This window comes from Paucibacter sp. B51, from assembly GCF_027863535.1.
Taxonomy (GTDB): domain Bacteria; phylum Pseudomonadota; class Gammaproteobacteria; order Burkholderiales; family Burkholderiaceae_C; genus Paucibacter_A; species Paucibacter_A aquatilis.
In genome coordinates, this window is sequence record NZ_JAPIVN010000001.1 from 3,400,901 (window position 1) to 3,516,243 (window position 115,343).

Consider the following 115,343-nt stretch of genomic DNA (forward strand, 5'->3'; position numbering starts at 1 on the left):
GCCAGGCCCAGCAGCGTGCGCTTGAGTGTGCCTTCGAACAAGCCAAGGATTTGCTCGACCAGAACCTGGGCGGAAATATCGGGGCTCAGCCGCGTTTCGCGGCCGCCTTCCAGGTCTGCCGGGAACTCGGACGCCTGTGCGGCATCCGTCCCGTTCGCGGCCCATGCGGCCGACGCTGCTGTCATCTCTTTCACCCCTCGACGTCCGGCCGCCTCTTGCTGAGGCCGCTCCAACAGCGTGGGTTCTTGCCCACGCTTGTGATCGCTCCACTCTCGGGCGTGTTTCTACAGGGCAAAGATGACAAATTGAACCGGAACAACCCTTGAAAACCACAGTCATATGAAGTTTCCAGGGCAAACCACTAGGGCGTTTGTCTCAGCGCAATCAGGAGCTGATCAGCGCTGGACTGTGAACCCACTGCCACTCGCCGGGCTTGAGGTCGGCGGGCAAGGCCAGCGCGCCGAACTGGGGTCGATGCAGACTCTCCACCCGGTTGCCGACGGCTGCCACCATGCGCTTGACCTGGTGGTACTTGCCTTCGGTGAGGGTCAGGCGCAGGCCGTGGCTGCCGAAGGCCTCGGCGCCTTCGGCCTTGACCATCTCCGGCGTATAGCCCGGGCCTTCGCTGGCGACAGGCTTGCTCGACTTTTGGGGTTTGCGTGATTCGCTGGCGCGGCGGGCTGCCAGCTCGGCCGGCAGCTTGGACTCTGCAGGTTCGCGCAGCTCCACGCCGGCCAAGAGTTGTGCCACCATCTCGGGCGTGACTGGATGCTTGCACTGCGCCTCGTAGACCTTGGGCACATGGTGCTTGGGGCTGGTGAGCTTGTGGATCAAGCTGCCGTCGTCGGTGAGCAGCAGCAGACCGGTGGTGTCTTCGTCCAGGCGACCCACTGGCTGGACATTGCGCTCGCGCAACGGCGCTGGCAGCAGGCTCATGACGCTGGGGTGGTGCTTGGGCTTTTGCGAGCATTCATAGCCTGCCGGCTTGTTCAGCAGGATCAGCGCCTTTTCGTAAAAGGGCCAGGTCTTGCCACTGACCTGAAAGCTGAAGCCCTCGGTTTCGTATTCGGCATCCGGATCGTCTGCCTCTTCGCCGGCAATGCGAACCTCGCCGTTGTAGATCAGACCGGCGCAGAGGCGGCGGGTGCCGAAGCCTTGCGAGAACAGGATGTTGGAGAGGCGCATTTTCATATCGCTATTGTCCATGAGCCCGCTGCGCTGTTCGCACGCGGGCGCTGAAGGGGCGCTGATGCTTGCCTATGATCCACAAGCGCCAAGTCCGGGGTGATCCTCGCTGCCGCAGTAATTCGCTCGCCATGGACCTCAAAATGACCGATACAACCACTTCTCGTCCTGCTCCTGTCCTGGCCATCCATGGTGGCGCTGGTACTTTGACGAGGGGCGCCATGAGTGCCGAGCAAGAGGCTCGTTATCGCGCTGCCTTGGCAGGCATTCTGCGCGCCGGTCAGGCGCAGCTCGCCGCAGGCGCAAGCTCAGTTGATGTGGTGGTGGAGGCGGTTAGGCAGCTCGAAGAGTGTGAGCTGTTCAATGCTGGCAAGGGCGCGGTTTACACGGCGGCTGGCACCCATGAGCTTGACGCCTGCGTGATGGATGGGCATGGCTGTCGTGCAGGCGCAGTGGCTGGGGTCAGCCGCACGCGCAACCCGATTCTTGCGGCTCGAGCGGTGATGGAGCACAGCGCTCATCTGCTGTTTGTCGGCGCGGCAGCCGATGAGTTCGCCGCACGCCATGGCTTGGAGCAGGTGGAGCCCAGTTGGTTTGGTACGCCGCATCGCCTGGAGCAGCTTCGGCGTGCGCAGCAACTGCAGGCTGGCGTGCTGCGCGATCACGATGGTCAAGAGTTGCTGGCTCGGGATGTGTCATCGCTGCGGGGCGATGCTCGGGTGTCTGGCCCAATTGATGAGCTGACCAAGTTTGGTACGGTCGGCGCTGTCGCCCTGGATGCGGCCGGCCATCTGGCGGCCGCCACTTCTACGGGTGGCATGACCAACAAGCAGGTCGGTCGAGTCGGGGATACGCCACTCGTGGGAGCCGGAACCTACGCCAATGACGCCACAGTGGCCGTGTCATGTACGGGCACGGGTGAGCTGTTCATTCGTGCTTGCGCCGCACATGATGTGTCGGCACTGATGGAATATGCCAGTCTGTCATTGGCCGAGGCTTGTGAGCGTGTGGTGATGCAAAAGCTTCCGCCGGATGCCGGTGGATTGATTGCAGTCTCTGCCCGAGGCGAGGTATGTCTGCCATTCAACTCCGAGGGGATGTATCGGGGTTATGCGCGGGTGGCTGCCGGCGAGCCCGTGGTGGCGGTCTATCGCTCAGAGTAGTTGTGCTGAGGCATCGGCACGCAGGCTGATTTGCTCCTTTGCGCACTTAATGACTGCTTGTCTGAGATTCGACAAAGACATGAAAAAAGCGGCCCGCGGCCGCTTCTTTCTGTTGATGGCCGGGCTGGATGGCCCAGCCCTTTGCATCAGTGCTTCTTGCTTTGGCGGCGGGTGTAAACCACGCCGAACACAGCCAAGCTGACCAGTGCCAGCGAACCAGGCTCCGGCACGGCGCGTGCGGTTGCGCGGATCAGGGCTTGGCCCGAGCCGCTCGGGTTCGGGTTGTAGACCGAGAAGGTGTAGTTCGTTGTGCCAGTCAGGCCGGCAGCCCAGGTGCCATTCAGACCTGCCAGGTAAACGTCCACTTGGTTCTTGAACGATGTACCGGTCTCGTTCACGTCCAGGCCACTGTTGGTGTAGGCGGCGCTGTAGTATTTCTTGTCGGAGCTCTTGCCGGCGCCGTCGCCCAGGATTTCCCAGATGGCGAACTGGAAGGCGGCCGATTTGGTCGATGAAGTCAGGCTGTCAGAGTAGGCGTGCTCGAACAAGTTGGTCAAGTCGGCCAGGACGCGGCTGGTCGTCGTGGTCGAGTCGTCGTACATGCCCTTGATGCCTGTCGCCTGGTAGTTGGCGCCCGCAAAGATCGAGGCGTAGCCCATGGTGGCGCCGCCGGGCGTGGCCTGGTAGCCATTGACGAAGTTGTTCAGCGATACCTTGTCATAAGTGTCCGGCGAGAGGTAGTTGTTCAGCGGGTCCAGGCAGTAAACCCAGAAGCTGTTGGCGCCCAGTGCATTGCTTGTGCCTTCATTGACCTTCCAAGCACCCAGACCGGTGTCGCGGGCACTGGTGTTGCCGAACACCAGCGAGTGGGTCTCGATCAGCGAAGAGCCGGAGCCAGTCGCCTTGGTCACGGTCGTCGCGCCTTGAGCGTAAGCGGAGCCGGCGGCCACCACGAACAGAGCCGTTGCGGCAAAAGACGCAAATCGACCGGTGGTAGTTGTCGCTGTGGCAGCGTAGTTCATGGTGTGGACCCTGTCGGCGTAGATGGTGTTACGGAAATCTTGGATTGCATCCTACTCGGCCCTTGGCTTCCAACAATCCCGCGAACCGGGGGGTGTTGAGGGACTGTAAAAAATTCACAGTTGCAGCCAATTACCCAAGCAAATACTCAATACCAATTTCATGCCCGGATTCTGCCTGTTCAATCCGTAGCAAGAGAACCCCCGATATCGAGGGGCGTGAGTAATGTCTCGGTCAATTGGCCTTGGTTTGGATATTCGAATAGGCCGTTTGGCTTACATATTCTGGGCTTGATTTGCCGTATTGGCGTCAGGGCGCCAGACTGGAGCCGTGATCACAGACCGAGTTCCAGTTTCAAACGGCTGACTTCCTGCGTCATCGGCAGCTTGGGTTGGGCGTTGAGCGCAGCGCTCAGTTCTTCCTTGGCTTCTGCTTTGCGGTTCAGCTTGGCCAAGGCGAAGGCCAGGTGAAAGCGGATTTCGCCATTGCCGGGGCTGCGCAGGCGAGCCTCACGCAAATGACGCAGGCCGCCCTCGATATTGCCGCGCTGCACCAAGATCCAGCCCAAGGTATCGGCTGCATCCGCGTTGCCGGGCGCCTGCTTCAAGGCCTTCTCGGCTGCAGCGACGGCTCCAGCGTCGCCCATGCGATGCAGAAGTTGGGCGTAATTGAGTTGAATGCCGATGTCGCCTGGCTGCAAGGCCAGAATCTGTTGGTAGTTCTTTTTCGCAGCTTCATTTCGGCCCGCTTGCATTTGCACGCCCGCGACGGCCTTCAGGGCGGTGATGTCATTGGGCGCTTTGCGGGCCCAGCCCTCCAGCATGAGCAGGGCCTTGTCCAGCTCACCTGCGGCCACCATGGAGCGCGCCAGCAAAATCGCATTGGCCGTGCTCGGTTCTTTCTCGAACACGGTGCGGTAGCCAGCTTGAGCGGCAGGGAATTGACCACGCGACATGGCCACATGGGCGCCAACCAGCGTTGTTTGCACTTTGCCTGGGTGGGTGTTGTTCAACGTCTTCAAGGCGGCATCCACCTTGGCGGGATCGCCGCGGCGAGCTTCCACCTCGACCTGCAAGAGCAGGGCGCCGAGGTCGCCCGCCTGCGACTGCAATGCCTTTTGCACGTTGTAAGTGGCCCCATCGACATTGCCTGCAGCCAGTTGCATACGTCCAATCTTGACCTGCTCCTGTGCATCAAAGTCCGCCACGCGGGTGGCCTCTTGCAGCACCTGGCGTGCGTTGCTGCCGTCGTTCAAGGCCAGGTAGACACGAGCCAGCGACAGCAAGGCGGGAAGCTTGCCGGAATAGTTGGCGGCCAGACTCTTGGCCAGGGGCAGAGCAAGGTCTGCCTGGCGTTGTTCCATGTAAAGCTCCACCAGCATCAAGCCCGGGCGCGCGTCAACGCGCTGCACCTCGTGGGCATGCCGCAGGTGGGCGATCGCTTCATTGGGGCGCTTGGCGCGCAGCTCGAGGATCGCCAGCTGGTAGAGCAACTCGGCATCATCCTTGTTGCCGCCTTCCAGCAGCTTCTCCAGTCGTTTGCGCGCCGGATCGAACTTGCTTTCTTCCATGTCCAGCCAGGACAGATTGACGGCCGCCGGGCGGAAGTTCGGGTCTTTCTGCAGCAACTGCTGGAAGGTGTCGCGAGCGCCCTTTTTGTCACCGGCCCTGCCTTTGATATTGCCCAGGAAGTTGAGCATGGTCAGGTTGTCGGGCTCGCGCTTGACGATGGCTTGGGCGGTCTGCAAGGCCTTGGCGGTCTGGCCTTGGTTGAGGTAGACGTTGGCCAACTGAATGCCAGCGCGGCCATCGCCCGGTGTGGCGGCGAAGGCTTTCTCCAGATTGGCCAGGCCCAATTTGTCCTGGCCCAGGCTCAACTGGCTGAAGCCCAGCTCGCGGATGGCCGAGGCCGAGCCGCTGCGGGCGGCCGACTTCTCGAAAAACTCACTCGCCTGGACATAGCGCTTGCGAGCCATGTTCACCGTGCCCAGCAGGAACAAGACCTGCGGGTCTTCCGGATTGATGCGCTGTGCGGCTTCCAGCAAAACCATGGCCCGCCCGTAGTCTCGGGTGTCGACCAGGATGGATGCCAGCATCACCTGTGCGGCGTAGTTCTTGCTGTTCAAGCCCAGGAGGATGTCGAGATAGCCGCGCGCCTTCTCCGGGTTGCCCAGGGCACGGTGCGACATTGCTCCGGCCAGCAGCAAAGGGTCGTTGCCCGCCAGAACTTCAGGGGAAATGGCGTCGATCAGGTCCACCGCATTGGCGAAGGCGGTCTTGGCGGTGGCAAGGTCGCCTTTGCGGTTGGCCAGAAAGCCGCGCAGAAATGAGGCGCGAGGGTCTTCCAGCTCCCATTCCACCAGTTGGGCCAGGTCCTTGCTGGCCTCGGCCTCCTGATTCAGGCCAATCAGTAGGGAAGCACGTGCCACGCGGGCGTCGACCTGCTTGGGATTGATCTTGAGGGCGCGTTCTTGGGCCGCCAGGGCGCCCTTCAGGTCTTGCTGACCTTGCAAGATCGTGCCCAGGGTGTACCAGGCGCCCGCTTCGTTGGGCGACAGCTCGGTGCCCTTGAGTGCCGAGGCCTTGGCCTTGTCTCGCTCGCCCAGGCGCAGCAGCATGGGTGCCTCGGCTGTCCAGGGGCTGCCCGAGCGGGGATTCAAGGCCTTGGCCTCGGCGAAGCTCTTGGCAGCCTGGGTGACATTGCCAGACATGGCGTAGGCCGAACCTCGCAAGGTCAGGACCTCGGCCTGAGCTTGGGTGGGCAGGCCACTGGTGGTGATCTGGTCGATCAGCTTCTTGCGATCACCCAGCAGCAGATAGATTTGTGCCAGCGGGATCGCCACCTCGCTGCGGCTGACGCCTTGCTTCAGCGCTTCTTCCAGCGCCGCTTCAGCAGCCTTCAACTCGCCCTGGCCCAGCAACACCTTGCCCAGCAGCAGGTGCGCCGCCAGCATCTTCTGGTCCTCCTGGATGGAGTTCTTCAGCTGGATGATGGCACCCGGCAGATCGCCTCGCTCGAATCGACGCAGGCCGTCTTCGTAATAGGTCGAGGCCTTGTCGGCCGCCGCCAGGCTCCAGGGGGAGCCGCTCAAGAGCAGCAGGCCCAGCACCAGAGGGCGAAGCAGACGCGGAGCCAGGGACGGGGTCGACGAGGGCGAAGACGAAGGAGTGGGCTGGTGTTTGGATCGCATGGGCGAAGTATCGTCAAGCGCCTGTCGAGGCGGGCGGAATTTATACCGGGAGAGAGGTGTTTCGAATGCGCTCTTCGCGCCACATGCCGTGGGTCGAGCGTGCGGACCTGACGGCCATTTTGAGCGCAAACGCCTGCGGCATCAGTAGCGCAGGTCCAGCGTCAGCACGTCATTGTCCCGTTTCATCTGGAAGCGGGTCAGAAAGCTGTTGCCCAGCAGCACATGGCTCATCTGGCTGGGCACGACGATGGCTTCAATACCTCGCACCTCGACGTCGCCAATGCGCACGGAATCCAGCATCAGCGCGTAGGCCGGAATGATGCCGTTTGCGGTTTGCGTCATGGTGCGACGGCCCTCGCGGTAGCGCAGGCCCATGCGTTCGGCTTCGGACTGACTGATGGAGATGGCGGTGGCGCCGGTGTCGACCAGGAACTGGGTCGAGTGGCCATTGATATTGCCAACCGTGGTGAAGTGGCCGCCATGGCCTGACGACAGCACGATCTTGCGGCCGGTGTTGGCCGCTGCGGCGCCGTCACCGACCCGGCCCGGCGAGGCTCCGAGGACGAGGTTGACGCGGCGCCCTTTGATCTCGACCACGGCTTGGGCGTCGGCCAGTGACAGCAGCTTCACGCCCCGCACGGTTTCGCCCACGGGAACGGTGCGAGGCTCGCCATCAATCAGCAGCAGGGCCGATTTGGCACCCAAGCTGCCGTTGAAGCTGACCACCTGGGCCTGAGCGTTCAAGCTCAGCGTTGCCGTCAGCAGCAGCCCCAAGCCCGCACATGAGCTCTTAATCACGGAAATTCCCGTAGTCGAGCGGAACATCGGCCATCTCTTTTTTGAGCATGTTGATGGCCACTTGCAGGTCGTCACGGTTTTTGCCAGTGACCCGCACGGTGTCGCCCTGGATGGAGGCCTGCACCTTGATCTTGCTGTTCTTGATGGCCGAGACGATCTTCTTGGCCAGGTCGGACTCGATGCCGTTCTTGATCTTGTAGACCTGGCGCACCTTGTCGCCGCCGAGCTTCTCGACCTTGTCCTGCTTGTCCAGGAAGCTGATGACCACGCCTTGCTTGACCAGCTTGGCGTAGAGCACCGCCTCGATCTGCTCCAACTGGAAGTCACTCTCGCCCACCGAGTGAATTTCCTTCTCTTTTTCCTTCAGGGTGACTTCGGCAGCCGTGCCCTTGAAATCGAAGCGGGTGCTGATTTCCTTGATGCTGTTGTCGACCCCGTTGCGGATCTTGACCATGTCGGCTTCAAGGGTGGTGTCAAAACTGGGCATATGGATGGGCTTCTTATTTCTGGTGGAGGGCGGGAGAGTCCGCCTTGATCTGGGAAAATTCTGCCATGTCGCAACCCGCTGTAAATCCCCCGAATGAGCTGACCACCCCCGCCTTGCGGGTGGAGCGCGATGTCAATCTCAAGTCTTGCAATACCTTTGGCCTGCCGGCCACGGCACGGCGCCTGGTGCGCATCCGCGAAGCGGCCGATGTGCGCCGTGTGGTGGACCACCCGGAGCTGGGCCGTGCACCCAAGTTTGTGCTCGGCGGCGGCAGCAATCTGGTGCTGACCAAAGACCTCGACGCCGTGGTGTTGAAGATGGAGATTCCAGGCTTGCGACTGCTGGAAGAACGTACGGACGCCTGGATTATCGAGGCAGGCGCCGGTGTGCCTTGGCATGAGCTGGTGCGCTGGTGCGTGGAGCAGGGCTATCCGGGCCTGGAAAACATGGCCCTGATCCCGGGCACGGTGGGCGCCGCGCCGGTGCAGAACATCGGCGCCTACGGCCTGGAGATGAAAGACCGGCTCGACAGTGTCGAGGTGATGGACCTGGTCACCGGCCGGCCGGTGCGTTTGCCGGCCGAGGTCTGCCAGCTGGCCTATCGCGACAGCGTGTTCAAGCAGAGCGGCCCCGGCGGCCTGGCCGGCAAGAGCGTGATCACCTCGGTGCGTCTGCGCCTGCCCAAACCCTGGCAGCCGGTGCTGGGCTATCTGGAGCTGGAGCGCAAGATGGCCGAGACCGGCATCAGCGCCCCGACGCCGCGCCAGATCTTCGACTGGGTCTGCGCCATCCGTCGCGCCAAGCTGCCCGATCCGGCCGTGATCGGCAATGCCGGCAGTTTTTTCAAGAACCCGGTGGTCACGCCCGAGCAATGCCGCGACATCATCGGCCGCGACCCTGGCATCGTTCACTACCCCATGCCCGATGGCAGCATCAAGTTGGCGGCCGGCTGGATGATCGATGCCTGCGGTTGGAAGGGCAAGACGGTGGGCGGTGCGGCCGTGTACGAAAAGCAGGCCCTGGTGCTGGTCAACCGCGGCGAGGCGCGTGGCGCCGAGGTGGTGACTCTGGCACGGGCGATCCAAGAAAGCGTCTACGGCCGTTTCGGTATTCGTCTGGAGCCGGAGCCAGTCCTGCTCTGATCTTCGGCCGGCCGGCCGGCGGCCGCTGCGCCGGGGTGTCAGGCCAGGTCTTGCTCCCGGCACAGCGCTTCGCTGCGGCTGAGCGCGGCCAGCAGTTGCTGGGTCTGCGCTTCGACTGAAGGCCAGTCCACGGCCCCCTGGTCCTGCTGCAAGGCTTTGGCGCTTTGCTCCAGCTGCAAGGCGGGCTGCACCACCAACTGGAAGCCCAGGTTCGCCGCCGCTCCTTTGACCCCATGCGCGGCCTCGCCGAGCTGTCGTTGGTTGCGGCCGCTCAGGCCGGCTTGCAGATCGGCGCGTGTGCGCTCCAGGCTGGCCACATAGCTGGCGTAGAGCTGGCGCACCGTGCTGGCCGGCAGCATCTGGCGCAGATCGGCCAGGGCCTGCGGGTCGAGTCCAGGCTCGTCGGCCTCGCCGCGGGTCACGGCTGCTGCCATCGTGTCCGGCGTTTCAGGGGCGGAGTCCGTGGTCGGTCGATCGGGCTGTGCCTGGCTGGCCAGGCTTTGGGCATGCTGGTTCAAGGCCTGCGCCAAGGCTTCCACGCCGATGGGCTTGGGCAGGAAATCATCCATGCCGGCCTGCAGCGCGCGTTGGCGCGACTCGTCAAAGGCATCGGCCGAGAGGGCGATGATGCGCACATGGCATTTCGGCGCCGGTAGGCGGCGCATGGCGCGGGTGGCGGCGTAGCCATCCATCACCGGTGTGTGCAGGTCCATCAACACCAGGTCGAAGTCCTGGCTGGCCAGGGCGTGCAAGGCCTCGTGGCCGTTCTCGCAGAAGAAGGCCGGGTGGCCCAGGCGCTCCAGCACCGCCTGCAGGTAAGCGCGGTTGGTGGCATGGTCTTCTGAGACCAGGATGCGCAAGGGCTTGTGCTCGCCCGCGAGTGCGTCTTGGACGGTGCTGGCTTGCTCACTGCTGGGTGCGGCGCAGCTGACCAGGGGCAGGTCGACCGTAAAGGTCGAGCCCTGGCCCAGCACGCTGCTGACGGAGATGTCGCCGCCCATGGCGCGGGCCAGGTTGCGCGAGATCTCCAGACCCAGGCCGGTGCCGCCAAAGCGGCGCGAGCGCGTGGTGTCGCCCTGGCTGAAGCGCTGGAACAAGCGGGTCTGGGTGTCGCCGTCCATGCCCATGCCGGTGTCGCTGACCTCGAACCTCAGCAGGGTCTGGCCCAGCATGTCTTCCTGGCGGCTGAGGTGCAGGCGCACCCGGCCCTGTTCGGAGAACTTCAGCGCATTGCTGAGCAGATTGAGCAGGATCTGGCGCAGGCGGGTCGGGTCGGCGCTGACCCAGGCGGGCACATCGGCGTCGGCCAGCAGCTGCAAGTCCAGCGATTTGGCCAGGGCCTGCGGACGGCTCAGCTCGTCCAGCTCCTGCAGCAGGCGAGGCAGGTGGACCGGCTCGGGCTGGATGTGGATGCCACCGGCCTCCATCTTGGAGACGTCGAGGATGTCGTTCAGCACTGTCAGCAGATGGCGGCTGGAGTCGTGCGCAGCGCGCAGCTGGCTTCTCTGAGACGGCGTCAGTGCTGTGTCCTTGAGCAGGTCCAGCATGCCCAGCAGGCCGTGCATGGGGGTGCGCAGTTCATGGCTCATATTGGCCAGGAACACGCTCTTGGCCCGGCTGCCGGCCTCGGCTTCGATTTGCGCCTGCTGCAGACGCTCGGCCAGGGCATGCTGATCCTGGCCGTAGCGGTTGAGGCGGCGGAACTGGCGCAGCAGCATGGCCGCGAAACCCAGGCTCAACGCGCATTGCAAACCGGTCAACCACAAGCTCATGCGGGCCTGCTCACGCACCAGCTGGTTGCGTTCATCGACCTGGGCTGCGACGTGGTGCGAGGCGGTCAGCGACAGCTCGCGCACGGCGTCGGACAGGGACTGCAACTGCGCCAAGGCCTCGCGCAGCTCCGGGCCGGCCTGGCCTTGTTCGGTTTGCCGGCGCACCCAGTCCGCCTTCAGCGGCAGGGCATCGGCCCAGGCGACAAAGCGCTTGCTGCGGTCAAGGGTCTTTTGATAGTCCGGATGCTCGCGCAGCACCAGGGTGGCGTGTTCGCCTTCGATCAACCCCAGGCGGCTGACAAAAATCTCGTAGCGCTGCTCCACCTGATCGGGGTCCACCTCGTCTGAGCGATGCTCGGCATCTTCCAGGGCCAGGCGCAAGCGCAAGGACTCGACTTCGAACTGGAACAGGCTCCAGATCATGTAGTCATCCTGGTAGCTGCGTGTGGCATTGAGCAGCAGAAACTGACGTGCTTGCAGCACGCCCACCGAACCCAGCACCAGCACCAGCAAACCGCCCATGGCCAGCAAGAGGATGCGCCAGCGACGGCGCTGGCCGGCGCTCTGGGTGCTGGGGCTGCTGCTCACCGGACCTCCAGGCTCTTCAGTTGCCAGATGGAGCGGCTGTAGTAGACGCTGCTGCGCAGCTGGGGGTCGCTGTCGTAGGGGTAGACGATGAAGAGTGGGCCCTTGTCCCGCAGCGCGATCGGCTTGCCGTCGATCTGCAGGGCCAGGACCGGTTTGAAGCGCGCGGCGTCGCTGACCGGGATGTTGACCTTGTAGTCATTGATGGCGCGGGCTTCCAGGGTCTGGCCCTGCGCCCCCGCGAGGTTCAGTACATCTTGCAGCAGCGGGCCGCTGAAGGTGCGCGGTGCCGGGTACCAGGGCGTTTGCGTGTGCAGCTGTTGCTGGGGCAGGGCGCTGAGCTGGGCCAGGTCCAGCTGCACCGTCTTGCCGGGCCCGGCCTTGAGCGCGCCGCTGATGGTCAGCAGCACCGGCGCCTTGGCGGCCGGTTTGCTGTCCATGGCATTGGCGGGCTTGGGCGCCTGTGGCACAGGCTGGCCCGAGGCCGCCAGGCTGGCCGTGAGCAGGCCCAGGGCGCCAAGCAGGCGCCACAAAACCAGGCGCCACAAGCCATGAGTCTGGCGTCGTGCCACGAAAGCCGGGCAGTTTGAAGCCAGCAGGGTGCGCGCACGCATCATCATCGAGCCCGAGAGCGCAGGGTCAGCCCGCGTTTCAGCGGCCGCTGGAGTCGCCGCCTTCGGTCTTAGCCTGCTGCAGCTGCGGCAGGTTGCCGCTGTGGCCCGGGGTCAGCAAGCCGGCCTGGGTGTAGGTCATCAGCTTGGCGCGGGTGTCGACGATGTCCAGATTGCGCATGGTCAGCTGGCCGATGCGGTCCGCCGGCGAGAAGGGCGCGTCTTCGACCTTTTCCATGGACAGGCGCTCGGGCTTGTAGGTCAGGTTGGGGCTCTTGGTGTCCAGCAGCGAGTAGTCATTGCCGCGGCGCAGCTCGATCGCCACCTCGCCGGTCACGGCGCGGGCCACCCAGCGCTGGGCGGTTTCGCGCAGCATGATGGCTTGCGGGTCGAACCAGCGGCCTTGGTAGAGCAGGCGGCCGAGCTTGAGACCATTCATGCGGTACTGCTCGATGGTGTCTTCGTTGTGGATGCCGGTGACCAGGCGCTCGTAGGCGATGTGCAAGAGGGCCAGGCCCGGGGCTTCGTAGATGCCGCGGCTCTTGGCTTCGATGATGCGGTTCTCGATCTGGTCGCTCATACCCAGGCCGTGGCGGCCGCCGATGCGGTTGGCTTCCAGCAGCAGGGCGACTGGGTCGCTGTACTCGACGCCGTTCAGCGCCACCGGCATGCCTTCTTCAAAGCGCACGGTGACTTCCTCGGCCTTGACCACCACGTCATCGCGCCAGAAGGCCACGCCCATGATGGGGTTGACGATGCGAATGCCGCTGTTCAGGTGCTCCAGGTCCTTGGCCTCGTGGGTGGCACCCAGCAGGTTGGAGTCGGTGGAGTAGGCCTTCTCGGCCGACATCTTGTAGCCGAAGCCGGCCTTGCTCATGAAGGCGGACATCTCGGCGCGGCCGCCCAGCTCGTCGATGAAGGCCTGATCCAGCCAGGGCTTGTAGATCTTCAACGCCGGGTTGGTCAGCAGGCCGTAGCGGTAGAAGCGCTCGATGTCATTGCCCTTGAAGGTCGAGCCGTCACCCCAAATGTTGACGTCGTCTTCCTTCATGGCCGCCACCAGCATGGTGCCTGTCACGGCGCGGCCGATGGGCGTGGTGTTGAAGTAGGTCACGCCGGCGGTGCTGATGTGGAAGGCGCCGGCCTGCAGGGCGGCAATGCCCTCGTGCACCAGCTGGGCGCGGCAGTCCACCAGCACGGCTTTCTCGGCGCCGTACTGCATGGCCTTGCGCGGAATCTCGTCGTAGTCCGGCTCGTCGGGCTGGCCCAGATTGGCGGTGTAGGCATAGGGGATGGCGCCCTTGTTGCGCATCCAGTGCAGGGCGGCGCTGGTGTCCAGGCCACCGGAGAAAGCGATACCGACCTTCTGGCCGACGGGGATGTTCTGAAGAATGCTGGACATGTGGAACTCGAGGGGGCTGAGTGGGTTCGAGCGAAACGTTCGGGAGCCAAGCTCAGCAGGTGGACAACAAAGGGCGCAAAGAACAGACGGCCTGCATTTTCTGTCAATTTTCACGCCCGGCCCGGCGCAGCGTCGCGCCCGGCTGACAAGGCATGGCGCCGCGAGTGATCAAAAGCCGGCGCCCGGTTGGGCGAGGTACTGCTGCTCGGCCTCGGTGGAGGCCCGGCCCAGCAGGGCATTGCGATGAGGAAAGCGGCCGAACTGCGCGATCACCTGCTGGTGGCGGTGAGCGTAGTCGGCCGCGCCGGCCAGGCGTGCGTCCTCGGCAGCCAGGGCTTCGAAGGCCTGCACGCAGCGGTTTTGCAGGCTTAAATCTTCGGCATGTTCGAGCGGCATGAGCAGGAACCAGCGCTGCAGGGTGGACAGTTCACGGGCTTGCGGCAGGTCCATCAGGCCCAGGGCCAGCTGCAGCGCCAGCGGGTCGCCCGCAAAGGCTCGGGCGCTGTCGCGGTAGATGTTGCGGGTGAACTGGTCCAGCAGCAGGATGCGCGCCAGACGCGCTTGCGCGCTGTCGCCCCAATGGCTCAGGCTTTGTTGCAAGGCCTGTTCGACCAGGTCGCCAAAACGGCTGCGGATCACTTCATCGGTGGCCGCGCTCTTGTTGAACCAGAGCGGGCGCACCTGGTCGTCCTCGGCGCTGCCCAGCGTGCCGAACCAGTAGTTGATCACCGCCTGGGCCTCCGCCGGCAGGCGCAGGCGCTGCCATTGCGGGTGGCGCTGCAGATAAGCCTCGACATAGCTGCAGCCGGGCAGCAGGGGCAGGCCCAGACCGGCCGCCCAGCGCAGGCCATGTGCCACCAGCTGGCCGGCCAGGCCGCGGCCTTGCAGGGCGGGCGCGGTGCCGGTGTGGGTGAAGACCAGGTCGCGGCCGCTGAGCTGGTAGTCCAGCTCGATCTGCTGGCCGTCGATCTCGGCCCAAAAACGGCCTTGAATCGCGCCGCCGGCGCCGCTCTCGCTGTGGTGTTGGATGTCGAGGCTGCTCATGACTTCAGCGTCCCAGTTGTTGCCAGAGGTAGCTGTATTCCAGCGCTTGCAGGGTGGCCCGCTGCTCGTTGTCGGCCGCGCCGCCGTGCCCGCCCTCAGTGTTCTCAAAGTAGTAGAGCGGGTGGCCTTGCTCCAGCATTAGCGCCGCCATCTTGCGGGCGTGGCCAGGGTGGACGCGGTCGTCACGGGTCGATGTGGTGAACAGCACCTTGGGGTATTTCACACCGGGCTTGACGTTCTGGTAGGGGCTGTACTTGGAGATGAAGCTCCACTCCTCGGCGCGATCCGGGTCGCCGTACTCGGCCATCCAGGAGGCGCCGGCCAGCAGCTGGTGGTAGCGGCGCATGTCCAGCAGCGGCACCTGGCAGACCACGGCATTGAACAGATCGGGCCGCTGCACGAAAGTGGCGCCGACCAGCAGGCCGCCATTGCTGCCGCCCATGATGCCCAGATGTCGGGGCGAGCTGATCTTGCGGGCGATCAGGTCTTCGGCCACGGCGATGAAATCGTCGTAGCTGCGCTGCTTGTTGGCCTTGACGGCCGACTGGTGCCAGGCCGGGCCGAACTCGCCGCCGCCACGGATATTGGCCAGCACGAACACGCCGCCGCGGCTGTACCAGGCGCGGCCGAAGCCACCCGAGTAGAAGGGCTGCATGGACGCCTCAAAGCCGCCGTAGCCGTAGAGCAGGGTGGGGTTCTGGCCATCCAGGGCAACACCTTCCGGCCTCACCACGAAGTAGGGCACGCGGGTGCCGTCCTTGCTGGTGGCGAAATGTTGCTCGGCCTTGAGGCCGCGGGCCTCGAACTTGGCCGCGCGAGCCTTCAGCAGCTCGCGCGCGTCGCTGCCGGCGCGGGCGAGGAAGAGGCTGTCGGGGGTCAGAAAGTCCGCGTAATTGACGAGGTAGTGCTCGGCCAGCTCATCCTGGGCCAGCTCGCTGTCATGCAGGGCCTGCAGATGCAGGGTGCCGGGGAAGGGCGCCTGGATCCGGCGATGGCGGGCCGGGCGGCCTGGCGCGAACTGCCACTCTTCCAGCTTGCTCGCCACCTGATCGTTGATATTGAGCACCAGGTGCTGGCGGGTGGTGATGAAGCTGTCCAGCGAGCGGGTGGCGCTGGGCTTGAACAAGGTGCTGAACTTGCGCTCGCCGCGGATGAAGGCGGCCGCCCGCGCGCTCAGCAAGCTGCCGGCGGCATGCCGCACGCCGCCGACGCGCCAGTCCTTGCGCGGCTGCAGCAGCACGCGGGCGCCCCAGAAGCTCAGCTGCACATCGCTGGGCACGTCCAGGGCCCGGAGCTTGTCGCCCTGCAGCAGGAAATAGCGCTGGTTGTAGAAATCCAGCGCGCGGCTGAACACGGTGCGCTCATGGCCGGGCGTGCGGTCCACCAGCACTGACACTGCCACATCCTGGGCTTGGCCCTCGAACACCGTGCGAGCCTGGGCCAGCGGCGTACCGCGCTGCCAGCGCTTGATCACGCGCGGGTAGCCCGAATCGGTCAGGCTGCCGGGGCCGAAATCGCTGGCCACATAAAGGTGGTCGGCATCGATCCAGCTGACCTCGCTCTTGGCCTCGGGCAGGACGAAGCCGCCTGAGACGAACTGCTTGCTGACGGTGTCGAACTCACGGACCACATGGGCGTCCGAGCCGCCGCGCGAGAGCGAGATCAGGCAGCGGCGGTACTCGGGCGCCAGGCAATGGGCGCCAGCGAAGACCCAGCTTTCGTTCTCGGCGGCGCCAAGTGCGTCCAGGTCCAGCACGGTTTCCCAGGCGGGGCTGGCTTTTTTGTACTCGCCCAGGCTGCTGCGGCGCCACAGGCCGCGCTTGTGGTTCTGGTCTTGCCAGAGGTTGTAGACCCAGGCGCCCTTGCGGCTGATCTGCGGGATGCGGTCGCTGGCATTGAGCAGGTCCAGCATCTCGCGGCGCAGGCCCGGGTACTCGGGGCGGGCTTGCAGCTCAGCAAGGGTGAGCTGGTTGCGTTCCTTGACCCAGGCCAGGGCGCGCTCGCCTTGCACCTCTTCCAGCCATTGACGCGGATCGGTGCTGGCTGCTTCGGGTGTTTGGCCGGGTGTCTGGCCGGGTGTCTGGCTGAAGGCAGGGGCGCTGGTGGTCATGGTCATCAGTCCGAACAGGGCCAGAGACAGGGCGCGGGCGCCGAAGGCGTGCCGGCGCGACTGGGTTTGGGAGCTTGAGTTCATGGCGAGCATCCTAGGTGCAGCGACGCGGCGCGCCGCAGCGGCTTGTTGGGGTGTGCGAATAGTGGATCGCAAGACCGCAGCGGTGGCCAGCGGCTTCCAGCTTCCACTCACTCGTCGGCCGGCCGCTTCAGCGCGATGGGGTTGATCTCGACCGAGCTCTCGGCGGTGGAGACGTAAATTCCGCCGTCCTGCACCGTCACTTGCAGCTGCATGCTGCGTTGGGCCAAAGCGGCCAGCGCCTGCGATTGCTCGGCCGGGATCTGCCAGACCGCCAGGCGCGGGCAGCGCTGCAGCTTGGATTCGATGCCCGCCCACCAGATCGGCGTGCTGTAGGCATAGCCGTAGACCGACACCTTCTCCGCCCGGCCGTGGGCCTTGAGCAGGCGGCGGTCGTCGGGCTGGCCCAGGTCGATCCAGTGCAGGATGTCGCCGGTCAGGTCGCGCTGCCAGAGTTCGGGCTCTTCGGCGTCGGCCAGGCCCTTGCTCAGCTCCAGCTTGCCGCGCAAATCATCGGCCGGCGCATTGAGCGCAAAGGCCAGGATGCGGACCATCATGCGTTCGTCGGTTTCCGAGGGCTGGCGCGCGATCGTCAGGTTGTGCTCGCCGTAGACATGGCGGTCCATGTCGGCGATCTGCAGCTGGGCTTTGTGGATGGTCGCTTTGAGGGCCATGGCGGGCGCGGTGCTTTCTGCTGTGGAAGAGGCGGCCCCAGGCGCGAGGCGGGCTCGGGGCAATCGCGCATTATCGGGGCTGGCCCTGGCGTCCCGCGCCGGAGCTTGGCTGCCAAGGCCAGGGCATGGGGGACAATCGGCCGCTTCTCCTCCACTGTCGGCGCCTTGTCGCGCCGCGAAAGCCTTGCCATGAGCATGAAGAAGACCGATCTCGACCGCCTTGCCGGCATCAAACTGGACAGCCAGATGCGCGGTGCCGCGATCCCCGGTCGCTTTGGCAAGCAGGCCGCCCAGCTGCCCGACCGCAAGGAGCAACGTCGCCTCGACGCGGCCGCCGGTCTGGTGCCTTTTGCCTGCAAGCTGCCCGCTGCCCTGACCCAGCAGCTGCGCGAACGCGCGGCCAGCCACGAGGGCGGCATCAACGGCCTGGTGGCCGAGCTGCTGCAGAAATCGCTGGCTTGAAGCCTGGAGCGGATGCCCGGGGCGGCGTCCGTACCCGGCCTGATCCCCGGCCATGCGCAGCCATGGCATGATGGCCGCCGTCGTGTGTTGGGCTGCGCCTGTCGCACCACATCGTTCCTGTTTTCTCTTACTTTTTTCTGTTCCTTCTTTGCTTTGTTGCATGCGCCAGGGTCGCTCATCGGGCCTGGCGGCTGTCCCGCCATCGAAAAAGAGACATTGCCATGAAACGTTTCATCATCTCCCTGGCCGCTGTGGCCCTGATGCCCGCCTTCGCGCAGACCGCCAACCCCGGTGCCAAGGTCGACCCCAAGAACAACAAGGTCAGCCGCCCCGTGGTGGAGAAGCCCAAGGTCAAGCTGCTCAGCCGCGATGAGCTGCGCAAGTGCATGGACCTGAGCGATGCCAACAACGTCGAAGCCGAGGCGGTGAAGGCCGACCAGAACACTTACAAGGAAACCGCTGCAGCCCTCAAGGCCGAGCGTGATGCGCTGCAAAAGGCCGACGAAGCCGCCGGTGTCGCCCTGGCCGAAATGAAGGCCGAGCGCGAAGCCATCCTGAAGGAATTCGAGAACATCAAGGCCTATGCCGAGAACAAGGACCCGCGCCCGGACCCGGAAGTGCTGGCCGCTCGTAACAAGGCCTACCAGGAACGCGCCAAGGCCTTCGATGCCCGCGTGACCGGCATCAATGAAAACAACGCCAAGAGCAACGAAGCCCGCAAGGCCTTCGGCACCAAGGTCGATGCGCTGAACGCCAGTTTCAAGGCGCTGGAAGAGCGCCAGGAAGCGCACCTGGACAAGGTCGATACCTGGAAGCAGGAGTGCGGTAACAAGTCCTACGACGAAGAAGACGAGAAAGCCATCAAAAAGGAGCGGGCTGCGGCCGGCAAGTGATGGCGGTCTTGGGTTGAGTTCGCTCACCCTGCGCCCGAGGCGCCAGGCCCAACGGCTTGGCGCCTTTGTGTTTTCTGGCGAGCGCGAGGCTTGATCAAGCAAGCCCGGTGTGACGCCCTTTCTGGAGTTCTCTCGTGTCTGCACCAACGACCAATCCCCTCTTGCAAGACTGGACCGGCCCCTTCGGTCTGCCCCCGTTTGCGGCCATTGAAGCCGCCCATTTTTCGCCCGCCTTCGAGCAGGCCCTGGCCGAACATCGCGCCGAGCTCGATGCCATCGCGTCGCAGAGCGAGGCGCCCAGCTTCGCCAACACCTTGGCTGCCTTCGACCGCAGCGGCCGCCTGCTGACGCGCTTGGAGCATTTGTTCTATTCGCTGGCGGCTTCGGCGTCCTCGCCCGAGATCCAGGCGGTGCAGCGCGCCCTGGCCGCGCCCTTGGCGGCGCACAACAACGCGGTGTACATGCACGCCGGCCTGTTCCAACGCGTGCATGCCGTGTTCGAGCAGCGCGCCTCGCTGGGCTTGAGCGCCGAACAGCTGCGCCTGCTGGAGCGTGTGCATCTGGACTTCGTGCGTGCGGGCGCCCAACTGGCCCCCGAGGCGCAAGCGCGTTATGCCCAGGTCATGGAGCGCCTGGCCGAGCTCAACACCCAGTTCGGCCAGAACGTGCTGGCCGACGAAAGCGGCTTCCGCCTGGAGCTGCGCAGCGAAGAGGAGCTGGCGGGCTTGCCGGCGTTCGTGCGTGCCGCGGCGGCCCAGGCGGCCGCCGAGCGCGGCCTGGAGGCCGGCGTTCATGTGATCACGCTGTCGCGCTCCCACATTGTGCCCTTCCTGACCTTCAGCGAGCGGCGTGATCTGCGTGAGCAAGCCTGGCGCGCCTGGGTGGGTCGGGGTGAGAAGGCCGGTGCCAGCGACAACCGCGCGATCGCGCAAGAGATCCTGAGCCTGCGCCAGGAGCAGGCCCGCTTGCATGGCCATGCCTGCTACGCCGACTTTGCCCTGGCCGACACCATGGCCGGATCGCGCGAGGCGGTGCTGGGCCTGCTCAACCAGGTCTGGGAGCCGGCCAAGGCGGCCGCCGAGGACGAGCGTCAGGCGCTGGAGGGCATGATGGCCTCGCTGGATCATCATTTCCCACTGGAAGCCTGGGACTGGCGCTTCTACGCCGAGAAGGTGCGCAAGGCGCGCTATGACTTGGAAGAGGCGGAGGTCAAGGCCTACTTCCCGCTCGATGCCATGGTGCAGGCCTTGTTCGACTGCGCCCAGCGCCTCTTCGGCCTGCGCTTTGTGCATCGCCCCGAGGTGGCCGGCTACCACGCCGATGTACAGGTCTACGAGGTGCGCAATGCCGATGACAGCCTGCGCGGCGTCTTCCTGCATGACAACTTTGCCCGCCCCACCAAGCGCAGCGGCGCCTGGATGAATGCCATGCGCTGGCAGGCGCGCAACGGCATGGACTGCGTGCCCATCATCCTGAACAACAACAACTTCGCCAAGGGCGCACCGGGTGAGCCGACGCTCTTGAGCTTCGACGATGCCCGCACCCTGTTCCATGAGTTCGGCCACGGCCTGCACGGCCTGCTGTCCGAGGTGGAGTTCGAGCGCCTCTCGGGCACGCAGGTGCTGCGCGATTTTGTCGAGCTGCCCTCGCAGATCTTCGAGCACTGGATGAGCGAGCCCGAGGTGCTCAAGAAACACGCCCGCCACTACCAAAGTGGCGAGCCCATCCCCGACAGCCTGCTGGCCAAGCTCAAGGCGGCCGAGTTGTTCAACCAGGGTTATGAAACCGTGCGCTACACCGCCAGCGCCCTGGTCGACCTGGCCGTGCATTCGCGCAGCGAGGCCGAGGGCCCGGATGTGGTGGCCTTCGAGGCCGAGTGCATGGCGGCCTACGGTTTGCCGGCCGCTGTGGGCATGAACCACCGGCTGACGCATTTTCAGCACCTGTTCTCAGGCGCCAGCTATGCCGCCGGCTACTACGTGTACATGTGGGCGGAAGTGCTGGACTGCGATGGCTTCGAGGCCTTTGTCGAAGCTGGCAGCGCCTTCCATGCGCCGACCGCCGAGCGCCTGCGCCGCTGCATTCTGTCCAGTGGCAACAGCCAGGAGCCCGGGGCCGCCTTCCGCGCCTTCCGTGGCCGCGATCCGGTGGTGCAGCCCATGCTCAAGAGCCGCGGCCTGCTGCCGGCTTGAGGAGGAGCTGGAGCAGGAGCAGGGCTTACTGACCCGGCGCCTTCAGCCAGGTCAGAAACTGGTCCAGGCCGGCGTGGAAGGCTTTGAAGTCCACCGGCTTGGTCCAGTACTCGGCGAATCCCGCCGCCTGTGCGCGCCGCAGGTCGTCCGGCATGGCGCTGGCCGAGAGGGCGATGCAGGGAATGGAGGCCGTGGCCGGGTCGGCACGCAGCGCCTCCAGCACCTGGAAGCCATTCATATCGGGCAGTTCCAGGTCGAGCAGGATCAGGTCCGGGCGCAGGCCGGCGGCCCGAGCCAGGCCTTGCTGTCCGTCGCCTGCCAGGCTCAGCTGCCAGGCCGGGCGCAGAGCGACCAATTCCTGGATCACCAGCTGGTTGACGGGGTTGTCTTCGATGTACAGCAGTTGGGCCTGTGCAGGTGCCGTGTGGCTGCGCTCGGCTGAGTCGCTGGCCGCAGCTGCGGCAGGGCTGCGAGCGGAGGCCGGCAGGCTGCTCAGGAACTCCGGACTTTGGCTGGACAGCGTGAACATAGCGTTACAGTCTACGTCGCTCCTGTGACAGTCAATTTGACTTGGATTCAGTCTGTTGAAAACTGTTCACGGGACTTGCCCGGGCTTGACGGCGTGCTCGTTTTTGGATTCATAACCTTGGTTTTCCTCGTATGACTTCTGCTGCTGCATCCGCATCGCCTCGCAGTGATGAGGGGCCGGTCGCCCTGGTCACCGGCGCCGGCTCGGGCATTGGCCGCGCGGTGGCCCTGGCCTTGCTGGGGGCGGGCTATCGGGTGGCCCTGCTGGGTCGCCGGGCGGAGGCCTTGACCGAGACGGCTGTGCTGGGCGGCGTCGATCCACTGCAGTCGGGCTCCTTGGATCGGGTGCTGGTGCTGCCGACGGATGTCAGCCGGCCGGAGGCCGTCAGCGCAGCCTTCGAAAGCTTGCGCCAGCATTGGGGGCGTTTGGATCTGCTGTTCAACAACGCAGGCATCGGCGCGCCCGCCGTGCCCATCGATGAGCTCAGCTTCGAGCAATGGCGCTCCGTCCTGGACGTCAATTTGAGCGGTGCCTTTTTGTGCGCCCAGGCCGCGTTCAGGCTGATGAAGCAGCAAGAGCCGCGCGGCGGCCGCATCATCAACAACGGCTCCATCTCGGCCCATGCGCCGCGCCCCAACTCGGCCCCCTACACCGCCACCAAGCATGCGATCACCGGCCTGACCAAGTCCTTGTCTCTGGACGGCCGGGCCTTCGACATCGCCTGTGGCCAGATCGACATCGGCAATGCCCTGACCGAGATGGCCCAGCCCATGACCCGGGGCGTGCCCCAGGCCAATGGCAGCATCGCGGTGGAGGCGACCATGGACGTGGCCCATGTGGCCAGCGCGGTGCTCTATATGGCCAGCCTGCCGCTGTCCGCCAATGTCCAGACCCTGACCGTCATGGCCACCACCATGCCTTTTGTCGGCCGGGGTTGAAATGCACTTCAATGGCCCGATCTGAACTTTTTGTCGTGTCCTGAAAGGCTGCTGTGCTGTCTGCACTCTTTTCCCTGCTCTTCCGCCTGGTCTTGGCGGTGGCCACCGTGGTTCTGGTGCTCAGCCTGATGGCCGTGGCCCTGGTTTCGGTCGTGGGCCTGCTGCTCTGGAGCCTGTTGCGCGGCCGCAGGCCGGTGATCGACATGGGCCGTTTCCAGCGCGCCCGCCAGGCCCGCCCCGGTTTCGGTGCTCGCCGCCCGGCTCAGCCCATGGGCGAGGTGGTCGACGTCGAAGTCCGCGAAGTTAGCCCGAGCAGCTCGCGCTTGCCTTGAGCTGCCGAGCGGCCGGCGCTTGACTGCGGACGGCTCGAAGTCGTCTTTGGTTTTGCTCGCGAGGCCCTGCAGCCCGTGCCGCCACCGGGCTCATGGTTCCGGGGTCGGCCCTGACGGGCCGACTTCCCTGCGCTGCTCGCGCCTCGGGGCTGGCGCATAACTCACTCCGCTCCCTGCGTTCGCTTCGTTCAGACAGAAGCGCCAAGTCAGAACTTGAAGCGCACGGGTACGTGCGCGCCCCGAGGCGCTGTGCTGCTCGGCCCTTCACAAATCGCCCGGCAGCGGCACGGGCTGCAGGGCGCTTGCATCGCGGTCGATTTGCCCCTTCCACGGTGGAGCACGCCAGCTTCGGAGGTGGCTCGGCCCGCTGACGGGCGATTTGTGCGCGGCCGAGGGCGCAGCGGAGCGGCTCAGGCGCGTGTATTCACGCGCTTCAAGCGCTGACTCGGCGCCACTGTTTGACCAGAGTGAGCGCAGCGAACGGAGGGAGTTTGGCGCCGCTGAGCCGCGCAGTGAGCAGCGAGGGAAGTCGGCTCGCAGAGCCGACCCGCGAACCATGAGCCCGGCGGCGGGCCGAGCCACCGCAGCGAGAGCGACGAGCACAACAAAGGTCCGCAATGTGCCGGCAGCCGCCCTCCCAGGCGGGCCGGAGTCAGTAGCGCTTGTTCGACAGCTCCGCCAGGATCTCGCCGTAGATGCGGTAGCGCGAGGCGCTGATCTGGCCGGCATCCACGGCTTCGCGCACGCCGCAGCCGGGCTCGTGCTGGTGGCTGCAGTTGTAGAAGCGGCAGTGGTCGGCGTGGGCACTGAGGTCGGGCATCAGGCGGGCGAGGGCGGCCGGGTCGATCTGGTGCAGGCCGAATTCCTGAAAGCCAGGCGAATCGATCAAGGCGCTCTCGCGCTGGGCATCGACCCAGTACCACTGGGTCGTGGTCGTGGTGTGGCGGCCTGAGTTCAGGGCCACCGAGATATCGCCGACCTGGGCCTTGGCGTCGGGCACCAGCAGATTGATCAAGGTGCTCTTGCCGGTGCCGCTGGGTCCCAGCACAAAGCTGCGCTTGCCTTGCAGCCAGGGCAGCAACTGGGCCCGCGCAGCGTCCGGCTCGGCCTTCATGGCCAGCTCCATCATCGGCAGACCCATGGCGCGGTAGGGAGCGAGGCGCTCGCGGGCGTGGGCGGTGCCGGGCAGGTCGGTCTTGTTCAGCGCAATCGTGGTGGCGATGCCAGCGCTTTCGGCCGCGATCATGGCGCGGCAGAGCTGGCTCTCGCTGAACACCGGCTCCACGGCCACCAGGATCAGCAACTGGTCCAGGTTGGCGGCGAAGCTCTTGGTCTTCCATTCGTCCTGGCGGAACAGCAGATTGCGGCGCGGCTCCACCGCCTCGATCACCCCTTCGTCCGAGCCCGACGGCGCCCAGCGCACCTGATCCCCCACCACACAATCACTTTTCTTGCCGCGCGGGTGGCAGACCCTGCGCTGGCCCTCGGCGTCCTCGACGATGTAGTGCCGGCCGTGGCCGCGCACCACCAGGCCCAGGTCCAGCTGCGCAAACTTGCCGGCCTGGCTCACGAGGCCGCCCCTTGCAAGGCCACCGGCGCCGCCGTGCCCGAGGGCTGGCGGGCGATGGCGGCCAGGCGTTCGCTGGCCGGCGGGTGCGAGTAGTAGAAGGCGGCGTAGACCGGGTCTGGCGTCAAGGTGCCGGCATTGTCTTCATGCAGCTTGAGCAGGGCCGAGGACAGCTCAGCGCCGCTGGCATGGGCGCAGGCATAGGCATCGGCCTGGAACTCGTCGCGGCGCGACATCCGGCTGCCCAGCGGCGTGAAGAAGAAGCTGAACACCGGCACCACCAGCATGAAGAGCAGCAGGGCCAGCGCGTCGTTCGGCGCCGCCATATTGGGCTGCACGTTGAAGGCGATGTAGAAGCCCGCCTGCGTGCCCAGCCAGCCCAGCAGGGCAAAGCCGGCCAGGCTCAGCGCAAACATCGTCAGCATGCGCTTGAGCACGTGGCGGTGCTTGAAATGGCCCAGCTCATGGGCCAGCACCGCTTCGACCTCGCTGCCGTTGAGGCGTTGCAGCAAGGTGTCGAAGAACACCACCCGCTTGGCCGGGCCGAAGCCGGTGAAATAGGCATTGCCATGGGCCGAGCGGCGGCTGCCATCCATCACGAACAGGCCTTGCGAGGCAAAGCCGCAGCGCTGCATCAGGCCCTCGACGCGCGCTTTCAGCGCCTCGTCGGGCAGGGGCGTGAACTTGTTGAACAGTGGCGCGATCACGGTGGGGTAGAGCACCAGGATCAGCAGATTGAAGCCCATCCAGCTGCCCCAGGCCCACAGCCACCACATGCTGCCGGCCGTGCCCATCAGCCACAGGATCAGGGCGGCAATCGGCAGGCCGATCAGCGCGCCAACCAGGGCGCCCTTGAGCGCATCGGCCACATAGAGCTTGAGCGTCATGCGGTTGAAGCCAAAACGCTGTTCGATGCGAAAGGTGTTGTACAGCTCCCAGGGCAGGTCCAGCAGGCTGCCGACCAGGGTGAACGCCACCAGCAGGCTGAGCTGATAGACCATGGGGCCGAAGCGCTCGGCCGTGGCCGCGTGCACCCAGCTGTTGAGCAGATCGAGGCCGCCGAGCAGGGTCCACGCCAGCAGCAGGGCGCTGTCGAAGGCCAGGTTCAGTAGGCCGAAGCGGCTGCGCGCCACGGTGTAGTCGGCGGCTTTCTGGTGCGCGGCCAGAGGCACGGTGGCGGCAAACGCGGCCGGCACCGCGCCGCGGTGCTGCATCACATGGCGCACCTGGCGGCTGCTCAACCAGAATTTCAGGCCCAGGGACAGCAGCAGGGCCAGGGCAAAGGCCAGGCTCAGCATCGTGGGGTGGAGGGTCGGAGAAAGGCTTGCAAACATGGGTGGCAAGTGTAGGGCTGCGACAATGCGGCGCACTGATTGCATTGAAAGCCCTGCCCATGAGCGACCTGACCCCTTCCGCCCCGGCCGACGCCGCGCCCCTGCTGCCCATCAAGGAGCAGAACCTGATCTGGATCGACCTGGAAATGACCGGCCTCTACCCCGAGACCGACCGCATCATCGAGATCGCCGTGGTGGTCACCGACGCGCAGCTCAATGTGCGGGTCGAAGGCCCGGTGTTTGCCATCCACCAAAGCGACGAGACCCTGGACAAGATGGACGCCTGGAACAAGGGCACGCATGGCAAGAGCGGCCTGATCGACCGCGTCAAGGCCTCCACCATCAGCGAGGACGAGGCCGTGGCCCAGACCATCGCTTTCCTGAAGCAGTATGTGCCGGCCGGCAAGTCGCCCATGTGCGGCAACAGCATCTGCCAGGACCGCCGCTTCCTGGCCAACTACATGCCCAAGCTGGAAGAGTTCTTCCACTACCGCAACCTCGATGTGTCCACGCTCAAGGAGCTGGCACGCCGCTGGAAGCCCGGCATCCTCGATGGATTCAAGAAGGCTCAGGCCCACACGGCCCTGGCCGACATCCACGAGTCCATCGATGAGCTGGCCTATTACCGCGAGCACTTCCTGTCTCTTTGATTGATCCCTCTCGCTTTCATCCTCCAGCCATGTTCTTGAGCAGGATGGCGGCCCATGGCTGAGTCTGCGGTGCCCCAGGCTGCCGCGTTGTGGGCGGCTTTTGATTTCCCGCGCCACCCGCTGGCGCGTGAAGACGGCGAACGGGTGCGGGGCGCTTTTTACGCGCCGCCGGCCCGCTGGCTGCGTGCCCATGCCGCCGATGAAGTGGCCGCCGTGCTGGATGCCGCGCATGCGGCCAGCCGTGCCGGCGCCTGGGTGTTGGGCGGCCTGCGCTACGAGGCTGCTGCTGCGCTCGACCCGGCGCTGCGTACCCAGGCTGTGGGCAGTGCGCCTTGGGCCGAGTTCGCGGTGTACGAGCAGGCGCCGCAGCCCTGGCCTGAATTTGCAGCCGCGTCGTCCGATTTGCTCACCGCCAACTGGGCGGATGCTCAAGACGAGGTGGCCGAGTCGGTGCAGATCGAACGCATCCGCGAGTGGATTCGCAGCGGTGACTGCTACCAGGTCAACCTGACCACGCGGTTGTTGTCCCGCCTGTCGCCCGGGGTCGATCTGGCCACCTTCTTCCTGGCCCTGCACCGCAGCCAGCCCGGCGGCTTCTCGCTGTTCCTGCGCGAGGCGGGGGTGGCCAGCGTGTCGCCCGAGTTGTTCTTTGACTGGCGGCCCGTGCCCGATGCCCAGCACAGCTGGCTTTTGGCCGCCCAGCCCATGAAGGGCACGGCGGCGCGCGGCCGTGATGTGGTGGAAGACGAAGCGGCCCAGGCCCATCTGCGCACCAGCGAAAAAGAGCGGGCCGAGAACCTGATGATCGTGGACCTGCTGCGCAACGACATCGGCCGCGTGGCCCAGCTTGGCAGCGTGCGTGTGCCGCGTTTGTTCGAGCTGCACGCCTTGCCGACCGTCTGGCAGATGACCTCCACCATCAGCGCCGTCAGTCGGCCGCGCTTGCGCTTGTCGGAGCTGTTCGCGGCCTTGTTTCCGTGCGGCTCGGTGACCGGTGCGCCCAAGGTGCGGGCCATGCAGATCATTGCCGAGCTGGAGCCGCAGCCGCGCGGCTGGTATTGCGGCGCGCTGGGCCTGATGCAACCCGGCGGCGTGGCCACCTTCAACGTGCCGATCCGGACGGTGGAGCAGGGTGAGGGCGCCGATGCCGCTCTTCTGTCGGCCGGCGTCGGCAGCGCCATCACGCTCGATTCCGAAGCCGCAGCCGAAGTGGCCGAGTGGCGGGCCAAGGCGCGCTTCTTGCTGCGCGCCCAGGCGCCGGTGGCTGCGCTGGAAACACTGCGACTCTCGGGGGGGCAGTGGGTGCGGCTGAGCGGCCATCTGGCCCGTTTGCAGCGCACCTGCCATCATTTCGGGCTCAAGCCCAAGCTGCCCGATGTGCGCGCCGCATTGGCCGATCTGGCGGCCGCGCATGTCCAGGGTGAATGGCGTGTGCGCCTCACGTTCTGCGCACAAGCGGGCCTGCAAATGCGCGCCACGCCGCTGGAGCCGACACCAAATTGCGTGATACTCGCGCTGGCTGCACATGCCATCGCCTCGCAAGGGGCGGCGGCCGAGTTCATCCAGCACAAGACCACGCGGCGCGAGGTGTACGAGGCCTTCGCCGCGACCAAGCCCGCCGGGGCTTTCGATGTGTTGCTGTGGAACGAGGCCGGGGAACTGACCGAGTGCAGCTTTGGCAATATCGCCGTGCAAATTGAGGGGCAGTGGTTGACGCCACGCCTGCAAGCCGGGCTTCTGCCCGGTGTTTACCGAGAAGAACTGCTGCAAGAAGGGCGGCTGCGCGAGGCGCAGCTGATGAAGAACGATCTGAAGCGCGCCCAAGCCCTTGCATTTTTTAACAGCCTGCGCGGCTGGTGTCCTGCCAGCCTGCTGAATCCGGGTGAGCTGCCGCTCTGAATGAAACAAGAAGCGCGAGCAATGTGTTGCGCTCACGGCCTCACCCTGTTGCGACCATCTGACTGAATCCCCATGGCTACCAAAACCCAAGCACGCACCGCCGCCGCCAAGCCGGCCGCAGCGGCCAAGAAGACAGCGCTCAAGACGGCGATCAAGACCGCGCCCGCCAAGAAAGCCAAGGCCGTGGACGTGACCGAGGCGGTGGCCCCGAGCGCTGTGGCCAAGAAGTCGGCTCCTGCTAAAGCGGCGCCCAAAAAGGCGGAAGCCACAAAGGCAGCGGCCAAGAAGACCGCGGCCACGAAAGCGGTGGCCAACCGCGCGGTGACCGCCGAAGCGCCCGCCAAGAAGACGAGTGCCAAGCCCGCCGTCAAGGCGGAAGCCAAGGCGCCCAGCAAGGCGGCTGCCAAGACGGCTCCGGCCAAGAAGGCCGCACCCGCCAAGAAAGCCGCTGCCGTCCCGAAGGCTGGCAGCGAGCCCGTCGTGGCGAGCAAAAAGGCTGTCAAGACCGCTCAAGTTGCCAAGGCCACCAAGGTCGCTGAAGCCCCCGCTGCCAAGCCAGCGCGCAAGGCGGCGGCCTCCAAGACCGTGAGCCCGGCGCCCGCGGCCGCCGAGCCTCTTACCACTGCGGTCAAGACGGCCAGCAAGAAAACGGCCAAGCGCGCAGCCGCCACCGCCGAGCCGGTCAGCGCTCCGGCACCTGCGCCAGCGAAGGCAGCCGCCAAGGCTCGCAAGAAGAAGGCGGAACCGGAGGTGCAAGCTGCTGCTCCTGCTGAGGTTCAGGCTGCCGCCAAGCCTGTCAAAACGACGGCAGCCAAGGCCAAGAAGAAGCCTGTGGCGGTGAGTGTGGACGCCGAGGCTCCTGCGGCGCCTGCAACTGCTCCCGTCTCGCCTGCCGCGCCTGCAGCTCCGACCCCAGCCAAGGCACAGCAATCTCAGCGCAAGAACGGCAAATCAAAGCCGGCTGCGACTTCGACCCGCACTGCGCCGAAAGAGCCGCAAGCGCCGAAAGCGGTGCCCGCTGCGAAGCCGGCGCCTGTCGAGGCCCCGGCTCCGAAGGCCGCGCCCGCGCCAGCGCCTCGATTCATCTTGGAGGCCCGCAGCGATCGCCTGTTCGGCCGCTACGAGGTGCAAGCCATCGAGGGCGGTGAGCGCTGGCAGCTGAGTCTGCGTGGCCCGCGTGCCCGCGATCTGCAGTGCAGCTGCCGCAGCTTTGCACTCAGCGATCCGGCCGGCTGCGAGCATGGCCAGTTCCTGCTCACCCAGCTGCGCGATCGCCTGGCGGCCGGTTGGCAGGCCGAGCATAGCGAGCTGGACCTCGGCGGCGGCGCCCGCCGTCAGCTGGTCTGGCGTGCTTCGCCCTCCTGCCCGGAGGCGCTGGCGGCCGAGGTTCAAGCCGTGCTGCGTGGCATTGCTCAAGGCAAGCTGGCGGGCGCCAGCGCCGTGGCCGGGCTGCTGAGCCAGGCGGCCGAGGCCGGCCATGAGCTGCGGGTGTCGGACGCTGTCTGGCAACACCTGGCCCTGGCCGCCGATGCGGCCGAGCGGGTGCGCGTGCTGGGCCAGGCCTATCCGCAGCTGTTTGACAGCGAGGGCTTGCGCAATCTGCTCAAGCTGCCGCTGCCGCATTACCAGCTGGAGGCCGCCCTGTTCGCCGCCTGCGCGGGCCGCAGCCTGGTGGCCGACGATCTGGGGCTGGGCCTCTACGCCCCGGCGCTGGGCACGGCCGAGCTGATGCTGCGTCACTTTGGCGTGGAGCGCGTGCTGCTGCTGTGCTCGGAGTCGGCACAGACCCGCTGGCTCAGCGAGGCGCAAAGCCTGAGCCATCGCCGCGCCAGCCTGGTCTGGGGCGATGCGGCGGCGCGGCGCGAGCAACTGGCCGCCGCCGGCGAGATCAAGATTGCCGCGCTCAACACCCTGGCCCAGGATCTGGATGCGCTGCAAGCGCATGGCGCCGATCTCGTCATCGTCGACGAAGCTCAGCGCCTGGATGCGGCCACGCTGGAGCGCCTGCAGCAGCTCGATGCGCGGGGCGGCTTTGTGCTGATGCTGAGCAGCCAGCTGCTCAACAGCCAGCCGCAAATCCTGCTGCCCCTGGTGGAGCTGCTGGATTGCCACCGCCAGGGCCCGTTGGCCGATTTCCTGGCCGAGCATGTGCACCGCGACGGCTCGGGCCGCGTGACCGGCTTTATGTCGCTGGGCGATGTGGACGAGACCCTGGAGCGCCTGGTGTTCAGCCGCGCCAAGGCCGAGCTGCTGCCCAATCTGCCCCTGGCCCTGGTGCAGCTGCGTGCTGTGCCGTTGAGCGAAGCGCAGCAGGCCTTGCAAGCGCCGCTGCTGGCCAGCCTGCGCCAGGCGGTGGCGCGCTGGCAGCGCAGCGGCTTTGTCTCGGGCGCGGAGCAGTTGCAACTCAACCGCACGGTGCAAGCCCTGCGCCGCCTGGCCATCAGCCCGCAGCTGCTGGACGATGCCGCGGAACCTGGCCGTCAGGCCGAGGCGCCCAAGCTGCTGGCCGTGGCGGCGGTGGCCCGAGAGCTGCAGGGCAAGGCGCTGGATCGCCTCTGGGTATGCAGCCAGTGGGACGACGCGCTGGCCCAGCTGCAGCCGGTGCTGCAATCGGCCGGCATTGCGCAGGTTGCCATTCCGGCCTCGCTGCCACTGGCGCAGCGCCGAGCTCTGGCCGAGCGCTGGCGCCAGGATGCGCGCGCCAGCGTGCTGCTGTGCAGCGATGCAGCGGCGCAAGGCCTGGATCTGCAGGTGCCGCGCTGTGGCCTGCTCAATCTGGAGCTGGCCTGGGGTGAAGCGGTGCTGGAAGAGCGCCTGGCTCGCGTGGCGGATGAAGGCTCGCGCGGCTTGCCGCTGATCCAGTTGCAGGCACAAAGCGGTTTTGAAGCGGCCTTGCTGCAGCTGCAAGACACCCGTGAGGCCATGCCGGCCTGCAGCCTGGACGGTGACGCCGGCCTGCAACTGCTGCAGGGCGATGCCTTGGCCGACTACCTCTCGGCCCTGGCGGCTTTGCTGGACCTGGTGGCCTGAGACAAGGCGTCAGCACAAGCGTCTTTCTGAGTGTGCGGCCGGTCGTGAACTTGTCACGGCCGGCCGTTTCTTCTTGAGGCTTTCGACGCTCAACTCAGATAAATCTGAATTTGACGGCGCGATGAAGCTTCCGTGAAAACCCTAGTGTGCTATAGTCATGGTCTTGCTTGCAGCTGAAGCTGTTTTGCATTTCGTTCGTCTCCTCTGACCTCGTTCAGGCCGCTGACCACAGTCAAACACTCGTTCACGAGTTTTTGGGCATGTTGCGCTCAGTGACGCGAAATCCCGGGTACGCCCCAGGCCTCGCGAACATCCCTCACCGGGATGGTGTGCTGAACACCCTTCGGGTTCGGTCGGCGGCGATGCCGTCGCTTTGACTGTTCCCCCGGCGCCGCACCTGGCACCAATCGGCTGGCTTTTGCCCGGCTGTCCCCTTCAAGTCCCGGTGCACGACGCGAGCTTTCTCCCAGCGACTTTACTGGCGTGACGCGCATTTTTTTCTTGCGTGGCATGCGCGTGTTTTCGTCTCGTTTTTGCGAGGCGGGGCATGGCTTTGTTGAAAGAAGATATGAGTTTTGAAAATCTAGGTTTGCACGAGTCCCTGCTGCGTGCCGTGAAGGATTCCGGTTACGAAACCGCCACCGAAGTGCAAGCCCTGGCGATCCCCGCCGGCTTGAAGGGCGTGGACCTGATGGTGTCCTCGCGTACCGGCAGCGGCAAGACCGCTTCCTTCACCCTGCCCGCGCTGCAGAAGGTCATCGAAGCCCGTGCAGCCGCTGCCGCCGCCGCCGGTGGCGAGAACACCCGCCGCGAAAAAGGCCGTGTGCAAGGCCCCCGCGTGCTGGTGCTGTGCCCCACGCGTGAACTGGCCATGCAAGTGGCCAAGGCTGCCCAAACCTACGGCCGCCATGTGCAAGGCCTGAAGCTGTCGACCGTGCTGGGCGGCATGCCTTATGCCCTGCAGCTGCGCCAGCTGAGCGGCCCCCTGGACATCCTGATTGCCACCCCGGGCCGTCTGATGGACCACATCCAGTCCGGCAAGGCCGTGCTGGACAACGTCGAAATGCTGGTGCTGGACGAAGCCGATCGCATGCTGGACATGGGCTTCATCGATGACATCAAGTTCATCGCCGACCGCATCCCCGCCACCCGCCAAACCGTGATGTTCAGCGCGACCTTCGCCGGTCACGTCGGCCGTCTGGCCAACGATCTGCTGCGCGAGCCGCAGCGCATCGATGTTGCCTCGCACACCGACACTCACGAAAACATCACCCAGCGTCTGCACTGGGCCGACAACAACAACCACAAGGACCAGCTGCTCGAGCATCTGCTGGCCGACAAGGATGTCGACCAGGCCCTGGTCTTCACCAGCACGCAGCGCGATGCCGATTGGCTGAGCGAGCGCCTGCAGGAGCTGGGCCATGCCGTGGCGCCTCTGCACGGTGGCATGCCGCAAGGTCGTCGCAACCGCGTGCTGATGGCCCTGCGCCGTCGTGAAGTGCGCGTGCTGGTGGCCACCGACGTCGCCGCCCGCGGCATTGACGTGCCCACCATCACCCACGTGATCAACTACGGTCTGCCCATGAAGGCCGAGGACTATGTGCACCGCATCGGCCGCACCGGTCGTGCCGGCCGTGAAGGCCTGGCCGTGACCCTGGCCACGCGTGACGATGTGTCCATGATCCGCCGCATCCAGCAGTTCACGACCCAGACCATTCCTTCGGCGCAGATCGAAGGCCTGGAGCCGAAGTCGCAAGAGCCGCGCATCTTCCCGCCGCGTCCTGCCGGCGCCGGTGGTTTCGAAGACCGCGGTGCCCGTCCGGGCTGGGGTGGCAAGCCCGGCTTCGGCGGCAAGAGCTTCGGTGGCGGCAAGCCTTTCCATCGCGATGCCGGTCGTCCTTTCGTTCGAGACAACCGTGACGGTGGCCGTCCGCAAGGCTTCGAGCCGCGCGGTGGTGAGTTCCGCCCCGATGCTCGTCCTGTGGATCGTGGCTTCGATCGCGGTTTCGACCGTGGCCAAGACCGCGGCTTCGACCGGGCACCGGCCGAGCGTGGTTTTGACCGTGGCTTCGATCGCGGCAATGCCGGCTTCGCCCCCCGCGGTGACAAGCCTGCTTTCGCCCCGCGTGGCGATCGCCCCAGCTTCGGCGACAAGCCGGCCTTCGGTGGCAAGCCCAGCTTTGGTGGCGACCGCCGCCCCGGCGGTTTTGAGTCGCGTGGCCCTGGCGGCCCGGGCGCCAAGCGTGGCGGCCCGGCCGGCCCGCGCCGCAGCGGTTTCGGCCGCTGAAGCTTGCGCTGCAGCGCAGCGCCTGCTGAGCGACCCGGGTTCTGACCCGGAGCTGCACTAAGATCAAAAGGCCCGCCAAGGTTCGTCCTGGCGGGCCTTTTTTCGTCGGCGCGACTCGCTCGCCGGGTTCACTGTTCTCTTCTTGTTTTTTTGTCCATGCGCCACACCGGCATCCTGATCCAGTGGGACGACAGCAAAGGCTATGGCTTTGTGCGCTCGCCCTCGGCGCCAGACGCCAAGCTGTTCGTCCACATCCGTGATTTCGAACTGCTGACGCAACGGCCCCAGCAGGGGGAAGCTTTCAGTTTCGAGCTGGGTGTGGATGGCCAGGGCAAGCGGCGGGCGGTGCGGGTGCGGCGGCCTCGGGTGGCGCCGGCCGCGCCTGCGCGGCACTCGAGCGCAAGCGCTGGCAGCGCTGGCTTGCTCCTGATCCCTGGTTTCGCTGCCGCCTATCTGAGCTGCCACCTGCTCTGGGGCCTGCCGCCGGCGCTGTGGGGTGCTTACATGGCGCTGAGCCTGGCCACCTTCATCGTCTACGCCGGAGACAAGCGGGCCGCGCGGCTGGGGCATTGGCGGGTGCGTGAGGGCACTTTGCACGGCCTGGCTTTGGCGGGAGGCTGGCCGGGCGCTTTGCTGGCGCAGCAGCTTTTGCGCCACAAGTCCAGCAAGCCGGCGTTCCGACGCCAGTTCTGGTGGACAGTGCTGGGCAATCTCCTGGGCTTCGCGCTGCTGTTCACGCCGCTGTTCTCCTTGCTGCGCCGCCTCGCTGGCCTTTGAGCCCGAGCCGTCGTTTGCGTCTGGCGAAACAAAGTGGGCAAACCGGGCTAGTTTTCCGCGGCCTTGTGGCTGCAGCCGCGCTAGGCTGCTCGACCATGGACTTGCTGTATTTTTCTCGGCCCGCGGGAGCTGGGCGTCTGGCGTGGATGCCTTGAACGCGTTCGACCCGGATCTGCTGATGCAGACGCTCTTGCACAGCCTGCCGGCCAGCTGGCAGTCGGCTTGGCCCTGGCTGCGTGGCAGTGCCTGCGTGCTGCTGTTTGGGCTGCTTCCGGCCGCTTGGCTGCTGCTCAGTGCGGCCGCACTGCTGGCGGGCGCACAGGCCCGGGCCATGGCTCAGCTGCATGTGCAGCCCCGCGGCGTGCCGCGCAGCCGCTGGTTGGGCAGCCTCTTGCTGGCCGCGGGCCTGTGGTGGCCGTGGATGTCGGCAGAGACGCCGGCGGTGTCGCTGCTCCTTTCCCTGCTGATGGCCTATGCCGCCTCGCGCTCCTTGCTCCAGGCCTTGCAGCCACGTCGCGCCTTGAGCACCGGCTTTCGCGTGGCCATGGGCCTGTGGGCTCTGCTGCTGGCAGCCGCGCAGGGGCTGCTGCTGGCGCGCGTGCCGATGGCGCCGGCGGCGGGTGTCTTGAGTTTGCTGGCCGTGGCCGGCTTGTTGTGGCTGAACGGCGGGTCATTCGCGGCGCGTGGCTTGCGTGGCTTGGTGATGGCTGCGGCGGTGTTGCTGCCGCTGGGCGTGCGCCTGCTGCTCAGCGGGCCCGAGGCGGGCCAGGGCTTTGGTGAGGCCCGCTGGCAGGCGGTGCTGGCGATGTGGCCGCGCTGGGCGCTGGGTGCGCGCGAGCTGGCCTTGCTCTTGCTGGTGCTGCTCATGACCCGGGCCTTGCCGGCCTTGCTGCGCCATGTGGGCGAGATGCAAGTGGCGGCGGACAAGGAAAGCGACGCCCGTTTCACCGATCCGCTGACCGGCCTTGCCACGCGCCTGGGGCTGGAACGTCAGCTGGCGCAGGCGGTGCTGGAGAGCGATGCCAAGGAGCAGCCGCTGGCCTTGCTGCTCTTCGATCTCGATGGTTTCAACCCCGTCAACAGCAGCTTCGGCCATGACAAGGGCGATGCCTTGCTGCGCTTGGCAGCCGATCGCCTGCGCGGCTGTCTGGGCGTGCACGATGTGGCGGCCCGGATCGGCGGCGATGAGTTCGCCATCCTTTTGCACGAGGCAAGCAGCAAGGAGGCGGTGGCCAGTTTTGCGGCCCGGGTCCTGGCCGAGCTGGCCCGGCCCTATCTGCTGGACCGGCGCGAGCTGGCGATCTCTTGCTCGGCGGGGATTGCCCGTTATCCGCTCGACGGCGGCAAGGCCCGCATGCTGGCCTGCGCCGACGCGGCCAAGAGCGCGGCCAAGCGTCTGGGCGGCGCCTGCTACTGCTTTTATGCCGCCGGCATGGACGGTGACACGCGTGAGCAGCTGGATCTGCTGCGTGACCTGCGCCATGCGGTTGAGCGCAACCAGCTCGAGCTGTATTTTCAACCCAAGATCGATGCGCGCAGCGGTGAGGTCACGGCCGCCGAGGCCTTGCTGCGCTGGCACCACCCGACCCGAGGCATGGTGTCGCCGGTGATCTTCATTCCCATCGCCGAGCGTTTTGGCTTCATGCGCGAGCTGGGCAACTGGGTGATCGATGCGGCCTGCCGCCAGGCCCAGGTCTGGCGCGAGAGCGGCCTGCGCATGCGCGTGGCCATCAATCTCTCGGCGCAGCAGATGCGGCAGGCCGACATCGTCGATCGCATCCAGAAGGCGCTCGAAGCCTCGCGCATGCACCCGACCCTCTTGACCTGCGAGATCACCGAATCGGTGGTGATGGAGAACACCCAGGCCATCCAGGACACCTTCCGCCGCCTCGGCGAATTGGGCGTTCATTTGTCCATCGATGATTTCGGCACCGGCTATTCCTCGCTCAGCTATTTGCGCCAGCTGCCGGCCCAGGAGCTGAAGGTGGACCGGGCCTTTGTTACTGACCTGGTGGCCAGCGCCGATGCCCGTGCGGTGGTCGATGCCGTCATCCGCCTGGCCCATGCCCTGGGCCTGCGCGTGGTGGCCGAAGGCGTGGAGACCCAAGGCCAGCAGCAGGTGCTGGTGGCCATGGGCTGCGACGAGCTGCAGGGCTATCTGTTTGCCCGCCCCATGTCGGCCCAGGCCATCCTGCTGTGGGCCATGGACGACAAGAACTCGGCACCGGCCTTCCGTGCCTCGCTGTTTGGCGACACGCAGGAGATCGACCAGCTCTGAACTTCCGCGGGGCTGCGGGCCGGAAATGGGCGCGCCAGCGGGGATAATCACGGCCATGCGGGAGACCCCAAACCCAGCGAGCGAAGACGAAGCTCGCTTTGAAGATTTTTTTCGCGACGCGGCTGCCCCCGGTGAGGCGCAGCTCTTGTGGCAGATGGAGCGGCAGGATGGCCTGATGGCCGGCCTGCGCGCGCTCTTTCACGGCCCGGCCAGCCTGGTCAAGCTGCGCGTCTGGGTTTTCCTGGAAGTGATGGCCATGCCGGCTTCGCGCATCAGCCGCGAGGCACTCAACCAGCATTTCCACATGCTGCGCGACGAGCCGCTGGAGCTGGTGCTCAAGCGCCTGCGCGAGGCCGATCTGCTGGCCTGGGACCCTTCCAACCAGCATTACGGCGTCACGCCTCTGGCTCAGCAGCTCTTGGGCTTGCTGCAGCCCCTGCTCAACAGCAGCGTGCAGCAGGACGCCGACCTCAGCGCCTTGCTGGCCAATGTGGCCGGTGCCCACCAATTGGGCACCTTGGACCCGGCCCAGCTGCAGCATTTGCAGGCCCAGCTCTCGCGCCTCTACGACGAGTTCGCCGACGCGATTGCCAGCGGTTCGGAATTTCACCTGCGCCGCGCCCGCCAGCGCTTCGGCCGGGCGCTCAGCCTGGTCGAGAAGGCCAGCGAGGCGCTCTCGGCCATCATGGTGCAGGCCCAGGAGCAGGGCAATGCACGGTTGGAACGCCTGGCCCGCGAGCTGGGTCTGGCCCAGGCGCGTTTGCTGTCCATGGCCAGCCAGTTCAACCGGGCCTTGCAGCAAGCCGACCGCCAGCGCGTCACGCTGGGCTCCACCGGCATCACCACCACCGATGTGCGGCGCTGGCTGCAGAGCGTGGATTTCCTGGAAAACCTGTCCCTGGGTGCCTTGTCGCGCCCGGTGCACCCGGTGTTGGTGGCCCAGCATGAGCTGCTGGACACGACCGAGGCCGAGTTCGAACGGGATCGCCCGGCCGCACCCACGCCCGAGGCTTTGCCCAATGCCCAGGCCGCGCCCGAGGGCGAGCTGGCCGTGATGAGCCTGCCGCCCGAGATGTCCATCATGCAGGCGCTGCTGACGCGCTGGAGCGAGGCGGGCGAGGTCGAGCAAGACCTGGCCCCGGCCGTGCTGGGCGGCAGTTATGCCCGCGCCAGCTACCGCGCCCAGCTGCTGCCCCTGCTGGGCGACAAGGAGGCCCAGCATTTGACCGGTGCCACCGGCGATATGGCGCGCCAGCCCTGGCGCGTGCATTGGTCGGTGGAGCAGGACGAGTGCGATGACGAGTACATCCGCTGGATGAGCCGCGGCGTGCTGCGCCGCCCACCGGCTGACGCTGCATCCGCAGAAGAACAACAAGAACCGAAGGAAGAAGACCAAGCATGAGCGCTGCTCTCGACGACGCGGCCGCCCTGGCCGCGCAGCTCTTGGCCCGCCGCTGGCTGCCCCGCAGCCACCCGCTGGTGCGCCGCGCCTTGATCGACCAGGAGGTCTGGAACGCCCTGGGCCAACGCCTGGCCGCGGTTGGCCTGCGCGTGATCGACAACCTCTATGCCGACCACATCAGCCTGGCCATGCTGCGCCCGGCCGAGGTGGCGGTGTTTGGCGAAACTGGCCTGGCCGCCAACAACAACCTCGACCTGCCGCGCGATGGTGTCGCCCTGCTGGTGGTGCTGTGGTCGCTGATCGTGCTGCCCAAGCGCCAGCGCCAGGTGGCCCGCGCTGAGGCCAAGGAAGAAGGGCAGGGCGAGATGTTTGCCACCGACAAGCCCCTGCCCACGGCGGCCAGCGTCAGCCCAACCCTGAGCTACCGCAGCCTGCTGGCCGATTTCGGCAACCAGCTGGGCAAGAAGATGCGCCTGGACAGCAACCTCAAGCTGCTCGAGCGCAATGGCTTCATCACCCGCCGCGGCGAGGACATTGCCGAAGGCCCGCTGCTGGACCTGCTGCTGGACTACGACACCCTGGCGCCGCGCATCCTGGACGGCGCCCTGGGCGATGTGCTGGCCCGCACGACCGACCCGGAGATTGCTGCGGCCATTGCCAAGGCGCGCCAGCCTGAAATGCCTGAAGTTGAGGCCGAGCCGGAACCCGAGCCGGAACCCGAGCCAGCGGTGGATGCCCAAACCCTGCCCGAACAAGAACAGAACAAGAGCGAGACCTGATGTTTCACCTGCAATCGCTGGAACTGCTGCACTGGGACTATTGCCGGCGGGTGAGCATGCCGCTGGACGGCGCCATCATCACCATCGCCGGCCCCAATGGCTCGGGCAAGACCACCTTGCTTGATGCCATGCGCACCTTGCTGGGCCTGGAATGCTCGGGCGGCCGCACGTACAAGACCTATGCCCGCCACGCCAATGCCGAGAGCGCCTGGCTGCGCGCTCTGGTGGACAACCGCCCGCGTGGCCGCCAGAACAGCTCGCGGCCCTTCGCCAGCTCCCTGCTCTATGCAGACCAGGTGACCCTGGTCTGCCGCATCGAGCGCCACGGCGGCGATTGGCAGCGTCGCTACATGATGATGGACGGCGTCCATGAAATCGAAGCCCTGGCTGAGCGCGGCGACAAGGACTGGATGGGCATCGAAGCCTGGCGCCGCCGCCTGGAAGCGGCCGGCCTGACCCGCGCCATCGGCCGCGTGCTGGCCCTGGAGCAAGGCCAGACCGACCGGCTGTGCGAGCTCAGCCCCAAGGAGCTCTTGCGCTTGGTGTTTGAAGTCTTCGGTGACCAGGAGGTGCTGGACCGCTACGACCAGGCCCGCAGCCACCAGCAGCATTTGCTCAAAGAGGTGGAGCAGGCCACGCACGAGCTTTCGCACACGCAGGCGCAGCTGTCCGACCTGGCCAACCGCGTCAACAGCTTTCAGCAGTACCAGCTGCGTCAGAAGGAGCGCGAGCGCCTGGCCACCGAGGTGCTGCCGGTGCTGCAGTGGAGCGAGGCCCGCGCGCGCACGGCCCAGGGCCTGCGCGAGCTGCACCGCCAGCGCCTGTTTGCCGGCGCCGATGCGCGCCAGCAGGCCGCACGCCGGGCCGAGCTGCACAGCTTGTTCGAGGCCCTGGAGCGTGCCAAGCAGCGCCTGGTCGAGCTGGAAGCCGAGCGCCGCCAGACCCGCGCCTCCTTTGATGCCGCGCGCGAGGCCGAGCGGCCGCTGGAGCTGCTGGCCAAGCGCGAGGAAGAGCTGCGCACCCTGGCCGCGGTGGAGACCGATGCGCAGGAGCTGGCCCAGCGCGTGGAGCAGCTCAGCGGCGAACAACACCGCCTGCGCGAAGCCTTCACCCGAGCGAATGACCAGAGCCGCAAGGCCCAGGCCGCGCTGGAGGCCTTGAGCGGCCAGCGCCTGCCGCCGCCGCCGGCGGAGGTGACGCGTTTCCGTCGCGCGCTGGACGACGCCGGCATTGCCCACCATGTGCTGGCCGACTGCATCGACATCGCCGATGAAAGCTGGCGCGCCGCCGCCGAAGGCATGCTGCGGCCCTCGCGCTGGGTGGTGGTGCTGCAGCGCAGCGGCGACGAGGCCCATGCCTTTGCCTTGGCTTCGCGCGAGCGCTATCGCCACTATGTGGTGGCCGAGGCCGAGAACGTGCCGGCCAGCGTGCCGCCCGATTCCCTGCTCGCGGCTCTTCGCTTCAATGCCAAGGCTCCGGGTTGGCTGATCCGGCAACTGGGCGGCATCCGCCGCGTCAAGGACACCGAGGCCGGTGCCAAGGTGGGCGGCGAGTGGATCACACCCGATGCCTATTACAAGGACGGCCGTGGAGGCCGCAGCCTCTGGGTCGAGCCGCGTGACTTCCAGTTCGGTGTGTCGGCCCTGGAGTCGCGTCGCAAGGCCTTGGAGAGCGAACTCAACCGCTACGACGCGGAGCTGAGCCGCATCGCCAAGGAGCAGGCCGAGGTCGAGCGCCAGTTCAAGGATGCGCAGCGCGCCGCCCAGGGCCACAAGGCCGCGCAGGAACTGGCGGAGAAGGCCGAGGACTTTGCCGCCGTGCGCGAGCGCCTACCAGCCCTGCGCCAGGCCCGCGTCGAGGCCTCGGGCCGCATGACCGCGCTCGACGTCGAGCACGACCGCGCCCTGACCCAGCACAGCCGCAGCGAGCGCGACTACGAGTCGGCCCAAGCCAGCCTCAAGGCCAGCGAAGAGAACGTCGGCCGCGCCCAGCGCGAGCATGAGGGCCGCAAGCGCGAGCTGCTGGCCCAGGCGCGCGAATCGCGTGCGGCCAAGGCGCGTTTCCCGGCGTCCTGGGTCACGCCCGCGGCGCTGCAGGCCTTGCGCGATGAGTTCGAGAACGCCAAGCAGGCCGAGATTGCCGGCCGCCATGTGCAGGCGGAGCTGGAAAACGGTGTCTGGGAGACCGACCCGCAGGTGCAGGACCGCCATGCACGCATGAGCGTGTCGGTGCTGGAGCAGACCGCCCAGCTCGACGACCGCCGCGCCAGCAATGAGATGGCCCGCATCGCCGCCTTCAACGCCCGCGAGCGCTATATCGACGTGCTGCGCGCGACCGTGCGCCGTTACAAGAAGAACGTGCAGGAGCTGGGCGAGCTGGCCGGCGTGATGGCGCAGGCCGAGCTGCCGCATCTGGACAACGACGATATGGTGCTCGCCCAGGCCGGGCTGCAGGTCAAGTTCAACTTCGACGGCAAGGGCGAGGTGGGCCTGAACGACGGTGAGGCTTCGGGCGGTCAGCAGGTGCTCAAGAGCCTGATCCTGCTGGTGGGCTTGATGAAGGACGACGATTCACCGGGCGGTTTCGTCTTCATCGACGAGCCCTTTGCCCACCTGGACGTGCGCAACATCCAGCTGGTCGGCCACTTCCTGCGCTCCACCCGCGCGCAGTACCTGCTGACCACGCCGATCACGCACAACGTCGAGGTCTTCGAGCCCAGCGAGATCACCCTGGTCACCAGCAAGAAGCCGCGTGGCGAGCGCTGGGCGCCGCCGATTGCGGTGCTGGCGCGGCGGCCAGAAAAGTCGATTTACGACTGAGCGCGCTGTTGCGATGTCTCGCGCCGCCCGCCTGCTGGACCTGATGGAGTTGCTGCGTCGGCACCGCCATCCAGTGCCCGGCGCCAGCCTGGCGGCGCAGCTGGGCATCAGCCTGCGCAGCCTCTACCGCGACATCGCCACCCTGCAGGCGCAGGGCGCCCAGATCGAAGGCGAGGCGGGCCTCGGCTATGTGCTCAAGCCGGGTTTCACCTTGCCGCCGCTGATGTTCTCGGCCGATGAGGTTGAGGCCCTGGTGCTGGGATCGCGCTGGGTGGCGGGCCGCGCTGATGATGAGGTGCTGGCCGCGGCAGCGCGCCACGCCTTGGCCAAGATTTCGGCCGTGTTGCCGGCCGGGCTGCGCCATGAGATGGACAGCACGGCCCTGCTGGTGGGGCCGGGCGAGCCGCTGCCGCGCCTGGACCAGGTGTTGGCCCGGCTGCGTGCCGCCATGCGGCAGGAATGCAAGGTCAGGCTGCAGTACCGCGACTTGAAAGGCCGCAGCAGCGAGCGCGTGGTCTGGCCCTTTGCCCTGGGTTTTTTCGATCAGGCCCGTGTGCTGGTGGCGTGGTGTGAACTGCGCGGGGAGAGGCGCAGCTTCAGATGCGACCAGATCGAGGGCCTGGAGGTGCTGGAGCAGCGCTACCCTCAGCGCCGCCAGGTCTTGTTGAAAGCCTGGCGCGAGGCCGAGGGCATCGCGACGCAGTGAGTTGAGAGGGGCGGAACTTGCGCTGCCTGCTGCTGCCAGAAATTGACAGGGCGGCTGCCTAGCATGGCGGCTCTTTCAACCCATGGCTCGCAGCCAATTTCCAGCATGAACCCCACGAACTTCAGCCTGCAAAGCCAGGCCCACTTTGTCTTGCTCCATGTGCAGAGCCCGGCCGCCAGCGCGAGCTTTTATCGCCAGATCCTCGCTGCAGAGCCGGTCGAGGCCTCGCCCACCTTCGCCATGTTTGCCCTGGCCCCGGGCCTGATGTTGGGCCTCTGGGCGCGCGACACGGTGGCGCCGGCCTCGGCCGGGCAGGGTGGCAGCAGCGAGCTGGCCTTTGTGCAGGACAGCGCTGCCGCGGTGGATGCGGTGCATGCGGCCTGGGTCGCACGCGGCGTGGTGATCTTGCAAGCACCCAGCGCCATGGACTTTGGCTACACCTTCACGGCCAGCGATCCCGATGGCCACCGCCTGCGCGTGTTCGCGCCCGGCGCGGCCTGATCGCTCAGATCTCGATCGAGCGCAGGTAGTCACGGAAACCTGAGCCCAGCTGCGGGTGCGCCAGGGCCAGTTCCACATTGGCCTGCAAAAAGCCTTCCTTGCTGCCGCAGTCGTAGCGCTTGCCTTCGTAGCGGTAGGCGAACACCTTTTCGCGGCGCAGCAGGCCGGCGATGCCATCGGTCAGCTGGATCTCTCCGCCCACGCCGCGCGGTTGGTTGGCGATCTCGTGGAAGACGCCGGGCGTGAGGATGTAGCGGCCGGCCACGGCCAGGCGCGAGGGGGCGTCTTCCGGTGCCGGCTTCTCGACGATGCGGCTCACATCGACCAGATGCTCGTTGACCTGGCTGCCGGCGACGATGCCGTAGCGGCGGGTGTGTTCGGCCGGCACTTCCTGCACCGCGAGGATGCTGGCGCGCCACTCGGCGAATTGCTCCACCATCTGCTTGAGCACCGGCTGGCCGCCCGGCGGGCCCACCATCAGGTCATCGGCCAGCAGCACGGCGAAGGGCTCGTTGCCGACCAGGCGCTGGCCGCAGAGCACGGCATGGCCCAGACCCAGTGCTTGGGCCTGGCGTACATAGACGCACTCCATGTCATCGGGCTTGACGCTGCGCACCACGTCCAACAGCTCCTGCTTACCCGCTTGTTCGAGGGCTATCTCGAGCTCGAAAGTCATGTCAAAGTGGTCTTCGATCGGTCGCTTGTGGCGGCCGGTCACGAAGATCATCTCGCGCACACCGGCGGCATAGGCTTCCTCGACGGCGTACTGGATCAGCGGCTTGTCCACCACCGGCAACATTTCCTTGGGTTGGGCCTTGGTGGCCGGCAGGAAACGGGTGCCCAGGCCGGCGACGGGAAAGATGGCCTTGGTGATGACTGAGCTGGGCTTGGACGCCATAAAAGTACACTCCTTGATTTGCTTTCGCGCATTGTTGCATGGGCAGATGACGGCTCTTCGATCTGCCCTCGACCGATTCAAAACATGACTTTGCTGATCGTAGAACCGCTGGAAATCGAAGTCATGCAGTGGCTCAGCGAGCGCCATTCGGTGCAGTTTGCGCCGGAGTTGGCCGCCGAGCCCGCGCGCTTGCTGGAGGCCTTGCATCAGACGCAGGGGCTGATCCTGCCGCCCAATGTGTCCGTCGATGCGGCCCTGCTGCGCGCCGCACCGCGGCTGCGCGTGGTCGGGCGCATGAGCTCGGGCGGTGAAAACATCGACCTGGCGGCCTGCCGCTCGGCCCATGTGGAAGTGATCCGCAGCCTGACAGCCACGGCGAGCGCCGAGGCGGAGTTCATGGTCGGCGCCTTGCTGGCCTTGCTGCGCCGCGTGCCGGTGCAGGGCTCTGACGGCATGTGGGTGGGCCGCGAGCTCGGTTGCGTGACGGTGGGCCTGATCGGCATGACGCCGGCCGCGCGCATGCTGGCGCAGCTACTGCCGGCCTTCGGCACCCGGGTCGTGGGATACGACCCCAGCCTGCACCAGAGCGACCCGATCTGGGCCCAGTGGGGCATCGAGCCCTTGCCCCTGCGCGAGCTGATGGAGCACAGCGAAGGGGTCTGCGTGCAGCTGAACTACTTCCCGCGCTACCGTGGCCTGATCGGCGAGCGGGTGCTGAGCTTTGCCAAGCCGGGGCAGGTGTTGGTCAGCATCGCCCATTCCGCCATCTTCGACGATGCCGCCCTGGCCGATGCCTTACGCAAGGGGCGCCTGCTGGCGGCCTGGTTCGACAGCCTGGAGCCGGGTTTGCAGGAGCCGGGCCTGCCTCTGCATGGGCTCGACAATTTGCAGGTCACACCGCGCCTGGCCAGCACCACGCGCGAGTCGCGTACGCGCGCCGCCTGGGGGGTGGCGCGGCGCATGGACGAGATCCTGGCCACGCCACCCGAGGTGGCGGAGTTTCGGGCTAGCGGGCCAGCCGAGCTGCCTGATCCCGCAAGCGAGAGACGGTGGCGCTGAAGTCGTTCAGGCGCTGACGCTCCTGTTCGACCACGGCCGCCGGCGCGCGCGCCACAAAGCCCTCGTTGCCCAGCTTGGCTTCGATCTTGGCGATCTCGCCGTCCAGGCGAGCGATTTCCTTGGCCAGGCGCGCGGTTTCGGCGGCCACATCGATCTCCACATGCAGGGCCAGGCGGGCTTCGCCATGGACCAGCACCGGTGAGCTGGCGCTGGCCGCCTGGAAGGCGGCTTCGTCGCTGATGATCTGCACCTCGCTGAGCTTGGCCAGGGCTTTGAGCAGCGCCGCGGCTTCGGCGATGAAACCGGTGTCGCCACCGACCAGCAAGGGCACGCGGGTGCTGGGTGAAAGGTTCATCTCGCTGCGCAGGCTGCGGCAGGTGCCGACCACGGCCTTGAGGTTGTGGACCCAGGCGCAGGCGGCTTCATCGATGCGCTCGGGCTGGGCAAGGGGATAGGCCGCGCTGACGATGTAGTCGCCGATCTTGCGGCCCGAGGCATCTTGACTGCCGGGCCCACGGCCCGCCAGGGGCGCCACCGTCTGCCACAGCTCTTCGGTGATGAAGGGCGCGATCGGGTGCAGCAGGCGCAGCGTGGTTTCCAGCACGCGGATCAGGGTGCGGCGGGTGGCGCGCTGCTGGGCCTCGTTGCCGTTCTGGATCTGCACCTTGGCGATTTCCAGGTACCAGTCGCAGTACTCGTCCCAGACGAAGGAGTAGATGGCGTTGGCGACGTTGTCCAGGCGGTACTCGGCAAAGCCCTGGGCCACGGCCAGCTCGACCTTTTGCAGCTCGCTGCTGATCCAGCGGTCGGCGCGGCTGAAGTCCAGATAGCCGTGCGCGGAACCACCCGGAGCGCATTGCTCTTTCGTGTGCTCCAGCAGGCCGCAGTCCTGGCCTTCGGTGTTCATCAGCACAAAGCGGGTGGCGTTCCAGAGCTTGTTGCAGAAATTGCGGTAGCCCTCGCAGCGCTTGGTGTCGAAATTGATGTTGCGGCCCAGGCTGGCGTAGGAGGCCATGGTGAAGCGCAGGGCGTCGGCGCCGTAGGTCGGCATGCCCTCAGGGAACTCCTTCTTCACCCGGGCCGCCACCTTGGGCGCGGTCTCGGGGCGGCGCAGGCCGACGGTGGACTTGGCCACCAAGGTGTCCAGGTCCACGCCCTGGATCAGGTCCACCGGGTCCAGCACATTGCCTTCGCTCTTGCTCATCTTCTGGCCTTGCGAATCACGCACCAGGCCATGGATGTAGACATGCTTGAAGGGCACTTTGCCGGTGAAATGCTGGGTCATCATGATCATCCGGGCGACCCAGAAGAAGATGATGTCGTACCCCGTCACCAGCACGGTGGAGGGCAGGAAGAGGTCCTGCTCCAGCGTCTTCTCGGGCCAGCCCAGGGTGGAGAAGGGCACCAGGGCGGAGGAGTACCAGGTGTCCAGCACGTCCTCGTCGCGCGTCAGCGTGCCGCTGTAGCCGACCGCCGTGGCTTTGGCGCGGGCCTCGTCCTCGTCGCGGGCGACGAAGAGCTCACCGCTCTCGCCGTACCAGGCCGGGATCTGGTGGCCCCACCAGAGTTGGCGCGAGATGCACCAGTCCTGGATATTGCCCATCCAGTGGTTGTAGGTGTTGATCCACTGCTCGGGGTAGAACTTGACCGCGCCGCTCTCGACGGCATCGACCGCGCCCTGGGCGATGCTGCGGCCGGTGCTGGCGCTGACCTTGTTGACGGCCACAAACCACTGGTCGGTCAGCATGGGCTCGATCACCTGGCCGGTGCGCTCGCAGCGTGGCACCATCAGCTTGTGCTTCTTGACCTCAACCAGGAAGCCCTGGGCCTCCAGGTCGGCGACGATCTTCTTGCGTGCGACAAAGCGGTCCAGGCCGCGGTAGGCCTCGGGGGCTTCGTCATTGATCTTAGCGTCCAGGGTCAGCACGCAGATCATGGCCAGACCGTGGCGCTGGCCGACGGCATAGTCGTTGGTGTCGTGCGCGGGCGTGACCTTGACCACGCCGGTGCCAAACTCGCGATCCACGTAGTCGTCGGCAATCACGGGGATGCTGCGGCCGCACAGCGGCAGGGTCACCTGCTTGCCGATCAGGGCGGCATAACGCTCATCTTCCGGGTGGACCATCACGGCCACGTCGCCGAGCATGGTTTCGGGGCGGGTGGTGGCCACGGTCAGATCGCCGGAGCCATCGGCCAAGGGGTAGCGAATATGCCAGAGGAAGCCGTCTTCCTCTTCGCTGCTGACTTCCAGATCCGACACGGCAGACTTGAGCACCGGGTCCCAGTTGACCAGGCGCTTGCCGCGGTAGATCAGGCCTTCGTCGTAGAGTTTGACGAAGGTGTCGCGCACCACGTGCGAGAGCTTCTCGTCCATGGTGAAGTATTCATGGTCCCAGGACACCGAGTCGCCCATGCGGCGCATCTGGCCGGTGATGGTGTTGCCGGACTCCTGCTTCCATTCCCAGACGCGGGCGACGAAGTTCTTGCGGCCCAGGTCGTGGCGGGTCTTCTGGCCTTCGGCGCCCTTGTCGGCCAGCTGGCGCTCCACCACGATCTGGGTGGCAATGCCGGCATGGTCGGTGCCCGGCACCCACAAGGTGTTGTGGCCCAGCATGCGGTGGTAGCGCGTCAACGAGTCCATGATGGTCTGGTTGAAGGCGTGGCCCATGTGCAGGGTGCCGGTCACATTGGGCGGCGGCAGCTGGATGCTGAAGGACTCGCGGCTCGCATCCAGGGTGGGCTTGTACAGGCCTTTTTGCTCCCACAAAGGGCCCCAATGGGCTTCGAGGGCGGCGGGCTCAAACGATTTGGCAAGTTCGGTCATGGCACAAGGGTCGCTGCTGAGAAAACGGCAAAGGGGCCGGTGTGCCAGCATTCAGCCAGCACCCGGGCCCCTGTTCGGCCGGAAGAGGGAAGGGAGGAAAAGCACAAAACGGGATGGCTCGATTGTCCACCATGCGCGCGGCTCCGCGCCTGGGGCGAGCGCCTCAGGGAAAGAGCACGTCGAGCAGATGCTCGGCCCAGCTTTCACGCGGAGCGAAACGGTCCTGGCAGGGGATCAAGGAACTGCGCCCCGCGGGGTCCAGCATGCACAGGCCCACCGCCAAGGCCTGGCGTTCGCGTTCCACGCGCACCAAGGCACGCGCGAACAGACCCAAGCACAGCGACAGCAGGATCAGGCAAATCAGCAAAGACTTGGGCGCGCGGCGCCAGGTGTTCAGGGCAGGGCGGTTCATGGTGGGGCGGTGTCAGCGCTGTGCCTCTCCAGCAAAAAGGCCCGCAGGGCAGCGGCTCGCAGTCTATGCGAGCCGTCGCTGAGGGAGCCTGTGTCTGAGGGTGAGCAAGACCCGTATTGCTCGGGTTCGACAGCCTTGCTTGCTCACATGAACAAATGTTCCCCCGCGTTCTCCCCGCCCAGGATCACATAGTTGACCTTGCGCAGGTCCGCCAGGCTGCGGCCTCCGGCGTAGGAGATGGAGCTTTGCAAGTCCTCGCGCATCTCGCGCAAGGTGTCGGCCAGCTTGCCCTTCACAGGCTCCAGGATGCGCTTGCCTTCCACATGCTTGTACTCGCCCTTGTTGAAGTCGCTGGCCGAGCCGTAGTACTCCTTGTAGAGCTTGCCGTCGACTTCCACCGTGTTGCCGGGCGATTCTTCATGGCCGGCGAACAGCGAGCCGATCATGACCATGGAGGCGCCAAAGCGCATGCTCTTGGCGATGTCGCCATGGTGGCGGATGCCGCCGTCGGCGACGATGGGCTTGGTTGCCACGCGGGCACACCATTTCAGGGCCGAGAGCTGCCAGCCGCCGGTGCCGAAGCCGGTCTTGAGCCGGGTGATGCAGACCTTGCCGGGGCCGATGCCGACCTTGGTCGCGTCTGCGCCCCAGTTCTCCAGGTCGATCACGCCCTCGGGCGTGCCGACATTGCCGGCGATCACAAAGGTCTCGGGGAGGCGCTGCTTGATGTGGGCAATCATGCGCTGCACGCTTTCGGCATGGCCGTGGGCGATGTCGATGGTGATGTAGTCGGCGCCCACGCCTTCGGCGGCCAGTCGGTCGATGACGGCATAGTCGGCGGCCTGCACGCCGGAGCTGACGGAGACCAGCAAGCCCTTGCTGCGCATGGACTTGGCGTAGGCCACCGTGTCCAGGTCGAAGCGGTGCATGACGTAGAAGTAGCCATTGGCGGCCAGGTGCTCGGTGATGTTTTCGTCCACCACCGTCTTCATATTGGCCGGCACCACCGGCAGCTTGAAGCGCTGGGGCCCGAACTGGACCGAGGTGTCACATTCGCTGCGGCTTTCCACGCGGCATTTGCGGGGCAGGAGCAGGATGTTGTCGTAGTCAAAGATTTCCATGAGTCGAATCGTTCGCAAGTTTCGGGCTGCGTTCATGCAGTGCAGACCCTGGGCTGCGAGCACTTGACTTGGAGATCCGGCCGGCGTGGCGTCTCGGGAAAGAGTCACGCCTGCTTTGCATCCGCGAAGCCACCAGCGAGGGTGGTACGGACGAAAAAAACCGGACGCCAAAATTTGGGCCCGGTGAGCGATTCTACGCCGATCTTGACCGCCTTCGGTCCACAAACTCGGCGAAATGCTGGAGCTGGCCCTCAGTTCTCACCGCATGTAGTCTGGCTACACTGCCTGGCACACCCGGGCCATTCAGGCTCCGCGACACCCAAAGGTTCCATTCCATGCATTCCGTCGTCATCAGCGGCACCGGTCTCTACCAGCCGCCCCACATCATCAGCAACGCCGAACTGGTGGCTGCATTCAACGCCTACGCCGATCTGCAGAACGCCCAGCATGCCGATGAAATCGCGGCCGGCACGCGCGCGCCGCTGACGCATTCCAGCGTCGAGTTCATCGAAAAAGCATCCGGCATCAAACAGCGTTATGTGATCGAGAAGGACGGCGTGCTCGACCCCACGCGCATGTACCCGCGCTTCCAGGAGCGCAGCGACGAGCAGCTCTCGCTGATGGCCGAGATCGCCGTGGACGCAGCCCGCAAAGCCATTGCCGCCGCGGGCAAGCAGCCCGCCGATGTGGACGCCATCTTCTGCGCCAGCGCCAATATGCAGCGCCCCTATCCGGCCATGGCGGTCGAAATCCAGCAGGCCCTGGGCGCCAGCGGCTATGGCTTTGACATGAACGTCGCCTGCTCCTCGGCCACCTTCGCCATCGAGCAGGCCTACAACGCCGTGCGCTCCGGCGCCTCGAAATGCGTGCTGGTGGTCAACCCCGAAATCACCTCCGCCCACCTGGAGTGGAAAGACCGCGACTGCCATTTCATCTTCGGCGATGTCTGCACCGCCCTGATCATCGAGCGCGCCGACACGGCCACCTCGGCAGACCAGTGGGAGATCCTGGGCACCAAGCTGGTGACCCAGTTCTCCAACGCCATCCGCAACAACTTCGGTTTCATGAACCGCGCCGAGGACAGCGACCCGAATGCGCGCGACAAGACCTTCAAGCAAGAAGGCCGCAAGGTGTTCAAGGAAGTCGTGCCCATGGCCGCCGCCCACATCGAGGCCCATCTGGGCACGCTGGAGACCGCGCCCAGCTCGGTGCGCCGTTTCTGGCTGCATCAGGCCAATCTGGGCATGAACCAGCTCATCATCAAGAAGCTGATCGGTGAAAGCATGGGCGCCTCCGGCTCGGACGTGGCGCCGCTGATTCTCGACACCTATGCCAACACCGCCTCGGCCGGCTCCATCATTGCCTTCCACGAGCACCGCGGCGATTTGAAGGCCGGCGATCTGGGCGTGATCTGCTCCTTCGGTGCCGGCTATTCCATCGGCAGCGTGATCGTCAAGAAGCGCTGAGGGCGCGCGGCCTCAGGGTGTGGTCAAGGGCGAGGAAGCGGCCTCGCTGGCCGCTGATGGTGGGCTCAGGCTCGCAGTGCCATCGAGGCCGATGGCACGAATGCCCGCCTCTCCAGTGAATTCTTCAAAGCTCCAGTCGCCGTTGGCGCCACGCAGCAGGCCTTCGCCCGGCGGCGCAATTTCCTGCACCGGCTTGTTGCGCAGGGCCACGCTCATGAAATCGATCCAGACCGGCAGGGCCAGGCCGCCGCCCGACTCGCGGTCGCCCAGCGAGCGCGGCTGGTCGTAACCGATCCAGACCACGGTGGCCAGGCTGGGCTGGAAGCCCGCGAACCAGGCATCGACCGCATCGTTGGTGGTGCCGGTCTTGCCGTACAGGTCCGGGCGGCGCAGCGTGCCCTGGGCGCGTGCGGCCGTGCCACTGCGCGTCACTTCCTGCAGCAGGCTGGCGGTCACAAAGGCATTGCGCTCGGAGATGGCGCGCTGGTCCTCGCTCAGCTGGGCTTTGGGTGCCTCGAACAAGACCTGACCCTTGCTGTCGGTGATGCGCTCGATGATGACGGGAGGCAGGCGGTAGCCACCGTTGGCAAACACCGCGTAAGCGCTGGCCATCTGCAAGGGCGTGACTTCGCTGGTTCCCAGGGCCAGGGTCAGGTTCTCGCGGCCGGCGTCTATCTCGATGCCAAAGCGAGAAGCCCATTCCCGCACCCGCGCCGGCCCGATCAGCTGGGTGATGCGGATGGTCACCATATTCTTGGAGCGGGCCAGGGCCTGGCGCACGCTCATCAGGCCGTCGAACTTCCCGTCCGAGTTCTTGGGCTCCCAGTCGCCGAAGACCAGGGGCTCGTCGGGCACCACGGTGCTGGGACTGACGCCTTGTTCCAGCGCGGCGGAGTAGACGATGGGCTTGAAGCTGGAGCCCGGCTGGCGCTTGGCCTGGGTGGCGTGGTTGTACTGCTTGCGATTGAAGTCAAAGCCACCGACCAGGGCATGGACGCGGCCGGTGCCGGGCTCCAGCGCCACCAGTGCACCTTCGGCCTCGGGCGGCTGGACGATGGACCAGGCGCCTTGCGGCTCGGCCTTGCTGGGCGCGCCGCGCATCACGCGCACAATGGCGCCGGGGCGCAAGCGGCTGGCTTCGCGTGCCTTGTCGGACAGGGCCGATTGCACGCCGCGCAAGGCCTCGCCGCTGAGCGTCAGCTCCTCGCCGCTCTGCATCACCGCACGCACTTTTTGCGTCGAGGTTTGCAGCAGCACGGCGGCGCGCAGATCGTCTTGGTCCGGGTGTTCGGCCAGGGCCTGGGCGATGGTGCTGTCGCGTTCGGCCTCGTCGTCCGGCAGGGCGACAAAGCCCTCCGGGCCGCGGTAGGGCTTGCGCTTTTCCAGCTCCAGCAGGCTGCGGCGCAGGGCCCGGTAGGCGGCGGCCTGCTCTTGCGAAACCAGGGTGGTGTAGACGCGCAAGCCCTTGGTGTAAGCCTCCTCGCCGTACTGCTCAAAGACCACATCACGCGCCATTTCGGCGGCAAACTCGGCATGGACGCGCGCGTCCTGGGGCGAGCGGATGTGCAGCTTTTCGGCCTTGGCGCTCTCGGCCTGCTCGGCCGTGATGACGCCGGTGTCCACCATGCGGTTGATCACCAGATGCTGGCGGCGGCGTGCGCGCTCCGGGTTGACCGCCGGGTTGGCATAGGCCGGGTTTTGCGGCAGGCCGGCCAGCATGGCGGTTTCGGCGATGGAGAGATCCTTGAGCGTCTTGCCGTAGTAGGCGCCGGCCGCGGCCTCGAAACCATAAGCCCGCTGACCCAGATAGATCTGGTTCATATAGACCTCGAGGATCTTCTGCTTGCTCAGCTCGCTTTCCAGCTTCATGGCCAGCAAGGCCTCGACGAATTTGCGCGAGTAGACCTTTTTCTTGGTCAGGTAGAGGGTGCGCGCCAGCTGCTGGGTGATGGTGGAAGCACCTTGGGTACGGCCTTGCGTGGCATTGGCCACCACGGCACGCAGGATGCCGGGCAGGTAGATGCCGCTGTGCTCGTAGAAATTGCTGTCTTCGATGGCCAGCAAGGCGTCCTGCATCAGCTTGGGGATCTGGTCCAGCGGCAGGTATTTGCGCCGCTCGGTGCCGAACTCGCCGATCAGCACCTCGTCGCTGGTGAAGACCCGCAGCGATTGCTTGGGCTGGTAGTCGTTCAGCTCGGCCAGATCGGGCAGGGTGGGATAGATCAGCGCGGCCGCAACGCCGAGCAGCAGGGCGATCAGGCTCAGCGCCACGGCGCCGATCACAAGCAGTTTCTTCAAGGGCGATCACGGCGCGCCAGGCGCCGGGCTGAGAGGAAGCCGCGATTATGGCGGGCGGGCCGGCCAGCGCCCCCCCGGCCCGCCCGGCATCGCGGCGTCAGCTCTTCGGTATCGTGCCGGCGGGCGGCCTCAGATCCGGTAGCCCAGGCTTAACCACAGGCGTGGCTTGTGGCGGGTGATGGGGTCAGCTTGCGGCTCGCCACCCTTGAGGCTCCAGGCGGCGGCGGCTTCCAGCTGCCAGCGCTCGCCGTTGACGCGCACGCCCAGGCCGGCACCGGCCAGGGTGCGGTAGTTCTGTGCGGTGCCGGCGGTGGGCACGGTGTTGATGCGCACCCGGCCGGCATCCAGCATGACAAACGGCGTGGCGGCGCCGATGTTATGCCGCAGCTCCAGCTGGGCCAGGGCACCGCGGTCGCCCACGCCTTCGCCGCTGGGGTAGGCACGCACGCCGCTGATGCCGCCCAGGCTGATGCGTTCGCTGGAGTCGAGGTTTTTGTCAGCCCATTGCGCGCTGAAGCGGGCATAGAGGCTGCTGTCCGGTGTGAACACGGTTTGCTGCTGCACCAGGTCGAGGTTGAACTTGAGGAAACGACCGCGCGTCTGGTTGCTGTCCAGACCGACCAGGGCGTCGGACAGGCGCAGGCGCCCGTTGGTGACGCTCAGACTGCCGTAGCTGATGCCGCCGAGGCCCAGGCTGTTGCGGCGATCGAAGTCAAGTGAGAGCGGCAGGCTCTGGCTGGATTTGTCGTCGCTGCCATTGAGCGTGCGGTCCTGCAGGCGCTTGTACTGGTAGCGCATGGAGAGCTTTACATTGGCGGCATTGCTGCGCAGCACCGGGTAGCTCAGACCCAGGGAGGCGGTCTTGGCATAGCCTTGCGCCTTCGAATCGGCGAACTCCTTGCCCAGCTGGTAGTCGCTGTGCGAGTAGCTGGCCTCGGCGCGCAGGCCGTGCCGCCCCAGCGGGCGCGAGTAGCCCAGGCTGCCCAGCCAGAGCTTTTGATCGCTGAACAGGCTGCGCAGACTGACTTGGTCACCCAGCGAGAAGGGGCTGTTCCAGTCCAGATTGAGCTGCAGGCGGTGGGCACCGCTGTAGCGGTTGCCATGGTTGTCGGCGCCGATCGAACCGACCAGGGCGGGTGCGGGGGCCAGCTCCACCAGCAGGTCGCCGGTGCCGACCTTCTCACCGGGTTGCATCAACGGGGTGACGGCCACACCGGGCAAGTCACCGAGGATCAAGACGCTGCGCTCCAGCTCCGGGCTGCGGATCACAGTGTCGGGCTGCAGCATCGACAGGTAAGGCGCGGCCTGCTCGGCCCAGTCCGGCCGGCTGCTGATCGGCTTGATCTGACCGTAGCGGCCTTCGAGCAGTTCCACCCGCAGCGTGCCATCGCTGAGCTCTTGCGGCGGCAAGTAGGCACGGGCGAAGGGATAGCCGGCCTGTTGGTAGAACAGACCGACCCGCTCGGCCAGCGACTGCAGGCCGGACAGATCGAGCTCGGTGTTCAGCAGATCGGCCACGGCCGCTTCCAAGGTCTTGTTGTCGATGACGCTGTTGCCGCCCAAGCTGAGGGCCTTGACCTGCACCTTGCGTCCGCCCGGCAGGGCCAGCTGGGTCTTGGGGTTGTTGAGCTTGAGCTGCACGCCGGGCTTGGGCGCTTCCGGTGGCGCTTGGCGGCTCTGCTGCAGGATCTGCCCGGCATCCGGCACTGCTTGCGCATGAGCGGCCATCGGTGCGGCCAGGGCCAGCAGGCTGGAGACGGCCACGGCCACAAGGTGGGCCGGGTAGGGGGCTGAGTGGTGGTCCATGGCGGCGTGGGGGGAGTAGGGTTTCAAGGCCTGCGAAGACAGGGGCTTGCCATGGGGCTGGCTCATTTCTTGTCCTCCCGCTGGCCGTCGTTGCCGGTGCTGTTGGAACTGCTGCCGGGCTCGGGCAAGCGGATGCCGCCTTGGCGGACAAAGATGCGCGTGCCGCCAACGCTGGTGTTGCCGCTGCCGAGCAAAGCGGCAGACGAAGGCGCGTTGCCACCGTCACTGCTGCTGCTGCTGCTGCTGCTGCTGCTGCTCGTTTCACCCGTCGCGGACGTCGCCGCGGGAGTGGCTGCTCCGGGCGCTGCGGCTGAGCCGCTTGGCGTGGGCGCCGGCCCGGAGTCCACCAGCTGCAGGCCGCTGGAGCTGGCCGCGCCGCTGGGCAGGCTGCCTGTTGGGCTGCTGCTGATGACAAAGGTCAGCGCGGGTTGATTGCCTGCGATCACATTGGCATTGAGTGCCGGCGAGATGCTCAGCTCGCCGTCACGGCGGGTGATGGCGTAATTGCTGTTGCTCAAATTCGCCGCCAGGATGGCATGTGCGCCCACCGATTCGCCGGCCACCCGGCTCAGGCTGCCAGCGAGGCTGTCGCCGGCCACCAGGTTGCCCTCGGTGATGCTGAAGCTCAGCGCGGGGTCGGGGGCGCCAAAGGTTTTTTGCTTGTTGTCGGCCTGGACCGTGATCGGGCGCGGTGTCACGGCCAGCTGGCCGGGCAGGGCGGTGATCGCGTAGTTGCTGTTGCTCAGGGCGCTGGCATCGATGGTGTAGCTGCCGACGTTCTCGCCAGCCGCCCGGCTCAAGGCGCCGCTGAGTGCATCGCTGCCGACCAGATTGCCGCTGCTGATCTGGTAGCTCAGGCTCGGATCGGCATTGCCATAGACCTTGCTCTTGTTATCGGCCGTGACGGCCAGCGGCCGTGGGCTGATGCTCAGGCTGCCGTTCTGCGCGGTGATCGCGTAGTTACTGTTGCTCAGGGCACTGGCATCGATGGTGTAGCTGCCGACGTTCTCGCCAGCCGCCCGGCTCAAGGCGCCGCTGAGCGCATCGCTGCCGACCAGATTGCCGCTGCTGATCTGGTAGCTCAGACTCGGATCGGCGTTGCCGTAGACCTTGCTCTTGTTGTCGGCGGTGACGGTGATGGGGCGTTGCTCAATGGTCAGCGCTCCATTGATGCTTGTGATGAGGTAGTTGCTGTTGCCGGATGCCGCCGCGCTGATGGCATAGCTGCCGACGTTCTCCCCGGCTGTGCGTTGCAACACGACATTCAAGGGATCGTTGCCGATCAAGGAGCCACTGCTGAGGCTCCAAGTCAACGCCGGGTCTATGTTCCCGTAGACCTTTGACTTCGATGTCGCACTGATTGTGATCGGGCGCGCGTCGATGCTTCCCGTGAAGGAACCGCTCAGCGTGTAGTTCCCCGCATCGCTGCCCGACAAGGTCAGACCCGTCAGGGTCACTGGTTTGGCTGTGCCGGCGTTTGCGTCCGCAAAGCTGGCGGTCGGTGTGCCGGAGATGGTGACCACGTCGCCCGCCAGTCCTGTGACGGAGGGGCTTCCTGTGAGAGTTGCGGTCAAGGTTCCGTCGTAGACACGTGGGCTGAGGCTCAGTCCGCTCAGGCTCACCGCGCGTGCTCGGACCTGTAACTCTTGGTTGCGGGTGGTGTCATCTTCAAATCCGTAGCCCAGGCCGCTGCTGAGTCCATGGCTGTACTGCAGGTCATGGGCGCCGACGGTGGGCCGCGATGCACTTGAGGTGCCGCCCCCGATCACCACGGTCGCGCTGCCGCTGGACAACAAATCGCCCGTATCCCCGTTGACGGCGCCACTGAGCTGATGGGTGGGTGTGGCGAGGGTCTCGCCATACACCGAGCTCTGGTCCGCAAAACTCACGCGCAGGCGAGGCTGCTCCCGGTACAGCGCATACAAGCCCGTGCCGAGTGCGGCCGCTGTGCCGTCGAATCCTGCACTGGCTTCATCGCTGTTGTAGCGGAAGCGGCCGCTGCCTAGACCCAGCAAGCCCGTCAAACCCGTGCTGCCAGAGATGCTGCCCGAGTACAGCGTGGCACGACCGCCGCTGCCAGTCTGGATGCTTCCCTGTGCACCAATTTGGAGGTCTCCACCACTGCTGCTTCCTGCACTGGCACTGCGCCCCGCGTTGAGCACGATGGCACCGACGCTGGTGTCGGTGCTGAGCACCGGGCGATTGATGCTCAAGTTCCCGCTGAGGGTGCTCAGATGGATCGGTCCGTTGGCGCTGACCCCATTTGTGCCTCCCAACACGTCAATCGAGAGGGGGCCAGTATTGATCAAATTCAGCGCGCCGCCGACGTTGGCCGCGAGCGTGCCGATCGAGTGCGTGGCCCCCGAGAGGTCGAAGCCAGCTGCGGTTCCGCGCAAGACGACAGAAGCGGCATTGATGGGTTGGCCGCTGGTCACCGTACCGGTTCCCGTGGATTCCAACGTGAGTGCTTGGCCCGGCGCATGGATCCCCGAAACTCCCTGGACCGTCCCGATATCAAAGGGCTGGCTGCTCTTTGCCAACACCGTGCCGCCCGCTTGAAGCGCCAGACTGGTGAATGCAAAGCTGTCGTCGCTCAAAGTGACCGAGCCTCCAGCTTGCACGGCAAGGCTGGCTGAAGAGAGACCGCCTGCGCTCGCGGTGACGTTGCCGGCGCTTTTGAGGATGGCACTGGCAGCGGTGGTGTTGATATCGCTGCTGATCACCAGGTCAGGGCCGCTTGTGCTGCCCAGTTCAAGCACGGGGGCGTCCAGCGTGCCCGCGCCACTAGTGCTGAGGCTGAGTGAGACGCCCGGTGAGAGTGCCTGTACCGAAACCTTTCCTGGGGCCTCGACAGGGCGCGTGACGTTGATCTGATTGCCAGTCAGGCGCACTTCGCCTGAGGTGTTGGCGACCTTTCCGCCTGTGACATTGATTCGATCGTTGATCAACTCCAGGCGTGTGCTTGCACCGACCGTGGTGTCGGACACCACGGTGGTGATTCCCGTGCCGTCACTGCGCCCGATGGTGATGTTCGAGAAGCCATTGAGTTGGCCGAGGGTTGCTTGTGTGATCGTCATCCCGCCGCCGCTGCCGGCGGCACCGACATCAATATTGGCGCTTGGGTTGAAGGGTTGCAGGGTAATGGCCGCCGAATTGCCCGTGAATGCGCTGTTGAAGGCAAAGTCGTTGGCCGATAAGGTCAGGCTGCCTCCCGCGAGCATGGAGGCCGTGGAATTGAAAGTGATCGTGCCCGACGTGCTGATGCCCGAACCCGCGCCGAAGCTCACAGGGGAACTGATCGTCACATTGCTGGTCGATTGGACCAAGGAGTTGATCTGGGTGCCTGTCCCGCCAAAGGTGGCGCTGCCTGCGCCCAGATTGAGACCCCCGTTGATCTTGACCGTGCCGGTCATATTGCTGGTCATGTTGCCGCCGCCCGTTGCGACGGCGCCCAAGAATTCAACGTTGACCACGGCCGAGTTGGTCAAACCGAAGCGTGTCCCGGGGGTGACGGTGACGCTGCCTCCATTGGTTGTGATGCTCCCGAAGGCGCGAATCGGATCTGCAGCGGATGATCGTTTGGTGTTGAAAACCACCGAAGCACCGGCCGTCTCGATATTGCCGACCGTGATGGACGATGCGGTGTACGTGCTGGATGCACTGCTGTTGGAAGCGTTGTTCCGGCTGGAGACAGATCCGCCCTGGAATGTCAGGGTGCTGCCGGCGCCTTGGTTGAGGACGATCTTGTCGTTGATGTCCCGCATCGTGAAGCCGCCCGAGCTGGAAGGCCCGCTCTCGTCGTTGGCGAAGAACGACATATTGGTGGCAGAGAGGTTAAGGACGTTGTCTGACAGGTTGTTGATGATGATGTCGGTGACCGCAGTCAGCACCACATCCCCGGTCAGGCCTTCCAGCACGGTTTCTGGAATCGAGTAGCTGTTGAAGTTGGACTGGTTCGCCCAGTCAGAAGGCGTGCCCGTCTGACCTGAGCTGCCGTCGGTGATGGTCAGGGTGTTGGGGTCCAGCAGCAACAAGCCGGCCCTGCCACGGATGGCGGATGTATCGACCTTGCCGCTGAAGCCTAGCCCTTGCTTGCCAGAGACTTCTACCTGTCCCCCATGGCCTCCCAGGGCGCCGCCAACGGCTGAGATCGAGCCTGCAAAGCTGGTGAAACCATCGGACCATACGACCACGGTTCCCCCGTCACCTTGCGACATGCCATCGGCATCGATCTTTGCGCCGGGCAGTACCAAGACCTCCTGGGCATTGTGGATGCGGCTGTCTTGACCCTGCCAGCCGCCACCCACTTGAACCAGCCCTCCGCCCGCGCCGCCTGAAGCATGAATGCGGCTGTCCTGCGGCAGCAAGACGCGTGGCGCGGTCGCGCTGACATGACCCGCCGCACCAGCGCTTGCGCTGACGTCCAGGGTGCCCCCAGCGATCACCATGCCGCTGTCTGCCTCCAGGGCGATTCGTCCGCCTGGACCTTCATTGAGTGCTCGTGCCTCGGTGATGCCCGTGTGGTTGATCACCGTCTGCGTCAGCCGGCCCGCGGCCCTGGCCGTCAGGTAGACCAGCCCTCCATCGGCTCGTATTGCGCCGCCTTGTTCAATCAGCGCATCGATGGCGGCCTCGTCGATCTTGAGTTTGACCGGGCCGCCCAGGTCCAGCGTGACCTTGGCGCCGGCACCCATCAGCACCTGGCCGCCGGGCGACTGGATGCTGCCGCTGTTGCTGATGCGTGCCGCGATCAAGGCGACCGAACCGCCCTGGGCGGCCTGGATCAGACCCTGGTTGACGATGGCCTGGCTGTTGCTGCCTTCAAAGCGGTAGCGCCCGGCCAGAAAGTCCTGGTTGTCCAGGTTCAAGGTGCTGGCCACCAGGGCGCCGACATTGACCTGGGCGCTGGGCGTGAACAGCACGCCGTTCGGGTTCAGCAGGAAAACCTGACCGTTGGCCTTGAGAGCGCCCTGGATGGTCGAGACCTCATTGCCCAGCACCCGATTCAAGGCCACGGCGTTGCGGCTGGGCTGAAGGAACTCGACGCTGTGGCCGGCGCCGATATTGAAGCTGCGCCAGTCGGTGATCAGCTGGGCGCTGCTCTGCTGCACGGTCAAGACCTGGCCCCGCTGGCTGATCTGGGCTTGGCCGGCCACCACCTGCCCGCCGCTGGGCAGCGGGGCGGACAAGGCGGCCCAGGCCACGCCACTGGCTGGACCAAGCAGAGCCAGGCTCAGCGCACGAACCAGTGCTCGGCAGGCTACCGGCGGGCAATTCGGTCGAAGCATGGGGGCATGGCGGCCTTGGGAGGGCGGGCATTTCATGTCGTGTGTTGACACAACGGGGATGAGGCTCATGTGCGCGCTCCAGGATGAGGGAGGAGAGGATGAACGGACTGTTGGCAGGGCAAGGCGAGCCGATCAGTCTGGCCATTTCGAGAGGTCCGCCTCGTTCTATCGGCGCAACGTGCGTGCGCTTGAGTGTGAAATAGTTGCCAAACATCGGGCTTGAATTGCTGGCGACCCGCAAGCGAGGGATGGCCAGGGGCGAGGGATGGCCTCGCATTCCCGCCCGCCCGGTGTCTGGATGCTTCGGTCAGCGCGGCGCATGCGTTACGCTGCGCGCCATGAGTGAATTCAGCTTTTTCTGGCACGACTACGAAACCTTTGGCCGGGTGCCGCGGCGCGACCGGCCGGCCCAGTTTGCAGGCGTGCGCACCGATGCCGATTTGAACGAGATCGGCGAGCCGCTGATGCTGTACTGCCAGCCCAGCCCGGACAGCCTGCCCGACCCCGAGTCCTGCCTGCTGACCGGCATCCTGCCGCAGACCTGCCTGGAGCGAGGCGTGCCCGAGCATGCCTTCGCGGCCGCCATCGAGGCGGCGCTGGCCGAACCCGGCACGGTGGGCGTGGGCTACAACACCATCCGTTTCGACGACGAGGTGACGCGCCATCTGTTCTGGCGCAATCTGATCGACCCCTATGCCCGCGAGTGGCAGAACGAGTGCGGGCGCTGGGACATCCTCGATGTGGTGCGCTGTGCCTATGCCCTGCGCCCCGAGGGCATCGAGTGGCCTCGCCACGAGGATGGCCGCCCGTCCTTCAAGCTCGAACACCTTACTGTGGCCAACGGCCTGGTGCACGAGGCGGCCCACGATGCACTCAGCGATGTGCGCGCCACCATCGCCCTGGCGCGCTTGCTCAAGACCGCCCAGCCCAAGCTCTTTGACTTCTGCCTGCGCCTGCGCAAGAAAGACGCGGTCTGGGCCGAGATCGGTGTCGGCCGGCCGTTTCTGCACATCTCGGGCATGTACGGCCCCGAGCGCGGTTGCATCGCCCTGGTCTGGCCGCTGGCGCCGCACCCGACGAACAAGAACGAGCTGATCGTCTGGGACCTGGCCACCGACCCGGCCGAGCTGCTGACCCTGAACGCTGCCGACATCCGCGGCCGCATGTTCGTCAAGCAGGAGGATCTGCCCGAGGGCCAGACCCGGCTGCCGATCAAGACCATCCACATCAACAAGTCCCCCGTCGTCATCGGCAACCTCAAGACCCTGAGCCCGGCCATGGCCGAGCGCTGGGGGCTGGATATGGCCCAGGGCCTGGCCCATGCCCAAATGCTGATGGAGAAAGGCCGCTTGCTCGATGGACTCTGGGGCGATGTCTTCAAGCGCGAAGCGACGCCCGGCCCGGTGGATGTGGACGAAGACCTCTACGGCGGCTTCATCGGCCCCGATGACCGCCGCGCCCTGCAGCGCCTGCGCAGCCAGACGCCCGAGCAGATTGCCCAGCGCGCGGCCGAGGGCAAGCTCACCTTTGCCGATGAGCGCTTGGCCGAGCTGGTGTTCCGCTACCGCGCGCGCAATTTCCCGGCCAGCCTCAGCGCGGCCGAGGCACAGCGCTGGCAGGTCCATTGCGCCGCCCGCCTGCACGAGGGCGCCGGCGGCGCGCAGACCCTGGCGGCGTTTTTCGAGCGTGTGGACGAGCTCAGCGAGGCGGCCGATGAGCGCGGCCAGGACATCCTCGGCGCACTTTACGAATACGCCGAGCAGATCGCCCCGGAAGCTTGAGCCCGGCCCCGCCCGCACGGCGGGGTGCGGCCCATCACATCAACTCGGCACTGCGCATCAACAAGCGGGCCAGCTGCCCGCTGCTTTGCATTTCGGCCATGCCTTTGTTGAAGGCAGTCACGCGCGACCCGTGGGCCGCGTGAGCGCGGTTGAAGGCCATGTAGAGCGGCATGTCCGCCACCGAGGGTTCCAGCCAGACCAGAGATGCCGCCGCTTCGGACAGCTGGCGGCGCAGCAAGTACGCCGCCACGCCTTTGTCCACCAGGGCCAGATCGATGCGGCCCGCTTGCAGCTTGCGAAGATTGCCCAGGTCGTCCAGGGCTTCGTCGCATTGCAAGTTCGCCTGTTCGAAGGCGGGCGGGTTGGCGTAGCCGCGCACGATGCCGATGCGCAGGTGTTTCAAGCGACTCAGCTCGCGCACATCGAAGCGGCGATCGCTGCGCGCCATGAAGCCGATCCGGTTGGCAATGCCCAGAGGCTGCGGAAAGCTGAGATAGCCTTCGCGCTCGGGGTTGCGCCAGACGCCGATGACCCCGTCCCACAGGCCGCGCTGCAGCTCGGCAATCAGGCGAGACCAGGGGCGGAAGTCCATCTCCAGGGTCAGGCCGGTGCGGGCCAGGGCGGCGCGGGCAATGGCGATCGCCGGTCCGCCCTCGCTGCTTTCCTGCGTGGTGTAGGGCGGGAACTCGGTGGCCACCACGCGCAAGACGCCTTCCGCGCTGCTGTTGGCCGGTGCCATGGACGGGATGGCCCGTGCCAGGGCTGGCGCGGCCAGAAGTGCCAGGGCATGGCGGCGATGGGGCATGAAGGGCAGCTCCTCAATCCTCGATTCGAAGGATGAAATCCGGCGCACGCTGGTGTTCGGCACGGCTCCCACAGCATAAGCGGCTTGAGAGGGGCCGTGGGCCGGCGTAGGCTCATTGCACACACGCTGGTGTGGCCTCCGTCATGAAATGGGTCCACGGCGTTTTGATGCAAGGAGCTGCTCATGGAATCGATGGCTTCGGGGTCTGAGCCCTGTATCCAGGTGCATGGGAAGGCGGCCGGGCGCGCGGGTGCGGGCTTGCAGCGCCGCCAGCTCTTGCAACTCAGCCCGGCCCTGCTGCCAGCCGGGACTTGGGCTGCTGCAGCCACGTCGCCGGCCGGCGCAACCAAGCCCCCCTTGCTGCTGGCACAAACACCACGCGGAGGGCTGGACGGTTTGGCCGGGCAGGACCTGAGCCGCTACCTGGTCAGCGAGAAGTTCGATGGCGTGCGTGCCTACTGGACGGGCGAGCGCCTGCTTAGCCGCCAGGGCCTGGTCTTGGCGGCGCCGCCGAGTGTTCTGGCGCGCCTGCCGCCCCAGCAGCCCCTGGATGGTGAGCTGTGGATGGGGAGAGGGCGCTTCGAGGCCTGCTCGGCGGCGCTGAGGCGCAGCGCGCCGCGTGAGGATGAGTGGCAACAGATGCAGTACCTGCTGTTCGAGCTGCCCGGCGGGGCCGGTCCGTTTTCTGCGCGTGTGGCCCGATTGCAGGAGTTCGCGGCCGCAGCCGACGCGCCGCTGCTGCGGGTCGTGCCGCAGGACCGCGTGGAGAGCCTGGCTGCACTCCGCCAGCGCTTGCAGGCCGTGCTGCGCGCCGGTGGCGAGGGCCTGATGCTGCACGAGGCCGATGCGCCGTACTTGAGTGGTCGTCATGAGGCCTTGCTCAAGCTCAAGACCCACGACGATGAAGACGCTGTGGTCATCGCCCACCTGCCGGGCCAGGGGCGCTGGAGCGGCCTGCTCGGTGCGCTGCGCGTGCGCAATGCCGCGGGCCAGGAGTTCAACATCGGCAGCGGCTTCAGCGAGGCCCAGCGCCGCGCGCCGCCGCCGCTGGGCAGCACGGTCAGCTACCGCTATCGCGGGCTGACTGGCTCGGGCCTGCCGCGCTTCGCAACGTTTCTGCGCGTGCAGGAGCTGTAGCGCCGAGGCTGGTTCAGGGCGCCGGGCGCACCGGGGGCAGGGCGCTGCACAGCTCGACGCGGTCGGGGCTGTGGACGAACCAGCCGCTGCGGTAGCGGCGCGAATCGAGCCAGCGCTTCCAGGTGGCGGTGTCGGTGCGCAGCACCTGCAGCTTGGGGCGCTCGGCCTCGGGCACATCGGCCAGCACGCGCACGCGCTGGATCGGCGTGCGTTGCTCGGCCTTCTCGTAAAAGCCCAGGGCGCCGGTGCCGCGGGGCAGGGCGCTGAGGCGTTCCATGCCTTGCAGCACGCGGCCGACGCTGGTGATGTTGAGGTCCAGGGCGCGCGGGGCATGGCCGATCACGGTGTAAAGCCCGCTGCCGTCGCTGGAGTCGGGTTCATTGCCGCGGGCGGCGCCGACCATGCTGTTGCAATGGGTCAGCCAGGCGCGGCCTTTCTTCGGATCGGCCGCCACCGGCCAGCCGTTGACGAAGCCGACCTGGGGCGCCCAGCCATCGCGCTCCGGCAGGGCGCGGAAGTCCAGGCCTTTCAGCGCGCGGGAAAACTCGACCGGCGCCTTGGCCAGGTCCGCAGGCTTGGCGCGGGCGGTGGGCGCCTCGTCATCGGCATCGCCCCACTGGGTGACGTAGTTGTCCTGCACGCGGATGATGGCCAGGCCGTCGAAATAGCCGCCGCGGGCCAGTCGGACGATGTTGCTGGCATGCACGGGCGCGAACTCGCGCGCCAGCTCGATCACCACCGGGCCGCTGGCCAGTTCCATCAGCAGGGCATCCTCGGCCTTGACTTCGCGCCAGTCGCCGGGCTGGGCGGCGGCCAGCACATCGGCGCTGCTGGGGCGTTTGCCGGGGTCGGGCTGGCCGGCGGCCTGGGCGCTGGGGTTCAGCAGAAAGGCGGCTGCAAGGCTGGAGACAAGGCGGGTGGCCAGGGTGGGCAAGGTCTTGTGCATGGGGGGGCTCCTCCGTGGGGATGCGGTTGCAATCTGGCCGGCAGCATAGCCGCCGGCAGCGGGCCCGCGGCTGGGGAGAACCATGCCCCTGCCTACAATGCCGCCATGGCTTTTGTTCATCTGCGCACCCACACCGAATTTTCCGTCGTCGACGGCACCCTCAGAACCGATGACGCGGCCGCTGCGGCCGCCAAAGATGGGCAGATCGCCCTGGCCATCACCGACCTGGCCAATATGTTTGGCGGCATCAAGTTCTACAACGCCTGCCGCAAGAAAGGTGTCAAGCCGGTGCTGGGCGCCGACTGCTGGCTGGAGCCCGAGGGTTCGGACAAGAACCCGACCCGCCTGCTGCTGCTGGTGCAGAACTACCAGGGCTATCTGAACATCTGCGAACTGCTCTCGCGCGCCTGGATCCAGAACGTGCAGCGCAACCAGGCCTGCCTCAAATGGGAATGGCTGCAGGAGCTGAATGAGGGCTTGATCTGCCTCTCGGGCGCCCAGTTTGGCGGCCTGGGCCAGGCCCTGCTCAGTGGCGACAAGGTGCGGGCGCGCGATTGGGCGCAGCGCTTCTCGGCCATCTTCCCGAACCGCTTCTACATCGAGCTGCAGCGCGCCGGCCTGGCCGGCCAGGAGGCCCTGGTCCAGGCCAGCGTGCCCTTTGCGGCCGAGCTGGGCCTGCCGGTGGTGGCCACCCACCCGATCCAGTTCCTGGGCGAAGACGATTTCGATGCCCACGAGGCGCGCGTCTGCGTGGCCGAGGGCGAGACCCTGACCAACCCCAAGCGCATCAAGCGCTTCCTGCCGGGCCAGTACTTCCGCTCGCAAGCCGATATGGAGGCGCTGTTCGCCGACATCCCGTCGGCGATCGCCAACACGGTGGAAATCGCCCGCCGCTGCTCCATCAGCCTGGTGCTGGGCAAGCCTCAGCTGCCCAACTTCCCGACGCCGCTGCTGGAAGACGGCACGCCCATGCCGATGGAGCAGTACTTCCGCCAGCTGTCCTTTGAGGGCCTGGAGGACCGGCTCAAACTCTTGTACCCCGACGAGACCAAGCGTGACGCCGAGCGGCCGCGTTATGTGGAGCGCCTGGAGTTCGAGCTGAACACCATCATCAAGATGGGCTTCCCGGGCTACTTCCTGATCGTGGGCGACTTCATCAAGTGGGCCAAAACCCATGGCTGCCCGGTGGGCCCGGGTCGGGGCTCGGGTGCCGGCTCCCTGGTGGCCTATGTGCTCTTGATCACCGACCTGGATCCGCTGCAGTACAACCTGCTGTTCGAGCGCTTCCTGAACCCGGAGCGGGTGTCCATGCCCGACTTCGACATCGACTTCTGCCAGGGCAACCGCGACCGGGTGATCGATTACGTCAAGGAAAAATACGGCCGCCCGGCCGTCAGCCAGATCGCCACCTTCGGCACCATGGCCGCCAAGGCGGCCTTGCGCGACATCGGCCGGGTGCTGGGCATGGGCTATGGCCAGGTGGACTCCATCGCCAAGCTGATCCCGGCGCCGCCGGGCAAGACCGTGACCCTGGCCAAGCTGCCGGAGAACTTCGATCCTGAAAAGGAAAAGATGATCTACGCCCGGCACGAGGCGCCGGAGCTGAACGAGCGCGAGGCCCAGGAAGAAGAAGTGGCCGAGCTGCTCAAGCTGGCCGCCCGCGTGGAAGGCATGGTGCGCAATATCGGCATGCACGCCGGCGGCGTGCTGATCGCGCCGGGCAAGATCACCGACTTCTGTCCGCAGTACCAGCAGCCCGGCTCCACCTCGGCCGTGAGTCAGTACGACAAGGACGACGTCGAGGCCATTGGTCTCGTGAAGTTCGACTTCTTGGGCCTGGCCACGCTGACGATTCTGGAGCTGGCCAAGGACTTCATCGTCGCGCGTTACCCGGACCAGAAGAACTTCGCCTTCGAGACCATTCCGCTCGACGACCGGCGCACCTACAAGCTGTTCTCGGATGGTTTGACCGAGTCCGTGTTCCAGTTTGAATCGACCGGCATGCAGCGCATGTTGAAGGACGCGAAACCCTCGCGGCTGGAAGACCTGATCGCCCTGAACGCGCTCTACCGACCCGGTCCCATGGACCTGATCCCGACCTTTGTGGCGCGCAAGCACGGCAAGGAAGTGGTCGAGTATCCGCACCCGCTGACCGAGCCGGTGCTGGCCGAGACCTACGGCATCATGGTCTACCAGGAGCAGGTGATGCAGACCGCCCAGGTGCTGGGCGGTTACAGCCTCGGCGGCGCCGACATGCTGCGCCGGGCCATGGGCAAGAAGAAGGCCGAGGAGATGGCCGAGCACCGCGCCATCTTCCGCAAGGGCGCGGCCGTCAACGGCCTGGATGAAAAACAGGCCGACGAAGTGTTCGACCTGATGGAGAAGTTCGCGGGCTACGGCTTCAACAAGTCGCACGCCGCCGCCTACTCCCTGTTGGCGTACCACACGGGCTGGCTCAAGGTGCATTTCACGGCCGAGTTCTTCGCCGCGAACATGACGATTGAAATGGACGACACCGACAAGCTCAAGGTCTTGTTGAATGACGCCAAGCTCTTCGGCATCGATTTCGAGCCGCCGAACGTCAACCTCGGTGTGCACCGTTTCGAGCCCATCATGCCGGGCGACGGGGTGTTCCCGAACTGGGCGGCGCCGGGCACGCCGGGCGGCCGGCCCAAGCGCATCAATTACGGCCTGGGCGCCATCAAGGGCACGGGCAAGGGCGCGATCGACTCCATCGTCGCGGTGCGCCAGAAGGACGGCCCCTTCAAGAGCTTCTACGATTTTTGCTGCCGCATCGACCGCAAGGCCTGCAACAAGCGCGTGGTGGAAGCGCTGATCAAGGCCGGCGCCTTCGACAGCCTGGAACCCGACCGCGCCCGCCTGCTGGCCAGCGTGGCCCGCGGCTACACCCATGCCGAAACCCAGGAGGCCAATGCCGACCAGGGCGGCCTGTTCGACTTCGGCGACACCCATGGCTCGTCCACGGCCGAGCCCGATCTGGTGGACGTGCCGGCCTGGAGCATCAAGGAAAAGCTGACGTTGGAGAAAACGGCCATTGGCTACTACCTCAGCGGCCACCTGTTTGACCAAAGCGGCGACGAGGTGCGGCGCATGGTCAAGCGCCGCATTGCCAATGTCGAGGACGCCGCGCTGAGCCGCGAGGTGGTGATGCTGGCCGGCATCGTCAGCGATCTGCGCGTGATCAACGGCAACCGCGGCCGCGTGGCGATCTTCAAGCTCGACGACAAGAGCGACATCATCGAAGCCGTGGCCAACGAGGAGCTGCTCAATCTGCACAAGGAGCTGCTGGTCGACGACGAGCTCTTGATCCTGCAGGGCAAGGTGCAGATCGACCGCTTTGCTGGCGGCTACCGCTTCAATGTCCAGGCCATCTGGGACCTGGCCGCGGCGCGCACGCGATTTGGCCGTTACTTCTACGTGCCGGTCGGCGCGACCCTTCCGGATCTGAAGGAGGTGGTCAAGCAATGGCCGCCGCGCCAGGTGCAGACCGAGCAGGGTGTGACGCTGCAGGGCCTGAAGATCCAGACCCACCACTTCTTGCAGGGCGAGCATGAGGGCGCCGAGTTCCGGCTGGAGTTGGGCGAAGACAGCCGCTTCTGGCCCTGCGACGAGGCCTTGGCGCGCCTGAGCCAGTTTGGCGGCCCGGTGAAAGGCCAGGCCAAGCCCTTGCCGCAGGCGCAAATCATTTACGACGCCGGTTGACGTTGATTCTTGCAGCTGCATGACGCGGGCCACCGCATGCCTGCCCTGTGGCGGCTGGGCTGCAGGCCGTGGTGTTTTGCCGGCTTCTCGAGGCTTCGTCCGGGCTGGAATTCAGCGATGATGTGACGCAATTCACACCATGGCTGCGACTCCCTCGTCTTCTCCCCGCACCGGTCTCATCCTGACTGGAGGTGGCGCCCGCGCCGCTTACCAGGTGGGCGTGCTGGCGGCCCTTGCCCAGTTGCGCCGGGATGCCGGCCTGGGCGGCCCGCAGACCTCGACCCCGTTTCCGGTGGTGGCCGGCACCTCGGCCGGCGCCATCAATGCCGCCACCCTGGCCTGCAATGCCGATGATTTTGATGCCGCGGTCGATGGCCTGGTGCACCTCTGGCAGAACCTCCATGTGGACCAGGTCTACGCCGCCGATGCCTTTGGCGTGATCCGCACCGGCGCGCGCTGGATGACCATGATGAGCCTGGGCTGGGCCGTGGCCCGCTGGCGCCGCACGCGGCCCAACAGCCTGCTCGACAACTCGCCCCTTGGGCGCTTGCTGAACCGCTGGATCCGTATGGATCGGCTCGATGCCATGCTGGCCGCCGGCCATATGCAGGCCCTGGCCATCAGCGGATCGAGCTACACCTCGGGCCAGCACGTCACCTTCTACCAAACCCATCTGCCCTTCGAGCCCTGGCTGCGCTCGCAGCGCATCGCCGTGCGGGCCAAGCTCAGCATCGATCATCTGATGGCCTCCTCGGCCATTCCCTTCATCTTCCCGGCCCAGCAGCTGGATCTGGACGGCCAGCTCGAGTGGTTCGGCGACGGCTCCATGCGCCAGAGCGCACCGATCTCGCCGGCCGTGCATCTGGGCGCCGACCGGGTGCTGGTGATCGGCGCCGGTCGCATGCACGAGCCCCCGGGCCGGCGCCAGACCCTGGTCAGCGGCCACCCGAGCATGGCGCAGATCGCCGGCCATGCTTTGTCCAATATCTTTCTCGATGCGCTGGCGGTCGATGTCGAGCGCCTGCAGCGCATCAACAACACCTTGTCGCTCTTGCCGCCGGACGCGCTGCAGGCCACGCCGCTGCGGCCCATCGATGTGTTGGTGATCGCCCCCAGCCGCCGCCTCGATGAGCTGGCGGCCGAGCACCAGGGCAGCCTGCCGCCGGCCATCAAGGGCTTGCTGCGCAGCGTCGGCGTGGCGGGTGAGGGCAAGGGGGCCAGCGGCTCGGCGCTGACCAGCTATCTGCTGTTTGAACCCTCCTTCACCGGCGAGCTGATCAATCTGGGCATGAGCGACACGCTGGCGCGGCGTGTCGAGGTGCAGAAGTTCTTTGGCTGGCCGACGCAGGCGCCAAGCTTCGACCCGGCCGCCATGCGGCGGCGCAAGGCAGGCTTTGCACAGGCGCCCGTGGATGCCCCCATGGAGGCTTGAGCTCAAGCCAGAGGCAGCTCAACTTCGGCACACAGCCCGCCTTCAGCGCGGTTGCTCAGTTGCAGCCGACCTCCCTGGCGCTCGATCAAATCTCGCGCGATGTACAGCCCCAGCCCCGTGCCGCCGGTGTGGCGGTTGCGGGAGGATTCCAGCCGGTAGAAGGGCTGGAACACCGCCTCCAACTGGTCGGCCGGGATGCCAGGCCCCGCGTCCTCGATACGCACCCGCACGCGCTCGTCCTCCAGCACCACGCTGACCTCGGCACTGCCGCCGTAGCGGATCGCATTGCCCAGCAAATTGCCGAACACACGGCGCAGCGCACTGGGCTGGGCCCGCACCCGGGCCGGCGGGCCGCTGCAGTGCACGGCATGGCCTTGCTCGCTGAGGTCGTCGCTGAGGGCGGTCAGCAGGGCGCTCAGGTCCTGGATCTGCGCCGCCTCGGTCGAGGCCAGGCCATCGCCCTGGAACAGCTCCAGTACCGAGTCGATCATGGCGCTCATCTCGACGATATCGCCCACCGCCGCGCGACGCGGGCCTTCTTCCAGGCTCAAGGTTTCCAGGCGCATGCGCAAGCGGGTCAGCGGCGTGCGCAAATCATGCGAGATGGCCGCCACCAGCAGGCCGCGCTCGTTGAACTGCTGGCGCATCTGCCGGGCCATCTGGTTGAAGAGCCGCGCTGCTTCACGCACTTCGAAGGTGCCGCTGCCTTCATCCAGCTGAGGCAGGGGCGCGCGGCCCTTGACCGCGTCGCCGAGGCCGGCTGAGGCCTGCATCAGCCGCCGCATGGGCTGTGCCAGCCAACGCGATCCCAGCCAGGCAGCCAGCGCCATGACCAGCAGGCGCACGCCGTAGTCCAGCGCGGTTTGCGCGGCATTCAGGCCGGGCGGGCGAGGGCCGCCAGGCCCCGCGCCGCGCGGCGGGCCGGAGGGTTGCTCCAGCATCTGCAGGCCGCGCGTGGGCGGCAGGGAAGGAAAGGTGGGCAGGCGCCCTGGTTCGCCCGGGCCGGCCTCCGGGCCTGCCGCTCGATGCGGTGGTGGTGGCGGCGGGTGAGCTCCTGGGCCCTCGGCTGGCTGCAAACCAGGTGGCGGGGCGTCGGAGAAGTGCAGCCAGCGCACCGTGGCAAAGGCCAGCACATGGCTCAGCACCAGGCTCAGCCAGAGCAGCAGGAAGAGCCGCTTGGCCAGGCTGTCCTTGAACAGCGCTGCCGAGGCGCGCTGCGCCCAGCTCATGCGGTGCCACCTTTCAGCACCTGCGGTGTGGCATCGAAGAGGTAGCCCTCGCCGCGCAGGGTGCGGATCAGGCGAGGCTCGCGCGAGGAGTCGCCCAGCTTCTGGCGCAGGCGCGAGATGCTCAGGTCCACGCTGCGGTCGTTGACGTCCACGCCGGGCGCGCGGGTCAGCTCGATCAGCTGCTCGCGGCTGAGCACGCGGCCGGGCCGCTCGACCAGGGCGCTGAGCATGCGGAATTCGGCCTGTGACAGGGCCATCACCACGTCCTCCGGCGAGATCAGCTGGCGCAGCATGCGGTCGAAACGCCAGCCCTCGAACTGCAGCAGGCGGGCCGAACCCAGGCGGGCGCCCTGAACGTCCTCGGGCGCACCGGCTTTCTTGATGCGACGCATCAGGGCGTGGATGCGGGCCACCAGCTCGCGCGGCTCGAAGGGCTTGCCCAGGTAATCGTCGGCGCCCATCTCCAGGCCCAGCACCCGGTTGATCGGGTCACCGTGAGCGGTCAGCATGATGACCGGCGGCCCGCCGCGCTGCTGCAGCCATTGGCACAAGCTCAGTCCGCCCTCGCCCGGCAGCATCAGATCGAGGATGACGACATCGAAATGCTGGCTGGCGATCAGGCGGCGCATCTCCACACCATCGGCGGCCGTCTGGGCGCGGATGTCGAAGCGCTGCAGATAGCTTTGCAGGCTGAGGCGAATCTCTTGGTCGTCATCGACCACCAGGCAGTCCATCACCGGCTCCTCGGGCGTCACAGGTGCTGCCGAGCCTACCCCAGCCGCCCGCTTCATGCGCCCACGCCGACGTTCAGGGTCGCGGCATAGCCCTGGCTGAGGCTGCCGCTGACGCTGGCCAGCTCGGTGCTGACGCCGTCGCTGAAGACGTTGTCGGTGGCAAAGCTGATGCGGGCGAAGTTGCTGCTGCTGGCGTTGTAACCGGTGGCGCTGCTGTAGACCTGCTGGCAGATCGCCTCGGGGAAGGCGATCTGCGAGGTGCGCAGCTTGTTGGCATAGCCGCTGGCCAGGGCCTGGCTGCGGTAGACCTCAAAATGCATATGCGGCATGCGACCGTCGTAGCAGCCGGGGAAGATGGTGTCGAAGACCACCAGGCCGTCGCTGCCGCTGCTTTGCACGCCGCGCAGATAGTTCTGGTCTGTGACGCCGCTGGAGTACATGGAGTAGCGGCCTTCGCGATCGCAGTGCCAGAGGTAGACGGCATAACCCGACAGATCGGCGCAGCTACTGCTGTTGCTGTTTTGCAGGCGCAGGGTCAGCGTCAGCGGCACGCCGCCAGCCAGCCCGCTGGCGCCGGCGATGCTGCTGCGAATGTCGCGCCGCACGATGCCGCTCAGGGCGAGCGCATTGGCGATGCTGCCATTGGCGCTGTTGGAGCCGTCGCCCGGATAGGGGCCGGCCGTTTCCTCGGGAATCAGGGGGCAGGCGCTGTTGTTGCTGCCGCTGCCTTTGCTGCCACCCGAACTTCCACTGCCGCTGCTGGAGCTGGCACTGCGGCCGTCCGAGCCGCCACCGCCTCCGCAGGCCACCAGGCCCAGGCTGCTGGCCGAGCCCGCCACCGCGGCGAACCAGGCCAGGGCCTGGCGGCGCTGCAGGCGACCGGCTTCGAGGCGGGCCAGATCGTGTGACAGGCCGAGGTCGTGATCCTCGCGGGGGGCGTGGGCGGCGGTGATGAGCGGTGAGGGCGAAGGATGACGCGACATGACGGAAACTCCTGCAGCAAGGCGTGGGCGTGGCGGAGCTGCCGGGGCATGCACCCTGGGGCTCGGCCGGGCAGCGGGGGCTGCCTGCAGGCCATTGGAGCGCCGTCGTTTGTCGGTGGTTCAGTCAGTTTGTGTCGGGACTGACACAACAGCTCGCTCAGGGAGCACTCGTGCTGACCGCGGGCTCGCGGTCCAGCCAGGCCTGGCCTGCGACGCGCAGGCCTTGCTCCGACAGCTGCTGGGCCAGAGCCGGGCCGATGCCACGCACGCGTTGGCGCAGGTCGGCCCATCCTTCAAAGGCCTGCTGCTGGCGCGCGTGCAGCAGCCGCTCGACCAGGGCCGGGCCCAGGCCGCGCAGCGATTCCAGCTGGGCGCGGCTGGCGGTGTTGAGTTCCAGCGGCTTGGGGCTGGGATCGCTCTGGGCGCTGGCCAGGGGTGGCCTCGCCAGGCAGGCCGCAGCCAGGCCGCACATCAGCAGCTGGCGGCGAGAGGGGGCGGCGTCCATCGGCGTCATCTCGTGCTCGCGCCTCACCCCGGGGTTCACTCGCCGTTCTGTGCCCGCACCATGGCGGCATAGGCGCCGTCGCGGGCCAGCAGCTCGGCGTGGCTGCCCGATTCGCTGACGCGACCCTGGCTCATGACATGGATCTGGTCGGCGCTGCGGATGGTGGACAGGCGGTGGGCGATCACGATCAGGGTCTTGCGGCCCTGCCACATCTCCAGCGCCTGCTGCACGGCGCGTTCGCTCTCAGTGTCCAGGGCCGAGGTGGCTTCGTCGAAGACCCAGATCGGCGCGTCGCGGTAGAGCGCGCGGGCGATCGCCAGGCGCTGCCGCTGGCCGCCGGAGAGCTTGCTGCCGTTGGCACCGATGAGGGTGTCCAGGCCTTCGGGCAGCTGCTGCACAAAGTCCCACAGATGGGCGGCGCGCAGGGCTTGCTCCAGCCGCGCCGGGTCGCGCGGCTGGGCGTAGGCAATGTTCTCGGCCACCGAGGCATCAAACAGCACGATGTCTTGCGACACCACGGCGAACTGGCGGCGCAGATGGGCCCGCTTGAGCTCGGCGATGTCCACGCCGTCGAGCAAGACCTGACCCTGGTCGGGCGTGCCAAAGCCCAGGAGCAGGTGGATGATGGAGCTCTTGCCCGCGCCGGAGGATCCGACCAGGGCGGTGGTCTGGCCCGGTGAGAAGTGCAGGTTCAGCCCGTCCAGCGCGGGGCGCTCGCTGCCCGGGTATTGCAAGCGCACCTCGCTCAACTGCAGCTCGCCGCGGCATTGCTGCAGCTCACGCTGGCCACGGTCGGGCTCGGCTGGCATGTCCAGCAGCTCCAGGCAGCCGCGCGCGATCACCAGGGCATTGGTGATGGGCTGGGCCAGATCGCTGAGGTGGCGCAGGCGCGAGGTCAGCAGCAGCAAGGCGGTGACGAAGGCGGCAAACTCACCCACGCCGGTGTTGGCTTGGCGCGCCTGCAACAGGGCCACGCAGATGATCAGGGACAGGCCGACGCTGGCGATCAGCTGCGACAGCGGCTGGCTCAAAGCGCCGGCGGCCACCGCCTTGAGGCTGCTGCGCTGCAGTTCGCGCGCGCGATCGGCAAAGCTCTTGCGCTCATGCTCGACCGCATCGAAGCTGCGCACCACGCGCCAGGCGCGGGTGATGTCGTCGACCTTGTTGACCAGCTGCAGCTGGGCCTCGTAGCTGCGGCTGGACATGGCGCGCACGCGCTGGTTGACCTTCTTCACCACCACGGCCATCAGCGGCGTCACCACCATGGCCAGCAGGGTCAGCTGCCAGTTCATGTAGAGCAGGGTGCCCAGCATGGCCAGGGCCGGCAGGCCGTCGCGCAGCACGGTGATCAAGGTATTGCCCAGCAGCGAGAGGATCTGCTGCGGATCGTTGACCACCTTGGTCACCGCCGTGCCCGGCTGCAGGCTGGTGAAGACGCGCGCATCGGCCTTGAGCAAGGCCTCCAGCAGGGCGGCGCGGAAATCCATGACGCTGCGGCTCAGCGTCCAGTGAAACAGATACTGGCCGAGGAAGCCAAACAGGCCGCGCACCGCGAACAGGCCGATCAGCGTCACCGGCACCCACCAGACGCTGAAGGCATCCCGGGCAAAACCATCGCCGAACACGTACTTGATCAGCTGCGGAATCAGCGGTTCGGTGGCCGCAGCGCCGATATAGGCCAGGATGGTCAGCGCCAGGCCGCCGCGGTAGGGCCGCACGAACTGACGCAGGCGTTTCGCGATCTCACGATCGGTTTGTGGGGCGAGGTCGCCGGGTTCAACGGGCGGCGTGCTGGAGGAGGGCTCGGGAACAGGCGCGGTCATAGCCTCGGATTGTCGCCGCTGTTCCTATACTGCCGGGCATGACCGATTCCCCCCGTTCCGCATCCGCCACAGGCCCAGCGTCGACCAGTTCACCCTTGCGCGTGCTTCATTTCGTCACCGGCGGTTTCTCAGGCGCCACGCAGGTGGCCGTGGATCTGGCGGCCTCGGGCGCGCAGGAAGCCGGAATGCAGACCTTGCTGGTCTTGCGCAGCAAGCGCAGCACCGAAGCGGCCCGGGTTCAGGCGCTGCGAGATCGGGGGCTGGATGTGGAACTGGTGCCGGGCTGGTCGCATCTCGCGACCTTGTGGGCGTTGTGGCGTGTGTGCCAGCGCTGGCAGCCACATCTGCTGGTCGCGCATGGTTTCCCCGAGCATCTGCTCGGCCGCTGGGCAGGCTGGTGGGCGAGGGTGCCCGTGCTGGTTCAGGTGGAGCACAACTCACGCGAGCGTTACAGCCCCTGGAAGCTCTGGCAAGCGCGTCGCCTGAGCCTGCACAGCGCGCGCTTGGTCGGCGTCTCCGAGGGCGTGCGGCAGCAGCTCTTGAAGCTCGGCATGCCAGCTGAAAAAACCCAGGCCATTCCCAACGGGGTGAATCTCGCGCCCTTCGCTTCGGCGGGCGAACGCGATTGGGCACAGCGGCAGCCGGGCATTGTCATGTCGGCGCGCTTCGCGCGTCAGAAAGATCACCTGACGCTCTTGCGGGCTCTGGCGCTTTTGAAGGCGCGTGGCTTGCGTCCCTCGCTGCTGCTGGCCGGCAGCGGCAAGCCCGGCTATCGACGCCGTGCCGAGGCCGAGGCAGCGCGCCTGGGTTTGCGTGATCAGGTGCAATTTCTCGGGCATCACGCGGGCATGCCGGAACTGCTGATGAGCCAGCGCATCTGTGTGCTTGCCACGCATTACGAAGGCATGCCACTGGCTCTGGTGGAGGGCATGGCTGCAGGCTGCGCCTGCGTCGCCTCTGATGTGGCCGGTGTCAGCGAGGTTTTGCAGTCAGGGCACACGGGGCTCTTGGTGCCTGAGAACGATGCCCAGGCTCTGGCCGATGCCTTGCAAAAGGTGCTGGAAGACGAGGACTTCGGCGCCCGCCTCGGTCGGGCCGCACGAGAGCGGGCCTTGCAGGAGCATGGCCTGGATTTGATGCGGCAACGCTATGCCGCGCTGTTTCGCAGCTTGGCGGCGCCGCTCAGCCGGTGAAGCGGGCGCCGGCCTGCCGCAACCAGTGGGCCAGCCGCAGGCCTCGCCAGAACCAGCCGCGCCGCCAGCAGGCGCGCAGCAGCTGCTGCGGCGCCAGCGGCGAACTGCGCTCGAAATCGGCCCGATAGTCACGCAACAGCTGTGAGCGTGCCTCGTCGCTGAGCTCACGGCTGCGCTGTGCAAAACGGCAGGCCGTGACAAAGGTTCGTGCGGCGTACTGTGCCAGGGCCTGTTCGCCGCCTTCGTGGTGCACGCCTGCAGCACGCAAGCGTTGGGGCAGGCCGACCAGGGCGCCCATCATGTCCTGCACCTTGCGGGTGTTCATGCTGGCCAGGATGCTGCCTTCGCGTTGTCGATAGGCGACGCACACCCGTGGCAGGTGGCTGTAGCTGCGGCAGCGCAGCAGCAGCTCAGGCGTGGTGTACATGTCTTCAAAGTAGCGGCCTTCGGGGAAACGGAGATCGCTGCCCCAGATCTCGCGCTTCGCGATCTTGCTCCAGCTGTGTAGCAAACCTTGGCGGAATACCCCTTCGAGCAAGGCGCCACGGTCTTGCAGTCGCTGGGCGGGAGTGCCTGCGAAAGTCCGGCGGTGCAATTCACCGCGCAAGCGGTGCTTGAGCCGTTCCCGTTCGCGCAGCACCCGGAAATCGACCAGAACCAGATCCGGGCTTTGCAGTTCGCGAATCTGGCCGGCCAATGCCGCGAGCGCCCCGGGCATCAGCAGGTCGTCGGAATCGAGGAACCAAAGGTAGGCTCCCTGGCTGGCTTCGAGCAAGCTGTTGCGTGCGGCGCTGAGGCCGCGGTTGCGCTCATGGCGGAGCAGGCGCAGCGGATGAGGCGATTGCGCCGCCAGCGCTTCCATCAATTGCGCCGAGCCGTCGCTGGAGGCGTCATCGAGCAGCAGGATTTCAACCCCGTTCAGTTCTTGCGAGAGCACCGAGTTCAGGCACTCGCCGAGGTAGGCCTGGACGTTGTAGACCGGGATCAGGATGCTGAGCCAGGGATTTGTGCCGGAACTGGGTGTGGATTGAGCCGGGTTCATGGTGGGCTCGCTGGCATCAGCTGCGCCAGGGCGCTGGAGGGCAGGACAGGTCGTCGCGCCAAGCCTTGTTCGAGAACCCGGCGGTCAGGGCCGCGAAGCTTGATCAAGGCAGGGAGTCGGGCGGGGCAGGGGGTCAGGGCCAGGCGGGCGTAGAGATGACGCTTGCGCCAACCCAGGGCTGCATGCAGGGCGTAGGCCGAATCCTCGGCGCGCAGCAGGGCGAGGCGGAAGCGCTGCGGCTCACGGTCCAGCAAGTCCGCCACGGCCACGTGCATCAGCAAGTAGCGCTGAAAGTCAGGGGTCAGGTCTTGCACCACACGTTCGAAGCGTCCCTGGTCTTGCAGCGATTGCAGCAAGGATTCGGCACCGATCTGCAAGGCATGGTCCAGGGCTTGTGCCCAGGCTTTGGCAAAGCCGCTGCCGGGCACGGCCGCCAGGAACCAGTTTTCGATCAAAGGCAGCTCGGGGCGGTTGCTGTATCGATCGATGTAGAAACCGACGAACTCGGATTGCTGCGCTTGTTGAGCTTGGTGCACCCAATCCAGGTTCTGGCTCAGCAGTGTGGAGGCATCCATCCAGATGCCGCCATGGCGGGCCAGCAACTGGATGCGCAGCCAGTCTGCCTGGCGGTAGGCGGGCAGGGCATCAAAGCAGGCGCCCAGCGCCGAGGCCGGAAACCAGCGCTCCAGCGTGGATCGCTTCAGCAGGCGCAACTCATGGTCGGGCGCCAGGCGCTGCCAGTTGGCCAGGCACTGCTGGATCAAAGGTGGAGGCTGGTCCTCGTTCCAGTAGGTCCAGATGATCTTGGGGATGCGCGCTCGCGAGGGCTGTGCGTCCGCGCCAATCAGTTGCTGCCGCACCTGCAGCGGTGCCTGGGCGCGCAGCACGCGCAGCAGTTCGCGCAGCGCCAGGCCCAGAGCCAGCAGCAGGCTCAGGCCAACGGCCAAGCCCATCCATTCCAGGCTGCTCATTCCCGCCAATGCTGGGCGATCCAGGGCGCTGGCTTGGCGTGGCGCCAGTTGCCATTGGTGCGGCCTTCCAGGGCGTCCGGCGGGTTCATCACGCCGTGGAAGATCAGGATGCGCGCGCCGTGCGGGATGAAGGGCTCGCGCCAGTAGCTGCTCGGCCAGAAGGGGATGCAGTGGTATTTGTAGCTGGCACACCAGCTGGCATCCCAGTAGCGGACCTTGCCCTGCTTGTGCAGAACGGCAGTCAAGAAGGCTTGTTCGTTGCGGAAATCGGCCTTGGCTTGAGCCTGGTTCTCGCGGAACTGCTGCAGCACATCGGCATGCGCGCCCAGCTCGAAGCGGTAGACCGAGGAGTTGCCGGTGATGCGCCAGGGGCGCTTCCAGTCGTGGATGATCAGGAACTCGCCCGGCACCTCGAAGAAGGGCGTGATGTCATCGACGATCACCACATCGAGGTCGAGGAACAGGGCCGTGCCCTTGAGCCCATGCAGGTCAGCCTCGAAGGTGGTCAGCTTCTTCCAGCCGCGCTCGGGCTCGCCATTGGGCAGTGTCAGCTCTGGGATGGGTAGGCATTGCACCTCGGCGCGGATGCCTTCGCTGCGGTCCGTCAGGCAGACGAAGTTGAATTCGCCCTTGAGGTGGCGCCGCACCATGGCGTAGAGCCGGTTGACGTATTCGGGGCCGTACTTGGTGCCCCATTTCATGCAGATGACGATTCTCATTGGAGCGACTTTGCAACTCTTCTGTATTCCCGAGCGGCACCCACGGAACCGGCTTGGCCGGGCCGTCGGGTGCGCCCCCTTGAGGGGGCCGGCGAAGCCGGTAGGGGGTGGGTCATAACTCTTCGACGTGGCGCGGCGGGTAGGTGTCCCAATTGAGGCAGCCCGGGCATTGCCAGAAGTAGTGCTGGGCTTCAAAGCCGCAGGCGGCACAGCGGTAGCGCTGCAAGGGGCGCGCGGCGCGCTCCAGCGCGGTGTTGACGAGCTGGGCTTCGTCCTCGCTGAGCTGGCTGTGGGATTGTTGCAGCAGGCCGCGCGCGGCCGAGAGATTGCCTTGCTCGCGCAGATGCTCTTGCAGGCGCTGGCGCTGGGCCGGGCCATCAGGGTCCAGCTTGGCGATGGCCGCCAGCAGATGCATGCCGGGCGCCCGCTGGTACTGGGCGCTCAGCGCCGCCAGCGCGCGTGAGCGCGTGTCCGGCTGGCCCTGGGCCAGGGCCGCATCGGCGTAGTCCCGTGCCACGAGATTGAAGGCCTCGGGGTTGAGCGTCAGCAGCTCGGCATAGGCGGCCATGGCGGCTTCGTGCTGGCCGGCGCGGGCCAGCATCTGGCCGCGCAGCACATGGGCGCGTGCCGACTGCGGGGATTGCTGGCGTGCTTCATCGAGCAGGCGACCGGCTTCAAGCAGGTCTTGCTGGGCCTGCGCGGCCAGGGCCAGTTCGCAGAGGTAATGGGCAATCCGAGCGGAGAAGGAGGCGGTGCCGCTGCGCTCCAGCTCACGCGCCACCTCGACGGCACGGCGCCAGTCGCGCGAGCGCTCGAACAGCGAGAGCAGGGCCAGCTGCGCCTCGTTTTCGTAGGGCGTGCCGCGCAGGGCGAGGTAGGCCGCCTCGGCGCGGTCGAACAAGCCGGCTTTGAAGAAATCCTGCGCCAGGGCCGACTGCGCGCGTTCGCGCTCGGCCCGCGGCAGGTCGCCGCGTTGCAAGAGGTGCTGGTGCACGCGCACCGCGCGCTCGTACTCGCCGCGGCGGCGGAACAGATTGCCCAGGGCGAAGTGCAGCTCGGTGGTGTCGGGGTCGTTCTGGACGGCCTCGATGAAGGCGTCGATGGCTTTGTCCTGCTGCTCGTTCAGCAGCAGATTCAGGCCTTTGAAATAGGCCTTGGGCGCGTCGCGCTGCTCACGTTTCCACTGGCGGGTGTCCAGTTTGGAGGCCAGCCAACCCAGCGCGAAGGCGATCGGCAGGACCCAAAGAAGCCAGCGAAAGTCAAATTCCATCGTGCAGGGCGGGGCCGTTCAAAGGGTCGTTGGGGGCAGCGCTGGCCGGCGGGGTGCTGCCATCGGGGTTTGGAGCGATGCGCTTGGCCACGCGGCGGTGCTTCCACCAGGCCGGCACCATGGCCAACACACCCACGGCGCAGCCGAGGCCAAAAGCCAGCAGCACGATGATCACCAGAGGGGCACGCCATTCGTGGCCGAAGAACCAGCGCACGACGCTCTCCTGGCTGTTGTTCAGCGCGAAGGCGAAAAGCGTGAAGAAGAGGAAGGCCCGCAGGAGCCAGACAAGGATTCGCATGGAGCGATGATTCTAGTGCGTGGCCGCGGGCTGCCACGCTGCTGGCGCGAGACACTGTGGCGGCGCGAGAGGGCGCCCGCCGCAGGTCCATGGGGTACTCAGACCTTGGCGGCTGCGGCGTAGTCGGCGGCTGCCGAGCTGTTGGCGTCCACCGCCTCGCGCAAGGCCTTGCCGGGCTTGAAATGCGGCACCAGCTTTTCGGGGATCAGCACCTGCTCACCGCTGCGTGGGTTGCGGCCCATGCGGGGCGGACGGCGGTTGACCTGGAAGCTGCCGAAGCCGCGAATCTCGATGCGGTGGCCGCGCGCCAGGGCGTCGGACATTGCGTCCAGAATGGTCTTGACGGCGAACTCGGTGTCGCGCTGGGTCAGCTGGCCAAAGCGGTCGGCCAGCAGGGCAACGAGGTCGGATCGGGTCATGGGATGCGGGGTCCAGTGGGCACAGGGGTTCTCATAAAAAAGGCCCGCACTCCTTGCGGAGGGCGGGCCTTTGGGATGTTGAGGCTTTGCAGTCTCAGCCAAGTAGCTGGTATTGCGACTTGGCCTTCGCTAGCCACAAACTCCTTCCGGAGTTTGCGTGCGAGCTCAGCCATTTCGCTGGTATTGCGAATTGGCCTTCGACAGGCATGAGTCCCTTCCGGGACTCATGTCCGGTCTCAGCCCTGGTTGTCCAGCTTGGCGCGCAGCAGGGCGCCAAGGCTGGTCGTGCCGGCGTTTTCACGCTCGGCCGAGGCCGACAGGCGCTGCATGGCTTCTTGGTTGTCGGCGTTGTCCTTGGCCTTGACCGACAGCTGGATGTTGCGGGTCTTGCGATCCACATTGATGATCAGGGCGGAGACTTCGTCGCCTTCCTTCAGCACATTGCGGGCGTCTTCGACGCGGTCGCGGCTGATTTCGGAAGCGCGCAGGTAGCCCAGCACTTCGTCAGCCAGTTCGATCTCGGCGCCACGGGCGTCCACAGTCTTGACCTTGCCGGTCACGATCTGGCCGCGGTCATTGACCGTGGTGTAGGTCGTGAACGGGTCGCTGTCCAGCTGCTTGATGCCCAGGGAGATGCGCTCGCGCTCGACGTCCACGGCCAGCACCAGGGCTTCGACTTCCTGGCCCTTCTTGAAGTTGCGCACAGCAGCTTCGCCGGTTTCGTTCCACGACAGGTCGGACAGGTGCACCAGACCGTCGATGCCTTGGGCCAGGCCCACGAACACGCCGAAGTCGGTGATCGACTTGACCGGACCCTTGACGCGGTCGCCGCGCTTGACGGTTTCAGCGAAATCTTCCCAAGGATTGGCCTTGCACTGCTTCATGCCCAGGGAGATGCGACGCTTGTCTTCGTCGATTTCCAGGACCATGACTTCGACTTCATCACCCAGGGTGACCAGCTTCGAAGGCGCAATGTTCTTGTTGGTCCAGTCCATTTCGGACACGTGCACCAGACCTTCGATGCCCGGCTCGATTTCCACGAACGCGCCGTAGTCAGCGATGTTGGTGATCTTGCCGAACAGGCGGGTGCTGGTCGGGTAGCGGCGAGCCACGCCGAACCACGGATCGTCGCCCAGCTGCTTCAGACCCAGCGAAACGCGGTTCTTCTCAGCATCGAACTTCAGGATCTTGGCGGTCAGTTCCTGACCGACGGTGACCACTTCGCTCGGGTGACGGACACGGCGCCATGCCATGTCGGTGATGTGCAGCAGGCCGTCGATACCGCCCAGGTCCACGAAGGCACCGTATTCGGTGATGTTCTTGACCACGCCCTGAACGATGGCGCCTTCGGCCAGCGTTTCAAGCAGCTTGGCGCGCTCTTCGCCCATCGAAGCTTCGACCACAGCACGGCGCGACAGCACGACGTTGTTGCGCTTGCGGTCCAGCTTGATGACCTTGAACTCCATGGTCTTGCCTTCGTACGGGCTCATGTCCTTGACCGGACGGGTGTCCAGCAGGGAACCCGGCAGGAAGGCGCGGATGCCGTTGACCAGCACGGTCAGGCCGCCCTTGACCTTGCCCGACACGGTACCGGTCACGAAGTCGCCCGACTCCAGTGCGGTTTCCAGCGACAGCCACGAGGCCAGACGCTTGGCCTTGTCGCGCGACAGGATGGTGTCGCCGTAGCCGTTTTCGATGGCGTCGATCGCCACGGAGACGAAGTCGCCGATTTGAACTTCCAGCTCGCCCTGGTCGTTCTTGAATTCTTCGATGGGCACGTAAGCTTCGGACTTGAGGCCTGCGTTCACAACCACAAAGCTGTGTTCCACACGCACCACTTCGGCGGAGATGACTTCGCCGGCGCGCAGGTCAGAGCGCTGCAGCGATTCCTCGAACATGGAGGCGAACGATTCGCCGAAAGATGCGGTTTGGGTTTGGGACATGGTGTTTCCTGTGCCAGCGGATCAAGGCGTTTGACCGGCGGACGATGGGTGCTAGGCCTTGCGGCTTCGCGGGTTAGGTTGTAGACAAGACCGGTCTTGATGAACTGACGTTCGGAAGGGAAGACCGGTCCGGCGTGGACATGAGTCGTTTGCGGATCAACGCTGGTCTGCAAACGACCCCGCTTGGGCCCACCAATCCAGCACCAGATCCTTTGATTCCTCAATGGACAGGGCGGAGTTGTCGAGCTCGCGCGCATCTGCGGCAGGGGCTAAAGGCGAGGCCTTGCGGGATTTGTCCTGCAAGTCACGCGCCTCCAAATCTTGACGCAAGCCCGCGATGCTAGCCGAAATCCCCTTGGAAATCAATTGCTTGTAGCGCCGCTCGGCCCGTGTGGCGGCGCTGGCGGTCAGGAAAACCTTGAGCGGTGCGTCGGGGAAGATGGCCGTGCCCATGTCGCGGCCATCGGCCACCAGGCCGGGCAGGCGGCGGTAGTCCAGCTGCAGCTGATGCAGGGCGTGGCGCACCTCGGAGTGCGCTGCCACCTTGGAGGCGAGCAGACCGGTGGTTTCCAGGCGCAGGGCGTCGGTGATGTCGTCGTCGCCCAGCAGCACGCGCCCACGGCTGAAGTGCAGGTCCAGGCGTGCGGCGATGGCGGCTACAGCCTGGCCGTCGTCCAGATCGGCGCCGGCCCGCTGGGCGGCCAGGCCGCTGGCGCGGTAGAGCATGCCTGAGTCCAGCACCACATAGCCCAGAGCCTGCGCCACCTCGTCGGCCAGCGTGCCCTTGCCCGAGGCGGTGGGGCCGTCTATGCAGATGACCGGGATGTCCTTGCTGCGCGCCTTGGCCACGCTGAACAGAGTTTCGAAATAGTCCGGAAAAGTTTTGGCCACGCAATGCGGCTCCAGAATGCGCACCGGCACCGAGGGCGTGGTCTTGCCGACCACCAGGCCGTTGAAGGCGGCCAGCGAAAAGCACATGGCCACGCGGTGGTCGTCGTAGGTGTGGATGGCGGCGGCCTGCCAGCTCTGCAGCGGGTGCACGCGCAGCCAGTCCGGGCCTTCTTCCACTGTGGCGCCCAGCTTGCGCAGCTCGGCGGCCATGGCGGCGATGCGGTCGGTTTCCTTGACCCGCCAGCTGGCGATATTGCGCAGGGTGGTCGGCGAGTCGGCGTAGAGCGCCATCACCGCCAGGGTCATGGCCGCGTCGGGGATGTGGTTGCAGTCCAGCTCGATGCCGCGCAGCGGCCAGCTGCCGCGGCGCACTTCCAGCCAATTGGGTCCGGCTTCCACGCGCGCACCCATGGCTTGCGCCGCCTCGACAAAGCGCACATCACCTTGCAGCGAGGCACTGCCCACGCCTTCGATGCGCAGCGGCGCCTCGGTGGCGGCCAAAGCCCCAAGCGCCACAAAGTAGGAGGCCGAGGACGCATCGCCTTCGACATGCACCGCGCCGGGCGAGCGATAGCGGCTGCCGGCGGGGATCGTGAAGCGCTGCCAGCCCTCGCGCTCGACGGCGATGCCGAAGCGCTTGAGCAGTTCCAGCGTGATGTGGATGTAGGGCTTGGAGATCAGCTCGCCCAGCACCTCGATGACGATGGGCTGCTGCTGTGCCACCAGGGGCAGGGCCAGCAGCAGGGCGGTCAGGAACTGGCTGGACACATCACCGCGCACCTGCACCGGCGCGCTGAAGTCCAGGGCCGAAGGCCCGCTCAGGCGCAGCGGCGGATAGCCTTCCTGGCCCAGGCATTCGATCTGGCAGCCGCGCGCACGCAGGGCATCGACCAGGTCGCCGATCGGGCGCTCGTGCATGCGCGCCACGCCGCTCAGCTCGAAGCTGCCGCCTTGCGTGGCGGCCAGCAGGGCCAGGGCGGCGGTCAGCGGCCGCATGGCGGTGCCGGCATTGCCGAGGAAGAGCTGGGCAGCGTCGACCTTCAACTGGCCACCGATGCCGGTGACCTGTAGCACGCCGTGGTCCGAGGTTTCCAGGCGGCAGCCCAGGGCCTTGAGCGAATCGAGCATGACGGCGGTGTCGTCGCTGTCCAGCAGGTCGTGGACTTCGGTTGTGCCCTCGGACAGGCCGGCCAGCAGCAGCACGCGGTTGGAGATGCTCTTGGAGCCCGGCAGGCGCACGGTGCCGGCGGCACTGCGCAGTGGCGGCAGGTCGAGGAAAGGGATCTTGTACATGGCGGACGGACGAGAAAAGCGGTGGTGCCGCCCGCGGCGCGGGCCGGCCGATTACTTGGGCACTACTTGGGCGCTATTTAGGTACACGCGGCGCGGCCAGCTGCCACTGGCTGCGGGCATCCGAAATCAGTCGGATGCGGGCCTCCAACGCGGCGGCGTCATCATTCTTGAGCAGCGCTTCCAGCGCGTCGAGCGCCTGACGGAAGCGCTGCGATTGCACCAGCACCTCGGCCTTGTTGGCCATGAGGATGTCGCGCCAGACCGTGGGTTCGCTGGCGGCGATGCGGGTGAAATCGCGGAAGCCTGGGCCAGCCAGGCTGAGGTAGTCGCGGCCGGCCGGTTGGGCCGCCACCGACTGGAAAAAGGCGAAAGCCAGCAGATGCGGCAGATGGCTGACGGCAGCGAAGGCCGCGTCGTGGTTCTGCGGCGTCATCTTGAGCACCTGCGCACCCAGGGCCGACCAGACATCGGTGGCTTTTTGCACCAGGGCCGGCCGGGTTTGCGGCAGCGGCGTCAGGATGACCTGGCAGTCCTGGTACAGATTGGCGTCGGCGTTCTGCACCCCGCCCGATTCCTTGCCGGTGATCGGGTGGGCCGGCACAAAGGAATCGATGTGCTTGCCCAGGGCTTGCTGCGCGGCGCTGACCACATCGCATTTGGTCGAGCCCACATCCATCAGCAAGACCTTGGGGCTGATCAGATGGCGGATGGCTTTGAGGGTGGTCTCGGTGGCCGAGACCGGCACGGCCAGCAGCACGATGTCGGCGCCCGAGACGGCCAGCAGGGCCGACTCGGCCACCTGGTCGATCACGCCCAGGCGCTTGGCCATCTCGGTGGTGGAGGGCGATTTGCTGTAGCCCACCACATGTTTGACCAGGCCGGCTTTTTTCATGGCCAGGGCAAACGAGCCGCCCATCAGGCCGCAGCCGATCACGCCGAGTTGGTTGAACATGGGTGCTGGCTCCCTCAGGCCTTCAAGGGGTAGGCGCCGATGACCTTGAAGAAGGCGCAGGACTCGCGCAGCTCGGTCAGAGCCGCGGCCACATGGGGCTCGGACGGGTGGCCGTCGAGATCGATGTAGAAGTAGTAGTCCCACTGGCCGGTGCGGGCCGGGCGCGATTCCAGGCGTGTCATCGACACGCCGTGGGTCTTCAGCGGCACCAGCAGGTCGTGCATGGCGCCAGGGCGGTTGGGCACCGAGACGATCAGGCTGGTGCAGTCGCGGCCGGTGGCCGGCGGCGTGGCCATGGTCTGCGGCAGGGTGATGACGGCAAAGCGGGTGCGGTTGTAGGCCTCATCCTGCACCGCATGGGCCACGATGTGCAGGCCAAACAGGGCGGAGGCGCGCTCGCTGGCGATGGCGGCATAGGCCGGGTTGGCGGCCGCGAGGCGGGCGCCTTCGGCATTGCTGGAGACGGCGCGGCGCTCGGCGTTCGGCAGGTGCTTGTTCAGCCAGTTCTGGCATTGGGCTAGGGCTTGCGGATGGGCCAGCACAGCCTCGATGCCCTGCAGGCTGTTGTCCTTGCGCAGCAGGTTGTGGCGGATCAGCAGGCTGACCTCGCCGACCACATGGGTGGGGGTGTGCAGGAACAGGTCCAACGAGCGGGTGACCACGCCCTCGGTCATGTTCTCCACGCCGACCACGCCGTACTGGGCGCTGCCCGAGGCGGTGGCATGGAAGACTTCGTCGAAGCTGTTGCAGTAGATCAGGTCGGCCGCGCCGCCGAAGTACTCGATGGCGGCCTGTTCGCAGAAGGTGCCAAACGGCCCCAGCACGGCCACGCGCTGCGGTGATTCCAGGGCCAGGCAGGCCGACATGATCTCGCGCCAGATGGCGCTGACATGCTCGTCTTTCAGTGGGCCGCGGTTGGCCTGGCGGATCTTCTCGATCACCTGCGCCACACGGTCGGGGCGGAAGAAGGGCGAGCCTTCGCGGCGCTTGACCTCGCCGACCTGCTCAGCCACGCGGGCGCGGCGGTTCAGCAGGTCCAGCAGTTGCTGGTCCAGCGCGTCGATCTGCTGACGCAGGGTGCCCAGTTCGGGCAGCGGGGTGCTGCCGTCCGTATCAGCCATATTGAGCCTCGAAATCCTTCAGGTAAGCCACCAGGGCTTGCACGCCCTCCAGGGGCATGGCGTTGTAAATCGATGCCCGCATGCCGCCCACCGACTTGTGGCCTTTGAGTTGCAGCAGGTTTCGCGCCTTCGCACCGTTCAGGAAGGATTCGTTCAGCTGCGGCGTGTCGTACGCGCCGCGCAGGTAAAACGGGACATTCATGCGCGAGCGGCACTCGGCCGCCACGCGGTTTTCAAACACCGAAGAGGCATCGAGCGCTGCGTAGAGCAGGGCGGCCTTCTCGATATTGCGCTGTTCGATGGCAGCCACGCCGCTCAGCTCGCCGTGGCGGAAGGCCTTGAGCCACTGGAACACCAGGCCCGCCACGTAGATGCCAAAGGTCGGCGGCGTGTTGTACATGGAGTTCGCCTCGGCCACGGTCTTGTAATCGAAGGCCGAGGGGCAGATGGCCATGGCATGGCCCAGCAGGTCTTCGCGCACAAACACCAGGGTCAGGCCGGCCGGACCGATGTTCTTCTGCGCGCCGGCAAAGGCCAGGCCCACGCGTGACCAGTCGATGGCCCGCGAGAGCACATGGGAGGAGCAATCGACCACCAGCGGCGCCTCGCTGCCGAGCGCACGCAGATCGGGGAGCTCGTGGAACTCCAGCCCGTCAATCGTTTCGTTGGAGCAGATGTGCACATAGGCCGCATCGCGGCGCAACTGCCAGCTGCCGGGTGAGGGCAGGCTGCGGTAGCCGCCCGGGCCGCTGTCGGCAGCAATCTGCACATCGGCATAACGCCGCGCTTCCTGGGCGCTTTTCTTGGACCAGGAGCCGCTGACCACCGCGTCCACCTTGCCCAGGCCCTGGCGACCGGCCAGATTCATGGGCACGATGGCGTTCTCGGCCAGGCCGCCGCCTTGCATGAACAGGATGCGGAAGTGGCTGGGGACTTGCAGCAGTTCGCGCAGATCGCGCTCCGCGGTCTCGGCGATCTCGGTGAACTCGCGGCCGCGATGACTCATCTCCATCACGCTCATGCCGGAGCCGTGCCAGTCCAGCATCTCGCCGGCCACTTGCTGCAGCACGGCTTCGGGCAGGGCGGCCGGGCCGGCGGAAAAATTGAACGGGCGGGAGCTCATCGGATCAGGCCTGGTCGGGTCAACAACAGCGAAATCGGGTGGCGGAGTTGGCGCGGCGGGGCCAGTTGGCCTTTTGCCAAGGCCGGCGTCGGGCGCGCTGATGCGCCTATTGCGTCGGACCTTGGCGGCCTTGCCAGCCAGCTTGATTACTTCTTCGGTGCTGGCGCGGTCGGTGCCGAAGCGGGTCGGGCCGGAATACCCAACTGCTTGGCCACGCTTTGCTGCAAGGCTTTGTAGCGGGTGTCCAGCGTGTTGCCGGTATCGGCCATCAGCTTTTCGGTCAGCGCTTTTTGCATTTCGCCGCCCATCTGGCTGAACTTCTTGTTCACGGGGGACTCCAGCCAGGCCAGCAGCTGCTTGAGTTCGTCTTCCGTGAAGCGTTCGTCCAGCATGGTGCCGATGGTGCTGGGGGCCAGCTTGATGGCGCGGTCACGCAGCATCGGGCCGTTCTCCTCGGCAAACTTCTTGACTTCGGCTTCGATCGACTTGGCGGTCGCTTCGCGCTTTTCGGGCGGCAGTTGCTGCAGGGCGGCACCGGCGCCTTGCATCAGATTGCCCAGCGGGCCTTGCAGCACCGCGCGGGACAGGTTCTCGATGCCGGGTTGCTGCACTTGCAGCAACTTGGCAATCAGCTCCTTCTTGGCGGGCGACGAGGCCGCTGCCGGCGCGCTTTGCGCGTGGCTCAGGCCGGTGCCGACGAGCAGAGCGGCTGCGGCAGCCACGGCCTGGATGGCCTTCAGGGTCTTGATGGACTTGGAGTTCAAGCTTATTCCTTGGTGGAGTCGTCGCTGGCGGCGGCGTCGTCGGCGCCGGTGGAGTCGCCGTCTTCGGGGTTGGAGCTGGCATCGGAGTTGCTGTTGTCAACTGCATCGTTTTCCACGATGCGCTGCAAGCCGGAGAGCTTGCTGCCGTCGTCCAGGGCAATCAGGGTCACACCTTGCGTGGCGCGGCCCAGTTCACGGATCTCCGACACCCGGGTGCGCACCAGCACGCCGCGGTCGGTGATCAGCATGATTTCGTCGTCCGGGCGCACCAGGGTGGCGGCCACCACACGGCCATTGCGCTCGCTTTGCTGGATCGCGATCATGCCCTTGGTGCCGCGGCCATGGCGGGTGTATTCGACGATGGCGGTGCGCTTGCCGTAGCCGTTTTCGGTGGCGGTCAGCACGCTCTGGTTTTCGTCTTCGGCCACCAGCATGGCGATCAGGCGCTGCTCGGGTTCCAGCATCATGCCGCGTACGCCGCGGGCGGTGCGGCCCATCGGGCGCACATCGTCTTCGTCAAAGCGCACGGCCTTGCCGCCATCGCTGAACAGCATCACATCGTGCTTGCCGTCGGTCAGCGCGGCGCCGATCAGGTGGTCGCCTTCGTCCAGGTCCACGGCGATGATGCCGGCCTTGCGCGGGTTGCTGAAGTCCTTCAACGAGGTCTTCTTGACCGTCCCCATGGCCGTGGCCATGAAGATGAAGTGATCTTCGGGGAAGACCCGGAACTCACCGGTCAGCGGCAGCACCACGGTGATCTTTTCGTCCTGCTGTAGCGGGAACATGTTGACGATGGGCTTGCCGCGCGAGGCGCGCGAGCCCTGCGGCACTTCCCAGACCTTGAGCCAGTAGACGCGGCCGCGGTTGCTGAAGCACAGGATCCAGTCGTGGGTGTTGGCGATGAAGAGCTGGTCGATCCAGTCGTCATCCTTGGTCTGCGTGGCCTGCTTGCCGCGACCGCCGCGCTTTTGCGCGCGGTATTCGCTCAGAGCCTGGCTCTTGATGTAGCCGGTGTGCGAGAGCGTCACCACCATGTCGGTGGGTGTGATCAGGTCTTCCGTGCCCAGTTCCTGGGCGTTGTGCTCGATGGTGCTGCGACGTGCGCCGACCTTGGTCTGGCCGAACTCCTGGCGGACCTGAACCAGCTCTTCGCTGATGATGGCGGTGACGCGGGCGGGCTTGGCCAGGATGTCCAGCAGATCGGCGATCTGGGCCATCACATCCTTGTATTCGCCGACGATCTTGTCCTGCTCGAGGCCGGTCAGGCGCTGCAGACGCATCTGCAGAATTTCGCTGGCTTGGTCGTCCGAGAGGCGGTACAGGCCGTCATCCTGCATGCCATACATGGTCGGCAGGCCCTCGGGGCGGAAGGCGTTGCGGCCGCCGGGCGTGTCGCCCTCGGCACGCGACAGCATCTCGCGCACCAGCGAGGAATCCCAGCTCTTGGCCATCAGCGCCGCCTTGGCGACCGGCGGCGTCGGCGAGGTCTTGATGGTCTCGATGAACTCATCGATATTGGCCAGAGCCACGGCCAGGCCTTCCAGCACATGGCCGCGCTCACGCGCCTTGCGCAGGCTGAAGATGGTGCGGCGGGTGACGACTTCGCGGCGGTGCTCCAGGAAGACCGTGATCAGGTCCTTCAGATTGCACAGCTTGGGCTGACCGTCGATCAGCGCCACCATATTCATGCCGAAGGTGTCTTGCAGCTGCGTCTGCTTGTACAGATTGTTCAGCACCACTTCGGGCACTTCACCGCGCTTGAGCTCGATCACCACGCGCATGCCGGACTTGTCGCTCTCGTCCTGGATGTGGCTGATGCCTTCGATCTTCTTTTCGTGCACCAGCTCGGCAATGCGCTCGAGCAGGGTCTTCTTGTTAACTTGATACGGGATCTCGTCAACGATGATGGCCTGGCGGTTGCCGCGGTCGATGTCTTCGAAGTGGACCTTGGCGCGCATCACCACCTTGCCGCGGCCGGTGCGGTAGCCGTCGCGAGCGCCGGACAGACCGTAGATGATGCCGGCGGTCGGGAAGTCGGGCGCCGGAATGATCTCCATCAGCTCGTCGATGGTCGCTTCCGGGTTTTTCAGCGTGTGCAGGCAGGCATCCACCACCTCGTTGAGGTTGTGCGGCGGAATATTGGTGGCCATGCCCACGGCAATACCGGTCGAGCCATTGACCAGCAAATTCGGAATGCGGTTGGGCAGAACCAGGGGTTCTTTTTCCGAGCCGTCATAGTTGGGCCCGAAATCGACGGTTTCCTTGTCGATATCGGCCAGCATTTCGTGGGCGATTTTGTCCAGGCGGATTTCGGTGTAACGCATGGCTGCGGCGTTGTCGCCGTCCACCGAACCGAAATTGCCTTGGCCGTCGACCAGCATATGGCGCATGGAAAAGTCCTGCGCCAAGCGGACGATGGTGTCGTACACCGCAGTGTCACCGTGCGGGTGGTATTTACCGATCACATCGCCAACGATACGGGCGGACTTCTTGTAAGGCCGGTTCCAATCGTTGTTGAGTTCGTGCATGGCGAACAGCACGCGCCGGTGCACGGGCTTGAGGCCGTCCCGTGCATCGGGCAGGGCGCGCCCCACGATCACGCTCATCGCGTAATCGAGATATGAACGCCGCATCTCCTCTTCGAGGCTGATCGGCAATGTTTCCTTGGCGAACTGGGTCATGCGCTTGTGCGCGGCTCCATGGTTGAGATGGGCCTGCATCGTTGAGGACAGAAGCCGCCGATTCTAAAGGCCTGTGGCTGTAGCACCTTTGCAACATTCGTCACTGACCCGGCATAGGAGGCCGCCACAATACGGCGCTATCGGTGCCCTATGGCACAATCGATGAGTCCCTAGGAGAAACCCGTATCAGGGTATCTTTGAGGTTTTTGTTCAAGTACTGGGCACTCGCAGTGCAACTGCGGCATTCCTTGAGAGGAGAATTCATGAAGAAATTGAACCGCGTGGCATCGCTCTTCGCCGTCGCCGCTTTCGCTGCGTCTGGCGCAATGGCGCAGACCGTCGACAACTGGCGCGCCACCGATGGCACCGTGTGGAAGAACGGTAGCAACGAACACTGCTGGCGCGATGCCAACTGGACCCCGGCCACCGCCGCCAAGGAATGCGACGGCGCACTGAAGCCCGCTCCCAAGGCTGAGCCGGCTCCTGCCCCGAAAGCTGCCGCTCCTGTGACCCCGCCACCGGCACCGAAGCCCGCCGTGGTGCCGCCGAAGCCGGTCAGCGAAAAGGTGACTTACGCTGCTGATGCATTCTTTGACTTCGACAAGGCTGTGCTGAAGCCCGAAGCCAAGGCTAAGCTGGACGATCTGTACGGCAAGACCAAGGGTGTGAACCTGGAAGTCATCATCGCCGTCGGTCACACCGACTCGGTGGGTTCGGATGCTTACAATCAGAAGCTGTCGGTGGCTCGTGCTGAAGCCGTCAAGGCCTATCTGGTGAGCAAGGGCGCTGAAAAGAACCGCGTGTACACCGAAGGCAAGGGCGAGAAGTCGCCTGTGGCCGACAACAAGACCGCCGAAGGCCGCGCCAAGAACCGCCGCGTGGAGATCGAAGTGGTCGGTACCCGCAACAAGTAAGTCCTGAGTCGGGCGCGCTGCGCGCCCTCTCAAATCAACCCCGCACGGCTTCGGCTCCTGCGGGGTTTTTTTTATGCCGGCGTGGCTTGAGCCTTTCGCCGAGCTGATGAATCTTTGTTGCTACCATCCGCGCCATGATCAATGCTGACCCTCAAGAGCTCGCCAAGTTTGGTGACCTCGCCCACCATTGGTGGGACACCGAAAGTGAATTCAAGCCGCTCCACCAGATCAACCCGCTGCGCCTGGATTGGATCTCGTCCTATTGCCCCCTGGCCGGCAAACAGGTGCTGGACGTGGGCTGCGGCGGTGGCATCCTGACCGATTCCATGGCGCGCCGAGGTGCCAAGGCGCTGGGTATCGACCTCGCCACCAAGGCGCTCAAAGTGGCGCAGTTGCATGCGATGGAGGCGGGAACTGAGGGCGTCGACTACCGCGAGATTGCGGTGGAGGCCTTGGCCATGGAGCGGCCGGCCAGTTTTGATGTGGTGACCTGCATGGAAATGCTGGAGCATGTGCCCGACCCGGCTTCCGTGGTCCAGGCTTGTGCGGATCTGGTCAAGCCTGGCGGCTGGGTGTTTTTGTCCACCCTCAACCGCAATGCCAAGTCATTTTTGCAAGCGATTGTGGGCGCAGAGTACGTGCTCAAGATGCTGCCCGCCGGCACTCATGAATACGCGCGCTTCTTGCGCCCCTCGGAATTGGCGCAGTTCTGCCGCAATGCGGGCTTGGATCTGCAGGCCAGCCGTGGCTTGGGCTACAACCCGATCCATCAGCGCTACAGCTTGAGTGCCGATACCAGCGTCAATTACATGCTGGCCTGCCGCAAGCCCTCATGAGCAGTGTCTGCATGGCGGAAATGAAACCCGGCCTGCCTTGGTTGAGTGCGAAGGCGGTCTTGTTTGATCTCGATGGGACCTTGGTCGACAGTGCGCCCGATCTTGCGGGGGCGCTCAACGAGATGCGGGTGGCTCGGCAGTTGTCGCCGCTGCCGCTGGAGATGTTGCGCCCCATGGTCGGCGCTGGTGCTCGCGGCATGTTGGGCGTGGGTCTGACCGTCGCACCCCAAGACGAGGGGTACGAGGCCTTGCGGGTCGAATTTCTCGATCGCTACCAGGCTCGCCTGACCCAGGAAACCGTCTTGTTTGATCGAGTCGCTGACCTGCTGGACGGCCTGTCCTCTGCTGGCCTGGCCTGGGGTGTGGTGACCAACAAGGCGGAGCGTTTCGCGCTGCCCTTGACCGAGGCCTTGGGTCTGAAGCAGCGTGCTCTGGCGGTGGTGGGTGGGGACAGCACGCCGCATGCCAAGCCGCATCCTGCGCCATTGCTGGAGGCGGCGCGTCGTGGCGGCATTGCCGCTGAGTCTTGCATCTATGTTGGCGATGATGAGCGGGACATCGTGGCGGGTCGTGCGGCCGGCATGCGTACGGTGGCCGCAGCCTGGGGATATCTGGGGCAGGGCGAGCCGGTTGAGGCCTGGAACGCAGATATTGTTTTAAATTCGCCGATCGAGCTCTTGCAAGTGCTGGGCTTGGCCTAAAATGTGACCCTCTGGGGCCGACCAGGTTTCGACGTGGGTGCGGATCCGGAGTAGGGCATGCCGAGCACCAGTCCGCTCGTAAAACCACTGGAAACAAAGTAACTGCAAACGACTCTACGTTCGCACTCGCCGCTTAATTGCGCGTGAGCTTCTCAACGGTTGGCCAATGGGCCGGGCTCAAGCCGCAAGGCAGAAAGCTGAGAAGTCATTCACATTGGCTGGTTGTCCGCCGGGTCACTCGGCAGGCAACAAGATTCAGTGACTGGCGGGAAAGTTAGCGTGCCGCTGCGCGAACTGACCGTGAGATTCAAATCAGACGGCTACGCATGTAGAACTGCCCGGTGATGGCTTGCGGACGGGGGTTCAATTCCCCCCGGCTCCACCATTTAACGATTTCAGGACGTCCACGACGGGCCCGAAAAATCCAAAAGGCCTAAGTGAATCAAGTACTTAGGCCTTTTTCTTTTGCTCAGCACATCTTGTGAAGTCCCCCGACCTCCGATTGGAAATGCAGTAACTTTTGCAGTAACCTGAAAAAAGCACGCGATCTGCGTCAGGAGTTACTGCATGGCTCGCAACCTGATCCCCTCTGATCTGTCGATCCGGACCATCAAGCCGGGTGATCCCCGCAAGCGTCTGAGCGATGGCGACAGTCTGTATCTGCTTCTGTTTGTTCGCGGAGGCTCGCATGGCTGGCGTCTGGACTACAGCTATCAGGGGCGGCGCAAAACGCTGAGCTTGGGTACGTATCCGGATACTGGTTTGTCGCTGGCCCGGCAGAAGGCCGACGACGCGCGGCGACTGGTGGCGCAGGGTTTGGATCCCAGTGAGGTTCGGACGGAGGCCAAGGCCGAGGCCTCGCGTCAGCGCGAGGCGGAGTCGCGTGGCCACGCCGGTTTGCCGCCGATTGGATCGTTCGAGGCTGTCGCCCGAGAATGGTTGGATACGGTCCATCAGGCCAAGGTCAGTGAAGGGCATGCCAAGCGCACCCAGATTCGGCTTGAGCAGGATGCCTTTCCGTGGATCGGCAGGCGCCCGATAGGGGAGATTGAGCCACCGGAACTCCTTCAGTGCCTGCGGCGGGTCGAGGCGCGCGGTGCGATCGAGACGGCGCATCGGATCAAGCATGCCTGCGGCCAAGTCTTCCGGTATGGGATCGCGACGGGGGTATGCCGGCGTAACCCGGCGGCTGACCTGCAGGATGCACTGAAACCGGTTCAAGTCAGCCACCATGCAGCGATCACGGAGCCGAAGTTGGTCGGAAAGCTAATGCGCGACATCGACGCGTATACCGGGCAGTCCGTCACCCGGGCAGCCTTGCTTTTGTCGCCTTTGCTTTTGCTGCGCCCTGGCGAACTGCGACACATGGAGTGGGCGTGGATCGACTTTGAAGGTGCAACTTTGACGGTGCCCGCGGTGACGATGAAGCGCAGCAAGGCCGACAAGGCGGGCGGGCCGCCTCACATCGTTCCGTTGGCATCGCAGTCGCTGCGAATCCTGCGGGAACTGCATGAGATCACGGGAGCCGGTCGATTTGTGTTTCCGGCGCTGACGACCCGGCAGCGGTGCATGAGTGACAACACGGTGCGCAGCGCCCTGCGCAGGCTGGGCTACGGCAACGATGAGATGACGGCGCATGGCTTCAGGGCTACGGCGCGGACGATGATCGCAGAGCGACTCAATGTGGCCGCTGAGATCATCGAGGCTCAACTTGCGCACGCCGTAGCTGACTCTCTAGGTCGCGCCTACAACCGCACGCAGTTCCTTGATCAGCGGAGGAAGATGATGCAGTCTTGGGCGAACTATCTGGACAAGATCCGCAAGGGTGCCGACGTGTTGCCGCTGCGACGCAATGGTGCGGCCTGAGCGCGGTGTCTCGACTCGCTCGGTTGATACTGGGCATTGCTGCTTGCGCTCTGGCCTGAAGCGAATGGCAGTAGTCAGCTAGTTCCTGAGGGTGGCCGAGCTTCCGCTACGCCGCGATTGCCGTCCTTCGGATTGCTGAGGGGGCCGTCAGCAAAGTGCCCAAAGCAGAAGTCCGTCGAATTTCAACAACAGGCTGGTCAGAGTCATTCGCACTCAGCGGCCTGGGCGGCGGCTCTGATCGGTAGCTGCCATTCGACGGACAGTGGAGCGTATGTCCGCAGCACCTCCGAGACCGGGTACTCGACCGGACGCTGGCTTCGGCAAAAACGGACCGACTCTTGCCGCTGGGCATTCTGTGCGCGAGCCCGCGGTACCGTCATGCGCGTTTGTGCCAGTGCGGCGGCGCGCTCAATCTCTCGCTCGCCAGCCGCGGGACCGTGGACTCGATGAACGAGGTGGCTCGAACCGAGGGCGGCCTGGCCCATGTGAACCCGGTGCAAAACCTGGGTTTCATGTGCTCCCGCAATCTGGCGGACCCGGATGGGCATCTGTTGGGGGGCTTTTTTGATGAATCCAGAGGCGGCCACCCCACAGGCTTGAGGACCCGCCAGCGTGAGCTGGCCGGCAGCAGCCCCGGTGCGGGCCGGGCACCGGTTTGGTCATGAATTGGTCAAGTTCCGATCAAGACGGCGCGGGGCCCTCAAGCCGAAACTGCCGACTCGTTCAGCACAACAACAACGCAGTCTGCATCTCATGGGAATCAAACAACGCATCTGGGCCCTTCCCGCGATCGCGGCCCTTATCTTCGCCATCAGCATCGGCATCATCCTGACGGTGTCCCAGCGCACATCGGAGACGATCAACAAGATGGGCAGTGATGCCTACCCCCATCTGCAGGCAGCCACGCAGGCTCTTTCATTGCTGGACCCAATTTCCGTGGCCTTTCAAGCGGCCGTGAGTGAAACCGAGCCCAAGCGCATTGAAGACGCCAAGCACTTGACCACGGGCTTGAACGAACACCTGGATCGGATCGCCAAGGTGCAAGGGCGGGAAGTGGCCGCCGCCAGGCTGCGGGACGCGAGCCAGTCCTATGCCGCTGCGGCCGAGAACACCGCCTTGATCCTGTTAGGCAAGGCCGATGGCGAAGCCGCCGAGGCGGTGACGGCCATGCAGGAAAAACTGAAGGCTCTGCGTGAACCGCTGGAGCTGGAAGCCCAACTGGCGCAAAAGACCTTTGATGAAATGCTGGTTGGCAGCCACCAAGGCGTGCGCTCGGTCGGCACGGTCACCCTGATCAGCGCCGCCTTTGTGCTGGCAGGTCTGGTGTTTGCCTCCTGGCGCATCATCAGCAGCGTCTGGGAACAGCTGGGCGCCGAGCCGGCCGAGGTGCGCGAGGTCATGCAGGAGATCGCGGCCGGTGATTTGTCGCGTCGCATCGAGGCCCGCGACGAGCAAGGCACCAACCTACTCCATGCCATTGCCAGCATGTCCCACGGCCTGCGCGACATGGTCAACCAGGTGCGAGACGGCGCAGGCGAGATCGCCTACGCCGCCCAGGAAATCGCAGCCGGCAACCTGGACCTGTCCAAGCGAACCGAGATCCAGGCCGGCGCGGTCGAGGTGACCACGCAATCCATGCGCATGCTGACCGAGTCAGTGAAAGACAACGCGTCTAGCGCACGGCAAGCAACTCGCAATGCAGGCCAGGCCTGCGCCGACGCTGCACGAGGTGGCGAGGCGGTTCGCGAGGCCATCACTTCGATGCAGCGGATCAGCGAATCCTCACAAAAAATCTCCGAGATCACCGGTGTGATTGACGCAATTGCCTTTCAGACCAACATCCTGGCGTTGAACGCTTCGATCGAAGCGGCCCGCGCAGGCGAGCATGGCCGCGGCTTTGCGGTGGTGGCTGGCGAGGTGCGTCGCCTGGCGCACCGGGCGGCCGAGGCCGCCAAGGAGATCGCAGGCCTGATCGAGGTTTCCACGCAGCATGTGTTGCACGGCACGGACAAAGTCAACACGGCAGGCACTGCCATGCAAAACGCCGTGCAGTCCGTCAACTCGGTGGCCACGCTGATCACCGAAATCGCACAGGCCAGTGACGACCAGGCCGAGCGGATCACCGAAGCGAGCCGCGCCATCGCCGGCATAGACGACAGTACGCGCCAGAACAGCGCACTCGTGGAGCAGGCCGCTGCAGCGGCAGCCAGCCTTGAACAACAAACCCAGCGCCTGGCTTCCTTGACGCAGCGCTTCCAGACCGAGCGCCTGCCCGCCTAGCGCGCGGCGCAGCAGCCGACACGGTCGGCAGCCATTTCCTCCCCCATTGATCCCGCCCATCTCGCCCTTGCTGCAAGGCGCGTGAGGGCGCCCTGTTGCCGATTTGCAAGGCGGTGCATGTCGGCCTGTTGAATGTCCATCCGCCCAGAAAGACTCACGATGAAGTTAGCTCCTCGCCGCCACATGACGGCTCTGGCCGCCGCGCTGTTCTGCTCGGCCACCGCCCATGCCGAAATCTCCAATGAAAGCAAGACGCTGGTGCTCTCCGGCTTCGGAACGCTGTCGGCAGTGCAAACCAACAACGCGAACATCGAGTTCCGCTCGGACAACCGCCTGCCCAACGGCACGGCGAACAGCCACGAGTTCGACAACGACAGCAAGCTCGGCCTGCAGCTGAGCTATCGCCCGACCGACAAGCTGCAAGCCGTGGTTCAGCTGCTGTCGCGCCGCAACGAAGAGAACAGCTTCAAGCCTTCGGTGGACTGGGCCTATATCGCCTACAAGCCGAGCAGCGCTTTGTCGCTGCGCGCCGGTCGCTTTGTAGCGCCCGTGCTCATGGCTTCGGACTACCGCAATGTCGGCTACTCCAATGTCTGGGTTCGCCCGCCCACCGACGTTTACAACTCGGCCACCATCAACAATGTGGACGGCTTGGACGCGATCTACCGCGGCGAGCTGGGCCCGTTCTCCTTCAGCGCCCAGGCCTACTACGGCACTTATGACCTGAAGTTCAACGGCGGCTCCGGCATCAAGTTCAATCGCATGGGCGGCGTGAACCTCACCGCCGAACTGGGCAGCTGGACCTTCCGCGTCAGTCATATGGATGCCCGCCACACCAACTACCAGGCCGACGGTCAGGTGTCGCCCTCCACCGTGTTCGCGGTGAGCGACCCCGCGACCGGGCGCGGCTATCGCCTCACTCCGGGCGCAGCCACCTGCAACGCCAGCATCAAGGCGAACGTGGGATGCTCGGATCTGTTCTCCAACTTCGATGCGGTCAATCAAGCGATCCGCCGAGATCACAAGCCCTTCAACATCAGCGACATCGGCTTGGCCTTCGACAACGGCAAGGTGGTCCTGCAAGCGGAGTACATGCGGCGCAAGTCTGACTCCCAGCTGTCGAACTCCAGCGCCTACTACATGACAGCCGGCTATCGCTTCGGCAAGGTGCTGCCCTATCTCAGCTACTCCGGCAGCAAGACGGACACCCGCCGCATGGTCTTGACCACGGTGCCAGCCTACGCAGCGGATGTGGCGCGCCGCTTCACCATGGGAGACCCCTATGTGCAAACCTCGAACACCGACAACAACACCCTGTCGCTGGGCATGCGGGTGGACGTGGCTTCCTCGGTGGCCTTGAAGTTCCAGCTGGATCGCTACACCCCCCGCACCAACAGCTTCGGCGCGACCGATGCGCAAACCATGACGCGTGTGAACGGAGTCCTCACCACGCCCATGTCGACCTCGGTCGGTTCTGTGAATCTGGCGACGGTGTCGCTTGACTTTGTTTTCTGAGGAGCGGGACATGAAACACAACAAACTGTCCTCCCTCGCCGTGGCCGTACTTGCCCTCGCGTGCGTGTTCCCAAACGATTCGTTCGCTGGGGATTGGGCGCTGGTTGCCGGCGCCAAAAGCGGCATCAACAAGCTTGACGCGGAAGCCGCCAGCAATCTGTTCCTCGGCAAAGTCACCGAAGTGCCCGGCATTGGACCGGTCACACTGTTGGACTTGCCTGAAGGCAACCCGATCCGCGAGAGCTTTTATGCCGAGACCACCAAGAAGGACGCCAGCGCACTGAAGGCCTACTGGTCGCGCATGATCTTCACCGGCAAGGGCCAGCCCCCGCGCGCGATGGACGGCGCTGCGGCCATCAAGAAGGCGCTCAGCGCCAACAGCACGGCCATCGCCTACATCGAGAAATCGGCGGTGGACGCTTCCGTCAAGGTGCTGCTGACGCCTTGATCGGCTGGTCGGCACAGTGCCGACCGGCACGCCCCGCGCGGGCGTGCCCAGCCCTGCTACCCGGCCTTCCAACACAGCGTTCTCTCTGCCTTTTCGCCCTCTCGCCGTCTCGATCTTCTTCGCCCCAGCCCTCATGTCGTTTCGCTCCACCTCGGGTCTGCAGTCCATCTGCGTTCTGGCCCTGTCCACCTGCATGGCGCCAGCCTCGGCCTGGACCAGCGTAGAGGACGAAAGCGCGGCTTGGACGATCTCCACCTTCGGCACCGCCTCCCTGGTTCGCACCGAAGGCGACGGCGTGACCTTCCTGCCCTTTGGAACCCAGCCCAGCGGCGCACGGCAGGCCTGGAAATCCGACATCGACAGCCTGCTTGGCATCCAGGCCCGTTACAGCGTGGCCGATCACGCCTCAGCCACTTTGCAGCTGACGTCCAAACGCGACGCATCCAACAACTACCGGCCCGATGTGGAGTGGGCCTATCTGTCCCTGGAGCCCGGCCACGGCTTGACGCTGCGTGGTGGCCGATTTGTGGCGCCCTTGTTCGCAGCGTCGGACACGCGCCTGCTCGGCTACGCCAACCTCTGGGTGCGCCCGCCGGTCGACGTCTACACCCTGGGCATGAGTCATGTCGATGGCGCAGACCTCATCTGGCGTACCTCCTGGCAGGACAGCACGGCCCTGTTTCAACTCTGGGGCGGACGATCGCGCCAAGCGTTTCCGCGCAGCAGCGCCAGCGGCCTGCTCACCAACCAGGCCGTCGAGTACGAAGGCATGGCAGGCATCAACCTGAACTTGCAGCACCAGGGCCTGAGCCTGCGGTTCGCGCACCTGCGCGCGCAGCAGACCTTGATCACCACCCAAGGCAAGCCCGAGCAGGGCCTGCGCACTTTCGGCGCCAGCCAGAGCGCCTGCATGGGCAAAGAAGCACTCGCTCGAACCACCCTCTTGTGCCGCGATCTGTACCTCGGCTTCTCCGCGCTCGAAGCCCGCTACGACGTGGACCACGCCCCGTTTCAGTTCACCAGCATCGGGCTCGATTCCGAGTGGGGGGCCTGGCGCCTGATCGCCGAGTCGATCTGGCTCCAGCATCAGTCACGGATCGCCAATAGCCGTGCTGGCTACTTCACGCTGGCGCGTAGCATGACGTCGATCACTCCCTACCTGACCTTCTCGTGGCATCGAGCGACCACCAAGGCTTTTTCGGTGCAGGTGCGACCGGAGTACGCCCAGTTCGTCAAACCCACGCTGAAGCTCTACAAGCCCGCCGGCGAAGAGGGCCCGCAGCAAACGACTTGGAGCCTCGGCCTGCGTTGGGATGCGCGCAGCGGCTGGGCCCTCAAGGCCCAGGTGGACCGCATCCGCCCCCAGGGTACGGGCAATGGCATCAGCGAGCTGAACCGGGTCGGCCTGGTCGGAAAGAACCTGTCCCGCGGGCCCGCTGTCCAGATCTACAACCTGAGCGCAGACTTTGCGTACTGAAGATGATTCGCGCCCGCTTCATTCTTCTGGCCCTGTGCAGCCTGGCGCTCTCGCTCCAGGCGCAGGCGCAATCTTTCGTGGTGGTGGTCGGGCCACACAGCCCGCTGAAACACCTGAGCCCGCACGACATCAGCAATGTCTTTCTGGGGCGCATCGAAACCCTGCCGGGCGCAGGCACGGTTCGGCCTTTGGAGCTGCGTGACGACGCCGAGCTTCGGTTGGCCTTCCATGCGGCCATCACCGGCATGTCCGAGCACAAGCTGCGCTCGCACTGGGCGGCCATGGTGTTCACCGGCAAGGCCCGACCACCCTGGCGCTACGAGTCGGTGGATTTGCTCCGCGCGCGTTTGCAAGAAGACCCCCATGCCGTGGCCTATTTGCGGCGCCAGGATCTGGACGCCAGCCTGAAACAAGTCTTTCCCTAAATCCCTTCTTTTCGCGCATCGAGGCGCCTGCGCCTCTGCAGTTCCTATGCACACCCCATTCTTCCCCCATCCCAACAGCAAGAGGAGGCTGAGCACCACGCCCAACAAAGAAATTGCGGGCCTGGTTGCGGCCTTGTTCAGCCTGATGCTGCTGCTCGCCGTGGTCCAGTTTCACGGCTTGAAGGCCAGCATGCTGTCTGACCTGGAAGCCGCCGCCGAGCTGATTGCTCAGAACGCCAGCCATGCGATCGTGATCGAAGACGACACGGAAGCCCACGAGCTGCTTTCAGCGCTGGCCCGCTCGAAAAACCTGCTCAAAGCTCGCCTCGAAAGCCCGGACGGACGGCTGCTCGCGGTTTACGACAATGGTCAAGCCCGGCGCTGTGACGAGCTGATGCCACTAAGGGTGTCCAGACCGGTGCTGGCCTATGGAAAACAGGTGGGGCAGCTGATCCTCACCGCCTCGTCCCACAAGCTCCTGAGCTGGACCGCAGTCTTTCTCGGCATCGGCAGCATCAGCATCGCGGTGGCCTGGTTCACCTCGTGGCTGTCGGCACGGCGCGCGGCCAAGGCCGCCCGTCAGGCCCAGCAAAAGCTGGCCTGGATGTCGCGCCACGACCCTTTGACCGGCTGCGCAAACCGCGAAGAGCTGCGCGCGCACCTGCGTGAGCGCTTCCAGAGCTCGCCCAATCACTCGGCGCTGTACCTGCTGGACCTCGATGACTTCACCGTGTTCAACGCAGCCTATGGCGCGCACCAGGGCGACGCCATTCTTCGCGTCATCGCCCAAAGACTGCAGACCCTGGTCAAGCCGGAAGACCGCCTGGCCAGGCTGAGCGCGGACGAGTTCGCGTTGTCGCTGCAGCATGGCAGCGAGCACAGCCTGCTGGAGTTCACGACGCGCATTCAGGAGGTCCTGCGGGAGCCCATTTTCGTGGGCGATGTGCCGCTACGCGCCACAGCCTGCATCGGCGTCGCCCTGCTGCCGGACGACGCGAACAACGAAGACAGCGCGATTCAATCAGCAAGTGCAGCGCTGAGCATGGCGCGGCACGCCGGGCATGGCAGCGTCTGCCGCTACGAGGAAGGGCATGACCGCAAGCTTCGTGACCGCGCCGACCTCACCGATGCACTTCGCCTGGCTTTGGTGCGCGGCGAGTTTCGCCTGAACTATCAGCCCATTTACAGCATGCATGGCGGGCGCATGAATGGTGCGGAGGCTTTGATTCGCTGGAAGCATCCGAGCCGCGGGCTGATTTCACCCGACCGGTTTGTGCCCATCGCCGAAAGCTCGGGCTTGATTGAAGAAATCGGCCTGCACCTGCTCGGCCTGCTGCAGCGAGATCGGCAGGCGTGGCTGTGCGCCGGCCTGCAGGTGCCGCCCATCGCCATCAACATCAGCTCCCTGCAGTTTCCAAAAGAGCAGTCCAAAGACCGGTTTCTGCAGCAGCTGAGCGCTCTGGAACTGGGCCCAGATGCCCTCGAAATTGAGCTGACCGAGCGCGCCGCTTTTGAAGAGCTAGAGGGCAAGGACTCCATCATTCACCGCCTCAAAGGGCGGGGCTACTCCATCTCTCTGGATGACTTCGGCACGGGCTACAGCTCCCTGAGCTATTTGCACCGCATCAACTGCGACAAACTGAAGATCGATCGGAGCTTTGTGCGGCGCATGGACGAGAACCCCAAGGCTCAGCAGCTGGTCAAGGCCATCGTCGAGGTGGCGCACGCCTTCCACATGACCACGGTGGCCGAGGGTGTCGAGACCGAGGGTGAGCTGAATGCCGTGCGCAACGCGGGCTGCACAGCTGTGCAGGGCTACCTCTTGGATCGCCCGCTGGATGCACACGCCTTCGGGGAGCGGCTGGCGGCCTTGAACGGCAAGGCATCCGAAGACGCTGTGTGAGTGAAAGCCCTCTCGGTTTCAGGCCTCAGTCACAGACATCAGTCACAGGCCTGGGTCAGCAGCTGGCGGCTGGGGTCGACGGGGCCGCAGAGCAATGCTTGCAAGCCAAGCGGGCTGGCCCAGGCCACGGCATTGCGCTGCAGGGCCGGCAGCTGGTCCAGCAACGCTTGCCATGAACGCGCCAAGGACTCCGGCGGCTCTGACGGGTGCGCCAGCCGCCATGCGTAGACCGTTTGCAGCAAGGCGGTGGGCGCGTGCTCCTCGCTCATGCGAGCGACGGATTTCATGAGCAGCTCCAGCTCTTTGAGATTGCCCTGCTCCAGCAGCATCCAACCCAGATCGATGGCCAGGTCTTGGCCTGCCGCCCCATCGCTGGGCTCGGTGGTCCAAGCCGAACGCAAGCAGGCTCTGGCCTCATCGAGGCGGCCTTGATGCAGGAGCAGGGCAGCTTCGCAGCGCGCCCGACGCGCGGCATTGGCATCGTCGGCCAGCACGAGGAAGGCTGCTTCCGCCTCCGCCAGTCGGCCCAGGCAGAGATACCAGCCACACAGCAAGGAGGCGCACAGCCATCGGGTATACCAACCCCACTTCCGCGCCAGTGCCAGCATCGCCTCCATCTGCTCAATGGCGGCGTCGTGATGGCCCTGCCGCCACTTCAGATGCGCCTCGGCCCGCGCTAACGCCGAGCTCAGGTAGATCGGGGCCTCTGCCCCCATCAGGCTCTGGCACTCTCGCACATTGGCCTCTGCTTCGGCCAGGCGGCCAGCATCGACCAAAACAAAAGTCTCCTGAATGCGCGAGCCGATGAACTTGCCCTTGAAGCCCAGGGTGTTGCTGAGCAGCGCTGCACGGCGGGTAGCTTCCACAGCGCCAGCGAACTGCCGCACCATGCCCAGGGCGGTGCCCAGTGACTGGTAGGCCTGCAGCTCGACACGGGTGAGCCCGCGCAGGCGGGTTTCACGCACCACAGCGCGCAAGAGCTCGATGGCTTTGGGCAGGCGCGGCACCGACATCAGCACATGCCCGTGCAAACAGGCCGCCAGCTGCTCGCGGTAGACATCGCCCACCGACCTGGCCGCCTCGACCGCTCGGGCCGCCGTCTTGGCTGCCAGCTCAGCTTTGCCCTGAAAGCGCTCCATGTCGGCGCGTGCGATCAGGATATTGGCCAGCACGGCTGCACTGGCCTCACCGGAGAACACCAGCTCCATGCCCTGTTCACAGCAGCGCTGCGCCGCCACCAAGTCTCCCGAGTTCACTCCAATGCGGCAGAGCTCTGCATAAATGTCTACCTGAAGATCGGTCTGTTGCTCGGCCTGTGCGCCGCGCAGTGCCTCGGCTGCGGTTTGCTGCGCACGCTCCATGTCGGCGGTTTGCTCGCGCAGCAAACGCGCATGAACCAGGCGCATGCGAGGCGTGACCTGGAGCTGCTCCATGCACGACTCCAGCAAGGGCAAGGCAGCGCCAAGCTCTCCGCGAAGCTCGCAGTCAAAGGCACGCGCCAACTGCTCCTCCCAAAACACCGGGACAGGATCTCGACTCGGCGCGGCCAGGGCATCGACGTAGGACACCACGGCAGAGGCCAGCGCGACCAGATCGGTGCCTTGAAACACCCGTTGCTCCAAGTCAGACTCCTTGCTGCCCAGCAAGGTTTCCAGACGGAAGTCACCGGCAGGGGTTCGCGCGAACTGACACAGCAGCGCGCGCTCCGTCCCCAGCTGCTGGCAGGCCTGAGCCAGGGCCTCGGCGCCCCAGGTTGCGATGCCGTGCCAATCGCCGGTCGCATTGATGCTGGCGACGGAGATCCGGCCTTTGGTTTCCAGCTGATGGTGGACCAAACCCGCCAAGCCGCGCTCAGCCCAGCTCAGCTGCGGATCGCCCGCCTCGTTGAAAAAAGGCAGCACGGCCAGCGCCGGCTTGATCGAAGAGACCGACGGCAGCTCGGCCGGCACGCTCTCGGCTGTAGCCGCGGTCGACGGGGCATCAGCCTCCCGAGGCGCCGCCACCTCGTCCTCCATGACCGTGACTTCGGCGTCGAACCGGTAGCCCACCCCACGGATGGTGGTGATCAAGCCCTCGGTGCTGGCGTCGTCCGAGATGAGCCTGCGGGCCTTCATCACGGCGCGAGCGACCACCGACTCGCTCACAAAGGTCGTGCCCCAGACCGCCTGCAGCAGCTCATCCTTGCTTAGCACGCGGTTGGGATGGCTGGCAAGAAACAGCAGCAACTCGAAGATCAAGGGCTGTGTCGCCACCGGCTGCTGGCCCACCATCAGCCGATGCCGCGTGGTATCGATGACGCACTGATGGAAGCAATAAAGAGGCATTCGGTACCGCAAGCAGGTTGAAAGGTGCACGGCACCCAAGGAGCATTGTCAGCCACCTCGCTGCAGGGCAAAGCTCGATAACCCGGGTTTCAACCTCGCCCCTTTCGGGGAAAGAGTCTTGACAGCGGCACCGGCCTGCCGGTCGTGCATCGGATGAACGCAAGCAACGATGCGGGCAGTGCGCTATGGGCGGACTGGATGGCCTGCTTTACGGGCTGGGTGCGCCGATGAACGAAGACGATGGCGCACGCGCCTTAAGCCCAAGCGATCGTCGCAACTGGATGCAAGGCCTGGTTGGTGCCATGCAAACTCTCAGGTCGGGAGAGCTCAACACCCTTTGTCGTCGCGTGGCGCTTGATGGAGAGGGGGGGCCACCCTTGCTTGAGCGCTCCGGCCCAACGTCACAGCATAGCGCTCGAAGGGCAGCTACCCTAGGGGCCTTTTGAGTGAGCTATGCATGCGGATGGCGACCTTGGAACCGGCTCCGCGTGAACTCGTGTAACGCCGACGCCATGAGCGCAGTCAACGACATCGAACGATTGGTCTAGTCACCGGACCTGTCGATCGAACCTTTGCCTAGCCGACCCCTGGAAGACTGGTATGCGTGGGCGACCGGTCGTATGACGCACAGCACCCAACGACCGAGAGCGTTGCAGTGCTGACTCCACTATGAGTTCAGACGTCGGCTTTGGGCACTTTGTTGCCGGCCGTGCGCTGATGGCGATCGACCGCAGCTAGCCTGAAGCCGCCACTCAATGATGGGGGTCAGTTCAAACCCAGGGCGATTCAATCAGCCAGCCAAACATGGAGTCGACCTGGTATTCACTGGAACCAAGGTGCAGGTTGTATCGGACATGTCGCTCACCGTAGTGATCCGGCGAATGAACGATCTCGAAGACAAGCCTTTGTGGGTCGACTCGAGCGGCGCGGTGATCACCGTACATGGATTCTGAGGAGGCTTCCGGATGTGGGCGGCTGAAGCGACGACATTCCCCCGCGGGGCCGCGGAACATGCCCTTGCGCACCAAATACCGAATGCTGTGGAGCGGGCCTATCAACGCGGCACGCAATTCGAGAAGCGAAAGGCCTTGATGAACGACTGGGCCGCGCACTGCGCATCGATGGTTTAGAGGGCTGTTTCGCTGACGAGTTGGCGCGGGTCTGTCTAGCCACGAGGTGGCAAGTTTCCGGGTGCCACCGAGTGTTGGTTGGAATGGAATATTTGTTGGCGGGCATCAGGCGATGCCCGGTCGCGTGGCCTGCTGGCTGGCGTGTCGGTGCTGCGACCCACTCCATAAACGCTGACGAATTTGGCGCTGGATTCACTGAGCATCAGTGGCATGACTTGATTCACATTGCTCGTCATGGCGAATGACAAACGAATCGAGCACTCTCCGTCTCTGCCAGCGGGGCGCGGCTTTCGACGCGATCGGCAGTCCATTGATTTGCGTGGGTTTCACGAAGCACTGACAGCCATAGCGAGAGCGAACGGCGTGACCGTGGCGAGTTTGCTGAGGTCCGCGATTCAGGAGTGGTTGGAGCGTGCCTCATCGAGTGAATCCCACTGCGGGCTGAGTGTGACCCAGCCCTCCCAACCCACGACTTCTCGGACGAAAGTAACTTTGCGTTTACCGGTTGAACAAGCGCTTGCGCTTGCGAATGCTGCGCGCGAGGCATGCGTCCCCCAGGGCATGTATGTGGCCAGGCTTCTGGCGTCCTGCCCACCTAGTCCCGTACCACCAGACCTGCGAGAGAACCGAGCAGTGCTTGTTCGTTCAAACGCTGCACTTGCTGCCTTGGCTTTTGAGCTTCGGCTGCTGATTGAGACGCTTCGTTCTCGCTGCGCTTCGGGTTCTGTCAGCACTGACGCGCAGATATCTCGCCTGGGGGAGGCGGTTGCTCACCATCTGGAATTGACTGCACCTCTGGTTGCTGCGTTGCAGCCATTCGCCAGGGCAAGCGCTGCCTGTTCAGTCGCAGACGTTAGGGGGGCTCAGCGAGATCAGGGAGACCTGCATGAATGCTCACCGTGACATCGATGGCGTACTCGTTCAATGGGGTGATCGCCTGTTCTATCCGGGAAACCGGATGCTCAAGGTCAAGGCTCCCCTGCGTCTGGGCACCTCTCTGCGTTCTCAAGCCAAGGCTATTCGAAATAGGATTGAAGCGGCAGTTGTCAGACGCTCACCGCAAGTCATGCTTAAGGTGACCGGCGGGGGCCGGGGCATGGGGGGCATTGCCGCGCATTTCCGTTACATCAGCAAGAACGGCCGCCTTACCATTGAGGACGATCGTGGCTCCATTGAGTCTGGCAAAGAGGCCGTGCATGCGATGTTGGAGCAATGGCGTTTCGGCGGATCATTGATTGATGAAAACAGTCCCCGGCGCGAGGCCTTCAATCTGGTGCTTTCGATGCCGCGAGGCACGGCTGGCCATGGTGTTTTGCAAGCGGCTCGAGAGTTCGCTCGAATTGAGCTGAAAGATCATCGATATGTGATGGTGCTTCATGAACATCAGGAGAATCCGCATGTGCACTTGTGTGTCAGGGCTGAATCCATGGATGGGGTCAGACTGAACCCCCGCAAGTCTGATTTACATCGCTGGCGTGAGACCTTTGCTGAGCGCCTTCGCGGCCTGGGCATTGATGCGGAAGCGACCCGGCAAGCCTCGCGAGGAGAGGGCCAATGCTATCCAGCGCTGTGGCAAACCTGCGCTCAAAAGCAAGGACGCCTCAAGAAGTCACCGGTACCTTCCAAGTCAGGCGAGGCATACCGGCGCAGTCGAGTCGGCGCCTTGGAAGCCTGGGCACAGATCGGATCGGCGCTGAGATTGTCTGATCAAGCCACAGATCGTGAGCTGGCTATCCGGATCTCCAGCTTTCTCCGTGAGTCGATGTTTGGCCGGGAACTGGCAATGCAAAAGGATCGAGGCCTGCGCTCACGCACGCCCCTCAGGTCCTTGGCTCCTGTGGATTCGCAGGCCATCAAGGAAGCCAAGCGTGAACGTTGATCTCGCGCTCGGACGAGGAAGGCTTCCAACTTCTTCGGGCAGTTCATTCCTTGTGAGCGATGAAATGTGCTGCTGGCAGCTCTGGCATCTCGCCAGCGTGCAGCTGCCAGCTCCAATTGGTTTCTGGCGCAGACATGTTCGCTTCCTTCTCACCCGTCGTTGATGTGTTGGTCGAGTGTGTTGAACGGTCGATGAAAAGCCGGACTGGCGTGTCGCCGGTATCCGTCAGAACCGCGCAAGGGGTGCGACTTGTCGTTGGCAGGCCGTATCGCTGAATCTTGATGAAGGCGCGATCCTCAAGCTGCAGGGCCCGGAGCAAGTGCAAGTCCGCGCGATCATCGATTGGCAGCCATTGAGGTGTGACTGGCATCAGCGCTGCGGTTTCAAGCTTTGGAATGCCTGTGGCGCTCAGCCAGTACGTGGCGATCAGTATCAGACGCAGGTCTGGCGCTGACGTCCATAGCTCAAGCTCGGCCTCGAAGCGACGTTCGATACGACGATAGAGCTCTTCTTGGAGTGTGAATGCTTGGTCGGGTATGTGTTTCACCACGGCCAGATAGCCAAAGCGCGCTCGCTGTAGCGCTTTGAGTTCGGCGATCAACAGCATCAGAGGGCGTGTCTTCTGAGTTGAGATGAAGCCGCTCCACTGGGCCAGGCGTTTCGAATCGATGGCGCCTCGTTGTTCGACCGAGAAGCTCTCGGGGATAAACAGGTGCGTTGTCAGTTCTCGGCCTTGAATTCGCTTGTTCGCCGCAGCGTGCAGCATCAGACGCCTGACGGTGGCCCAGGTTCGCCTGCCGCTGAAGGAGGGCTGCCAGTGGGTCAGTTCCGCTTGATGCCACAAGTACTGCAGAAGTCCTAGCAGAGTCAGCTTGACGCATTGCGGATGCGGGGCGGGTGTGCTCTCGCATCTGGCATCTTTGCTTGGTGTCCTGGGTGGCCTATGACTCATGGCGAAGGCGACGTTCAGCATCGTTTCGCCGGACCTTGGGTCCTCCCGGATTGCATGGTTCATCAATGAATCGAGGCCGGACCAACTTGCTGGCGGCTCATAGGAGTGACAGTCGCTGGAATGGAACTGGCCGGAGTCCGGCATGCGTTTGATCACAAACCCAAAGTCCTGCCGGGCAACGTACATCTCGATGCCTTCGGGGCGGCACAAGCAGCGTGGCCGAATTATGGAGCCGTGGGCTTCGCGTAAGGCTTCGTGGAATTCGGGTGTCGTGTCCAGGTAAAGACGTTTGCCGATCAAATAGCTCGCAGATGATCTGGGGGCGGTCATTCCGGCGGCACCGGTTGCGAACGCCGTGTCACCGCTCCGGTAAAGCCTTTCAGCGCACATGAACGTGAGCGCCCCGATCTCTTTCTCGGTGGGCGTCGGGTGTGCGTTCATTTGCTGTCGCCCGAGACGGCGCAGAGAGGTCGTAGACCTTAACTTTGGGGTTCTGGCCCGCGTGTTGGCGCTGCAAGAGTTTCTCAGCTGCCGCATCCAGGACCGCGTTTCGCGTCAATTCTGGAACTCCTTTGCTCCGGAGCAAGGCTTCGATAGCAGCCAGTACAGCCTTGCGGCTTCCGCCGCCACGCGCAGTCGCTTTGGCCGCAGACGTCTGTGCTCCCGTGTTTGGGGCATCTGCGGCGGGCTCGATGCGGTTGATCAGCCGTGCCTCACGCTCACGCTGGACCAGTTCCAGATCACCCGGTTTGACTTCGTAGCCAACGGTCTTGAGCCCACGAACCGAGGCCTCCAGCCAGACGATGCGTTTGAAATCTTCGTGTCCCGAGACCCGGAGGCCATTCCAGTTGCGGGCTTCGGCAACATCCACCATGGAACGAGCGACCGAAGGATTGTTGACCTCGGTGGCCAGACGCAGGGATGTTTCGGTAAAGGCCAGCCGCGAGCTGTCAGCACGGAATCGGTACTCTATTTGGCCCAGGCTCAGCGAGCCGAGAGCCAGTGGCTTGCGATGGACGAGATAACGTTCTTCCAGAGCGGCTTCAATTCGTGCTCGCGTTTCCTCGACTGGATTGGGTGAGAGTTTTGGCATCTCCAGTGAAAGCTCCAAGGGCTTGGATGCCTGCGCTTCCCGCTCGACTTGCACCGTATCGAGGGACTTAGATCCAGGAGCGCGGGCCTTCCCTGGCTTTTTGGATGTTTGGGTCGGACTTGGCCATGTGCCCGCCGTTTTGGTCACTGCTCGCCGTGTGCCGTCCTCGCCGATTTCGACGAATCGCACACTCCCCAGCCGATCAGCCGTGCTCACCATGTCTGCGAAGCTCTTGGTTCGGTAGGTGACTTCGGCAAATGGGTCCCGAAGCTCATAGTGAGTGTCATGGCTCACGTCCACTGCCCGCTGCCGAACTGCCTTGGCAACTCCACGACTTCGGGATTCCGGTTCTATTTGCCCACCTGGCGTAGGCCCCGCGCTGGTTGTCGTCGAACTGTCCGCGTCCATATCGCTGCTCCTGTCTTGTGAGTTAGGAGGATCAGTCGTGGAGGTCCTTGGGTGGCATCCATGCGGTGGGCGTCGCCGCATAGATCTCGACCTCGACTCTTCGATTCTTGGCTCGTCCAGCGGCGCTGCTGTTGTCGGCCAAATGATCCCCTATTGCTTGGTAGGTGCTGCGTATTCGGTCGGGCCTGATGCCGGCGCTGACCAAGAACTCGTAGACGGCCGCGGTCCGACCGCGCGCCAGTCGCGAGTCGCCCAGCGTCTCCTTGCTGCCATCAGTGCGGCCTCGCAAGACCACCAAAGGTGCGGATTTGGCCGCCTCAATCATGGCGTTGGTTGCTGGGCTGGGTCGCTTGAGGTCCGAGCTCCCTGAGTCGAAGTGCACAAGGATCACCTGATTGACTTGCGGGGGCCGAACTTGCTGGTGATCGGCGAGGAGTTGCAGGTGCGTGCGGAGAAGGTTTGCCCGCTCAACTGCGTTCGCCGCTCTGTTTGATTGGGCTTCTTGCAAGGCAAGCTCCTTGTCGTTGAGCAGCAGTTTGGTGTTGTGAGCCTCGTTTCTACAGGCCAGTAGATCAACGGCAGCGGCGATGTTCAGCGGGCGTCGCCGCGTTTCGTCCACATTCGGCGGCCCGGGTGGCGATGTGCAGGAGGCCAAGGCAGGTAGAGCGCAAAGCAAAAGCCGGCGGCCAATGCTGCTGACGAGTGCTGCTCGACCCCAGGTGAAGGGCATGCGACAGACGGCTTCCCGAAGTCCCAAGGCCAGCTTCGGGCGCTGGCTTACTGTTGTTTGCATGGTGTGGTTCCCTTGCGCTGTGACTGAGTTGGAATGCAGTGAAGCTCCATTTCAAGCTCGCAGTTGAGTGCGGATCGGGGCGGGGGGAGCGCCAAAAGTCTGTTGCTGATGAATCAGTACGCCATCGGTATCTCCCAGAGGCTCGATCTGGCCCCCGGTGCCGTCCTGCGCGGCGCCCGCGCCCTCCAGGAAGTCAAGCAGGAGCGAGGCAATGTCCTCCGGAGATCCGGTGAGCTGATCCGGCAGTGCGCTCAAGTTGTAGGCCATGTCCTCGACCTGGATGGTCTTTTCGTCGGGGAGGTTGTCATCGGCGTAGCGCCATCGCTCCTGGATACGTGCGAAGTGCAGTTCCATGTCCATTCTTGGGACCAGGGGGGGCGCGCGCAGGCGCAGCACGAAGGCGGGATCGCGGTGGTAGCGAATCTTCTCCGCAAGAATGGGTTTGCAGCCCTCGCTGATCAGGACCAGGCGCTCACTGCCCAGTTCCTTGAACTCCTGCGGCAGCAGCAGCGCGCGGCGTTGCTCGCTCTCATTGCTGCTGATGCTGCTCTGGCCTTGGGCACTGAAGGACTGGCTGCGACCTCTTGAGGTGCACCGTTCCGTGTAGTGGCCCAGCATGGCGCTGTATTCGTCTGCATCGCGCTGCTCGCGAGGTGCGAAGAGAATTTGTACGCCGTGGTTGGTGGCGAAGGACCGGGCGTCCTTTTCTCCGTAGACGACATCGAGCTGAGACATGGCTTGGACCACGGTGAGCAGCCGCAGGTTGTATCCCGCCAGAAAGCCCGCAGCGCTGCTGATGATGGGCACACGCCCCATGGCGGTGAACTCGTCATGGATTAGCAGACATTGCAGCGTCAGTGTCGGGTCCTGTTCCGGGAGGTGTCGCGTGTTCAGCAGGATCAGCTGGGAGAAAAACAGGTTCAGCAGTGGCTTGGCCGTGGCCAGTCGATTTGGGGGGATGCGGACATAGATGGACATGCGGCGACGGCGTGTTTCGTCGACTCGGAAGTCACTGGCGCTGGTGGCAGCATCAACCACCGCATCTGCAAATAAAGTCAAAGGCGCATTGAAAGTAGCGACGATGCTGGTCAAGGTGTTGTCCGAGTTAGAGAGCAGGCGCTGCAACGCGTCTGTGCATTCTTGGCTCAGGGGGCGTGGCCCTTGCTTGCGTTGCTGCATGAAGGAGATCAGGTGCTCCTTCAAGGGCTGCCCTTTGCCGGAGGACTGACGAAGCATTTCTCCCATGGTCCGTGGCAACGCGGGGGTTTCCAGCAGCAGCAGTCCCAGGCCCATGAAGAGACTGCGCGCCTGGTCGTTGAAGAAGGCCTCAGATGAGGTGCTGCCACTCTCGCTCGGGAAGAAGATCTGGGCGATCGCCAGCAAGTCACCAACGCGGTGCAGCGGGTCGGCTCGAACGGTCTCCAGCGGATTCCATCGATGGCTCCGGGCGTCCTCGTCGAACGGGGAGAAGGCGTAAACAGCTTGCCCGTGAGCGGCCCGATACCCCGCGGTGATGTCGTAGTTCTCGCCCTTGATGTCGAGGACCACGACAGAGTCGGGCCAGTTCAGCAGGTTGGGGATGACCACGCCCACACCTTTGCCGCTGCGAGTGGGGGCTGACAACATGACGGACAGTTGCCCGCGCAAGCTCAGAAAGCGACCCCGGTCGCGCCCCAGAAGGATTGCTGGCGATCCATCTCTTGAGAAGAAGCCCGCACGTTCGATTTCAGCGCGCGTGGCGAATCGGGCATCGCCATGAAGGGGGCGCCGCGTGCGAGCGCTGGCGAGCAATCCCGCGGCAGGCAGGATCACGAGCCCGAATGCGGCGGTGATGGCCGTCTGTAGGCGCTTTCTCAGCACAGTGTCCGCGCTGTAGAGACGCCAGTAGTGGGCAATGCTGGTGGGCCCAGCCTGCCTCGGGTCGGTCTTGCTCAGTATCAGGAAGAGGACGCCAGCCAGGTAGCTGACAACACAGGCCGCGCCCACCAACCCTGCAACTGCAAACAGGCCGGCCGCGCATCTACGTCGGGGTGACCAGGTGGGGCCGGGTAGCGCACCAGCGGAGCTCATCGCGCCCTCGCTTGATGGCGCGTGGGCCTCACCCACACTTCAGGAAAAACCGAGCTGGAAGCTCGCGACGTGTTCTGGCGGGCACGCGAGCTGCGTGGTCGGTACTGAATGTCCGAGATGAAGCGGCCTCGCTCGTCGCGGTCGAAGTGAACGAAGACGTCAATGATCCCATCAAGCAGTCGTCTGATTTCATCGAGGCCCAGACCACCGCCTGCAGAGGTCTCTCGGATCATCAAGGCCATCTGCTCACGGGCCAGTTCGCAGCTGCCTGCGTGGATGCTGGTGATGCTGCCTGGATGGCCCGAGGCTGCCAGCCGGACAAAGTGGAAGCACTCATCTCCTCGCACCTCCGCCAGCAAGATCCGGTCGGGCCTCATGCGCAGGCAGCTTTCCAGAAGAGATTTGGCGGAGAGATGGGCCGAGCCTTGGGCGCCCTTGCTGTAAAAGAGATGCACCGCGTTGGGATGGTCGGGCAAGGTCAGCTCGGGAGTGTCTTCAATCGTGATGAGTCGTTCCTGGCGCGGAACCTCACGAATCAAGCTCTTCATGAATGTCGTTTTGCCAGATCCGGTGCGTCCACTGACCACCATGGTTTGTTGGCTTCGGACCGCGAGCTTCAGGAACTCGATGTAGTGGCCTGTCTCATACAGACTTAGAAGTTCCTGTTCTCTGAAATCGGAAGTCCCGGTCACAGATGGCCTTGTGCGACTCCAGCAGTCCAACTGACCCTCCCGCTTGAA

85 protein-coding genes, 1 tRNA gene, 1 other RNA gene and 2 pseudogenes (2 of these 89 running past the window's edge) are annotated in these 115,343 nt (G+C 65.4%); 40 read left to right on the plus strand and 49 right to left on the minus strand.

Annotation, left to right across the window (positions count from 1 at the left end; genetic code table 11):
• Both OOB33_RS14620 and OOB33_RS14625 read right to left on the minus strand, forming a co-directional pair.
• Positions 1-185, minus strand: the 5' portion of a protein-coding gene (locus OOB33_RS14620; RefSeq protein WP_271009203.1) for an ATP-binding protein. The gene continues 1,762 nt to the left of window position 1, outside the view; 185 of the gene's 1,947 nt are visible here — the first part of the coding sequence; it begins with the start codon at positions 183-185; its stop codon lies off the left edge, out of view.
• A 199-nt stretch (positions 186-384) separates the two neighbouring features.
• On the minus strand, positions 385-1,185 hold the full coding sequence (locus OOB33_RS14625; RefSeq protein WP_271010061.1) for a pseudouridine synthase: 801 nt from the start codon (positions 1,183-1,185) through the stop codon (positions 385-387).
• Positions 1,186-1,328: 143 nt separating this feature from the next.
• Here OOB33_RS14625 and OOB33_RS14630 point away from each other — a divergent pair, with 143 nt between their 5' ends.
• Complete coding sequence (locus OOB33_RS14630) at positions 1,329-2,348, plus strand: isoaspartyl peptidase/L-asparaginase family protein (protein WP_271009204.1); 1,020 nt, start codon at positions 1,329-1,331, stop codon at positions 2,346-2,348.
• Between the two features lie 146 nt (positions 2,349-2,494).
• Here the strand turns inward: OOB33_RS14630 and OOB33_RS14635 are convergent, their stop codons facing one another.
• From OOB33_RS14635 to OOB33_RS14650, 4 genes are all read right to left on the minus strand, one after another.
• Positions 2,495-3,370 (minus strand): PEP-CTERM sorting domain-containing protein, encoded by an 876-nt coding sequence (locus OOB33_RS14635; protein WP_108724359.1) that lies wholly within the window; start codon positions 3,368-3,370, stop codon positions 2,495-2,497.
• Positions 3,371-3,702: 332 nt separating this feature from the next.
• Positions 3,703-6,558 (minus strand): XrtA/PEP-CTERM system TPR-repeat protein PrsT, encoded by a 2,856-nt coding sequence (gene prsT, locus OOB33_RS14640; protein ID WP_271009205.1) that lies wholly within the window; start codon positions 6,556-6,558, stop codon positions 3,703-3,705.
• A gap of 141 nt (positions 6,559-6,699) precedes the next feature.
• On the minus strand, positions 6,700-7,356 hold the full coding sequence (locus OOB33_RS14645) for a retropepsin-like aspartic protease family protein (protein WP_271009206.1): 657 nt from the start codon (positions 7,354-7,356) through the stop codon (positions 6,700-6,702).
• A complete protein-coding gene (locus tag OOB33_RS14650) occupies positions 7,349-7,843 on the minus strand; it encodes a YajQ family cyclic di-GMP-binding protein (protein WP_171826069.1) in 495 nt (164 codons plus the stop codon). Before OOB33_RS14650 ends, OOB33_RS14645 begins: the two co-directional genes overlap by 8 nt.
• A gap of 113 nt (positions 7,844-7,956) precedes the next feature.
• On the opposite strand from OOB33_RS14650, the gene murB reads away from it, so the two are divergent.
• A complete protein-coding gene (gene murB, locus OOB33_RS14655; protein ID WP_102770437.1) occupies positions 7,957-8,985 on the plus strand; it encodes a UDP-N-acetylmuramate dehydrogenase in 1,029 nt (342 codons plus the stop codon).
• 38 nt (positions 8,986-9,023) lie between these two features.
• Here the strand turns inward: murB and OOB33_RS14660 are convergent, their stop codons facing one another.
• The 6 genes from OOB33_RS14660 to OOB33_RS14685 all read right to left on the minus strand — a co-directional run bounded on the left by OOB33_RS14660 (position 9,024) and on the right by OOB33_RS14685 (position 17,264).
• Entirely contained in the window at positions 9,024-11,345 is a 2,322-nt protein-coding gene (locus tag OOB33_RS14660) for an ATP-binding protein (RefSeq protein WP_271009207.1), read from the minus strand.
• Complete coding sequence (locus tag OOB33_RS14665; protein WP_271009208.1) at positions 11,342-11,962, minus strand: hypothetical protein; 621 nt, start codon at positions 11,960-11,962, stop codon at positions 11,342-11,344. Before OOB33_RS14665 ends, OOB33_RS14660 begins: the two co-directional genes overlap by 4 nt.
• 31 nt (positions 11,963-11,993) lie before the next feature.
• Positions 11,994-13,355 carry an argininosuccinate synthase gene (gene argG, locus OOB33_RS14670; RefSeq protein WP_102770178.1) on the minus strand — a complete coding sequence of 454 codons (1,362 nt, stop codon included), beginning with the start codon at positions 13,353-13,355 and terminating at the stop codon, positions 11,994-11,996.
• A gap of 168 nt (positions 13,356-13,523) precedes the next feature.
• Entirely contained in the window at positions 13,524-14,399 is an 876-nt protein-coding gene (locus OOB33_RS14675) for a DUF924 family protein (RefSeq protein WP_271009209.1), read from the minus strand.
• Positions 14,400-14,403: 4 nt separating this feature from the next.
• The gene (locus OOB33_RS14680) at positions 14,404-16,593 is read right to left on the minus strand and encodes a prolyl oligopeptidase family serine peptidase (protein WP_271009210.1); all 2,190 of its coding nucleotides are present in this window, start codon (positions 16,591-16,593) and stop codon (positions 14,404-14,406) included.
• Positions 16,594-16,700: 107 nt separating this feature from the next.
• Positions 16,701-17,264 carry a YaeQ family protein gene (locus OOB33_RS14685; protein ID WP_102770180.1) on the minus strand — a complete coding sequence of 188 codons (564 nt, stop codon included), beginning with the start codon at positions 17,262-17,264 and terminating at the stop codon, positions 16,701-16,703.
• Positions 17,265-17,453: 189 nt separating this feature from the next.
• Here OOB33_RS14685 and OOB33_RS14690 point away from each other — a divergent pair, with 189 nt between their 5' ends.
• The 3 genes from OOB33_RS14690 to OOB33_RS14700 all read left to right on the plus strand — a co-directional run bounded on the left by OOB33_RS14690 (position 17,454) and on the right by OOB33_RS14700 (position 20,811).
• Positions 17,454-17,726: a hypothetical protein gene (locus tag OOB33_RS14690; RefSeq protein WP_102770440.1), complete on the plus strand. Its 273-nt coding sequence runs from the start codon at positions 17,454-17,456 to the stop codon at positions 17,724-17,726.
• 221 nt (positions 17,727-17,947) lie between these two features.
• Positions 17,948-18,619 carry a hypothetical protein gene (locus tag OOB33_RS14695; RefSeq protein ID WP_271009211.1) on the plus strand — a complete coding sequence of 224 codons (672 nt, stop codon included), beginning with the start codon at positions 17,948-17,950 and terminating at the stop codon, positions 18,617-18,619.
• A 134-nt stretch (positions 18,620-18,753) separates the two neighbouring features.
• Positions 18,754-20,811, plus strand: coding sequence for a M3 family metallopeptidase (locus OOB33_RS14700; RefSeq protein ID WP_271009212.1), 2,058 nt, complete (start codon positions 18,754-18,756; stop codon positions 20,809-20,811).
• Between the two features lie 25 nt (positions 20,812-20,836).
• Here the strand turns inward: OOB33_RS14700 and OOB33_RS14705 are convergent, their stop codons facing one another.
• Entirely contained in the window at positions 20,837-21,340 is a 504-nt protein-coding gene (locus OOB33_RS14705; RefSeq protein ID WP_271009213.1) for a response regulator, read from the minus strand.
• A gap of 131 nt (positions 21,341-21,471) precedes the next feature.
• Between OOB33_RS14705 and OOB33_RS14710 the strand changes: the two genes are divergently transcribed.
• On the plus strand, positions 21,472-22,278 hold the full coding sequence (locus OOB33_RS14710) for an SDR family oxidoreductase (protein WP_271009214.1): 807 nt from the start codon (positions 21,472-21,474) through the stop codon (positions 22,276-22,278).
• A 53-nt stretch (positions 22,279-22,331) separates the two neighbouring features.
• Positions 22,332-22,610, plus strand: a complete 279-nt coding sequence (locus OOB33_RS14715) for a hypothetical protein (protein WP_271009215.1) — start codon at positions 22,332-22,334, stop codon at positions 22,608-22,610.
• A 652-nt stretch (positions 22,611-23,262) separates the two neighbouring features.
• Here the strand turns inward: OOB33_RS14715 and rsgA are convergent.
• The gene (rsgA, locus tag OOB33_RS14720) at positions 23,263-24,180 is read right to left on the minus strand and encodes a ribosome small subunit-dependent GTPase A (protein ID WP_271009216.1); all 918 of its coding nucleotides are present in this window, start codon (positions 24,178-24,180) and stop codon (positions 23,263-23,265) included.
• Positions 24,177-25,511: a M48 family metallopeptidase gene (locus OOB33_RS14725; protein ID WP_271009217.1), complete on the minus strand. Its 1,335-nt coding sequence runs from the start codon at positions 25,509-25,511 to the stop codon at positions 24,177-24,179. Before OOB33_RS14725 ends, rsgA begins: the two co-directional genes overlap by 4 nt.
• Positions 25,512-25,570: 59 nt before the next feature.
• On the opposite strand from OOB33_RS14725, the gene orn reads away from it, so the two are divergent.
• From orn to OOB33_RS14790, 13 genes and pseudogenes are all read left to right on the plus strand, one after another.
• Positions 25,571-26,161 (plus strand): oligoribonuclease, encoded by a 591-nt coding sequence (gene orn, locus OOB33_RS14730; RefSeq protein WP_271009218.1) that lies wholly within the window; start codon positions 25,571-25,573, stop codon positions 26,159-26,161.
• 54 nt (positions 26,162-26,215) lie between these two features.
• Positions 26,216-28,060: a bifunctional anthranilate synthase component I family protein/class IV aminotransferase gene (locus tag OOB33_RS14735; protein ID WP_271009219.1), complete on the plus strand. Its 1,845-nt coding sequence runs from the start codon at positions 26,216-26,218 to the stop codon at positions 28,058-28,060.
• 1,728 nt (positions 28,061-29,788) lie between these two features.
• Positions 29,789-30,319 (plus strand): annotated as a pseudogene (locus OOB33_RS24570) (hypothetical protein); the annotation flags it as partial.
• An 87-nt stretch (positions 30,320-30,406) separates the two neighbouring features.
• Positions 30,407-30,500: transfer RNA gene (locus OOB33_RS14745), tRNA-OTHER, on the plus strand.
• Positions 30,458-31,090, plus strand: a complete 633-nt coding sequence (locus tag OOB33_RS14750; protein ID WP_271009221.1) for a helicase-related protein — start codon at positions 30,458-30,460, stop codon at positions 31,088-31,090. Before OOB33_RS14745 ends, OOB33_RS14750 begins: the two co-directional genes overlap by 43 nt.
• 568 nt (positions 31,091-31,658) lie before the next feature.
• On the plus strand, positions 31,659-33,377 hold the full coding sequence (locus OOB33_RS14755) for a DEAD/DEAH box helicase (protein ID WP_102770441.1): 1,719 nt from the start codon (positions 31,659-31,661) through the stop codon (positions 33,375-33,377).
• A 156-nt stretch (positions 33,378-33,533) separates the two neighbouring features.
• Positions 33,534-34,154 carry a DUF1294 domain-containing protein gene (locus OOB33_RS14760; RefSeq protein ID WP_271009222.1) on the plus strand — a complete coding sequence of 207 codons (621 nt, stop codon included), beginning with the start codon at positions 33,534-33,536 and terminating at the stop codon, positions 34,152-34,154.
• Positions 34,155-34,305: 151 nt separating this feature from the next.
• Positions 34,306-36,432 carry a putative bifunctional diguanylate cyclase/phosphodiesterase gene (locus tag OOB33_RS14765; RefSeq protein ID WP_271009223.1) on the plus strand — a complete coding sequence of 709 codons (2,127 nt, stop codon included), beginning with the start codon at positions 34,306-34,308 and terminating at the stop codon, positions 36,430-36,432.
• 55 nt (positions 36,433-36,487) lie between these two features.
• Positions 36,488-37,834, plus strand: a complete 1,347-nt coding sequence (locus tag OOB33_RS14770) for a hypothetical protein (RefSeq protein WP_271009224.1) — start codon at positions 36,488-36,490, stop codon at positions 37,832-37,834.
• Positions 37,831-38,613 carry a hypothetical protein gene (locus OOB33_RS14775; RefSeq protein WP_271009225.1) on the plus strand — a complete coding sequence of 261 codons (783 nt, stop codon included), beginning with the start codon at positions 37,831-37,833 and terminating at the stop codon, positions 38,611-38,613. Before OOB33_RS14770 ends, OOB33_RS14775 begins: the two co-directional genes overlap by 4 nt.
• Positions 38,613-41,432, plus strand: coding sequence for an ATP-binding protein (locus OOB33_RS14780; protein WP_271009226.1), 2,820 nt, complete (start codon positions 38,613-38,615; stop codon positions 41,430-41,432). The genes OOB33_RS14775 and OOB33_RS14780 overlap by 1 nt, the downstream gene beginning before the upstream one ends.
• Positions 41,433-41,445: 13 nt before the next feature.
• Positions 41,446-42,138 carry a helix-turn-helix transcriptional regulator gene (locus tag OOB33_RS14785; RefSeq protein WP_271009227.1) on the plus strand — a complete coding sequence of 231 codons (693 nt, stop codon included), beginning with the start codon at positions 41,446-41,448 and terminating at the stop codon, positions 42,136-42,138.
• 105 nt (positions 42,139-42,243) lie between these two features.
• Positions 42,244-42,639, plus strand: a complete 396-nt coding sequence (locus OOB33_RS14790; RefSeq protein ID WP_271009228.1) for a VOC family protein — start codon at positions 42,244-42,246, stop codon at positions 42,637-42,639.
• Positions 42,640-42,643: 4 nt separating this feature from the next.
• Here the strand turns inward: OOB33_RS14790 and galU are convergent, their stop codons facing one another.
• Positions 42,644-43,537, minus strand: coding sequence for a UTP--glucose-1-phosphate uridylyltransferase GalU (gene galU, locus OOB33_RS14795; RefSeq protein ID WP_271009229.1), 894 nt, complete (start codon positions 43,535-43,537; stop codon positions 42,644-42,646).
• Between the two features lie 84 nt (positions 43,538-43,621).
• Here galU and OOB33_RS14800 point away from each other — a divergent pair, with 84 nt between their 5' ends.
• Positions 43,622-44,596, plus strand: a complete 975-nt coding sequence (locus tag OOB33_RS14800) for an NAD(P)-dependent oxidoreductase (RefSeq protein WP_271009230.1) — start codon at positions 43,622-43,624, stop codon at positions 44,594-44,596.
• On the opposite strand, the gene OOB33_RS14805 is transcribed toward OOB33_RS14800, so the two are convergent.
• From OOB33_RS14805 to OOB33_RS14815, 3 genes are all read right to left on the minus strand, one after another.
• Positions 44,544-47,420, minus strand: coding sequence for a valine--tRNA ligase (locus OOB33_RS14805; RefSeq protein WP_271009231.1), 2,877 nt, complete (start codon positions 47,418-47,420; stop codon positions 44,544-44,546). The two genes, OOB33_RS14800 and OOB33_RS14805, sit on opposite strands and share 53 nt — an antisense overlap.
• Before the next feature lie 163 nt (positions 47,421-47,583).
• Positions 47,584-47,832 (minus strand): hypothetical protein, encoded by a 249-nt coding sequence (locus tag OOB33_RS14810; protein WP_102770200.1) that lies wholly within the window; start codon positions 47,830-47,832, stop codon positions 47,584-47,586.
• 143 nt (positions 47,833-47,975) lie between these two features.
• Positions 47,976-48,953, minus strand: coding sequence for a GMP reductase (locus OOB33_RS14815; RefSeq protein ID WP_271009232.1), 978 nt, complete (start codon positions 48,951-48,953; stop codon positions 47,976-47,978).
• Between the two features lie 335 nt (positions 48,954-49,288).
• On the opposite strand from OOB33_RS14815, the gene OOB33_RS14820 reads away from it, so the two are divergent.
• Complete coding sequence (locus tag OOB33_RS14820; protein ID WP_271009233.1) at positions 49,289-50,419, plus strand: beta-ketoacyl-ACP synthase III; 1,131 nt, start codon at positions 49,289-49,291, stop codon at positions 50,417-50,419.
• A gap of 12 nt (positions 50,420-50,431) precedes the next feature.
• On the opposite strand, the gene OOB33_RS14825 is transcribed toward OOB33_RS14820, so the two are convergent.
• The 4 genes and pseudogenes from OOB33_RS14825 to OOB33_RS24575 form a co-directional block, all read right to left on the minus strand.
• Positions 50,432-52,717, minus strand: a complete 2,286-nt coding sequence (locus OOB33_RS14825; protein WP_271009234.1) for a penicillin-binding protein 1A — start codon at positions 52,715-52,717, stop codon at positions 50,432-50,434.
• Positions 52,718-52,846: 129 nt separating this feature from the next.
• The gene (locus OOB33_RS14830) at positions 52,847-54,589 is read right to left on the minus strand and encodes a ShlB/FhaC/HecB family hemolysin secretion/activation protein (RefSeq protein WP_271009235.1); all 1,743 of its coding nucleotides are present in this window, start codon (positions 54,587-54,589) and stop codon (positions 52,847-52,849) included.
• The gene (locus OOB33_RS14835; protein ID WP_271009236.1) at positions 54,586-58,890 is read right to left on the minus strand and encodes a beta strand repeat-containing protein; all 4,305 of its coding nucleotides are present in this window, start codon (positions 58,888-58,890) and stop codon (positions 54,586-54,588) included. Before OOB33_RS14835 ends, OOB33_RS14830 begins: the two co-directional genes overlap by 4 nt.
• Before the next feature lie 117 nt (positions 58,891-59,007).
• Positions 59,008-59,880, minus strand: a pseudogene (locus OOB33_RS24575) (two-partner secretion domain-containing protein); the annotation flags it as partial.
• A gap of 269 nt (positions 59,881-60,149) precedes the next feature.
• Between OOB33_RS24575 and sbcB the strand changes: the two are divergent.
• Complete coding sequence (gene sbcB, locus OOB33_RS14845) at positions 60,150-61,592, plus strand: exodeoxyribonuclease I (RefSeq protein WP_271009238.1); 1,443 nt, start codon at positions 60,150-60,152, stop codon at positions 61,590-61,592.
• A gap of 34 nt (positions 61,593-61,626) precedes the next feature.
• Here the strand turns inward: sbcB and OOB33_RS14850 are convergent, their stop codons facing one another.
• Complete coding sequence (locus tag OOB33_RS14850; protein ID WP_271009239.1) at positions 61,627-62,397, minus strand: substrate-binding periplasmic protein; 771 nt, start codon at positions 62,395-62,397, stop codon at positions 61,627-61,629.
• 183 nt (positions 62,398-62,580) lie between these two features.
• Between OOB33_RS14850 and OOB33_RS14855 the strand changes: the two genes are divergently transcribed.
• On the plus strand, positions 62,581-63,534 hold the full coding sequence (locus OOB33_RS14855; RefSeq protein ID WP_271009240.1) for a DNA ligase: 954 nt from the start codon (positions 62,581-62,583) through the stop codon (positions 63,532-63,534).
• Between the two features lie 13 nt (positions 63,535-63,547).
• Here the strand turns inward: OOB33_RS14855 and OOB33_RS14860 are convergent, their stop codons facing one another.
• Positions 63,548-64,480: a peptidylprolyl isomerase gene (locus OOB33_RS14860; protein WP_271009241.1), complete on the minus strand. Its 933-nt coding sequence runs from the start codon at positions 64,478-64,480 to the stop codon at positions 63,548-63,550.
• Between the two features lie 105 nt (positions 64,481-64,585).
• On the opposite strand from OOB33_RS14860, the gene dnaE reads away from it, so the two are divergent.
• Both dnaE and OOB33_RS14870 read left to right on the plus strand, forming a co-directional pair.
• The gene (dnaE, locus tag OOB33_RS14865) at positions 64,586-68,203 is read left to right on the plus strand and encodes a DNA polymerase III subunit alpha (protein WP_271009242.1); all 3,618 of its coding nucleotides are present in this window, start codon (positions 64,586-64,588) and stop codon (positions 68,201-68,203) included.
• 139 nt (positions 68,204-68,342) lie between these two features.
• Positions 68,343-69,635 (plus strand): patatin-like phospholipase family protein, encoded by a 1,293-nt coding sequence (locus OOB33_RS14870; protein ID WP_102770209.1) that lies wholly within the window; start codon positions 68,343-68,345, stop codon positions 69,633-69,635.
• Between the two features lie 2 nt (positions 69,636-69,637).
• Here the strand turns inward: OOB33_RS14870 and OOB33_RS14875 are convergent, their stop codons facing one another.
• From OOB33_RS14875 to msbA, 5 genes are all read right to left on the minus strand, one after another.
• Positions 69,638-70,864 (minus strand): ATP-binding protein, encoded by a 1,227-nt coding sequence (locus OOB33_RS14875; protein WP_271009243.1) that lies wholly within the window; start codon positions 70,862-70,864, stop codon positions 69,638-69,640.
• Positions 70,861-71,598 (minus strand): response regulator, encoded by a 738-nt coding sequence (locus tag OOB33_RS14880; protein ID WP_271009244.1) that lies wholly within the window; start codon positions 71,596-71,598, stop codon positions 70,861-70,863. The genes OOB33_RS14875 and OOB33_RS14880 overlap by 4 nt, the downstream gene beginning before the upstream one ends.
• A gap of 53 nt (positions 71,599-71,651) precedes the next feature.
• The gene (locus tag OOB33_RS14885) at positions 71,652-72,581 is read right to left on the minus strand and encodes an intradiol ring-cleavage dioxygenase (protein ID WP_271009245.1); all 930 of its coding nucleotides are present in this window, start codon (positions 72,579-72,581) and stop codon (positions 71,652-71,654) included.
• Positions 72,582-72,738: 157 nt separating this feature from the next.
• Positions 72,739-73,086 carry a ComEA family DNA-binding protein gene (locus OOB33_RS14890; RefSeq protein WP_271009246.1) on the minus strand — a complete coding sequence of 116 codons (348 nt, stop codon included), beginning with the start codon at positions 73,084-73,086 and terminating at the stop codon, positions 72,739-72,741.
• A gap of 35 nt (positions 73,087-73,121) precedes the next feature.
• Complete coding sequence (msbA, locus tag OOB33_RS14895) at positions 73,122-74,909, minus strand: lipid A export permease/ATP-binding protein MsbA (RefSeq protein ID WP_271009247.1); 1,788 nt, start codon at positions 74,907-74,909, stop codon at positions 73,122-73,124.
• A 38-nt stretch (positions 74,910-74,947) separates the two neighbouring features.
• On the opposite strand from msbA, the gene OOB33_RS14900 reads away from it, so the two are divergent.
• The gene (locus OOB33_RS14900) at positions 74,948-76,102 is read left to right on the plus strand and encodes a glycosyltransferase (RefSeq protein WP_271009248.1); all 1,155 of its coding nucleotides are present in this window, start codon (positions 74,948-74,950) and stop codon (positions 76,100-76,102) included.
• Here OOB33_RS14900 and OOB33_RS14905 read toward each other — a convergent pair.
• The 13 genes from OOB33_RS14905 to gyrA all read right to left on the minus strand — a co-directional run bounded on the left by OOB33_RS14905 (position 76,092) and on the right by gyrA (position 91,589).
• Positions 76,092-77,144, minus strand: coding sequence for a glycosyltransferase family 2 protein (locus OOB33_RS14905; RefSeq protein WP_271009249.1), 1,053 nt, complete (start codon positions 77,142-77,144; stop codon positions 76,092-76,094). The two genes, OOB33_RS14900 and OOB33_RS14905, sit on opposite strands and share 11 nt — an antisense overlap.
• Entirely contained in the window at positions 77,141-78,115 is a 975-nt protein-coding gene (locus tag OOB33_RS14910) for a glycosyltransferase family 32 protein (RefSeq protein ID WP_271009250.1), read from the minus strand. The genes OOB33_RS14905 and OOB33_RS14910 overlap by 4 nt, the downstream gene beginning before the upstream one ends.
• The gene (locus OOB33_RS14915) at positions 78,112-78,834 is read right to left on the minus strand and encodes a glycosyltransferase (protein WP_333780332.1); all 723 of its coding nucleotides are present in this window, start codon (positions 78,832-78,834) and stop codon (positions 78,112-78,114) included. Before OOB33_RS14915 ends, OOB33_RS14910 begins: the two co-directional genes overlap by 4 nt.
• A gap of 112 nt (positions 78,835-78,946) precedes the next feature.
• A complete protein-coding gene (gene lapB / locus OOB33_RS14920; protein ID WP_102770218.1) occupies positions 78,947-80,104 on the minus strand; it encodes a lipopolysaccharide assembly protein LapB in 1,158 nt (385 codons plus the stop codon).
• Positions 80,094-80,402 carry a LapA family protein gene (locus OOB33_RS14925; protein ID WP_102770219.1) on the minus strand — a complete coding sequence of 103 codons (309 nt, stop codon included), beginning with the start codon at positions 80,400-80,402 and terminating at the stop codon, positions 80,094-80,096. Before OOB33_RS14925 ends, lapB begins: the two co-directional genes overlap by 11 nt.
• A 98-nt stretch (positions 80,403-80,500) precedes the next feature.
• Positions 80,501-80,821: an integration host factor subunit beta gene (locus tag OOB33_RS14930; RefSeq protein ID WP_102770220.1), complete on the minus strand. Its 321-nt coding sequence runs from the start codon at positions 80,819-80,821 to the stop codon at positions 80,501-80,503.
• Positions 80,822-81,057: 236 nt separating this feature from the next.
• Positions 81,058-82,764 (minus strand): 30S ribosomal protein S1, encoded by a 1,707-nt coding sequence (rpsA, locus tag OOB33_RS14935; protein WP_102770221.1) that lies wholly within the window; start codon positions 82,762-82,764, stop codon positions 81,058-81,060.
• A gap of 156 nt (positions 82,765-82,920) precedes the next feature.
• Positions 82,921-84,948: a bifunctional 3-phosphoshikimate 1-carboxyvinyltransferase/cytidylate kinase gene (locus OOB33_RS14940; protein WP_271009252.1), complete on the minus strand. Its 2,028-nt coding sequence runs from the start codon at positions 84,946-84,948 to the stop codon at positions 82,921-82,923.
• Between the two features lie 73 nt (positions 84,949-85,021).
• Positions 85,022-85,900: a prephenate dehydrogenase gene (locus tag OOB33_RS14945; protein ID WP_271009253.1), complete on the minus strand. Its 879-nt coding sequence runs from the start codon at positions 85,898-85,900 to the stop codon at positions 85,022-85,024.
• A gap of 14 nt (positions 85,901-85,914) precedes the next feature.
• On the minus strand, positions 85,915-87,021 hold the full coding sequence (pheA, locus tag OOB33_RS14950; protein ID WP_171826111.1) for a prephenate dehydratase: 1,107 nt from the start codon (positions 87,019-87,021) through the stop codon (positions 85,915-85,917).
• Positions 87,014-88,144 carry a 3-phosphoserine/phosphohydroxythreonine transaminase gene (gene serC, locus OOB33_RS14955; protein WP_271009254.1) on the minus strand — a complete coding sequence of 377 codons (1,131 nt, stop codon included), beginning with the start codon at positions 88,142-88,144 and terminating at the stop codon, positions 87,014-87,016. The genes pheA and serC overlap by 8 nt, the downstream gene beginning before the upstream one ends.
• A gap of 146 nt (positions 88,145-88,290) precedes the next feature.
• Positions 88,291-88,908: a DUF2059 domain-containing protein gene (locus OOB33_RS14960; protein ID WP_223696556.1), complete on the minus strand. Its 618-nt coding sequence runs from the start codon at positions 88,906-88,908 to the stop codon at positions 88,291-88,293.
• Positions 88,909-88,910: 2 nt separating this feature from the next.
• Entirely contained in the window at positions 88,911-91,589 is a 2,679-nt protein-coding gene (gene gyrA, locus OOB33_RS14965; protein ID WP_102770446.1) for a DNA gyrase subunit A, read from the minus strand.
• A gap of 263 nt (positions 91,590-91,852) precedes the next feature.
• Between gyrA and ompA the strand changes: the two genes are divergently transcribed.
• The 12 genes from ompA to OOB33_RS15025 all read left to right on the plus strand — a co-directional run bounded on the left by ompA (position 91,853) and on the right by OOB33_RS15025 (position 103,954).
• Positions 91,853-92,503 carry an outer membrane protein OmpA gene (gene ompA, locus OOB33_RS14970; protein WP_102770226.1) on the plus strand — a complete coding sequence of 217 codons (651 nt, stop codon included), beginning with the start codon at positions 91,853-91,855 and terminating at the stop codon, positions 92,501-92,503.
• 134 nt (positions 92,504-92,637) lie between these two features.
• A complete protein-coding gene (gene ubiG, locus OOB33_RS14975; RefSeq protein WP_394341048.1) occupies positions 92,638-93,339 on the plus strand; it encodes a bifunctional 2-polyprenyl-6-hydroxyphenol methylase/3-demethylubiquinol 3-O-methyltransferase UbiG in 702 nt (233 codons plus the stop codon).
• A gap of 11 nt (positions 93,340-93,350) precedes the next feature.
• The gene (gene gph / locus OOB33_RS14980) at positions 93,351-94,040 is read left to right on the plus strand and encodes a phosphoglycolate phosphatase (protein WP_243392932.1); all 690 of its coding nucleotides are present in this window, start codon (positions 93,351-93,353) and stop codon (positions 94,038-94,040) included.
• Between the two features lie 13 nt (positions 94,041-94,053).
• Positions 94,054-94,425, plus strand: a transfer-messenger RNA (tmRNA) gene (ssrA, locus tag OOB33_RS14985).
• Positions 94,426-94,607: 182 nt separating this feature from the next.
• The gene (locus OOB33_RS14990; RefSeq protein ID WP_271009255.1) at positions 94,608-95,906 is read left to right on the plus strand and encodes a tyrosine-type recombinase/integrase; all 1,299 of its coding nucleotides are present in this window, start codon (positions 94,608-94,610) and stop codon (positions 95,904-95,906) included.
• A 437-nt stretch (positions 95,907-96,343) separates the two neighbouring features.
• On the plus strand, positions 96,344-96,571 hold the full coding sequence (locus OOB33_RS14995; protein ID WP_271009256.1) for a hypothetical protein: 228 nt from the start codon (positions 96,344-96,346) through the stop codon (positions 96,569-96,571).
• Between the two features lie 88 nt (positions 96,572-96,659).
• Positions 96,660-98,186, plus strand: coding sequence for a methyl-accepting chemotaxis protein (locus OOB33_RS15000; protein WP_271009257.1), 1,527 nt, complete (start codon positions 96,660-96,662; stop codon positions 98,184-98,186).
• 159 nt (positions 98,187-98,345) lie between these two features.
• Entirely contained in the window at positions 98,346-99,701 is a 1,356-nt protein-coding gene (locus OOB33_RS15005; RefSeq protein WP_271009258.1) for a hypothetical protein, read from the plus strand.
• Positions 99,685-100,149, plus strand: coding sequence for a hypothetical protein (locus OOB33_RS15010; RefSeq protein WP_271009259.1), 465 nt, complete (start codon positions 99,685-99,687; stop codon positions 100,147-100,149). Before OOB33_RS15005 ends, OOB33_RS15010 begins: the two co-directional genes overlap by 17 nt.
• A gap of 133 nt (positions 100,150-100,282) precedes the next feature.
• Positions 100,283-101,626 carry a hypothetical protein gene (locus OOB33_RS15015; protein ID WP_271009260.1) on the plus strand — a complete coding sequence of 448 codons (1,344 nt, stop codon included), beginning with the start codon at positions 100,283-100,285 and terminating at the stop codon, positions 101,624-101,626.
• A gap of 2 nt (positions 101,627-101,628) precedes the next feature.
• Positions 101,629-102,051, plus strand: a complete 423-nt coding sequence (locus OOB33_RS15020) for a hypothetical protein (RefSeq protein ID WP_271009261.1) — start codon at positions 101,629-101,631, stop codon at positions 102,049-102,051.
• Positions 102,052-102,097: 46 nt separating this feature from the next.
• Entirely contained in the window at positions 102,098-103,954 is a 1,857-nt protein-coding gene (locus OOB33_RS15025; RefSeq protein ID WP_271009262.1) for a putative bifunctional diguanylate cyclase/phosphodiesterase, read from the plus strand.
• A 38-nt stretch (positions 103,955-103,992) separates the two neighbouring features.
• Here the strand turns inward: OOB33_RS15025 and OOB33_RS15030 are convergent, their stop codons facing one another.
• On the minus strand, positions 103,993-106,224 hold the full coding sequence (locus OOB33_RS15030) for a winged helix-turn-helix domain-containing protein (protein WP_271009263.1): 2,232 nt from the start codon (positions 106,222-106,224) through the stop codon (positions 103,993-103,995).
• 2,070 nt (positions 106,225-108,294) lie between these two features.
• On the opposite strand from OOB33_RS15030, the gene OOB33_RS15035 reads away from it, so the two are divergent.
• Entirely contained in the window at positions 108,295-109,287 is a 993-nt protein-coding gene (locus OOB33_RS15035) for a relaxase/mobilization nuclease domain-containing protein (protein ID WP_271009264.1), read from the plus strand.
• A gap of 43 nt (positions 109,288-109,330) precedes the next feature.
• Here OOB33_RS15035 and OOB33_RS15040 read toward each other — a convergent pair whose 3' ends face one another.
• The 5 genes in view from OOB33_RS15040 to virB11 are tightly spaced (at most 51 nt apart) and all read right to left on the minus strand, a layout consistent with a single transcriptional unit that may run on beyond the window.
• On the minus strand, positions 109,331-110,680 hold the full coding sequence (locus OOB33_RS15040) for a DUF1173 family protein (protein WP_271009265.1): 1,350 nt from the start codon (positions 110,678-110,680) through the stop codon (positions 109,331-109,333).
• Positions 110,619-111,740: an LPD7 domain-containing protein gene (locus OOB33_RS15045; RefSeq protein WP_271009266.1), complete on the minus strand. Its 1,122-nt coding sequence runs from the start codon at positions 111,738-111,740 to the stop codon at positions 110,619-110,621. The genes OOB33_RS15040 and OOB33_RS15045 overlap by 62 nt, the downstream gene beginning before the upstream one ends.
• Positions 111,741-111,771: 31 nt before the next feature.
• Positions 111,772-112,533, minus strand: coding sequence for an OmpA family protein (locus OOB33_RS15050; RefSeq protein ID WP_271009267.1), 762 nt, complete (start codon positions 112,531-112,533; stop codon positions 111,772-111,774).
• Between the two features lie 51 nt (positions 112,534-112,584).
• Positions 112,585-114,603, minus strand: coding sequence for a type IV secretory system conjugative DNA transfer family protein (locus OOB33_RS15055; RefSeq protein ID WP_271009268.1), 2,019 nt, complete (start codon positions 114,601-114,603; stop codon positions 112,585-112,587).
• Positions 114,600-115,343, minus strand: the 3' portion of a protein-coding gene (gene virB11 / locus OOB33_RS15060) for a P-type DNA transfer ATPase VirB11 (protein ID WP_271009269.1). Its footprint extends 414 nt past the window's final position; 744 of the gene's 1,158 nt are visible here — the last part of the coding sequence; the start codon falls outside the window, past its right edge — the gene reads right to left on this strand; it ends in the stop codon at positions 114,600-114,602. Before virB11 ends, OOB33_RS15055 begins: the two co-directional genes overlap by 4 nt.

What these genes read in the sequence shown, in the direction of transcription:
- OOB33_RS15055 (WP_271009268.1), bottom strand. Translation starts at nt 114,603, where the DNA reads ATGAGCTCCGCTGGTGCGCTACCCGGCCCCACCTGGTCACCCCGACGT.
- OOB33_RS14635 (WP_108724359.1), bottom strand. Translation starts at nt 3,370, where the DNA reads ATGAACTACGCTGCCACAGCGACAACTACCACCGGTCGATTTGCGTCT.
- OOB33_RS14675 (WP_271009209.1), bottom strand. Translation starts at nt 14,399, where the DNA reads ATGAGCAGCCTCGACATCCAACACCACAGCGAGAGCGGCGCCGGCGGC.
- gph (WP_243392932.1), top strand. Translation starts at nt 93,351, where the DNA reads ATGGCGGAAATGAAACCCGGCCTGCCTTGGTTGAGTGCGAAGGCGGTC.
- OOB33_RS14650 (WP_171826069.1), bottom strand. Translation starts at nt 7,843, where the DNA reads ATGCCCAGTTTTGACACCACCCTTGAAGCCGACATGGTCAAGATCCGC.
- dnaE (WP_271009242.1), top strand. Translation starts at nt 64,586, where the DNA reads ATGGCTTTTGTTCATCTGCGCACCCACACCGAATTTTCCGTCGTCGAC.
- OOB33_RS14910 (WP_271009250.1), bottom strand. Translation starts at nt 78,115, where the DNA reads ATGAGCAGCCTGGAATGGATGGGCTTGGCCGTTGGCCTGAGCCTGCTG.
- OOB33_RS15040 (WP_271009265.1), bottom strand. Translation starts at nt 110,680, where the DNA reads ATGAACGCACACCCGACGCCCACCGAGAAAGAGATCGGGGCGCTCACG.
- rpsA (WP_102770221.1), bottom strand. Translation starts at nt 82,764, where the DNA reads ATGTCCCAAACCCAAACCGCATCTTTCGGCGAATCGTTCGCCTCCATG.
- OOB33_RS14885 (WP_271009245.1), bottom strand. Translation starts at nt 72,581, where the DNA reads ATGTCGCGTCATCCTTCGCCCTCACCGCTCATCACCGCCGCCCACGCC.
- OOB33_RS14850 (WP_271009239.1), bottom strand. Translation starts at nt 62,397, where the DNA reads ATGCCCCATCGCCGCCATGCCCTGGCACTTCTGGCCGCGCCAGCCCTG.
- OOB33_RS14785 (WP_271009227.1), top strand. Translation starts at nt 41,446, where the DNA reads ATGTCTCGCGCCGCCCGCCTGCTGGACCTGATGGAGTTGCTGCGTCGG.
- OOB33_RS14940 (WP_271009252.1), bottom strand. Translation starts at nt 84,948, where the DNA reads ATGTACAAGATCCCTTTCCTCGACCTGCCGCCACTGCGCAGTGCCGCC.
- OOB33_RS14725 (WP_271009217.1), bottom strand. Translation starts at nt 25,511, where the DNA reads ATGTTTGCAAGCCTTTCTCCGACCCTCCACCCCACGATGCTGAGCCTG.
- OOB33_RS14805 (WP_271009231.1), bottom strand. Translation starts at nt 47,420, where the DNA reads ATGACCGAACTTGCCAAATCGTTTGAGCCCGCCGCCCTCGAAGCCCAT.
- OOB33_RS14625 (WP_271010061.1), bottom strand. Translation starts at nt 1,185, where the DNA reads ATGCGCCTCTCCAACATCCTGTTCTCGCAAGGCTTCGGCACCCGCCGC.
- OOB33_RS14685 (WP_102770180.1), bottom strand. Translation starts at nt 17,264, where the DNA reads ATGGCCCTCAAAGCGACCATCCACAAAGCCCAGCTGCAGATCGCCGAC.
- orn (WP_271009218.1), top strand. Translation starts at nt 25,571, where the DNA reads ATGAGCGACCTGACCCCTTCCGCCCCGGCCGACGCCGCGCCCCTGCTG.
- pheA (WP_171826111.1), bottom strand. Translation starts at nt 87,021, where the DNA reads ATGGCTGATACGGACGGCAGCACCCCGCTGCCCGAACTGGGCACCCTG.
- serC (WP_271009254.1), bottom strand. Translation starts at nt 88,144, where the DNA reads ATGAGCTCCCGCCCGTTCAATTTTTCCGCCGGCCCGGCCGCCCTGCCC.
- OOB33_RS14890 (WP_271009246.1), bottom strand. Translation starts at nt 73,086, where the DNA reads ATGGACGCCGCCCCCTCTCGCCGCCAGCTGCTGATGTGCGGCCTGGCT.
- OOB33_RS14800 (WP_271009230.1), top strand. Translation starts at nt 43,622, where the DNA reads ATGACTTTGCTGATCGTAGAACCGCTGGAAATCGAAGTCATGCAGTGG.
- OOB33_RS14710 (WP_271009214.1), top strand. Translation starts at nt 21,472, where the DNA reads ATGACTTCTGCTGCTGCATCCGCATCGCCTCGCAGTGATGAGGGGCCG.
- OOB33_RS14900 (WP_271009248.1), top strand. Translation starts at nt 74,948, where the DNA reads ATGACCGATTCCCCCCGTTCCGCATCCGCCACAGGCCCAGCGTCGACC.
- OOB33_RS14930 (WP_102770220.1), bottom strand. Translation starts at nt 80,821, where the DNA reads ATGACCCGATCCGACCTCGTTGCCCTGCTGGCCGACCGCTTTGGCCAG.
- OOB33_RS14925 (WP_102770219.1), bottom strand. Translation starts at nt 80,402, where the DNA reads ATGCGAATCCTTGTCTGGCTCCTGCGGGCCTTCCTCTTCTTCACGCTT.
- OOB33_RS15050 (WP_271009267.1), bottom strand. Translation starts at nt 112,533, where the DNA reads ATGCAAACAACAGTAAGCCAGCGCCCGAAGCTGGCCTTGGGACTTCGG.
- OOB33_RS14860 (WP_271009241.1), bottom strand. Translation starts at nt 64,480, where the DNA reads ATGCACAAGACCTTGCCCACCCTGGCCACCCGCCTTGTCTCCAGCCTT.
- sbcB (WP_271009238.1), top strand. Translation starts at nt 60,150, where the DNA reads ATGAGTGAATTCAGCTTTTTCTGGCACGACTACGAAACCTTTGGCCGG.
- OOB33_RS14880 (WP_271009244.1), bottom strand. Translation starts at nt 71,598, where the DNA reads ATGGACTGCCTGGTGGTCGATGACGACCAAGAGATTCGCCTCAGCCTG.
- OOB33_RS15000 (WP_271009257.1), top strand. Translation starts at nt 96,660, where the DNA reads ATGGGAATCAAACAACGCATCTGGGCCCTTCCCGCGATCGCGGCCCTT.
- ompA (WP_102770226.1), top strand. Translation starts at nt 91,853, where the DNA reads ATGAAGAAATTGAACCGCGTGGCATCGCTCTTCGCCGTCGCCGCTTTC.
- OOB33_RS14905 (WP_271009249.1), bottom strand. Translation starts at nt 77,144, where the DNA reads ATGAACCCGGCTCAATCCACACCCAGTTCCGGCACAAATCCCTGGCTC.
- OOB33_RS14945 (WP_271009253.1), bottom strand. Translation starts at nt 85,900, where the DNA reads ATGTTCAACCAACTCGGCGTGATCGGCTGCGGCCTGATGGGCGGCTCG.
- gyrA (WP_102770446.1), bottom strand. Translation starts at nt 91,589, where the DNA reads ATGACCCAGTTCGCCAAGGAAACATTGCCGATCAGCCTCGAAGAGGAG.
- OOB33_RS14875 (WP_271009243.1), bottom strand. Translation starts at nt 70,864, where the DNA reads ATGAGCTGGGCGCAGCGCGCCTCGGCAGCGCTGTTCAAGGACAGCCTG.
- OOB33_RS14830 (WP_271009235.1), bottom strand. Translation starts at nt 54,589, where the DNA reads ATGAGCCAGCCCCATGGCAAGCCCCTGTCTTCGCAGGCCTTGAAACCC.
- OOB33_RS14630 (WP_271009204.1), top strand. Translation starts at nt 1,329, where the DNA reads ATGACCGATACAACCACTTCTCGTCCTGCTCCTGTCCTGGCCATCCAT.
- OOB33_RS14680 (WP_271009210.1), bottom strand. Translation starts at nt 16,593, where the DNA reads ATGAACTCAAGCTCCCAAACCCAGTCGCGCCGGCACGCCTTCGGCGCC.
- OOB33_RS14790 (WP_271009228.1), top strand. Translation starts at nt 42,244, where the DNA reads ATGAACCCCACGAACTTCAGCCTGCAAAGCCAGGCCCACTTTGTCTTG.
- OOB33_RS14690 (WP_102770440.1), top strand. Translation starts at nt 17,454, where the DNA reads ATGAGCATGAAGAAGACCGATCTCGACCGCCTTGCCGGCATCAAACTG.
- OOB33_RS15015 (WP_271009260.1), top strand. Translation starts at nt 100,283, where the DNA reads ATGTCGTTTCGCTCCACCTCGGGTCTGCAGTCCATCTGCGTTCTGGCC.
- prsT (WP_271009205.1), bottom strand. Translation starts at nt 6,558, where the DNA reads ATGCGATCCAAACACCAGCCCACTCCTTCGTCTTCGCCCTCGTCGACC.
- OOB33_RS15025 (WP_271009262.1), top strand. Translation starts at nt 102,098, where the DNA reads ATGCACACCCCATTCTTCCCCCATCCCAACAGCAAGAGGAGGCTGAGC.
- lapB (WP_102770218.1), bottom strand. Translation starts at nt 80,104, where the DNA reads ATGGAATTTGACTTTCGCTGGCTTCTTTGGGTCCTGCCGATCGCCTTC.
- OOB33_RS14815 (WP_271009232.1), bottom strand. Translation starts at nt 48,953, where the DNA reads ATGGAAATCTTTGACTACGACAACATCCTGCTCCTGCCCCGCAAATGC.
- galU (WP_271009229.1), bottom strand. Translation starts at nt 43,537, where the DNA reads ATGGCGTCCAAGCCCAGCTCAGTCATCACCAAGGCCATCTTTCCCGTC.
- OOB33_RS14665 (WP_271009208.1), bottom strand. Translation starts at nt 11,962, where the DNA reads ATGATGATGCGTGCGCGCACCCTGCTGGCTTCAAACTGCCCGGCTTTC.
- OOB33_RS14695 (WP_271009211.1), top strand. Translation starts at nt 17,948, where the DNA reads ATGAAACGTTTCATCATCTCCCTGGCCGCTGTGGCCCTGATGCCCGCC.
- OOB33_RS14775 (WP_271009225.1), top strand. Translation starts at nt 37,831, where the DNA reads ATGAGCGCTGCTCTCGACGACGCGGCCGCCCTGGCCGCGCAGCTCTTG.
- OOB33_RS14855 (WP_271009240.1), top strand. Translation starts at nt 62,581, where the DNA reads ATGGAATCGATGGCTTCGGGGTCTGAGCCCTGTATCCAGGTGCATGGG.
- OOB33_RS14915 (WP_333780332.1), bottom strand. Translation starts at nt 78,834, where the DNA reads ATGAGAATCGTCATCTGCATGAAATGGGGCACCAAGTACGGCCCCGAA.
- ubiG (WP_394341048.1), top strand. Translation starts at nt 92,638, where the DNA reads ATGATCAATGCTGACCCTCAAGAGCTCGCCAAGTTTGGTGACCTCGCC.
- OOB33_RS15045 (WP_271009266.1), bottom strand. Translation starts at nt 111,740, where the DNA reads ATGGACGCGGACAGTTCGACGACAACCAGCGCGGGGCCTACGCCAGGT.
- msbA (WP_271009247.1), bottom strand. Translation starts at nt 74,909, where the DNA reads ATGACCGCGCCTGTTCCCGAGCCCTCCTCCAGCACGCCGCCCGTTGAA.
- OOB33_RS14810 (WP_102770200.1), bottom strand. Translation starts at nt 47,832, where the DNA reads ATGAACCGCCCTGCCCTGAACACCTGGCGCCGCGCGCCCAAGTCTTTG.
- OOB33_RS15035 (WP_271009264.1), top strand. Translation starts at nt 108,295, where the DNA reads ATGAATGCTCACCGTGACATCGATGGCGTACTCGTTCAATGGGGTGAT.
- OOB33_RS14755 (WP_102770441.1), top strand. Translation starts at nt 31,659, where the DNA reads ATGAGTTTTGAAAATCTAGGTTTGCACGAGTCCCTGCTGCGTGCCGTG.
- OOB33_RS15005 (WP_271009258.1), top strand. Translation starts at nt 98,346, where the DNA reads ATGAAGTTAGCTCCTCGCCGCCACATGACGGCTCTGGCCGCCGCGCTG.
- OOB33_RS14990 (WP_271009255.1), top strand. Translation starts at nt 94,608, where the DNA reads ATGGCTCGCAACCTGATCCCCTCTGATCTGTCGATCCGGACCATCAAG.
- OOB33_RS14705 (WP_271009213.1), bottom strand. Translation starts at nt 21,340, where the DNA reads ATGTTCACGCTGTCCAGCCAAAGTCCGGAGTTCCTGAGCAGCCTGCCG.
- OOB33_RS14870 (WP_102770209.1), top strand. Translation starts at nt 68,343, where the DNA reads ATGGCTGCGACTCCCTCGTCTTCTCCCCGCACCGGTCTCATCCTGACT.
- OOB33_RS14770 (WP_271009224.1), top strand. Translation starts at nt 36,488, where the DNA reads ATGCGGGAGACCCCAAACCCAGCGAGCGAAGACGAAGCTCGCTTTGAA.
- OOB33_RS14780 (WP_271009226.1), top strand. Translation starts at nt 38,613, where the DNA reads ATGTTTCACCTGCAATCGCTGGAACTGCTGCACTGGGACTATTGCCGG.
- OOB33_RS14760 (WP_271009222.1), top strand. Translation starts at nt 33,534, where the DNA reads ATGCGCCACACCGGCATCCTGATCCAGTGGGACGACAGCAAAGGCTAT.
- OOB33_RS15030 (WP_271009263.1), bottom strand. Translation starts at nt 106,224, where the DNA reads ATGGTGGGCCAGCAGCCGGTGGCGACACAGCCCTTGATCTTCGAGTTG.
- OOB33_RS15020 (WP_271009261.1), top strand. Translation starts at nt 101,629, where the DNA reads ATGATTCGCGCCCGCTTCATTCTTCTGGCCCTGTGCAGCCTGGCGCTC.
- OOB33_RS14820 (WP_271009233.1), top strand. Translation starts at nt 49,289, where the DNA reads ATGCATTCCGTCGTCATCAGCGGCACCGGTCTCTACCAGCCGCCCCAC.
- argG (WP_102770178.1), bottom strand. Translation starts at nt 13,355, where the DNA reads ATGTCCAGCATTCTTCAGAACATCCCCGTCGGCCAGAAGGTCGGTATC.
- OOB33_RS14735 (WP_271009219.1), top strand. Translation starts at nt 26,216, where the DNA reads ATGGCTGAGTCTGCGGTGCCCCAGGCTGCCGCGTTGTGGGCGGCTTTT.